Source organism: Enterococcus sp. 5H, from assembly GCF_028128615.1.
GTDB lineage: Bacteria > Bacillota > Bacilli > Lactobacillales > Enterococcaceae > Enterococcus_L.
In genome coordinates this window covers 57,672-173,014 of sequence record NZ_AMDP01000018.1, presented here as the reverse complement: position 1 = coordinate 173,014, position 115,343 = coordinate 57,672, and the positions used below count along the sequence as shown (strand labels likewise).

The window sequence follows — 115,343 nt, the reverse complement described above, 5'->3', positions numbered from 1 at the left end:
TTGTTGAGCCTCTGCAATAGCTTCTTGCAACGTTGTTGTCATTTTCTCAATATTCATAAAAATACCTCCTGATTTTAAAAGCTGAATGAACCGTTTAACATCGATGAAAAATAGGAAAGCATGAGGAAGGCGTTCTTTGCCTTATTCAGGTTTTATCTTTTTTCCAAGAAGTTGGTTCATGAAGCTAGATAGTTTTAAAAGTTGAATGAGCTTGAATTACTCCGACTGAAAAATAGGAAAAATTGAAAGTGATGTTCTTTATCACATTCGGTTTTTATCTTTTTTCCAAGAAGTTAGCTCATGAAGCTGGATAGTTTCAAAAGCTGAATGAACCATATCCAAGCTCTTGATTCACAATGTATTCTTCATTAATAGTATCGTTTATAGCTAAAAAAGGCACTACACCTTTTGCCTGATTATTTTCAAGGTCTTAAGTCTGACTTATTTTGACCTTATAAAACGATTATACACCATTGGTCAGTCTTGGTCAAACAAGAATCAAAACTTTTTTCGATAAATTTCTCTCTATTTTTATGATACAACTTCTGGCTTTTTTTACAAATATAAAGAAATGAATTAACCGTTTTTCAATTTTAATTTATAAAAATAGAGCTAATTTGCTTTTGAATTTCCAAAGCAAATCAACTCTATTCAATCAAGACAAGTTTATCTTTTACTTAATTACAATAACTCACCAAAACGTTTCACGTAAATATTTTTTACAATCATTACTAAGAATAAGTACGCAAAAATTGTTAATGCTAACCAACCAAAGTAAACTAGTGGCAATTGTGTTAAACCTAAATTTTGACCAAAGCTTGTGTAAGGTAAAATTGTTCCTACTGCAATTCCCAATGAAGTAATCGTCGTTAAGATAAATGATGCGCGACTTTGTAAAAACGGAATCTTCGGTGTACGCAATGTATGAATAACTAACGTTTGAGACCATAATGATTCAACAAACCAACCAGCATGGAAAATTGCGATAAACGCAGCTTGCTCAGTTGGACCTAAATCATGATAATTACCACCCACTAATTGAGGACAAATAACAAAATACATTAATAGATAGGTTGTAATATCAAAGACAGAACTTGTTGGCCCTAACCATTTCATAAATGAACCAATTCTTGTTGCATTCCACTTTTTCGGTTCTTTTAAATACTCTGAATCGACATTATCCCAAGGAATAGACATACATGAAATATCATAAATCAAATTCAAGAATAGTAACTGTAACGGCAACATTGGTAAGAATGGTAAAAAGATACTTGCCACCACTACAGAAAACATGTTCCCAAAATTTGAACTAGCGGTCATTTTAACATATTTCATAATATTGCCGAAAGTTGAACGCCCTGCTAATAACCCACGTTCCAACACCATTAAATCTTTTTCCAATAAAATGACATCAGCCGATTCTTTGGCAATATCAACTGCTGTATCAACGGAAATCCCAACATCCGCTTCTTTCATTGCTGGAGCATCATTGATTCCATCGCCCATAAAACCAACAGTATGACCAGCATCCCTTAACACTCTAACCAGTCGTGTTTTTTGACTCGGTGTTAATTTTACAAAAATATTATATTTTTCAGCAACAGTTTTTAATTCAACATCATTCATACGAGAGATTTCGCTACCTGTCACCAATTGCTCATCAGCTAAACCAACTTGTTTACAAACAGATTTTGTCACTAAAGCATTATCTCCTGTTAATACTTTAACGCCAACACCGTGATTTTTAAGTGCTTCTAAGGCAGCTTTTGTTGTTTCTTTTGGCGGATCAAGGAACGCTAAGTAACCAATCAACACCATTTCATTTTCATCAGAGACAGAAAATTCGTCTACCGTTGCTGGATTTGTTTTCTGAGAAACTGCTAAAACACGTAGTCCATCTTCATTTAAGTTTTCTACCGTTTTCAAAATTTCTTTTTTCAATGATTCTGTTAAAGCTGTAACCGAACCTTGATAATCAACATAGCTTGAGATTTCAAGCATTTCTTCTACTGCGCCTTTTGTGATCATTTGCGTTTTGCCAGTTTTATCTTCAATGACCACACTCATGCGGCGTCTTTGAAAATCAAATGGAATTTCATCTACTTTTTTATACTCTGAAGAATCAATTGACAGTTCTTCTTTTGCTGCATCAATAATCGCAACGTCCATCAAATTCTTTAAGCCTGTTTGATAATAACTATTGAAGAAAGCATGACGTAACACGCGACTATCTTCTTTTCCATCACAATCTAAGTGATATTCAAGAATGATTTTGTCTTGAGTCAATGTACCAGTTTTATCAGTACATAAAACATCAATTGCTCCAAAATTTTGAATGGCATTTAAATTTTTAATAATCGTGCCTTTTTTTGCCATACTTGATGCGCCTTTAACGAGATTTGTCGTCACAATCATCGGCAACATTTCAGGTGTTAAACCAACTGCAACAGATAAGCCGAAAAGGAAAGCTTCGAACCAGTCACCTTTCGTCAATCCATTAATTAAAAATACAGCTGGCGCCATTACTAGCATAAAACGGATTAACAACCAAGAAGTTTTACTAATACCAATTTCAAAATTCGTTTGTGGATTTTTCTCTGAAACATCTTGAGCAACTTTACCAAAAAGTGTATTATCCCCCACAGAAACAACGATTCCTTCAGCACTTCCGCTAATGACATTACTACCCATAAACACGATATTTTCATATTCGGTTTCTGTACTTTTCGTATTTAACTTGTAATCTGCTCGTTTTTCTACAGGATAACTTTCACCAGTCATTGCTGATTGAGAAACAAATAAATCTTTCGTTTTTATTAAGCGAATATCAGCTGGGATCATATCACCCGCAGACAATTTTACAATATCTCCACAGACAATTTCTTCGATCGGTAATTCAATTTCACTTTGTCTACGAACGACCGTCGCTGTAACTTTGACCATATTGTTCAATTTTTCCGCAGCTTGATTTGATTTCACTGATTGAATCAATGTCATTGTACCGCTAATTAGTACCATTGCAACGATAATAATAACCCCAATAAGGTCCTGATCTTCAGGTGGAGCAATCACATAATCCGTCACAAATGAAATGGCAGCTAAAACCATCAAAACAATCGTAAATGGGGTAAAATAAGCTTTAATGATTTCGATAAATAAGGGCGTTTTTTTCCCATGCGTGATAATATTTTCTCCAAATTCTTCTCTGGAAAGTGTTGCCTGTTGATTCGTTAAGCCTCGTTTTGAAGCTTTAAATAGTGATAAAATATTTTCTGCTGAATTCCTTGCAAAGAACTCATATGTTTGGTTATTTTTTTGCATTTTTTTCTCCTTCTTTCTAACTAATCCAATTCTTTTGATTAATGGACTAATGAAAAAAAGAAACGCCAAACGAGTAATAGTATTATTTACCCTAGAAACAAATAGATAATAGTAACTCTGTTTGTTTCGCCTATAACATTCTTTTTACATAAGTCCTTGATCCTCTGACTACTGTCATCCATTTGTTTCCATCTCCTTTAGCGTTATATTTTTTGTTATAGCAAGTTTCAATGTTGTTTTTTCTTTCATGACGCCTTTCGTAAACTTTTTAAATTTTAGTTGTGATTCTGTATAGGGTTGACCTAAACTTTGATAGCCTAACCGCTCATAAAAGCCCCATGCTTGACTACGACCAGTTAGAAAAACTGTCTCAAAATTTAACAATTCGGCAACTTTTTCAGCAAATCCCAATAATTTTTTACCTACTCCAAATCCTTGATATCCATCATCAATCGCAACTTGTTTGACTTGTACTACTGTTTCAGTTCTTTTAGAAAGCAATAATGTTCCTGCTACTTCTCCATTGATAAATGCCGCAATATGAATATCTTTTTTTTCTGCTTCAGGTGCTTTTGTTATCCATGGCTGTCCTGCGCTTGTTTTGAGAAGTTTATTTCGTAATGAGATCCCTACCCAATACTCTTTGCTATTCCATTGAACAATTTTTAGCATCACTGTTTTACCATTTTGATTCCTCCGTTCTTTTAATTACTCATTTGATTGATTTCGATAACTTCTGAGAGTTGTGACAGTTCTGAAATTATTGTATTAACTACCAATGCTCCATTTTTAGTTGCTTCAATTTCTAAAAACAAACGAACTTTTTTTCCAGCCAAATCTGTACATGAAAACTTGGTGAAGGTTAAACAATATTTATCCAACAATTGAATGATTTCTGTTCGAAGCATGACTTCACTTGAATTGCTAGCAATTACGGAAAGATAATGGATCGATTCTGTTTCATTTTCTACTTTTTGTTCCGTTAAATTATCCAGCTTAAAAGATAGATTTCTGAGAAAAATATTGACCAACATAATGATAACGGCACATGCTGCACCTTCAATAATAAATCCTGCGCCAATCAGACTGCCTACTGCTGCTGAACACCATAGAGTCGCTGCAGTATTAATTCCCGTAACACTAAATCCTTCGCGTAAAATTACTCCACCAGCTAAAAATCCAATACCACTAACAACTTGAGCAGCTATCCTTGATGGGCTGCTATCTTCTTGGATAAACGTTGATAATGAAACGAAAAGACAAGCGCCTAATGTTACTAAAGTCATCGTTCTCATTCCAGCTAATTTTTTCCGCCATTGCCGTTCTGCACCAATAATCATTCCGGCGAAAATACTGACAAATACATTGATTAAAAATTCATTAATTTGCTCCTTTCTTTGATTTGTTTGTAGGTTGGTTTGGCCCTTTGTTTCACAATACTTCACGACTAGTTTCGTTTGAAATTAGTTTTCTCTTTATTTTCTGAAATCTTTCACGAAGAATTCTTCATCGTAAGACCTGACAAAACCAAACGTAGACATTCCACTATCTAAACTTTGGCCCCTTGAAATTGATATAGAGCTATCAGCAGTGGCTGATTCACTAGTAATGCGACTTCGCTTCCTTTGGTCGCCAAGTACTGTTCATCATCTACTCTGGCGAAGCCAATCGTAGTCCTTCAATTCTTTGAGCTTTAGCTCTTTGAAATTGATGTAGTATTAGCTACTTCGGTGGGATTCACTAGTAATGTGACTTCGCTCCCTTTGGTCGCCAAGTACTGTTCATCATCTACTCTGGCAAAGCCAATCGTAGTGATTCACAGCAAAAAACCTTCCGCCAAAACTCATCGGAAGGTCATAAATAAGCGCACAAAAAAAGCCTGTATGATCTAATCGTTGAGTTTTGGCACTATACAACGTAAAAAGCAGAGCTTTTAGCTACCTTATGAAAAGCCTTGTAATCGACAATCCCTGTTCTACCCATTGGCATCTCTCGATGTTTTTGGGCAGTAGCCTGTGTTTGTATAGGAGCCTCACCTAACAAATCTATTTAGTTATCTTACAGCACAAACTATAACATCAAACTAAAATAAAAGTCAACATTTTTTGTTTTTTTTCACAAAAACCTTAATATAAAAAACGTTATTTAAAAGAATTAGAACACCAAAAAATGCATCAAAACACTTGTTTTAGTGCATTGACACACTATCTTTTTTGTTATTAAATTTTTTCGACTTTAACAATTGAATTTCCAGGAATTTGTGGTGGTATTGACATTGTCATAATTGAATTAACTTTTAGTGTAAATCTAACTTGATCGCCTTTTTTCAATGTTTCTTCTGTAGTTCCATCTGCAAATTGATCCTCAGCGACATTTAAGATAACCCCATCATTTTTAAAAGAATTCAAAATTTCGTCAGGATCTTCCTCTGCCTTCACATCATCTAAAACTAAACGAATCGACTGGTCGACTGTCTCATTTTTCACAGCATCTTCAGTTAACGTTGCTGTAAATATTGATTCTGACTGTTCATTCGACTGACTGTTATCTGTTGATTGTTGCTCTTGGCTGCTCACTGATGTTTCACTACTTTCTTTTGTAGATTTATCTTGATTAGATCCGCAAGCGCTCAAAGCTAATAGTGTAAATCCTGTTAATAAAATAACTAGTGATTTTTTCATTCTATCGCCTCCTATTTAGTAGTTTAATTATAGCGGTACAATTTATTGCAGTCCATCAATAACACTAAAAAAAACAAAAACTATTAATTTTTCATAAAATTTAATAGCAAATAAAAAAGTTATCTAAATAAATAGATAACTTTTTAACCATTTCTACGATCATTACCTGTCATGGTAATTTCTTTTGCTAGATAACGAATTCTTTCCATTAATCGACGAGCTTTTAAGGGTTCTTGCTCACCTCTTTGGGTTACAGTTAAATGCTTTTCTAGGTCTTTTAAATCCAAATTTGATGAAAAAAATGTTACCAATTGTTCTTGCATGCGATATTGTAAAATAACACTTAATACATCATCACGAATCCATGAAGTCATTGATTCAGCACCTAAATCATCAATCATTAAAACAGGAGATTTTTTAACAGCATCTAGTTTTTCTCCAACTAAATCTTTAGCAATCGCTTGTTTCATTTCAACAGTAAAAGTAGGAAAATGCACAATAGTTGTAACAAATCCGCGTTCCGCTAAACTATTGGCAATGGCACCCAATAGAAATGATTTACCTACACCAAAGGTTCCTTGCAAATATAAACCTTTATGAAATTCTTTCGGATTTGTTGTATAGTCATTTAAAAATTTCATCGCTTCTGCCATAGCTTGTGCTCGACCTTGTGATGCCGTATCAAATCTGCTTAGACTTGCTTCACGTACATCTTTTGGCATATCCATTGCACGAACTCGCTTACGGATTTCCTCTTCTTTTTGTTTTGCAATCAAGGCTTCTGTCGGCATATAGGTGACATCAATATAATGGAAATTCAAAGTTAACCTTGGCTCGTAACCTGGTGCAATCATCGATGGATCATTCAACTGATATTTACGTTTTTCCTGCACAAACTCATATAACTTAGAATAACTTTTTCGAATGTCCTCATCTGTTAAACGATCACGGTTTTCTTCAATAAACTGCTGCACATCATTGTCTTTTAAAACACTTTCAACTAGTTCATTATAGCGCTCGTTCATGTCTCTTTTTTGAATGATTTTTGACATTTCTTTTCCTACATCTTCCATTATTTGTCCCCTCCTTTGCTTAAGAAATCTTGAATCTCTTTATCTAATTTAGCTTGTTCTTCTTTTGATAATTTTTGCTCTTCAATTGGATTGTCCACCCAATCAGGCAACGTTTCTTGACGAACTGGCTGATTATATTGATTATAACGCGGTTTTGATTGTTTTTGTTCCTTACTTTTTTTGGCTAATTCACGGACATGCTCAATCGCTTTTTCCGGAGATACAATTCCGCTTTGTGCCCATTCATTCGCAATTCGGTTTACATAGTCAGCTTTTAATGTCGGTTGCTTTTGGATATTGTATACATAATTAATCAAAACATTGATTACACTATTCGGTAGACCTGATTTACTCACAAGGTATTTAACTAATGAACGTTCTTGTGGTGTCGTATAGCCGCCGCGCTCATTTTTCAACGCTTCTAAATAGTTTAGTGGAAAAATCTTCTCAATATCCATAATCATCTGAATATCTTGCGTGGAAAACCCATTCATTTTTAATGAATTATACCGATAAGTTTGTTGATCTTCTTCAGATAATTCAGCTTTTTCATTACGTTGAAATTCAACTGACTTTTGTTTTCTGTCCGGGTCATAGGTTCGATAAATTGTCCGTTCAAATTCTTTAACATCGATCTTACTAGTATAATAATCAAACGCTTTCGAACAAAAATCAACCATATCAAGCTCATTAATCCCAAATAGATTATGAAATGTGTAAACTTCTTCTTTAAAACTAGTACTATTATCCGGCAGCTTAACTCCTAGTTTTTCTAATCCCTGGATAAAATATGCCCAATCAAAAGTTTCACTTACCGCACTTAGTTTTTTTACAGGTCGAGGATCTTTGAAAGCTAGCTCTAATTTACTCAATTGAGTACTTTCTGAAATAAGTTGCGCTTCCTTAAACGAATAAACATCTTTAAAACTAGCAGAAATATCTTCATACCCCGCTGAATGGAAAAATTTGGGTGTAAATCGTTCAATTAGCTTATCTAATTTTCTTTGTCCCACGCTATTTAATAGTGTTAACGTAAGAATTTCATCTTTAAAAAAACGCTCCGCAGACTCAGGATGATTTAAGCGATAAAGAAAGTGTGACCCAAGCTCGGTATCAGCTTTAACTAAAGTCGTTAGTAAACCAATGCCTTCCAGCTTGTTTCTTGCTGAGCGAATTTGGTTGATACTCATGTCCATCATTGTTATCAAATCTGAATGAAATAACGACTCACTAATACCTGCTTCAGCTACTTCAGACATCAGAGTTAAATATAAACTAAAGGCTTCTGCACCAACGATTGGTTGATAAAGCAAAGTCAATATTTCTTGCTCTTGATTCGATAAAGGATAGGACAGTGTTACTTGAAAAATATTTTTAGGCTGGATTTCTTTCCAATTGTTAGTCAAGGAAAGACCCCCTTATTCATTGTTTGTTTCTTTATTGGAAGATTTTGCTTTGTCTACAATTCCTTGTAACTCTTTTAAAAATACGCTCATATCTTTAAATTGACGGTAGACACTAGCAAATCGAATATAAGCAATTTCATCTAGATTTACTAAATCTTCCATCACATACTCACCAACTAATGTCGTTGAAACTTCATTTTCTCCTAAACTACGTACTCTATTTTCAACATTATCAACAATCTGTTCCATTTGCTCCATTGCAACTGGACGTTTTTCTGCTGAACGGATCAAGCCGCGTAAAATCTTCTCACGATTAAATTCTTCACGATCGCCATTTTTCTTAATAACCAATAATGGAGCTGCTTCTATTCGCTCAAACGTTGTAAAACGGTAATTACAGTTTTCACACTCTCTACGACGACGAATGGCACGACCATCGTCCGCTTGACGGCTATCGATTACGCGAGAGTTATTATGATGACATCTTGGACAACGCATAGTGTTCACCTCGTTTATCTATATTTAAAATTTTCCTAAATTATGCTTAGTCTATTAATCATATTATAACATGAAATGCTTAAGAAACCAGACATTAGATAGTAGTTCTTAAGGAAAATATTGACATTGACTGATAAGTAGGAAGAAAAACTTTTTATTCATCGCTCTTTTTTATGTAACGTAGGTATAAAAAATAACAGTTTACATCAACTAAATTTGGGGGATAAATCAAAAAGACATTGATAAATTTTGATTTACCAATGTCTAAAAATTATTCATTTTTCTGATTATTTTCGATCCACGCTACAATTTGTTGTTCCAACTCTTCGTGATTTCCTTGATTATCAAAAACGAAATCAGCTTTCGCCTTTTTTTCTTCGATTGACCATTGACTAGCTATTCTCTTTTCAGCTTCCAACCGAGTTAGATTATCTCGTTTCATTAATCGGCTTTGTTGAACCGATTTCGGAATATAAACAACAGCTACTTTATCTACAACTTGGTCATAGCCACCTTCGTAAAGGAGCGGAATATCCACAACAACTAAGTTTGACAGCTGACTTTTTTCTTGAATTTGCCGCACGATTTCATGTCTGATAAAAGGAGATAACAATTCATTTAGCATGACTCTTTTCTTATCGTTTGAAAAAATTATAGTTGCTAATTTTTTTCTATCTAGAGAACCGTTTGCTTGAATAACTTCTTTACCAAAAGCCTGTTGAATCGCCTTTAGCCCTTCAGTTTCCGGTTCAACTACTTGTCTGGCAATAATATCAGCATCAACTATTGGAAAACCATACTTCTTAAAAATAGCAACCCCCGTACTTTTACCGGTAGCAATGCCACCAGTTAGTCCTAACACCATCCCCATAAATTAATTCCTCACTTTCAAGGTTTGGCACTTAGGACAAAAATGCGTACCGCGTTGAGCAACTTTGATTTTTTTGATTGGTGTGCCACATCTTGGGCAGGGATTATTTGTTTGCCCATATACATTTAAAGAAATTTGAAATGTTCCTGCTTCACCTAAAGCATTTAAATAACTACGAATAGTTGTTCCTCCAGCTTCAACCGCACGCCCTAATACATCAATGATCGCATAAGATAATCCTTCAACCTCTTTAGGTTTTAATGTATCCGCTGGCTGTTCAGGATAAATTTTGGCTTCCCATAATGCTTCATCAACGTAGATATTCCCTAAACCAGTTACTAAACGTTGGTCTAGTAATAGCGGTTTAATTGCTTTGTGATGTTTTTTTAGTCCTAATCGAAATTCATTAAGTTTGAATTGAGAGGGAATTGGTTCTGGTCCTAAAGCTAAAATCCCTTTGTAATTTGTTCCTTGATCTTTATCTACTAAAACCATTCGTCCAAATTTCCGAACATCTAAATAGCGTAATTCCGATCCATCTGTGAAGGTAAAAATAACATGAGTATGCTTATCTCGCTGATCTTCTGGATCATGAGTTTCGTACTTTCCTTCCATGCGTAAATGAGAAATCATATCGTAATTTGTCAGTTTAAAAATTAAAAATTTTCCTCGGCGTTCCATTTTTTCGATTGTTTGACCAATAAGCTGACTTTCAAAAATTTCTACGACTGGTGATTCGATAATTCTAGGCCATAAAATCGTGACTTCTTTAATCGTTTTACCAACGACTAATTTTTCTAACCCTTTTCTGACCGTTTCAACTTCTGGTAATTCAGGCATTTTATCGCTCCTTTGCTAAAAGAGACTGAGTTAAACAAGTAAAAGTTCTCGTTTGGTCAGTCTCTTCGATTTATTTAATTATTTTGCTTCATACCATGTTTTTCCCCAGCTACTATCTGTAATTAGCGGTACGTGTAGTTCTACCGCGTTTTCCATTACATCTTTCACTAGTGCATTTAATTTTTCTAATTCTGATTCAGGTACTTCAAAAACAAGTTCATCATGTACTTGAAGCAGCATAGTCGCCTGCATATTTTCTTCTTTCAGACGTTGTTCCATATTAATCATAGCGATCTTCAGAATATCCGCTGCACTACCTTGAATCGGCGTATTAATTGCTGTTCGTTCAGCAAATGAACGTAGGTTAAAATTACGTGAGTTAATATCTGGCAAATAGCGACGACGATTGTACAACGTTTCTACAAAACCTTTGTCTTTGGCTTCACGCACAATATCTTCCATATATTTTTTCACACCGGGATATTTTTCAAAATAAGTGTCAATGTATTCTTGGGCTTGTTTTCTAGTAATTCCTAAATTTTGAGATAAGCCGTAATCACTAATCCCATAAACAATCCCAAAGTTTACTGCTTTAGCCTGGCGACGCATATTGGGTGTAACTTCTTCCGGATTTTCAATACCAAAGACACGCATTGCAGTACTTGAATGAATATCTTGACCTTCAATAAAGGCTTCTTTCAGATGTTGATCGTTAGAAATGTGAGCAAGAACACGCAATTCAATTTGAGAGTAATCTGATGAAAAAATCAACCAATCTTTTTCTCTCGGAACAAATGCTTCACGAATTTTCCGACCTTCTTCCAAGCGAATCGGAATATTTTGCAAGTTCGGATCAATTGAACTTAGACGCCCTGTTTGCGTCAAGGTTTGAACATAACGTGTATGAATTTTATCATCCGGCTGAATAACTTTCAGTAAACCTTCGACATAAGTTGACTGAATTTTTGCAATCTGACGATAAACTAAAATATCTTCCACAATAGGCGCTTGTTCTTTCAATTGTTCTAGCACATCAACAGCTGTTGAATAGCCTGTTTTCGTTTTCTTAATGACTGGAAGACCCATTTTTTCAAATAAAATAACACCTAATTGTTTCGGTGAATTTAAATTGAATTCTTCTCCAGCTTCTGCATAGATTTTTTGTTCGATTCCTTGTAAACGTTCAGAAAACTCAATTCTCATTTCTTTCAAACGACTGGCGTCGACACGGATTCCGGTAATTTCCATATCAGCAAGAATTTTTGAAAGTGGTAATTCCATTTTATAGAATAAATCGGCTTGGTTTTTATCAGTTAATTCTGTATCTAATTTTTCAGATAGAAAATGAATAGCATTAACCTTGCGAGCTAAGTGACTGAAAAACATTTCCTCATCTTCCGGAAGTCCTTTTTTAGCTCCTTTACCATAAACTGATTCATCTGAATGAATATTAGTATAACCATAATGCTGAGCAACGCCTTCAATATCAGCGCTATTATCATTTGTATCCAACAAATAAGCTGCTAATAAAACATCGAAAGTAATTCCTTCGGTTTTTCCAACATAACGATTTAGTGAAACATAGGTACGTTTAGCATCATAGACTGTTTTCTTATATTTACTTGATAATAACCAGTCAATAAACGGTTGACTTTCAAATAATTCGAGACTATTGGTTGCATAGACTTTTTTCTTAGAACCCCACGCAACACCAACGATTGGAGAAGTATGATAATTATCTTCCATCATCTCAATGTATAGCGCCATGTCATCAGTGAACATTTCTTTTGTAAATGTATTGACGACATCAAAATGTACGTCCTCTAGCTCGGATGTCTCTTCTTCAACATTTAGCTTACTTAGCATTTGTTTAAAGTCCATTTCTTTGTAAAACGGAATCAGTTTCTCTAAGTCTTTGCCCTCATATTTAAGATCGTTGATATCCACCTCAACAGGAGAATCAACATTAATCGTTGCCAAACGTTTTGACATAAAGGCTTGTTCTTTATCGTTAATCAAATTTTCTTTCATTTTACTTTGTTTCAATTGATCAATATTCTCATAAACGCCTTCGACTGAACCGTATTCTTTTAATAATTTAATCGCTGTTTTTTCACCGATTTTCGTTACACCAGGAATATTATCTGATGTATCACCAGCCAATCCTTTCATATCAATAATTTGGTTTGGCGTTAACCCATCATATTTTTCTGCTACGTGTTCAGGTGTATAAGATTCTAAATCACTTACACCTTTAATTGTAATATCAACTTTAACTGACTCCGATGCCAATTGGGTTAAATCACGATCTCCAGATAATACAACCACGTCAAATTCATCTTTAGGAACTTTAGTTGCAAGTGTTCCGATAATATCATCGGCTTCATAATTATCTAACTCATAATATTTCACACCTAAACCAGTCAATAATTCACGAATATAAGGCATTTGCTCTTTAAATTCGCCTGGTGTCTTCGAACGACCGGCTTTATATTCAGGATAAAACTCTGTTCGGAATGTAGTTTTTCCAGCATCAAACGCCACTAACACGTGAGTGGGATTTTCTTTGGTCATCACGTTCTCAAACATATTGTTAAAGGCATAAATCGCATTCGTATGCAGCCCATTTTTATTTTTAAAACGTTCTAGGGAATTATGTAGTGCAAAAAATGCACGAAAAGCTACACTATTTCCGTCAACTAATAATAACTTATTTTTGGTCATTTGTTTTCTCCTCATCTTTTAGCAAGCTGGTTTCTCTTCTATTCTAACAAAAATGTGCGAACTTTGCAGTAGGTAAGAACTAAAGTTCGAATTCCTTTAAGTTTTTGTTCACTTTTCGCTTAAATAACAAAATAAAACCCGCTCTGCACACTCAGAGCGGGTTTAACGGAGTTCACACAAATGAAATTAATACTTATCAAGAAGCTTTGTTCTACAAGAATTATCTTACAATTAAAATGTGAAAAAAATATGAACGAACTTGTTTAAATTTGTAAACTTTTTTCACTAAAACAATGTCTAAGGTAAAATGTTTCCCGCAGCACGATAAATTTCATACCATTCTTCTCTTGTTAAGACAATTTCAGATGCTTTAGCAATTTCTTTAATGCGCTGTGTATTCATTGTTCCAGCTATCACTTGCATATTTGCCGGATGTCTTAAAATCCAAGCTGTAGCTAAACCAGTTGCTGTTGAATTATATTTTTCAGCAATTCTATCTAATGTTTGATTTAACTCTGCAAATTTTTCATTTCCGATAAATACACCTTCAAAGAAACCATATTGATAAGGCGACCAAGCTTGAATCGTCATTTCATTCAAACGTGAATAATCTAAAATACTGCCATCTCGATCAATACTGGGATCATCTGTCATATTTACATGAATGCCTTGGTCAATCATCTCTGTATGTTTGATTCCAAACTGCAATTGATTCGCTAACAATGGTTGTTTCACTGTTTTTTTCAATAGCTCAATTTGCATTGGTTTTTGATTACTTACACCAAAATATTTTACTTTTCCTTGTGATTCTAATTGATCAAAAGCTGCTGCCACTTCTTCTGGTTCAACTAATGTATCTGGACGATGCAGTAGCAAAGCATCAACATAATCTACTCCTAAACGTTTCAAGCTGCCCTCTACAGAAGAAATAATATGTTCCTTAGAAAAATCAAACTGACCTTTGCGAATACCGCATTTTGTTTGAATAATAATATCTTCTCTTTTGATTGATGATTCTTTTAAGGCCTTGCCAAAAATTGTTTCACACTCTCCACCGCCATAAATATCAGCATGGTCAAAAAAATCAATTCCTTGCTCATAAGCTGTTTCAATTACTTCTACAGGATTTTCAGCTCCGTTAAGACGCATACAACCTAAAATAACTGATGCTGCTTGTAAATCACTTGTTCCAAACTGAATTTTTTTCACAAAAAGACCTCCTAAATTATAGTTACAGTTTATTTTACCATATTTTTATGAAAGGGCTTCATTTTATGTTACTTTTATTAGTTCCTCGATTTCAAAAAAAATAGTTTCAGAGAAATTCGTATCAAGTAAAACAATGGGCCGTTCATAATTTTTGAATGATCTTTGATGAATGATTGTTGTTAGAATAACATTTGCATAAAAGATTGATTTAGATGTTCGTGCATAAATGACTGTCATATTGAATTTACCGTAAAAAAAATGGCGGAGACGTTTGCCTAATTCATGCTCTTTTTCAATTGAAAAATCGGTCATTATACAAATAACGATCTTTCTTTCATAATAAATGGGAGAAATCACAGAAGTTAAAATCATAAAATATCGGTAAAATTGATTAGATTTCGGGATAATATTTAAGTAAGAATTTCCATTTACTACTTCTAAAAGTACAGCTTCAAGTTTAGCAGAAAAAGCTGGATATTTTTCTTTAATTATCGGTACTGATTGATCTCTTTCAAAGGAAAAACCATAAATCATTTCATAATACAGATGAAAGCTTAAAAACGCTGCTAAGTTTTCTTGTGTAAAATCAAATTCTTTTTCCCAAAATTTTTGTTTCAAATTATTCGCTACGCAAAGTGTATTCATATAACTAGTTGTTTTTTCTAGAAAATGTTCCTGAATAGTAAACCCCTGCAAACTTTTGCCATAGTAAGGCAAAAAACTAGCTTGGATTGTCAAATAAACATAGGCTAACTCATCCATATTTTGTAAAAAAGTTGATTCAGTATGACGCAATGCTTCGACGAATTTTGAAAACAATCTGCTTGCTGTAATGTACTGATACCATTCTTCTTTAAAATTAATTTCTTTTCCTTTCTGATAACGCCAATTCGTAATTTGTACAATTCGCAAAATAGATTCTTTTTGCAGGTCATTCACTTGAAGTTGAAAAAAATGAAGAATGTGGTTTGTCAGTAGTGTACTTTCCTCATTTTCCTGCTGTAAAAACGAATTCTTGATTCCACGATAAACAAACCAGTAAAAATGAAGAATGAACGCTCTAATCTGTGCTTCGTCTCCAATTAATTCATATGTTCCACGTTTCAGATACAAATTCCTATGCTCTAGCCAGTTACTAATTTTTCTAACTCGTCTTCTAAGGCTTGATTCACTAATTGATAACGTTTCGGCAAATTGCATCGTTTGAATTTTATTTCCTTCAATAATCGATTTCAAAAAAATAATTTCAGGTAAACTGTTTAAATAATTTATCAAAAATTGCTCTGAAACTAGTTCATTATCTTTTTTCAAATAAAATTGATTTCTGATTATATTTGAAATTGTTAATTGATCCGCCAAATAGTATAGTTCAAATAATTCACCTAGCTTTTTTATATACTTTAGAATCGTTTTAGGATCAACCTGTAATTTACTTGAAAGTTCTTCTATACTATAAACATCATTTGCAGTATTTAATAATGTAAATAATTCAAGTAATTTATTAGATTCAAAGTCGAAAATTTTACTATACTCCATTTTAAACCCCCACTTTTTAAATAAATAAAAATTATAGCAATCAAATGAAAAAAAGCCTATAAAAATTCGAATGCAAAAAAAGCATTGAATGTACATATAAAATACGTCATAATCAATGCTTTTCATTATTTTTAATTATCAATTCGTAAAGTTAGCGCATTCGCTGCCACAATCACAGTACTTAAGGACATTAGAATAGCACCAACAGCTGGGTTTAATAAGATTCCCCACGGAGCCAAAACACCTGCAGCAAGTGGAATTGCAATAAGGTTGTAGCCAGCTCCCCACCAGAGATTTTGAATCATTTTTCGTTGTGTCTGTTTCGCTAAACTCAAAAATCTTAAAATATCTTTAGGATCACTATCCGTTAAAACCACATCTGCGGAATCGATCGCTACATCTGTTCCAGCTCCAATAGCAATTCCGATTGTTGCTCTGACTAAACTTGGAGCATCATTGATTCCATCGCCTACCATCATCACTTGTTTGCCTTCATCTAGATATTTTTGAACGATTTTCTCCTTATCTTCGGGGAGTAGCCCGCCATAAAAAGTTGTAATACCCAAGTAATTGGCGACTGCTTCTGCTGCTGAAACGTTGTCTCCTGTTAACATTACCGGGACGATTTCCTGTTGTTTCAAATTAGAGATAAATGCCTTAGATTCAGATTTTATACTATCACCCAAAGCGATCATTGCAACTAGGATTCCATTGATAATCAGAAAACTTAACGTGTTTCCTTGTGCTTCATATGTTGTTTTAATCGATTCTTTAAATGGAAGCTGCAGCCGTTTGACTTCTTTTTCATTCACAATTTTAACTTCTTGATTATTCACTATCCCAGATATTCCAACCCCAGAAATATTTTGAAGATTCACAACTTTGTAGGGTGAGATATTATTTTCTTCAAGATAATTCATAATTCCTATCGCCAAAGGATGGTTCGCATTATTTTCTAAAGCACCAATTATTTTCAGTGACTCTTCTTTAGTAGCTTTTGCTGAAATTATTTCGATTCCTGTTACTGTAAATTTGCCTTCAGTCAGTGTTCCAGTTTTATCCAACATCACATACTGAATATCCTTCGCTTGTTCAAGCGCATTGCGATTCTTTAACAGTAAGCCATGTTTTGCTGCAATTGAAGTTGAGCGGGCAATAACCAATGGTATAGCTAGCCCCAAGGCATGAGGACAAGCAATAATAAAGACCGTCACCATCCGTTCAAAGGCAATACTTAAATCTTTGTCTACTAACCACCAAATAATAAATGCTGCAACTCCTGCAATTAAAGCAATGTAAAACAGCCATTTGGCAACACGATCAGATAATGTTTCTAGTTTAGACTTTTCTGTTTGGGCCTTTTTGACCATATCCATGACTTTTGACAGATACCCGGTTTCACCAGTTCCAGTAACCTGAATTTCAACTGTACCACTACCGTTAACAGAACCGCCAATTACGTTATCATGTTCATTCTTAGTAACTGTTTTTGATTCACCAGTCACCATTGATTCATCGACAGATGTACTGCCTTTAACGATCACACCATCTGCTGGTATTTTATCACCAGCGCGAACAATCAAACGATCATTTTCTTTTACATCCTGCAAGGCAATTTCTTCTTCACTACCATCATTATTTAAGCGTTTAACCTTATCTGGTAAAAGTTCAGCCATTTTCTGCAAAGCATCTCCAGCGTTAGCAATAGCATTCATTTCAATCCAATGGCCCAATAACATGATGACAATTAATGTCGCTAACTCCCAGAAAAAATCCATAACATGCTCGTGAGGCTGCAGTTGATTCATAATAAAAGCGTAAACGCTATAAAAATACGAAACCGAAATCCCCATGGAAATCAATGTCATCATTGCCGGATTCTTTTGTTTCAATTCTATTTTAGCTCCACTCAAAAATGGCTGTCCACCATAAAAAAATAAAATACTAGCTAAAATCAACACAAGCCAATCTGAACCTGGAAATGTAAATTGAAAGGGTAAATCAACACCCATCATTGGTGAAAGAAAAATAATTGGAATCGCCAGAATTAGTGACAACCAAAATTTTTGTTTAAAATTCCCCATATGCATGGAATGATCCATACCAGACATGTCTTCATGTCCATGACTTTCCATATTCCCGTGATCCATATGCATATGCATTTCTTTGTTATCTTTCACGAAAATCCCTTCTTTCTATCATACTTGATGAATTTCTACTGAACGATCTTCTAGAAAAATTCTATCCCTTCAATCAAATGATAGCACAACAAATCTTTACGTAAAAATAAAGTAACTTTTTTGATGGATTTAAATATTTTTAGCGTATCTTATTTTGTAAGCCAAAATTTTAGTGCCAGATATGACTTTTCAATAACCATGCTGCATACTTTTTCTTCTCTTTTATTTTTTTATATTTTCTATAATAGGTTTCTTTCAGGTGTCTATAAAAACTTTTTTTCGATTCCTGTTTGATTTCCAAATACATCTGCTTAATAGCGTTTCGATTGGCTTTGTACTTTTTACGGTTGCCTCCTGTGAATCCATAAAAAATCTCAATCCCTTCGGACTCTTTAGCAACAGGTGAATAATTTAATAATTCATTGTATGCTTGTTTTAATTTTCTTAATGTAGACTCTGTTATCTGTTGTTCAAAATCTTGTTTAATAACCAATTTACACAATCTTGTGTATTCAATTTTAACGATATGATTATACAGTTGATTGGCATAATCTATTCCTTTAAACAAAATATTCGCACTAAAAGACATATTCACTAAGAGTTTGTATTGCTGAACCCAGCCTTCCTCTATTTGTTCTATGGTTTCCTGTTGCGGAAGCTGTTTATTTAACTTTTCTAAAAAATGATACAAGAGCTGTTTTTTCTGTACTTCAATTTTATCGATTCTTCGCATTTTTATCCCCCTTTTTCAAATGAATTTTTTTCGGTATATAGTGTCTAAAAAAATAAAACAGTAAACATGTATCAAAATAAATTCTAAGAAGATTAAATTGAATTCAAAAGAAATAAATTGAACACATTACGGTAAAAATAATATATCATATTGAAATAAATATTTCAACAACAAAATGAAAAAAAAACAATACAATTTAATTCAAAATAGTGATATAGTAGTAAGAAAGAAATCTTAGGAGGTTTTAATTTGGAAATAGATTTAATCGAGGCTGGCAAGCGGATCAGTCAAATTAGAAAAAAACATAAATATTCAATGGCAAGTTTTGCAACATTAATTGGTAACTCTAGTGCGAGTACAGTCAACAATTGGGAAAAAGGTAACAATTTACCAAAACAAGAGCGATTGAAAAAAATAGCGATACTGGGCAATACAACTGCTGACTGGATCCGTTATGGAGATTTTGATACATATGTTCAACAGCTTCTAGTTAGTGCTACTTTACCATTGACTTCTGAACAATTTGAACAATTACTCAAAACATTGAAAAAAGAAAAAATTAGCTACAGGCAAGATTTAAAGATTCTAACTACTGTCCATGATTTATTTCCAAACTTAGTCGAGCAACGCTATCAATTAGATGCATCAAACCCAAGAGAATTACTTATTTCAGAAGATTCGACTGAATATACTATTGAAAAAGACGATCGCTATCGTTCTGATTTCTTACCAGTTATTGAAGAACTATTACAAAACTCAAACAACAAAACAATCAATGAGGTCGTACTGTTTCAATTATTCGATATGTTAAGACGTTCTGAAGCAAATACTCAATTCCCATTAATCACAAAGATCATCGCCATATTATCAGAAATTTTAACCAATGACATTGTATACCCTAGTTGCTCAAATTCGAAAATAGTTAATTATACTGAACTTGTTAAAGAAAAGCCTAAAAGAAAACCATTGGCTGAAAAAACTGTACAAAAAAAATACCATGATTCCAAAACTGAGTTAATACATTTACTTGACGAATTTTATTCAGAATATAACAATTCTTCTTTATAAATAACTTAACTATTTTTCTATTACAATCACACTTTCTTATTAAGTAAAAATTTCGTATATTACAATTTAATGATACTACTATTTCCAAATTTTAAATTTGGACGTTTTACTTAATTTTACTCTCTAGACAAGTCTACTCCTCACAAAATTATGGTATACTTTAGCTTGACTAACAAATGAACCAACATACTTTTATAGTATTCGTTTAGTATGACTAATAAAAAGCGAGGAACATCACTTGAAGAAAAAATTAATCTTAACACTTTCATTCATTCTATTAGTGAATACTGCTCCTATGAGTGTATTTGCAGAAGATATCGATCAAAAAATTAATAATCAAACGAAAAAAATTGAAGAAATTATAAAAACGGAACAAGATGCCAAAGATTTTTTAGCTTCTTTGGAAAACCAAATCAAAACAATTGAAACTGAATACGAAACAACATTAGCTGAAAAACAAAAAAATGAGAAAGAGATGAATCAATTAAATAATGATATCTCTACACTCCAAACAAAAATCGAAAAAAGAAACGATCAATTACAAGCTCAAGCAAGAGTAACACAAACCAACCATGAACAAGAGTCTATTTTAACAGTCATCTTAAGTGCGGATTCATTCTCTGACGCTATTTCAAAGGCTTTAGCTGTTAATACATTAGTAAGCGCCAATAATGATATTCTTACTGCACAAAAAGAAGACAAGAAAGAATTAGATACTTTAAAAACATCGCTAACTGAAACTATTAAAATCCTTGAAACAAAAACAGAAGAACTTGAAGAAAAAGAATCCACCTTAGCTGAAGCGAAGTTAGATCAAAATGTAAAAATTAACGAGATTGCTGCAACCTTAGCAACTGAAACCGCAGAAAAAGAAAAATACGTTAAACAAAAAGATGAAGCTGAAAAGCAAAAACAAGCTCAGCTAAAAGCAATCGCAGAAGAAAAGAAAAAAGAAGCAGAAGCGCTTGCTTTAGCTGAAAAACAAGCAGATGAACAAGCTAAGAAAGCTGCAGAAACTGCTGCTGCGAACCAAGCAACTGCAGCAAATAATACTGCAAGTTCTTCAAATACGACCTCGTCGAATGAGAACACTAATAATAGTCAAGAAACAGTAACTCCACCTGTTTCATCCGGTGGTTGGTCTGCTCCTGTTGCAAGTATGATCGTTACTAGCGGCTTTGGCGGACGTGAAGATCCTACAGGTATCTCAGGATCTTTCCATGATGGTATTGACTTTGGCGGTGCAAGCGGCACGCCAATTATGGCAGCCCGTTCTGGTGAAGTTGTTAGTGCCAATTACGGCGGCATGGCTGGTAATCACGTTGTTATTAAACACGATAATGGTTACTACTCTTACTACCTTCATATGAGCAGCTTAAGTGTTGCAGCTGGTCAAAGTGTGAGTGCCGGTCAAATGTTAGGCGGTATGGGAACTACTGGTAATTCTACCGGTGTTCATTTACACTTTAGTATTTCTACAGGTCTTTGGAGTGGCTTTGTTAATCCAGCTCCATTCCTTGGTTTATAATTATTGAATGAGGTCGAAACAGAATTTTTAATCCTCAATAAATAAACTAATATTTATGTGATTCTACTCCTGCAGTAAAATCACATGTAGCGTGTGAAGCAAAACTGATTTTTAGTTTTGTCCTACACACGCTTTTTTTATTCACTGTTTATGTCATTTCTCAGCGCTTTATTTAACCTCTTTTGATGAACATGATATAATGAAGATAGATAAGAAAAGGAGCTGATAGAAATGATTAATAACTATTCAACTATTTTAGTTGCTGTTGACGGATCAAAAAATTCTGAATTGGCTTTACAAAATGCTGTTGCTATTGCAAAAGAAAAGCAAGCTTCATTATACTTACTATCCGTTATAGATGAGAATGCAATTAGCCATAGTTCTTACGCCTTTTCCAAAGTTTTAGCTGAAGAAAAAGAAGCTCTTGAAAAGGAGTTATTAAAGAGTATTTATTTTGCCACAGAAGAAGGGCTAGATGATGTGACTCCGATTGTTGAAATTGGTAATCCTAAAGAGTTGATTGCTACCACTATTCCTGCGAATCATTCTATTGATTTGATTGTGATCGGTGCAACTGGAAAGGGTCAGATCCAGTCAAATCAACTTGGAACGACAACTAGCCATGTTGTTCAGTATGCACCTTGCAATGTACTCGTTGTAAAATAAACTAAAAAAACAATCACTGTCTTTGAATGACGATGATTGTTTTTTAGCTATTAAGTTAATACTTCGTATTCCGCAATTGTACTAGAAATAATTCCAGGTCTTTTCTTTTCACTATCTGTTTTTTCTTGAGGATTTTTTCTTTGGTGCATCTTTTTGAAAGATTGGCTTTGCACCCAATTTTTCTGATGTTTTTTTGATTCCCAACGACTTAAAACTACTAATTCAGTTATTTCAGGATTATCTGGCAACTCACGCTGCATTAACTGAAAATCAAGAAATCCTTCAACTGCATCCATACTTTCTTTTGTATGACCAGCCGTAAATTGTTGGATGATTTTTTGCGAATGGTCGGTTTCAGTTTGAATAGTGTTTGTTACGATATACATAATAACTCCTCCATTATTCCTTAATAGTTGGTGCGATAAAGTAATCTTCAATAATTTGACCGCAATCAAAATGCAAAACACGTTGGCACGTTTGACTAAGAAATTCTTTATCATGAGTAATGACTAAAACTAAAACATTTTCCTGCTGAAGCCATCGGATCGTCTTGCTGACCTCTTCCATATGCACTAAATCCAATCCGCTAGTAGGTTCATCAAAAATAATTAGTTTTTTACCTGATAAAAGCGCGCTTGCAATTGCTACTCGCTGCTTTTCACCACCCGATAATGTTTGGGGATGACGATCCAACAAGGGCTCTAAATTTAGCATTCGTACAATATGATTGAATGCTTTTGTATTTTTAGCATTTAAGGTTATTTCCTTTTCTACCGTTTCAAAAAATAACTGCAAGTTAACATCTTGCATAACAACAAAGCTTTCTTTTATCAATTCTTTGGCTGTCATTTGTTTTTGATTGAGTGTGATTGTTCCTGTTGTTGGTTTCAGTAAGCCCGAAAATAATTTTGAAAATGTCGATTTTCCAGCTCCATTATGCCCAATAATACCTGTAATATAATTACTATTCACTGTTAATGCAGGAACATTCAGAACAGAAGGCTGCTTACGATAATGGAAATCAACATTTTCAAAAGCTACCGTTAATTCACTGAATTCATCGGATTGTATATCCACTACTTCTAACTCTGTTGATTTAAGTGACCTTAACCCCATTTTTTTGAGTGATGCTGCAGATTTCGCCAACATTTCAGATTTGGTGTAACTTTGAATGATTTTTCCCTGTTCCATTACTAGATATCGATCTGCCAGCTCCGTTAGATAGTGTAATCGATGCTCCGAAACAATAATCGTCATTCCTTGTTTTTTTAAAACTTCTAGATAGCCTTTAAGCTGTTCAATTGTCGCTTCATCTAAATTACTTGAAGGCTCATCCAATAGAAATAACTGATGATCCAACATACTGGCAGACGCAAAGGCAATCAATTGCTTTTGCCCTCCCGATAAATGAAACATACTACGCTCTAAAAATTCTTCTAACGAGAATAAACTGGTAATTTTCTCAATTCGCTCAAGCATGTCTTTTCTTGGTACACCGTAATTTTCCATTGCAAATGCCAGTTCAGAGTACACATCACTCGTAAAAAACTGCGTTTTAGGATTTTGAAAAACCACACCAATTCCGCGGACATACTCATTAAATTCTTTAGTGCTAAAATCATGTCCTAACACAGTTCCCTCACCTAATAAATCGCCAGGATACAATTCGGGAATTAGACCATTTAAAATACGTAATAACGTAGATTTCCCACAACCGCTTTTACCACATAAAACGATAAACTCTCCCGCTTTAACATCAAGATTAACGGTATCAATAATTTTTTCATGATCTTCGTAAGCGAAACTTACTTCTTTTAAATCAATCATCCCAATAACCTCCCACCAATTGCGCCTAAAATTAAGACAGTAATCAGTAAATAATCTTGGATTTTCAAGCGGATTTCATACACACTTGTATGTTTTGTTGGATTTGCAAGTCCTCGAACCAACGCTGCTGAGGATAAATCAAGTGATGTATTTTCAGCCGACATCAGAATAGGAACAATTATAAACTCCATGGTTTGCAATGGATGTAAGAATAAATCAACCGTTGAAACCGCAATTCCTCGGTATTTCATGGCATTACGTATACTTCCAAAATCCTGAAAAAGTGTGGGGAAAAAACGAAACAAAACAGTTAATGGGATAATCACACTAAATGGCAAGTGACACTTTTTTAATGCCGCAATCCATTCACTAATTTTTGTACGATTTAAGGCAAAAGTTGCTGCCATAATGGTAGGCAACATCCGCCGGTTTCCCACAAATAGAAAATCAACAAACGCCACAAAACCATTATCTATATAAGGAAACAACAAATAATCCCCTAATACTAATAACCAAAAAATGCAATAAAAAATGACCCCTTTTTTAAAGCCATCATTTAAAATAAACAAGCCAAATAGCATTGTTACAAAGATGATTTCCGCTTGAAAACTTAACGGAAACATCAACATAAAACTAGCAAATAAAATCGTACATAATTTACTTCGAGGATCAAACGTTACGTATCTTTTTTCCATAATTTTTTCCTTTAGCTTTATCAAAATGTTTTTCGTAAAGCTTTTGCCCGATCATTAGCCCTAAAATACTACAAATAATGACTGCTGCTGTACAGAAATAAAATGTTCCTGTCGTGATTGGTGCAAAAACTTTATCAATATAAACGGCATCTTTTCCTCTAGCAACAAGTGAATCAACATACGCATTTTTCATAAACCATAACGGTAAAACCGGACCCATCAAGCCAAAGCTAAACACAGTATAACTTATCATCGTACGGACTTTGTCGTTTAATTTTGTACGGTACTGAATTAAGTCCGCTGCTACGGCACAAATAATATTCGGTAAAAATGATAATGGAAAATGCCCGGATACTAAGAAAAATAAACCCATGACACTACCCATAATTGTAATTGCCCCAAAACGAGGAATTCGATGAATCACTAATAAGTATACAATACCTGCAAAAAGTGCCGTAGCACTAGGAATTAAAACTGAATTAAATGCTGGAACTGTAAAACGTAAAATAAGCATTGCAATAGTAACAACTAAAAAATAAATAGCGGTATAAATACCAATAGAAATAAAATCTTGAATTTTTAACTTTTTCATTCTTTAACTAACCCTTCTCGTTTTATTGTAAATAATACTAATAATTGCCCAAATTTCTTACTAAAAACCTTTAACTGATACCGACCTTGCTTTCCTAGTTGTCTGCTTGGCAGTAATAATTGATTTCCAGATAGTTCATAATTCAGTTGCTCAGCTTGGACTGTTGTTCGATTTGCTGTAACGACTTCAAAATGAGCTTCTCTTTGCTTTAACTCTTCAATTATTTCTGAATCAATGGCTAAACAAATGGTTTCCTCCGGTAAATACTCAGACTGAGATAACTGCGGCTTCACCGTCATTGGCTGTTTTAGTTTTGCTTTAAAATAAACATCTTCAAAACCTGTTGCTAAAATTTCAATGATTACTTCCTCATCCGCTACCCAAGAATTGAACGACTGATAACGTTTTTGATCTGTATTTGCCAAAAGTCCAAATTCTAAATGATTTTCTGGCTTGTGATATAGATAATCCGGCCATAAGAGCGGAATTGTTTGCCCGTTTTTAGTGATGGTAAAGCTGTATATGTATTTCCCATAAGCTTCATGAAACTGGTCGTAATTTGTAATTCCATACTCTGGTAAAAATTGAACCATAGCTGCGTAACTATAATGAGCAAATGAATATAGCTCATTTACATACTCTAATTTATCTTGGACCAATTGTCCATTTTTTTCGTTAGCTTTTATTAGTAATTCGCGAGAACCGAATGTTCCCTCAAGCAGAAGTCGTTTTCTCTTATAACTTTTTAGAGCAACTAGTTCTTCTTTAGACACAGCTTGTAAATCTTCTATATCTGAAACTTTCTGAAGAAACTTCGAATACTTTTCGGGATAAATTTTTGCTAATAAATAGTCCTTTGTTTCTATATACACTGGGACTTGATTGATAACATATGTCTCTCCAACGAATCTGATTTGCTCCGCATTAGTATGAGGGAATCTTGTGATAATTTGCTGAAATGTTTCAGTTAAAACATAGTCATTCTCAGCTAAATGAGGAGAATCAGCTTGGTAAAATTCAAAAAAAGATAATGTAGTTACTCCAATAAAATAACAAGGAAACTCGATATTTTCTATATATGTCTGATCATCAAGTTTTACCGAATATTTTTCTGTTTGCTCTTTTGCAAAAGTAATTGTACTATTTTCAAAATCTAACTGCGGCACACAATCACTCCTTTCCTTATTCGGTTAGTATATCATAACAAAATGATAATGAGAATCATTATCAATAAATTAGCTCTTTAATTCTAGCTAAAAAATTAAACATTCACTGGTTTTTGTTTAAACATTGGCTTATTTGATTAATTAGCTCATTTTTCTTTATTAAAAGTTGCTTCTCTCTCAAACGCTCTTTCCTTATTTGAATAAAACATCCTATTAAGCATTTTGACAAAATAAAGGAAAAATAACAATATGCTGCATAGATTACTCTTAATTAATTCATTTTAAGAGACAATAAATCTAAAAGAACTTATCGCTTTTGAAACGATAAGTTCTCTTAACTTTTATTCTTTTGTTAAATGGATAACCTGTGTTGCTATTTTTTCTAAAAATACTTGGTCATGTTCGACTAAAAGCATTGCTGGTTTTACGGATAAAATCAATTGTTCTAACTGGTCTTGATTAAACACATCCAAGTAATTTAACGGTTCATCCCAAATGTACAATTCCGCAGGTTCGGCAAGTGATTTTGCCAACTCAACTTTTTTACGCTGTCCCATACTCATGTGCTCAATTCTATTCTGAAAAACTTCCCGCTCCATACCTAACTTATGCAGATTGTTAAGAAATTCTTGATGATTTAAGCCTTTTTTTTCCGAAAACTCCAATAAAGTCCCATGATTATCTTCATAATTTTGGCGTACATAACTAATTTTTAAGTTATTTGGATAAATCAGTTTACCTTGACTCTCACCATCAAATTGACCCAAAATATAACGAATAATTGACGATTTCCCAGAGCCATTAGGACCAGCTAACGCAATTCGTTGTCCTTGGTTTAACTCAAAAGAAAATGGTTGAAATAATTCTTGATCTTGATAGCTTAAACTAAGATTCTCAACTATTAATAAACGTTTTTGATGACCTGGCTGATAATTCATCGTAAGTGGATCAATATATTCAATATCTTTTAACAGACTTTCTTTTTCCGCTAACTGCGTTTCCATACGATTCACAATTGATTTCGAACGTTTCATAGTTTTTGCTGCCTTGGCTCCAATAAAGCCAGTATCATAAATTGCGCCACTACCTTTTTCTGAGGGTTTACCATACTTATCTTGTTCTCTTGAACGCGACCATTCAGCTTTTTCTGCAGCTGTTTTCTTTAAACGTCCAACTTCTTTTTTTAGTTTTTCATTTTGAGCTAATTCAAATTCGTCCCGCATTTTCTTTTGCTCTTCGTAGACAGTGAAATTTCCTTGATACAGTTCGAGCTGACTTTTTTCAATTGATAAAACATGGTCCACTACTTCATCAACAAAACTACGATCATGGCTAACAACGATAAAGCCTTGCCGTTTTTTCTTCAAATAATCAGCAACTTGCTGTCGACCAACAATATCTAAATGATTGGTCGGCTCATCAATTAACGGAAAATAATGATCGTCAATAAACAACAGTGCTAATAAGACTTTCGTTTGCTCGCCTCCCGAAAGCGTCTCAAACTCCCGCCATAAAATTGACGGATCAACATGAAGAAGATTTAATTCCCGTTCAATTTCCCATTGTTCAAAATCGCTAATTTCCTGCAACACATAAAATGTCAATTGCTTTTTATCTTTAATTGGTTGGGGGAAATAGAGAAAATCTAATTGATGTAGAATTTGACCAGTATAAGCTAGTTGATTCTGTAAAATTTTTAGCAGTGTGGTTTTCCCACGGCCATTACGACCTATCAAACCTAATTTCCATTGAGTGTCAAAATTCAAATTTGCTTGATCGAATAAAAGTGTTCCTTGGACATCGTACCCAAATGTTAGATTTTTAATTTCTATTTTAGACATATACTCACCTCGTTAAGAAAAAACAAAAAGTAGGAATATTCCTTCCTAGCTTCTTAAAATGCTATTTTCAAAACTGGCCGTTCGCGTTGGGGTACACAAAAAGACCCGAACACTGAAAAATTAATGCCAATTTTGAAAATCTGCACACTGCTCCCTTGATTCTATCAAGGCACAGTCTGAATGCAGCTTCAACAAATGGACTCAATTTTTCAACGCACGGATCCCTCACTTCGTTTTTTATTGGTTTCACTATAGCATGATTATTTACTTATTGTCAAACACACTTAATTTGATTTTTCCCCAAATTTTGAGAATAATTTTTCAGGTAATCTTCGACTCCAAGTTAATTTTGAAAAGATTCTGCCAAAAACCTTGAATTTCCTTACTTTCATTCAATTCTGTTCTATACTAGTGTTGTAAAAACTTTCGTAAAGGAGATTTAAAGATGAAAATTGAACATATCGGTCTATGGGTAAACGATTTAGAAAACATGCGTAAATTTTACGAAACATATTTTAACGCAAAGGCTTCTGAAATATATCACAACACTAAAACAGGCTTTCATTCTTACTTTTTAACTTTTTCAGATGGTGCCCGCTTAGAAATTATGCAGCGTGAGGATGTTCGCCATCACTTATCAGGCGGTGAAGTTCTTGGTTTCGCTCATTTAGCTATTTCATTAGGCTCAAAATCAAGAGTCGATACGTTAACTTACCTTTTAGTCGATGAAGGTTATGAATTATTAAGCCCTACCCGTACAACTGGCGACGGCTATTATGAATCTGTAGTTGCAGATCCTGAAGGAAATCGCTTAGAACTGACAGTTTAAAATACTTAATGTGAAAAACTTGGAGGAATAGATATGACGACAAAAGCAATTGTTTTAGATATTGATGGAACCCTTTTAAATGACGAAAAACAAATTACCTCAAAAACAAAAAAAGCGTTAATCGATGCGCAAAAGAATGGTGTTAAAGTTATTTTAGCTTCGGGCAGACCCACGCCGGGCATGCTAAAATACGTGGGCGAGCTGCAAATGGATCGTTATAATGGTTTAATTGTTTCTTATAATGGCGCACACGTTTTAGATATCACTACACAAGAAGAATTATTCAGCCAACCGCTCTCTATTGAAACGACACAACAGATTTTAGAACATTTAAAACAATTCGATGTAATTCCAATGATTGCTAAAGATGAATATATGTATGTCAATAATGTATATAATTGTATGTTAGAACTAGCTGAACCTCATGGTAACTTCAATATTATCGAGTATGAATCACGTGGTGGTAACTTCCAATTGTGTGAAAAACAAGATTTAGCCGCTTTTGTTGATTTTCCTTTGCATAAAATTTTAGTTGCCGGTCAACCTGAATATTTGGAAGCAAACTGGGAACAGATCTTAGCACCTTTTAAAGGCAGTGTTAGTGGCATGTTTTCTGCTCCGATGTATTTCGAATTTACGGACCAAGGAATCGATAAGGCTAATGCACTTGAGCAAGCATTAAAACCTTTAGGAATTCATGAAGAACATATTATTTCATTTGGCGATGGGCAAAATGATTTATCTCTGATAAATTACGCTGGAACAGGTGTTGCGATGGGCAATGCCGTAGATGAATTAAAACAAGTTGCCAATAAAATTACTTTATCCAATAATGAAGATGGTATAGCTGCCGCTTTAGCTGAACTACTTTAAATCAAAAACTAGAATGGGAATTATAACTTCCGATTCTAGTTTTATTTTTTTCACCTATTTTATGATAATCAGTTATAATTCAATTATATGAATAAAACTGAAAGGTGTTAGCCGTTATGAGTTTGCTGATTAAACTAAAAAATTTAGATAAACTAACCACAAGTGAGGAGGTGCTCGTTCAATATATTCTTGAATTTCCGCGAAAAGTCATCCATTTTTCTCCAAAAGAATTAGCAGAACATTCGTATGTTTCTATTTCTACTATTTACCGCTTAATAAATAAACTGAATTTAGATGGTCTAAATGATTTAAAACTAGCATTAGTAAACGATCTGAATGAACAAACCAACGAACCAATTATCAACATGGATTATCCGATTTCAGCTGAAGACAATCAATATGCTATGACGCAAAAACTAAAAACAGTCTACGAACAAACCGTTCAATCGACGATTGAAATTAATCCGATTGAAACCATGGCTGCCAATAGTGAGTTGTTAAAGAATGCTGATTTTATTGACATCTATGCGTCTTCTGCAAATGTTTATTTTGCACAAAATTTTCAATTTCAAATGCAGGAAATCGGTAAACGAATCGCTGTTCCTATCGATGATTACATGCAAAATCTCTCTGCTTGCAATAGCACACCAGAGCACTTAGCTATTGTGGTTTCTTACGAAGGCCGCGGGACTAGTGTTAAAAAGATAATTGAGATTTTACAGAAAAATGGTAGTAAAATTTTATTAATTACATCCAAGAATAGTCCGTTATTAAAGGAAAATGTCTCAGGTATTTTACTTTTTCCTTCTTTAGAAAATCATTACAATAAAATTTCTTCATTTTCTACCCGATCCTCATTGATGTATATTTTTGATAGTTTGTATTTAAGTTATTTTAATCAAGATTATGAAAAAAATCTGGCTTACAAACTGGAAAATTATCAAAAAATGAATCCTGATTTAATCTAAAAACAAGAATCTGAGATAAAAGCGTTAGCTCCGAGAAATGAGTAGATACTATGAAACACAGTTCGTACTTCACTGTGTTTCACAGCAATTTCAGCTTATTTCCGAAGCAATCAATTCTTATAGCTTCGGCTCTTAGAAATTGTTGTGGTCGGAACGAAGCGAAGTAGTTGCTTTTTTTCGCTGTTTATTCGAGCTTGAAGTATGGACCAAAACTGATTTTTAGTTTTATCCTACACGCTTAATTATCGCCTAAACCATTCTTGTTTCAACGATGAATTTCAGAATAAAGAAAAGGATCGTTAGTGGTACTGCCATTGTAAAAAGAGTTAGGAAAAAACGTCCAAATGCACCGCTTATTTTAAATATTTGATCTACGAAAGATAAACTTACAATTAATGCTGATAATAAAAGCAACGCTACCGTAAATGAGATTGACTCAATCATAATCAGAGAAAGCAATACTGAACCTAAACTAATATAAACCACAACGCTTGCTGGACTAAGTAGTGCATCAAACACTTCTGTAAATTGCAGCTTTTGAATCCGTCTTCTATTCACGATAAAATAAAACCCGAAAAAGAGTAAACTAAAATAAACACCAACGACTGTAACACTTTCAAAAAAAGAAGCTAATGGAGCTTTTGCTACAAAAAAACTAAACCTCCCAATACTCACACTCAACGCAATACTATTAAGCACTATCAACAAAATAAAATTAATAAAACCAAATAATGGTACATGTGATTCCGCTCTTTTATCACTTATTTTTATTTGTTGATTTAACCAACGAAAATAATTTTTACTTTCATTGGTCAATTGCTGAACAGTTTGATTATCTTTTAATTGCTCACTTAATTTCTCTTGAATCGGTACATTTTTTTCAACAACAGGTTCACTTTGAGTTGCATTCACCTTTTCAGCTTCTTGATTTCTACCGCAAACATTGCAGAATTTAGCTCCTTCACTAATTTCTGCACCGCATTTTACACAATTTTTCATTTTTTAGACTCCTCTACCAATTTATTAACCCTACATCCATTTTCATTTTTAACACTCGATAAACAGACTGATTCAGTTGTTCTTCTGTATATGTTCCATCATTAATACTTTGTAAAACATACGGAATTTGCGTTTGAAATGATGAAGACAAAATCAGATCATTCCCAGCTTTTAGTGCTGCAATACCCGCTTCTTCCTGTGAAATGAACTCAGCCAAACCAGCCATATCCATATCATCGGTCATTATTACACCATCAAACCCTAATTCATTTCGCAATATATCATGAACAGGGCGGGAAATGGAGGCTGGCATTTCGCTGTCAATACTCGTCACAATATTATGGGAAACCAGCACACTGTCTGCTCCCGCTTTAATTCCCGCTTGAAACGGTAAGAAATCATTTGCTCTCAGCTCATCCAGACCGCGATCATCATAAACAATTTCCACATGAGAATCACGATTATTGCCGTAGCCAGGAAAATGTTTTAAGGTTGAAACAATTTTTTGTTCTTTTAATTCTTCTACAGCTTCTTTTACATAACGACTCGTTTGCTCTGCATCCATTCCTAAAGTTCGATCATAAATAAAGGCTTCTGGGTCTGTCGCAACGTCTGCATCTGGAAACAGTCCACCTTGGATACCATAACTGCGTAAAACTTCGGCTTTTTGTTTAACTTCAGCTTTGATCCCACCCCAGCCAGATTCTTGATAAATTTCTTGCGGTGATTTAAAAGCTTTATCGACCAGATTTGTACCACGGCTCAAACGTGAAACTGTGCCGCCTTCTTCATCTGATGCAATAAATAATGGTAATTCGCTTGCTGACTGATAACTGGCAATTTTCGCCTTCAACGATTCTGGTGTCTCGTTTTCCACATCACGTCCAAATAAAAGATAACCGCCTAAATGATAGCTTTGGATCATTTCAAGTTGTTCCGCCTCTGGTACTCTAGCAAGGAATAACTGTCCGACTTTTTCTTCTACACTCATCGAAGCCATTAAATCATTGATTGCCTGTTCTTGATTTTTCGTCACAGCTTGTTCACTGCTCTCTGTTGTTTTACTTGTGCTTGTTGTTTCAGAGTAAGATGTTGAGCTTTGCTCCATTTTCGTAGCTTTATTTCCCTTTGAATTCACAAATAATACGACTCCTGAACTGATTGCTAAAATAAGTAGTAAAATAGCTAATGCGCTTAATAGCGTTTTTCTATTATTGATGATCTTTCCTCCTTACTCAATTCCGCCATTATCCACTACTTCAAAGTTTTCTTTACCGCCTAGACTTTGAATATAAAATGTTTCTTTCTCTTCATCATAGACCATCGTTGCTTTTTTGTAGCGGAAAATTTGGGTAACACTGTCCTGTTTGTAGTCAGTGTAGTTGGTTTTGTACTTTATTAAGTATTGTACATTATACGTATTTTTTCCAGTCATTTGAATTGATTCTACAGTTGGAGTGCCCGAAACAGAGCTTTTGGCTTTACTATCACGAATAGATTGAATAAATGTTTCAAAATCCTGATATTCTACGTTTGCTTTACCGTCAGTAAAGTATGTTGCTAATTTTTGTTTGGCTTCTTCATCAAATTTTGAGTAAGAACTTGTATCACTAGTCACTTCGGAATAAACGCGACTTAAAAATAATTCCACATCTGATTTGTCTTGTATTCCTGAAAAATGTAACTCAATGGTTGATGAGTAGCTATCTGGATCATAGTCATCAACTTCATACGAGTCTTCATCAAGAATTTCTTTTTTGGTTTCCAAAACACTTTTATCTTCTACCGTTTTTTTCAATTGAACTGTCATACCTTGATGCCAAACAAGATTTTTTACTTCAAACTCCCCAGCTACTAGTTGACCGAATGTTTCATTATCAATATAAATATCCGCATCTGGAATGTTTGACATTAGTTTGAAGGAAATTTTTCTAAAATTCAAGGTTACCTGTCCAATTTGTTCTAATTCCGGATGTTGGAATCGAACTAGATCCACAGTCGTTTCGGTTGTTTCGCCTGCTAGTTCACCTTTTACTTTATAGTCCATTGGTGTTAATGGACCCCACACGATTTGTTCTTGTTTATCACTTGTGATTTCTTTTTCTTGATTATTTAAAAAGAGCTTCATGTCCTTTTGATTCGTGCTAACAGTGATATACCCTGGTTTAAGCTCCCACTGATACTCGTCGAATAAGAGCAACTTCTTGCCATTTTTGACTAAAACTAGATCACCTGAATTGCCATTGCCACTCCCTAGTTCTCCAAGTAAAAGCGAAAAGGCTTCTTTATGTTCGGTTTGGTTATAGTAATCAAAATATTTTTTTAGTTCTTCTTTAGTAATTGTATAATTTGGATCAGCAGAAATTGTATTTTTTTTCATTTGGTTCACGTCTTTATTTTTTACAATTTCAACTAAGCGTTTTTGCTGGTTTTCAAAACTATAATAATTTTTTGCAGTTAAGTAACCACCAACAATTATACAGAATAATGCGATTACTATTCCTAGCACAATTTTTCGCTTCTTACTCATAGGTTGTTTGGCTGGTGTTACTTGCAGATTAGTTATTTTCTGTGGTTGCATTGTTGCTTCTGTTGCTGTTGTTTTACCACAAGCAGGACAAAATTTATCCTGTGCTTCTAGCGTTTGACCACATGTACAAATATGTTTTTGACTGGATTCTTCGCGCGGCTTTTCTGTTTGCGTAAATTCTTCACCACAGTTTTCACAAAATAATGCATCATCTTGATTTTCATGTTGACATGACTGACATTTTTTCATCGTTCTCTCCTATTTGTTTAACATTTTTTTATCCCCTTACTATCATTCTATTTTATAGACAAAAAGTCAACTATTTTTTAAATGATTAATCTCAAATTTTTGACAAAATATAACTCACATGAGATGCTCTAACCGTAATAACTAAAAAAAGAAAGGTCGGATTTTAAATGACAGCAATGGTTTTTGTAAATTTTCCAGTAACTGATGTACAACGTTCGACAGAATTCTATGAAAAATTAGGTTTTACCAAGAATGAAGAATTTTCTACAGCTGAAGCTAGTTCAATGGTTTGGGATGATCATTTTTGGATTATGCTATTAAATCATGAGTTTTACAGCAAATTTATTAAAGACAAAACAATTGCAGATACGAAAAAAGTCAGCGGAGTTTTGGTTTCTTTTAGTATGGAAAGTGCCGATGCAGTGAAAAAATTCGGCGAAACTGCTAAAGCTAACGGCGGAGATTTTTATAAAGTGGATATGGGGATTCCAGAAGACCAAATGTTTGGACTTGAAGTGCTAGATCCAGATGGCAATTCTTTAGAACCAACTTGGATGAATATGTAAATCAGATCAATTTAAATGTGACAAAATTAAATATCCGTATTCTTGCTGTCTAACTAGATAGTAACAACAACGTAACCCCTTCGGTTTGTTTCCGAAGGGGTTGAATACTTCATTTTTATAATTTCTCATCTATGCAACAGACTCACTTCTCAAGTTCAACTTCATCCACCAACTCTTTTTCCTCCAACAATCGTTTCTGCAATTCTTTATCGTAATTTCTCGCAGATGGGATCAAAAAGTTAATCACCCCGCAAATCAACGCACCAACACCAGCGATAATAAACATTTTCTCGACACCAATTTTATCGGCTAACGGTCCAGCAAAAATCAATCCTACTGGTCCTGTAATACTCATCAATGAATTTAAAACACCCAGCACGCGACCAAGCACATTCGGCTCATAACTTTGCTGAATCATCGCCATTAACATAGTATTAAAATAAGGTGTAGCAAAACCCGCAACGATATTTAACAGTACAAAATAGATAAATCCTTTACTCGTAGGAGGTAAAAGTCCGCTTAATGTGGTCATCACGCCAATTACAGCATATGCCATAAAAATTAGTGTCATTCGATTTTTCCATTTACCAAAGACACCGATCACAGCACCACCAACCAGCATACCAACCGAATAAACAACCTCAATCAATCCGGCTTGACCTACTGTTCCATTAAAATAATTCATAGTCATCAACGGATACAAACTTGCTGCAGGCATGAAGAGCAGCATAAACACTGCGCCTACCAAAGTAATATACCAAAGCCCTTTATTCTCAATTAGTTTTTGAAAACCAAATTTAGTGTCTGCTAATAAGTGAATTTTTTCTCCTTCAGAACTAATTCTAGGAATTGTAACAAAAATCAGCAAACCAACACCGAAAAAAGCCCCAAGCACATCTAACAAAATCAAAATATTAATCGGCACAATAGCAAAGAGAAAAGCACCTAAAGCTGGCGCAATGATAAAGTTCGCTGATTGAACCATACCAAGTTGTCCATTAACTTTTGTTAGTTCCTCTTCTGGAACCATTGTTGGTAAAATTGATTGAATCGTCGGCATTTGGAATGTTTGAGCAATCGCTCGTGTTAATAACGACACAAAAACCAGCCACATTGGAAAATCAGCAGAAAGCGTGCCGGCAATCGATAAAGCTAGCGCAAAGACCGCGACAATGATATCTGTCACAATTAATAAAACTTTTTTATTCCAGCGATCAATTAGCGGGCCTACAAAAGGACTGAGTAAAACCATTGGCAACATCCCCAATAACATGGCAAAACTCAAAACAGTCGCTGAGCCTGTGGTTTTAGTTAAATACCAAATAATCGAATATTGGACAACAATACTAGTGATCCCTGATAAGAATTGACCTGTTAAAAACAAATAAAAGTTTTTTCTCCAGTGAGTAAAGTCAAAAACAGTTGATTCTTCTACCATCCAAACCACTCCTAATCTTTTTCATTATTAAAATTTTCAACTCTTGTTCCAAAACTCTCTTTCCTTTGATTTTACCTTACCCGTATTTTTCCTGCACTTAATAACTCCTTTTTAGTACGCAAAAAAAAACTGAGTCAAAATAGTTTCATTTCAACTCAGTCTCATTCGTTATTCTATTTTATCTTTCGGCTGTTTCAAAAATGCTTGATTAGCAGGTAAAAATAATTGTGGATTAATTTTGAGTAATAATACCAATACAATTGACGTTACCAAAGCTGTCGCCATACCACTCAAACCATTCATAACCAGTGAAAATAACCATGGATTCATCCCCCATAAAGCAAAACTACCCCAGAAAATAACGCCGGCAATAAAATGCCAAAAATAACGAGCAACTGCTCCTAAAAATGCTGCTGAGAAAATAATACGACTTGCTTTGACAAATTCATTATTTCTAATTGATTGCTGCAATTGATTACTGAAGAATCCAGCGAAACCAGCAAAACCAAAAGCCAAAATATACTCAATCAACACTTGAACCGGTGTTAGAAAATATACTTGTCCTAGCGGAAAATGCAGTAATCCCCAGATAAAAGCTGAAAAGAATCCTGCTTTTGCCCCTCTTCTCAATGAGTATAAGGTAATTGGAATCATCCCCAACGAAATGGAGAAACTACTGCCAATCGATGTTGGAATCAATGATAAAACCATAGCAATTGCTGCAACAATCGTCCCTTCAATCCATACATGTAACTCTGCTTTTCTTTGCATAAAAAAATCCTCCCTGTAGAACGACCAAGTCACAAAGGAGGAGTAAAAGCATATATTTACTCCATCACAATTCCTACGCTCGTACTAACGAACAGGTTCTAAGGGTTTAGAGTTATTACTCAATCTCAGCCAAGGCTCCCCTTTGTGATGGGTTCTATTTAATTTTTGAGTGTTATCTGCATTTATCAGACAACAGTAAAAGAGTATCATGTTCGTCGAAAAAAGTAAAGAAACTAGCAATTCTTCTATTTTCTATAATTATTTGCCATTTCAATGCGTTCAAGTACCTTTTTTTGAGAAAAAATAGTACATTTATAGTAGGGATAATAAGGTTTATCGCATATGTCGATTCGGGAGGTCAGTAGTTATGGAACAAGATATTTATAATTTATTAGAAGATCAAAATAAAACAATGCTCAGACTCGTAGAGATTATTTCTGAAAGTCATCGCTGGTACTCAGTTAACGAACTTGGCTTGCGCCTTAATGTAGTTGAGCGCACAATTCAACGTTACATTCATCAACTAGAAGATGCTGTTGAGGCTTATAATGATGTTAAAGAAAATTATATTCAACTAAATTACGAAAAATACAACGGTGTTCAATTAATATCAGAATCTGGCAGCAATTTTATAGAATTTAAAACATTTATTATGGAAAATGATGAAACGATGCAAGCGTTTAAAAAAATTATGTTTGAAGAATTTTATTCAGTAAAAAAATATGCCATGACTTATTTTACAAGTGAAAATTCAGTCAGAAAAAGTTTGAAAAAAATCACTCATTTTCTTAACCTGTATCACTTATCACTATCTCGCAGTACTTTTCAAATTGTTGGCGAGGAAAAAAATATCAGAGTCATCGCTTATATTATCGGATGGGTAACTTTTAAAGGTGTTTCTTGGCCATTCGATTCTGTTGACCAGCTAAAAGCTTATCAAACTGTCGATCATTTTTCAGAAACATTTGATATAAAGTTCTCTAATATCCAGCGAAAACAAATGGCTTATATGTTAGCAATCAACCTGATCCGCTTTAGAAAAAATCACGTTATTGAATTAGAATCTGACTGGAAAAATTATGTCAATCTCCAAGGTTTATCTCAGTCTTTACCCTTACTATCAGAGTTTGCAGATGATTATCATATTCATGTGGAATCTGAAATTTGTTTTTATGTTTTACTGCTGCAAATGAAGATTAAAGTTTTTGAATCTGAAGATCTCAAACAGCGGGTATTCAATTATCATAAAAAATGTAATTCTGATGTCTATCAAGCAACCGAATTATTTATCACACAGTTTAGTGAAAAAATCATTCCCATTCCGGAAGAATTAAAAGATCGTTTCTTTTTAACAAGTTTCTGTGCTCATCTATTTTGTAAAGTGTTTAAACAGCTACATGTAGATATTGATGGCCATCAAATTTTAGATGAATCTGAGTATGATTACCCAACACTAAAAGAAAATATAGCTACTTTTATTCAAGAATTGCATGAAGATAGTGGTCTTGATTTATTCTTAGAGGAAGAGTTTCTTACTCAAAAATATATTTTACTCTTCTCTTCTATTTCTCCACTAAACTATTATGAACCACCGATTCGCATTTTCTTAGATAGCGATTTACCATTTTTTGTTAAGCAAAATATTATGACAAAAATTAGTGATCGATTTAAACATGATTTTAATATTACTTTCTTACCCGATCAGTCTCTTCAAAACTCAGATATTGTTTTGACGAATATTCCAAATATTATTGAAGAAGAACAACGCTTTACTTACAAAGTTCACTTATTTGATTTTCCAATTAAATTAAGAGATTTTATTGAAATTGAGCGGAAGCTGAAATTAGTGGCACAGTTAAAAAATGAAACAGTTTCCTAGCATAACTTTTAAAGCCTTCAACTAACTTCTACGCAATAAGTAGAGGTTTAGTTGAAGGCTTTTGTTTATATTTTTCAGATCTTTTTATACATCATTACTACCGTTAGCATACTCAAGATCAACAATAAGAGACTTAAACTAAAAACAACAGTGAGCATAGCGATTTCAGGATTAACAAACAAAAATAATCCTACGATCACACCAATACTGTTAATAAATAAAATCAATAGATTCTTTTTACTCGCTTCCTTAAGTTTAAATAAGCGATACATGGAGTAACAACTTAGCCAACTTGCAAAAATATATGGAATAACACTTATGACTAGTTTTATATGAAAAAGACAAAAACATCCAAGCAATATATCTACAAGGCCCACAAAAACGATTAAATTCGACTCTAAACCTACCCAATCTTTCAAGAATTTCCCTGAATATAGCCCCATAATTCCTTTAATAATCAAAATAAGCGAAAATGAACCTGCAAGAAATATTAAATCTGTTATCGGATGTAGAATAACAATAAATGATAGTCTAATAAAAAGAAGTCCAAGTATGAATGAGCCTATTTTAAGATACTTACTTTCGTCCATACTCGAGCCCCTCCGATCTTTTTAGATTTATTTCAGCTGATATATTGAACTATAGTAATAGTATATAAAAAAATTGAACGACTTTTTTTCAACATCTTGTCGTGTGATACGAAATAAAACCAAATGTCTTTTGAGAGCTAAAAATTGATCTTTGTCCAATCATATATCTTCTCTTCTAAAAAAAATGAGTGGACAAAACTAAAAATAAGTTTTGCACCACTCACTAAATCTGAATAAACAACGAGAAAAAAACATACTGCATTTATTTCTCGAATCTAAATATTTTTGTCTCGTTGTTAACTCAAGTCTGTTTTCCAAACAGTTTTTTCAAGATTACTGATTTATTTGTTGGATAAATTCCCTTATATGAATCAGTAAAACAATTATTGTCATACTCTAAAATTGTTCAATAAGCCTACAGTTAATACGTCCCCTTAATAACAAAGAAGGAGCCGCGAATAGTCCCTGCCAGTTTGGATTTTTGGCGAGCGAATTTGAATTTCCCTTCAAATTCAGCCGGGACTTCCATCCCGTCAGAAAGTTTAAAACCAACTGCACGCTTACCACCGTCTTCAATGGTATACATCACATTGACTGATAAACCATTTTCGTAAAAAACATAGGCCATCTTAATACCATCAACTTCAAAACTTGAAACTTCAAGAGGTTTGTATGGAAATACCATATCTCGTTCTGCTAAAATTTTTTCAATCCATGCTAGTGTTTTAGGGTCTTCACTTACTGGTACAGTGATAAATTCGTGCTTGTATTTATTCCAGTAGTATCGAGCTTCATTCGCACGTAAACCAGCCATCGCCTCAGCAACTGGTGAACTTTCAAAACCGATAGTTGAAACATTTTTAAAATCCACTTTATAAGCCATTTTGACTCCTCTTTTCTTTTGTTTATAAAGCTATTATATGAACATGCTAGAGGAATGACAAATATAAGAGACTACCATAAAAAACTTCTGAATAATAAACCGCAAAACGATTCATTCAGAAGTTCTTTTATCTCTACTACTATTATTTAAGACGTTCCGGCATCATCCCTTGTAAAAAGCCCCAAACCCCATTACTAATTTTCAATTCTTCGCGATCATAATGCGAAAGATTTGTACGAATCAAATCTTCTTGACCGTCTAGAATTTTTTGTGTCCATTGAGGATCAATTAAAACCGAACGTCCCACTGCAACAAGATCGGCTGTCTCTAAAACAGTATCAACATCCTTTTTACTTCTCACATTGCCAACCCCAATTAAAGGCAACCGTTCATTGATTGTATCCTTAACATAATTGATAATCGGTTGTTCTTGATAATTTTCACTAACTGAAACTCTAGTATAATCGTTCAACGATAAGTGAAGGTAGTCCAATGGTTTTTCAGCTAGCTGATTGACTAAATAAAGAGTATCTTCTAAACGTATTCCAGGATTTTCATATTCTTCTGGCGAAAAACGATAGCCCACAATAAAATCTTTTACGCCAGATTCATCAACTACCTTAGTCACACCATCAACTAATTCATTAATAAATTTGTAGCGTTTTTCCAAAGTACCACCCCAAGCGTCTGTTCGACGATTTGAATGAGGTGAGAAAAATTGTTGGATCAAATATGTATTTGCTCCGTGAATTTCCACACCATCAAAACCTGCTTGAATAGCTCGTTTTGTTGCTTGGTTAAAACCATCTAAAATCTCATAAATTTCAGCCTCAGTTAATTCTCGTGGTACTTGTGCATCTGGTCTTTCCGCTGCAACGGCACTCGGTGCAACTGGTTGAAGACCTTGCAGAACTTTGGAATCAGTCATCCGTCCGCCATGAAAAATTTGCAGAATCGCTTTCGTATGATTTTTTTTGATTGTTGCAGCTAATTTTGCTAATCCAGGAATAAAACGATCATCATAAACACCTAGTTCTCCATCCCAGCCTTTTCCACCTTCATGAACATTGGCAGCAGCTGTGATAAAAGCCCCAACTTCTCCTGAACGCAACGCATAATACTCAAGCTCATCCGTTGTTACCACACCATCATAAAATGACATTTTTGTTGTCATTGGTGCTATAACGATTCTATTTTTTAATTCTAATCCTCGTTTGAATGTAAAAGTTGACTCTGGTTTAACCATTGATAAAAACCTCCTCACATTTTAAATGCATGCACATGCATTTATTATATCATACAAAAAAGAAGACTAAAAAACAATTAATTAGTCTTCAGATTTAAAATATTCTTCCAAAATAGCTGCTACATCTTGCTGAACAGAGCGCAGTTCTTTTTTTCCTGCCTCTGTCAAACCTACATAAATTCCCCGCTTATCATCCGAACAAGTTTTTCTTCCGATTAACGGTGGTTCTTTTTCTTCTAATCGCTTACTTAATCTAGACAAAGCACTTTGACTTAAGCTTAAACAATTGCCTAAATCATTTAGCCGCATGCTTTGACCATTTTGACTAAGATAGTATAATGCATAATATTCACTAGCTGAAAGCTGACTTTTTTTCTTTAGCATATCTTCCAACGCTTTTTCAAGCATTGCTTGTTTTTTTGTAACATCCAGCCAGCGTGAAATAAGCGGCTCATTCATTTGACTCATCCCCACTCATGGTAATCTTCCATTAACTTCATTTTGAGTGATTTTAGTTTAAAAGTCAAAATTTTTATCTGGAATGCTTATTTAATGATAAATTTTTTACAACAATTCTTTTCTTAATTCTTCATCGGAACGATCTGATAGATATTTAGGGGCAATATCCAAGACTGTATAGGCACCAAATTGTTTTTCTTTAGCTAAACGAACGCATGCTCTAGCATAAGCGACTAATACACTAGCAGTAAATTCTGGATTACTTTCTAATTGTAAATTATATTCAATCACTTGTTGCGTATTTTCGTGAGTTGTTCCTGTATGCAATACGGTTCCACCATGTGGCATTGCTTTGTGGTTGTCGTTTAATTCATCCTGCGTAATGAAATGCACTTCTGTATCATAATCAGCAAAGTAGTTCGGCATTGATACAATTTCTGCACGAATTTTTTCAGCATCTGCCGTCTCATCCAATACAACAAAACACTGTCTAAAATGTTTATCCCGCGTTGTTAATGTTAATTTCTCGCCGGCTTTTAATTTTTCTATAATATCACTATTCGGAATTGTATATTGAACAGCATCGACTACACCAGCAATTCTTCTTAATGCATCAGAATGTCCTTGGCTAACACCTTTACCCCAAAATGTTGTTGTTTCACCTACCGGCAAGATACTCTGTGCATATAACCGATTCAAACTAAACAATCCTGGGTCCCAACCTGTCGAGATAATCGATGTGGTTTGATTTTCTTTCGCAACTTGATCGACTTTAGCAAAATGTTCCGGAATTTTCGCGTGTGTATCAAAACTATCAATCGTATTAAATAAACGTGTCCATTCAGGTGTTTGGGTTGGTAGATCTGTTGCTGATCCGCCACATAAAATGGCAACATCAATCTCGTTTTGTTTAGGTAACAGTTCTTCCATTGTGAAGGCTGCTCCGCCCTCTGTTTGAACTGTTTCAGGTGATCTTCGTGTAAAAATCCCTACTAATTCCATATCTTTATTTTGTTTAATTGAACGCTCAACGCCGCGCCCTAGGTTCCCGTACCCAATAATCGCTACTTTTATCATACTTACATTCCTCCACTTCTATGAGTCAAATTATACCAAAAGGCAAAGTCATCTGACAATTGTAAGTTTAATAGGGCTTGCTTCTTTTTACTATACTGAAGAAGATTATGGAAATACAAAAAATAGTACAACCTAATACTAGATTTTATCAAGTAACCAGTTAGACAAAAAAGGTTATGGCGCTGTTAACTTTTGATGATTTCATTGAAAGTTTTTATCCAAAAAAACACTTGAAACGCTAATTTAAAAGCCTTCCAAGTGTTTTTCTTTTGCTATTGCTTATTTAAATCTAGTTGCTCTTTTAATTCAGTGATAGTTTTAAGTCGTTCTTCTTCGGGAATACTTTGATAAGAAATTCCTTCTTCCCCAGTATATCCGTCTCCAGTAAAATCTTCACCTTGAACTTGACGACTTTCAATATTTTCCAGAGCTTTTTGGTAGTTTGTCATTAGTAAGATCATTTGATCTAGGGTCATGTCAGTTTGACCATTTTCACCAATAACATTTAACAACTCTTGGTAGCGGAAAACACTTTTAATTGACATTAATTCTTTTACCAGCTGCTCAGTTACTTCGCGTTGTCTTTTTTGTCTACCATAATCTCCGTCTGGATCTTCGTAGCGCATGCGTGCATACTGCAACGTTTCCCAACCATTAAGATGTTGTTCACCTTGAGGATAATGTATTCCTTCTGCATCAAATGCAAAATCATTATTCACAGTCACGCCTCCAACAGCGTCACCTAAAGCAGATAATCCATCCATATTAATCACAAAATAATGATTAATCGGGATATCCAAATATTTTTCAACCGTATCAATAATCATCTCTTCTCCGCCGTAAGAATGAGCATGATTAATTTTATCGTACAAACCTTCTTTTCCGACAATTTCTACATAAGCATCTCGCGGAATACTGGTTAAGGTTGTCTGTTTTAGTTGATCGTTTACTGTTACAACCATAATCGTATTCGCTCGATAATCTGTTTGTCGTTTCGAGTCATTAGCAATTCCCAACAATAAGAAGCTAACTGGTTCATGTTCTTCTAATTTTACAGATTTAGTCTCTCTATTTAATGGCTGGTACATTTTATCTGCCGTTTTTTGGACATTTTTATAAACACTAGCTCCATATACAGATGCCGCCGTTACAACCATCAGTACTAAAAACAAACCGCTTAGAATCAAGGTTTGAATAAATTTTTTCTTTGAACTCGGACTTGAAAATTTTCTGTTAAGAAACATTTTTTGCAAGCAAATATATGAAAGATTTACCCATGTATAACTTAATAAAAATCCGCCGAGTACATCACTTGGATAATGAACTCTTAGAAAAATTCGTGTGACACCAATCAAGATGACATAAACAATTAGTGCAATTTTAAGTCCTTTAAACTTATTAGGATTGATAGTTTGTAAGGCAATAAAAATTGAACAAACCAAACACATCGCTAAAAGTGAATGCCCGCTCGGAAAACTATACGAAGTTCTTTCAGCCAATTGCCCCACATCAGGTCTGGTTCTAGCTACTATGTGTTTTAGCACATAGCCGATAAAGCTAACAGCCAATACGTTAGAACTAAGCCAAAAAGCCAGTAATTTATCATTTTTTCGCCAAAGAATAAATGATACAACTAAACTTACTAGAAAAATTGGGACAATCGTTGCAGTTTTTGCAAACAAATTAATGATATTTGTCAGCGTTTCGTTTGGTTCCCAGTGGACGTGATAAATCGAGCTGTCTAATGCATTAAACCAACTATAATTTGTGACAACCAAAAACGTTATTCCTAAAAAGAGTAATAAGCTTATAATAGTCGGAGCTAACTTTTTCTCATACGATCTGTTCATTTTATAAATCCCTTCATTCTTAAATTCGATAACTAAAAAAACTGACGAAACTACTCTTAAAAACAAGAGTGAAGTTTCCGCCAGCTACTTAAACATACATCAAAACCGCACTCAAATAAAACCAAACAGGTACAAAGACGTTATACATTTGATAACTAGATTACTACTTACCAAAAGAAAAAAGCCAAACATTTTTTCCTAAGACGTTTGACTACCAATCAATCTCATCGTCTGAGTTTTAGCACTATACAACGTAAAGAAGCATTCTTAGCTATTTTATGAAAAGCCTTAATTCGACAATTCCTGTTTTACACATTGGCGTCTTTCGACGTTTCTGCGCAATAGCCTGTGTTTGTATAGGAGCCTCACCTAACAAGGTTATTTAATTATTTATTTTTGTAAATAGTACCTTATGATCGACTTATTTTCAAGTTTTTTTATCACTCTTTAGTGTTTCTTAAATTTAAACAAGACTATTTCAATTATATACAGGATATATATTGTATAAATAAAAATAGGAATACTAGCAACATAAAGTTGAGTACTCCTATTTTTTATTTATGTTATTTCATTAGATTTACTCAGTTAACTCTTCAAACTGTGAGTTATAAAGGGATGCATAGTAGCCACCTTCAGCAAGTAATTCTTCATGTGTTCCTTGCTCTTTAATATCGCCATCTTGCATATAAAGAATTTTATCTGCATCTTTAATTGTAGATAGACGGTGAGCAATTACGAAAGAAGTTCTACCAGACATTAAGTTGTTCATCGCTTCTTGGATCAAGCCTTCTGTTCTTGTATCAACTGAAGATGTTGCTTCATCCAAAATCAAAATCGGTTTATCAGCTAAAATTGCACGAGCAATTGTCAGCAATTGTTTTTGACCTTGAGAAATGTTTGATGATTCTTCATTTAATTCCATATTATAACCGCCAGGTAGTGTTTGGATAAAGTGATGAACGTGAGCGGCTTTCGCAGCTTCATAAACTTCTTCATCCGTTGCATCTAAACGGCCATAACGTAAGTTTTCCATAATGGTTCCCTTAAATAGCCATGTATCTTGAAGAACCATCCCGATATTTTTACGAAGATCCGCACGATTGAAATCTTTGATGTCATAGCCATCGATTTTGATTGCTCCAGAATTCACGTCATAAAAACGCATAAGCAATTTAACCATCGTAGTTTTACCTGCACCTGTTGGGCCAACAATTGCTACCATTTGACCTGGATCGACGTGAGAACTGAAGTCATTGATAATAATTTTATCAGGTGTATAGCCGAAATGAACATGTTCAAAATCAACCATTCCTTTTGCTTTATCAATTTTCACTGGATTTTCAACTGTTTGGTCTTCTTCCTCTTCACCAAGGAATTCAAAGACACGTTCAGCAGCCGCTGCCATTGATTGCAACATATTTGAGACTTGAGCTAATTGAGAAATCGGCTGAGTTAAATTACGCACATATTGGATAAATGCTTGAATATCCCCAACTGTGATTGAACCATTATACGCCATGATCCCACCAAAAATTGCAACTGCAACATAACCTAAATTCCCGACAAAGTTCATGATTGGCTGCATTAAACCTGAAAGAAATTGAGATTTCCATGCTGATTTAAATAAAACATCATTTTGTTCTTTAAATTCGTTAAGAGAATTTTCTTCATCGTTAAACAAACGAACAATGTTATAACCGCCGATTGTTTCTTCAACTTTACCATTAATAACACCAAGATATTCTTGTTGAGTTTTAAAGTATTTTTGAGAATTTTTTACGACAATCATAATCAATATAAATGAAATTGGGACAATCAAAATCGCAATACCTGTCATTTTCACTGAAATCGACAGCATCATTACAATAACACCGATAATCGTAAATGTTGATGTGATTAACTGTGTAAGTGATTGATTTAACGATTGACCAAGTGTATCTACATCATTCGTGATTCTTGATAAGACTTCACCGGTCGTACGGCTTTCAAAATAGTTCATTGGCATCCGATTGATTTTTTCTGAAATTTCTTTACGCATACGATACGTAATTTTTTGAGAAATTGTTGACATGATCCAACCTTGCATAATTCCGAAAAGAGAAGCTACAAGGTACAGTCCCAGCATAAAGAGTAGGATACCGCCGATTTTTTCAAAGTCAATACCGCCAGTTCCTTGATATTTCTTGATTAAACCATTAAATAGCTCTGTAATAGCTGTTGATAAGATTTTTGGTCCCCAAATATTAAATACCGTTGAGGCAATTGCAAAAATCATTACAAAGAAAACAGGAATTTTATATGCACCAAGATAAGAAACTAATTTTTTGATGGTTCCTTTAAAGTCTTTGGCTTTTTCCACTGGCGCTATTTGTCCAGGGCCGCCGCCACGAGGGCGATTTTGTTTTTGTTCTGCCATTATATTCGCTCCTCCTTACTCCGCTTCTTCTATGCCTAATTCAGCATTACTTAACTGTGATTGGGCAATTTCTTGATAGACTTTCGATGTTTCCATCAATGCTTCATGTGTACCTTGAGCAACCACACGACCTTCGTTCAAGACAACAATATTATCTGCATGAATAATTGTAGAAATCTTTTGTGCCACGATAATTTGGGTTGCATCTTTGATATTTTCAGATAAAGCTTTACGTAGAGCTACATCCGTTTTATTATCCAGTGCTGAGAATGAGTCATCGAAAATTAAGATTTTTGGATTTTTGGCTAAAGCACGGGCAATTGATAGACGTTGTTTTTGTCCACCGGAAACGTTGGTTCCGCCTTGAGAAATTTCTCTGCTGTAGCCTTTTTCATTTGAGTCAATAAATTCCTCAGCTTGTGCAATGACAGCTGCTTTTTTCATTTGTTCATCAGAAATGTCAGCATCACCAAATTTGATATTTGAAGCAATATCTCCTGAGAATAAAATACCTTTTTGCGGTACAAATCCCATAATTTCATGTAATTTGTGTAACGTCATTTCTCGAACATCTATCCCATCAATTGTAATTCGTCCGCCTGTCACATCAAAAAGACGTGGAATCAAGTTTACAATCGTTGATTTACCAGAACCAGTCGAACCAATAATTGCTGTGGTTTGACCCGGTTTAGCAACAAAATTAATATGATGCAGCACATCTTCGTCGGCATCTCCATAACGGAATTGTACGCCTTCAAATTTCACTTCACCTTTGAAATCGTGATTGTCTTTAGGATTTTCAGGATCTTTAATTGTAGGAACAGTTTCAAGTACTTCTTCTACCCGACCTGCTGCAACATTGGCACGAGGTAAAATAATTGAAACCATTGATAACATCATAAATGCCATAACAATCATCATGGTATATGTGATAAATGCCATCATATCCCCAACTTGCAATTGACCCTTGTCCATATTGTGTCCGCCGACCCAAACGATCAAGACAGAAACCCCATTCATCAATAACATCATTACCGGCATCATGATAGACATTGAGCGGTTTACGAATAACTGAGTTTTCATCAAGTTTGTATTGGCAACATCAAAACGTTTTTCCTCAAATTTTTCACGAGAAAACGCACGAATAACTGGTAAACCAGTAATAATTTCACGAGAAACCAAGTTGACTCTATCCACCAAGTTTTGTAAAGCTTTAAACTTAGGCATAGTGAATGTCAATAACGTTAAGACTAAAATTAAAACAGCACCAACGGCCACACCAACAATCCAGCCCATGCCAGTTCCTGTTTTATATACTTCGTAAATCCCGCCAATCCCAAGAATAGGAGCATATAATACAATTCGCATAATCATTACGATACCCATTTGCATTTGTTGAATATCGTTGGTATTACGAGTGATTAACGAGGCTGGTGAAAATTTCTCCATTTCAGTATTTGAAAATTGTAAGGTACGTTCATATTGACCGACACGCAAATTTCGTCCAACCGCTGCGGCAACTAATGATGCGATCAAACCAACTATAATTGCTGCTGCTGCAGAAATCAGTGTTAAAATGATCATTTGCGTTCCTGTTTTGATCATATAATCAGTTTGAATTTGTTGTGTATTGACATCTAATGCTTTGTATTCAGCTAATGTTAATTGAATACCCACAGTCCTCATTGAATTTGAGCCTAAATCACCTAAGCTTTTTTTAGTAGCTTCACGAGCTGCTTCAACTTTAGCAGGCATAGCATCGCTTGCTGACTTGATAGAATTTGCTAAGGTTTGGGCTTCTTCACCTTTCGCTTGTGCTTCGGCTGCTAAACTTTGAGCTTCTGCACCTTTTTCAGCCGCCGTGGCCATGTCTGTTGCGGAAGCAGCGGCTTCTCCAGCAGCTTTTGCTTGTTCACCTAAAGCTGCCGCTTCTTCCCCAAGTTGTTGCGCTTTGGCAGCATCTTTAGAAATTGCAGTATAATCATCAATAATTGATTTTGCTTCGCCGCCATCAGTTGAATCTTTTGCTTGTGATGAAGCAAGCATCATCATTGGTAGATCAAAGATATCTGCTAGTTTAGCTTCAGTCATCCCATCTTGCAGATTTAGTTTGTAAACTTCAGTTTCTTTACCATCAACTTTTTGAGTTGTTAGTTTATAATTTTCTTCAATTGTTTTTTTCTCATCATCAGTCATAAACATTTCGATCCCTTGAAGGGTTGTTTTTCTGATTTTTTCAGGTGTGGAATATTCTAATCCACCTTGTTGAATACCGACATCCACGATACTCGATGTTAAGTTGGGTAAGCTTAATTCACTGCGTGCCTGTATAACTAATAGTACAAGAACTGCGATGACCGCATACCAGTATTTTCCAATATGTTTAAAAATTTTCATTATTGGTCACCTTCCTCTTTCTGGGATAATTTTTGGGAGTAGTCTACAAACTTCGCAGTCAGCTCAATAAACTTTTTCGTGTCTTCTTCTCCCATTTGTTTAAAAATTTGAACAATCTTATCGCGCATTTCTTTCTTTTCAAGTTCAGCAACTTTTTTGCCGCAGTCAGTTAACGTTACATTGATACGCCTACGATCATTTGGATCCATATTACGGGCAATTTGGCCTTTTTTTTCTAAACTGCCCAAAACAACGGCAATACGGGCGCTGGAAAGATTTAGTGATTCGGCTAAGTGTTTAGGGCTAGTTGGCTCGCCATAACGATCGAGAAATTTAATAACGATAGCTTCGCCTTGATTACTCTTTTCTAGTCTGCTAAATGCACTATTACGATTTTGGACCATTAGACGAATAAGTTCTTGTTCAGCTTCTTCTGCGAATGACATATGACTCCTCCTTCTTTAAAAATAATTACATTAACAATTAATAGCTAACAGTGTTAGTAACTAATGCTGTTTGATATTAACCCATATAGGTTTTAAAGTCAATACTATTGAATTAAAAATAAAAATGAATACGTTTTTATTTTAAAATACTTAACACTTTCCAGAAAACCCTTTATTTATACGATATAAATAAAAATTTCTTCTATTATATATACTTTTTTCAAAATAAAATCTTATCTAGAATAGCAACAATACTTTCTAATTTAAATTTCGTTATTTACTATTTTCTTAACTTAACTCGAATCTTACTTTTCAGATGTTGATAGGTCAAAAATTGTTGCCGCGCCCGTTTTATTCGTTTGTACCTTTTGATTTGCTTTTTATAGAATTGCTGATGATAGTTTTCAGCTGGCCAAAATGTTGTTGCATCGCGGATCTCTGTGACTATAGGATCTTTATATTTTCCAGAGTGAATTAATTCTTTTTTAGACTCTTCTACAATTCGTTTTTGCTGGTCGTTTTGTACAAAGATAACTGGTCTGTACTGACTTCCGCGATCTTGAAACTGTCCAAAGGCATCAGTCGGATCTGAGATTTGCCAATAGAGTCCAACCAATTCTTTATAGCTAATAACTCGGTTATCAAAAATGATTTCAACAGCTTCTACGTGTCCTGTATAACCAGCAAGTACTTGATCGTAAGTTGGAGAATCAATATCTCCGCCAGTGTAACCAGACAAAACCGAAATTATTCCTGAACGTGTTTCAAATGGCTCAACCATACACCAAAAACAACCACCTGCAAAAACAGCCCGCTCTTGATAGCTTGTTTCTGTCACAATGTGTTTAGAAAAATCATAATTTATTTTTCCAGTTGGATCATCTATGATTTTCAGATAAAAATCGGTAACATCAGGAGTTAAATTATTTCTTGAGGCAAGCGGTCGTAATTCTGCTTCCAGTTTCGCCATTTGGTCGCTAAAGTTACTACCTGCTTCCACTGCATTTTTAACTGCTGTTAACTGTGACCGTTCCCATTCACGGGTTCCTGGATTTAAGATAAGATTGTAAAGATCTTGTATGAATTCTTCTTGCGTTTCTTTCATAACGACCTTCCTCCCAACTTTTAATTTCACTTGAAATTTAACATATTCTTGTGGGTTAATCTACTACTTGAAATTATTCCAAGTAGTATCAAATTGTTTGTTTAAACCCCTCTTTTACTTATCTTATCAGAATTATGCTGCCATGACTAAAATATGCAAAAAAGAATCGCTCACATGGAATGTAAACGACTCTAATTCACGTTAATTTCTGGTCACAAGTTCAGTGAAACCATTTTTAAGTTCTTGATTATCTGTTTCTCTAAAATATAAATAATTATTTTCATTGCCTTGATTCTGCATTGTTACTAGTACAGCTGGTGTCCCGTCTGATTGGATGGTAAAAAAGTAGACATGTTGTTTCAAATAAGGTTGACTTTCTGCATCTGAATAAACAGCTACTAATGCATACCCGTCACTAACTTGTCCATTTTCAGACCACGTTACTGAAATTGGAACTTCGCCAATAGATGCTTGCCAGCCATTTTCGTTATTTAGAATACCATCTGGAAGCTGTAATCCATACAAATTGACATTATTTCCTGGGCTATATTCTTTGTAAACTTGATCCATAGTTTGTCCCCATTGTGCCATAAATATATTAAGTTCTTGAGATTTTGTCGAATTCCATAATTCTTCTTTAACAATTTCTTGAGATGAGGTGGCGGTTGTCGTTGATTCTTTTACTTTTTCTTGTGTAGTACTACTGCTTTGACTGCTGGAACTTGAACTCATTGAAGAGCTAGATACTGCTGTTTCACTTGTACTTAATGCAACTGTTTCTTTATTTTTTCCTGATTGACAACCTGCTAACAAGATCCCCAGACCTGCTAAACTAACTAAAACAATTTTTTTCATTTTCTTCACTCCTATAAATTTTTTTCACTTTTTTGATTTCCAAAAAAGTTCTGTAGGTAAATTCACGCTTTTTGTCCTCTCAAACCAATTATATTACAAAATCATTTCAAAGTAAAGTTTATAATTACGAATTCATTACAATTATTACATAAATATTCAAACAATTTTTCTTGCCAAGACAACATCTTATTGCGTCTCTTGCATTTTCATACATATTATCCCTTAGATTAATTGGCTGTCTTTAAATAGAGGTGAAAAATAGATAATATTTTGTGCAACAATTTTTTGCTGTGTTGTATAAATAAAAAGCTAAAGCATTCTCCCTTATAGGGAAAAAAATTTAGCTCAGTCTTTCTCTGCTTAATTTATGTTTATTGACCGATTATACCTTTTAACTTATCAAAATACGTTTCAGTTAAGTTCTCAGAAATCCGAACATTTGGAATAGAAGAATCATATTTTTCTTTTTCATTCAAATACTTTTCATACAACGTTACTTTAGAAACTGGATCAGTTGGAACTGGGTAAGGGTCAATTTGACTTGGACCATTTCGGACAATCCCTTCCACTGGATAAATAAAAGCATCATCAAAAGATAATTTTATAATCGGATGACCTGTTCCGGCACCTGAGTTTATATTAACGAATAAAAAGGGTCCACTGAAATTATAGACCAAACCATATCCTTGTAAGCCAGGTGTTTCCGCTCGTTCATCGACAAGCGTTGTGGCTAAAAGGACTTTTAACGGTGTATCTAAATTGTTGTAAGCTTCTAACTTTTGCTCTTGCTCTCTTTTTTCAATATCTACTGAGTCACTTGTACTTACAGATACTTCTTGTTCAGTGCTTGAAGTCTTGCTTGTGCTCTGTACAGTACTTGAACTTGATGAGTCACTTTCTTGAACAACCGTGCTCTGGCTAGCGCTAGAATCATTATTGCTTGCGTTAGTCTCTTCCACTTTTTGCCCGCAGGCAGTTAACCATAAAACAGCTGACATAACAAACATAATTTTTTTCATTTCTTTCCCCCTATAAACTTCCTTTTAACTTCATTATACAGGAAATAGGCAATTAATAGAAAAAATCTCAGTCTTTCAATTTACCTATTTATTTTATAATTATTTCGAAAAGTTCTGTTATTTTGAGTCAATGTTTGTTTTTTGATATAATATGTTTAAAAATAAATAAAATAACAATTAAAATTAAATAATCCCCCCAACACTATTGACCGATTTTTTTCTAAGGAGATCATATATGAAAACCACTCTATTTATTATATTAAGTAAAAAAAATCAAAAGCTGATTACTATGGTTGACTTTTTAAGTAATTTCCAACATTGGTGTAAAATTACTGATCTGGCTGCTTATTTGGGTCTTTCAGTTCGTAGCACACAAAGACTTCTTAATGAACTGACAGACACATTTTTCAATTATAATAACCTTTCTAAGGATACAATCTCACTACAGGTAAATAAAAGTAATGGCGTAAAATTAATTACGGCCAATGGAATGAGTTCTATTTCGCGTTTTATTCGTCAAATTACTATGGATGATACAACTTTTCAGATTGCCCGATCACTTTTTTTTAACACCTTTGACTCCCCAGTTAAATGTGCTGAAAAATATGGAATCAGTCTTGCTACCGTCAACTATTCTTTAAAAAAATGTTCTTTATTCTGCCAAGCTTTAGGGATTTCATTTTCTACAACATCCTATAAAATAATTGGTAGTGAGCAAAAAATTCGGATTATTAATTATTCTATTACTTGGTTTTTGAACCGCGGCATTTTTTGGCCAGATACCTACAAAATAATTGATGAACAAAAACTTCTAACCAACATTGATCGATTAACAACACAAATAGTCGGATCTGAAATCATCCCCATGAAAAAACAAAAGTTGGCTTATTTTATCGCAACAAATATTTTAAGAATTCGTCAAAAAAATTATGTCATAATGCAGCCGGAATGGAAAACTTTTTTTAATGATCAGACAGATAGCATTGTTGAAATAGTGCAAAATCTTTATAAAGAATATCATATACATAATGAAGCGGAAATCTATTATCTTTCAGTCTATTGGCAGTCTGAGTCCAGATTATATCAAGAAATGGATACTAAAAATGAAGTAATAGAAATTCACAAGAATAATCAAACAATCATTTATCAACTCACAAATAATTTTTGCGAACTTTTTTCTACTGAGATCATTTCCATACCAGAAAAACTAAAACCAAATGTCTTTCAGCAAGCCTTCTTTACTCACTTAAATTGTTCTATATCAAAGGTAAATGATTATTTTAGTTATGATACAGTTTTATTTGAGAAAAACTCAGCGATTTTCCCTAATTTAATTAATAAATTAGCTGCTTTTATTGAAAAAATGTATATCCTTACGAAAAATGAAATCTTTATTAATAAAGAAGTTCTTTTACGTTCATACATGGCTATTTATATGACAATCAAAGCACCGCCTCTCCACGAACCGCCAATCTATCTTTATTTAGAAACTGATTTACCGTATACTGAGGAAGTTTATATAAAAAACTATTTAATCAAGCAATTTCATCACTCATTTAATTTATTATTCGTAGAAACAAACTTTTACAAAGCTCCTGACGTTATTTTGTCTTCTATTTCTATTGATGATAGTTTAGAAAATTATTGCCAAATTAAATTATCAGCTAATTTCCAAGAACCGATCACTCACAGAAGTATACATTTTATTGAGTCCAAACTTAAACAACTTATTCAACAGAAATACGCTGAAAATAATTTTGATTAAATGGAATACATAATAAAGTTTACTAAAAAAGCAGACATATGATTCAAAATCCAAATTTGGTTTGAAATCATATGTCTGCTTTTCATGATTGTTGTAGCGATCTTAACGTTCTATTTATTTAAGCTCACCATTCCTTCTCTTTATATAGTAGAAGGAATAGACTTGAAAAAGTATGAATAAGCCGATCCAAAAAGTAAATTTATTTTGCAGCATGTTCATTTTAGGTAGCACTCCTGATTTTCCAATAGCTTTTTTTTCAGATATAACTTTTATTGACACTTCTGGTTTTTGTGGTGTTTTTGATTCTCTAGATTCCGCTACCATTGCAATATTGGTGATTTTATCAGTTATCGGCTTTGTTACTTTTGCTTTAAATTGAACGGATGAGCGTTGCTTTCCTTCCAACACTTGCAGTTTTACTTTTATCGTATTTGGTTCTTTTGATTCATTGTTCACTTTTTTTCCGTCTACTGTTAATGTATCTTGAATTAATTCTAAGCCTTTTGGCAAATGATCTTCGACTATAACATCGTTCAATGTTGTATTGGGAACTGAGTTAGCGGCCTCAATTGCATAGATGACTTCCTCTCCAACTTTTACCAACGATTGACTGACTCGTTTATTCGATTCAAGTTTCCCTATTGCTGAAATATTGATTGATACTTCTGGTTTTTGCGGTTCTTCTGGTATTTCGGGATTGGTTACATGTGCAATATTTTTAATTGTACCATTTGTTTCTCGGGTTATTTTCGCTTTAAATTGAACTACGACTGTTTGATTTCCTTCAATTTCTGCGATGGTCGTTTTTATTATGTTGTCTTTACTTGTCGTGTTTACTACTTTTTTATTATCTACAGTTAATGTGTCCTTAATTAATTTTAGACCTTCTGGTAACTTATCTTCGACTACAATATCATATAACATGGTATCTTCTGTGTCATTACTAGCTTCAATCGTGTACGTAATTTCATCACCAGTTTTTACATTCGACTGATCAACAAGTTTTCTCGTCTTCAGTTTACCGGATTCATAGGCTCCTCGTCCCCCTACGCTTCCTGTCGGACTTTCTATCGTTGCACTTGGCTTTTGTGGCATATCAGGATTGGCAGGATCGGTTATTTCTGCTGTATTTGTTATGAATAGATTATCTAAAGAGATTACGATAGCTTTAAAAACAATATCAATGGTTTGCCCACCTTTAATTTCTTTTATCATTGTTTGGACAGTATTTTCTTTTACAGCATCATTAGTTACTGAATTTCCATTTATATTCAATGTGTCTTTTACTAATTCTAATTCTTCAGGTAAAACATCTTCCACTTTAATGTCTTTTAAAATTGTATCTGCTTGACTATTAGTGACTTGAATCGTATACGAAATTTCATCACCCAATTCAACAATTGCACGATCTGCTAGTTTTTTTGTTTCTAATTTCCCTGGTGCTTCAATTTCTATTGATACCTCAGGCTTCTGTGGTTCAGTTGGATTATTTGGATCGGTTACCGTCGCAATATTTTGTAGCGTTCCACTTGTTTCTTGTATGACTTTTGCTTTAAAACGAACTGATACAGTTTGATTGCCTTCAATAGTATCAATAAGTGTTTTTATTTCATTCATTTCTGTTGCAGTATTTTCTACTTGTCGATCATCAATTGTCAATGTATCTTCGATTAGTTCCAAACCTTCCGGTAACAAATCAGCTATTTCTATATTATTAAGTACGGTATTTGTTTGGACATTACTAGCTTCGATTGTATAAGTGACCTCATCACCAGTTTTGACGATTGATTGATCGACTAATTTTTTAGTGATTAGTTTCCCGTTTCCTTTTACTTCTATCAATACTTCGGGATTTTGAGGTTCGCTTGGATTATCTGGATCCGTCACAATGGCGATATTTTTTAGGGTGCCATTCATTTCACTCGTTACCTCTGCTTCAAAAGTAACCGCGACAGTTTTGCCCCCTTCAATTGTATTAATTTGAGTTTTAATCTGATTTTCTTCAGTAGCTTCATTCATAACATTAACGCCATCGACTGCTAAAGTATCTGTGACTAATTTTAGCCCTTCTGGTAATGTATCCTCCACAATAATATTATCCAAAAGAGAAAAATCAATGGTATTACTTACGTTTATTGTATAACCAACTCGCTCGCCTGTTTTAACAAGTGATTTATTGGCTTGTTTTGTAGTTTCCAAATTACCTTCTATTTTGAATGACACATCATCAATGTAATTCCCCACACTTGGTCTAGTAGCTTGAAGACTTTCAAAACCAAAATAAGTCTCATACTGATTTTCAGGTACAACATAGGTTCCTGTATACTGAGTCCAAACCCTATTAGCTGTGGTTGCAATTGCAACAGTGGGATGGTTTTCTATTGTACCAATATGAATAGCCATTCTATTCGTTCCGTCTCTCCCAGCGTGCCACACACTCCATTTCATCGTAGAGCCCGGAATACTTTTAACTACTTGATGCAGCTCTCCTGGGACATTGGCATTAATTTCAGCCCATTGCTGGCCGCTTCGAGCTCTAAATCTGTGCCCAGAACCTGTACCACTAGCAATTTCTATTGCTTTGTCACTGGCAGTCGTCTCCCAACCGGGAACCTGATCTTGCGCGAAGAAATTAACATTATTTACTGCTATAGCAGGTTGTTCGAAGCCACCGTTAATAATAAAATAAGATAACTCATTTAGATCAAACTTAGGATTTAGAGTAGTTTCTGGACTTGTCGAAGTAATGGTCTTGTTTGTTTGGATTTCTGATTGTGGTAGTTGTTCCTTTGGTTCCGTTTGATTTATCGTGGATTCTTCTGTTACAGTTTTATTTTCTTTTTCAATGATATCTAAAGCTACAACATTTGAAAAGATTGCGTTGTTGATAGCGGCTTGCAGTTGAACCGTCCCGTTGTCAACTGTGTTTAGGTTAAGCAGTAAGTCATTTAATTTAGTTGGTTTTGTTTGAATACTTACTATATTTCCACTAGTTGAAATTTGAACTTCGTTGTTACTGTTAATTCGTTCCATCTCTTCTTGACTAATACTAACTTTTTCGGAAAGATCTATTTGGATGATCTCAGCGTTCAACGCTTTCGCGGAAAGAGTTACTTGGATAGTTTCTCCTGTTTCTACTGTGATTGTTTCGGCTTTTTGATCGTTGATTAAACCAAAAAGTTTTAGTACTGGCGGACTTGATTCGTTCACTTCAGTTTCTTCCATAAAGGCTATTAATGCCGGACTCGTCAGTTGAACCACCAATACCATCAAAGACAGGATTTTCATTACATTTTTTACTATTTTCATTATCTACTCCCCCATTTTCTATTATATTTTAAATTTACTTACTTTTTGTTATATACATTTTAAAATTATTTTGGATGAATATGGTTGGATTTTTTGGCGGTTTTTACGTCATTTTTTTTAAATGGTGGTTATTCATTTGATTTTGATTGCATCTGAAACATCAAAAAAACCTTGAAGCACTAGGATCCAAAGCTTTTTTATAGTTTATGAATAAGATAAAAATTACTTGTTTTGGAGTTCAAAATAACCAAATTCAGAAAGCATCTCACCGCTCATCTGATCAACTTCGTTCACTTGTATCTTATAAACGGAAGTTTTATCCATTGCAATTAAATCAAAAGAAATATCCATTCTGCCAGTTTCAGGGTCATAACCATAATTTGGTGTATCAACCTCTTCTTGGAGACAGTCAGCAACATCTTCATTATTTAAAAGTATTTTATAAGCGGAATTATAAAGCACCATTTGGTAAGCTTCACAAAGTTTTACAAAGGCTTGTGCATCACCATGTTTTGCTTTTTTCACCAAGATTATTTGTTTCTCTTTTTCCATTTTTCCCCTAAGCTCCTTTTCCCCGTGTGTGTATTAGACGTTAAATTGACGGGAAAGGTTTCATAAAATTGCAAATTTTTTTATTATGTTATGCTTTTAATTTTATGCAGATAAAAATAGTCCAGAGATGCAATCATTTTTGATTGTTCTCTGGAATTGTTTTAGTATTTTCGATTGAATTATTACGTACCGTTTTTTTAATCATTTTATATAACTCATCTCGATCAATTAGCTTAACACCTGTTTTATGAGCTAACTCTTTTGCAGACTTTGTGAAGTAGCTGTTTGTAACGACAAAAACATCATTTAGGTCGTAATAACTTTTTCCTGCATGTGCTTCTTGAACAGCTTTATTTCCGACATTTTTCTTATATCGTTTACATTGATAGCCTATTTTTTTGCTTTCATTTTGAGCTAAAACATCAATACCTTGATCTCCTTGATATTGTGTCACTTTTACTTTTTTATATTCTAACTTTCTTAATAGATTAGCAAAGTAATGCTCAAACTTTTCACCAGTCATTGAGTCAATATCTTTTAATTCATAGTTTTTATTTCTTTCGATCAAGAATAGAATAATTTTGTATAGATAGTTTAGGATAATGATGCCTATTGCTAGTAAAATTATTTTGTTTTGTATTAGAGGTTTCAATGCTGTTAACCAGTCGTTTGTGTTCATGTCGTCTCCTTTATTATCTAATCTATTTTAATGGTAATCAATTTTAAATTTTATGATAATACCCAATTACTCACTATATTTCATCTTTTCTAACTCTACCTTGTCAAAATGAAAAGAGTCCAAATAATCAATCGGAATAACTTTATTCCCAACTATACTCGTAGATGTAGTGCCTCTAGCAGCAATTCCAATAACTTCATTATTTTCATTTAGGACTGGTCCACCACTATTACCTTCAAAAATTGTTTCATTAATAATATACAATTCTACAACATCTACAACATTTTTCTTTTTCTTATTAAATATACCTTTTGTTAATTTTTCATGATCCACACCAATAATTACTCCAGATGCTTCTATAAAACTACCATTTTGATGACTTGGAAAACCTAATAATTTAACAGATTTCCCCTTAGATAAAAATTTCGTATTTTTCTCTAGACCAATAATCGATTCATTTGTTACAAACTTACAAATAGCTATATCTATTTCGAAATTAATTGATTCAATCTCGATTTCTTGTCTTAAAGTATTCTCACCTGTAAATGGATCTATGCAACGCACATTTATGAAAGCATCATATAAATTATACTTCTCACTAGTTTTTATTAGTGATTTAAACACATGAGCACAGGTAATGATTTTTCCATTTTTTAATAGGAAACCAGTCCCCACTTCACTTTTAAAGAAATCGACATCTACATCAAAGATATTCATTTTTTCCTCATCTGTAATCAGCTTAAATTTTTGCTGCTTGTCAGCAGTTTTCTGCATAGTATGCCTCTTACGTTGGAATGCGAATTCGGATAATAATTGTTCTTTTAACGGATTATATAATTCCTCTACTGGATTCGTTTCCTTTCCAATTTCTTCACAGTACGTAAAATACTCTACATCAATCCGATAAATAGAATGCATAAAATCTCGCTCAATTTGAGATAATGGTGAAATATTCTTGATTTTATCTGGTTTTTCAAGTGCATTAAACTTTTGAATAAATTTTTGAACAACTGGATCTGTTTTCCCTTTAATTTGGGCAACGTAATTAATCATTCCGCGAATAACTTCCTCAGGTTCTAGACGGCTATTTCCAGTTCTCTTATCGTGAGGTTTATAATGTTTATAAAATTTTTCTTTAGCTGCTTTCCTATCTAAAACTTCAAAATTATGCAACATTGCCCGAATAGACAAAACATAATTTCTGTTAACATTAAGTTTTTCATTTACTTTTATTCCCGTTACTACTTGACGCTCTCTACTCGTTTGTAATCTCGTTTTTTTATGATTGAGAATAAAACCCTCTTTTTCTATGATACTTACTAAATCAGCATCTAATTCAAAGTATTCTTCTTTTTGAATGCCAATTTGTTCAGGAATTATACTTTTTTTTGTTGATATTGTAATATCATCAACATATCTTGTATATATACAATTATAGCGCCTACAAACGTTTCTAAATGATACATCTAAATTACGACATATAATATTAGATAAAACTGGTGATGTTGGAGCTCCTTGAGGCAAACATTCTTCATACGTGCATAACTCTGTTAATACACCACTAACTAAATTATTCTTTTTAAAATAATAACGAAAAACTCCATACACTCTTTTTTGATGAATGGATGGAAAAAAATCTTTTAAATCTATATTTAGAATCGTTTTAGACATCAGATGGCTATTAGCATTACTAACAATACTTCGGTCTTTAACAAATCCATGAATTGATGGATTATAATGATAAAGCAATTCTAAACAATATTTTAATTTCCGTTGAAGTATCTTAATATTTTTGCATGGAGAATTTATCTGCCGATAATTATTTTTATCATCTTCTCCTTCTATAAACCTCTTTTTCCTAATATTGAAAACTTCATAATGTTTCTCTTTATAAATTATCTTCCAAAGTGTCTTTTTAGGAACCTCAAAAAAACTTGCAATATCAGCAAATGTCTCCATAGATTTAAATGCTTTCAAAATTTCTCGATCCTCTTTTTGAAATTGAATGTAAAACTCCATACTTCTAAAACACTCCTAACAATAGTAAAGAACAGCCAATATTACATGTTTATAAACAAGGGGACATAGGAATACTATACACACCTTTCGAAAACTTTTTCAAAAACAAGTGTTAATCTATACATTTTTATCGAGCAAGAAGATACTTCTTGAAGAGTTTATTGGCTGTTCTTACTAATTATAAATCACAACACATTATTTATCTATACAATTTGCAAAACTATAATACCTCCAGTTATAAAATAACCTTACTTTTGTTCGCTTTTTTCTCTGTTCGCCTTGATTCTCGTTGTCGATTTATTTATACTTAGTGTATAGAATGGAAATAAAAAAGCTGAGTAAGTCCTGATTCAGAACATCACTCAACTTTATGACAATTTAATCCTTGGCACCTTTTTGTTTGGCTGGCACCGAACGGAAATGGTCTTGAAAACGTCAAAAACTGTCCTCACAAGTTTGCCAATAGTAAACGAATCACTAGCTTTTTTGTTGTGTCTCTTTTTGAGCTACAACTAGAAAGAATTGCTAGGTTTCTTTAAGGTACTATTGACTTATTCAGGTATTGGACATTGCGCCAATGCCTTTTTTGTTTCTATTCTAGGTCTGATTTTTTAGCAATGGTGGTGATAATGAAACGTAAGGATCTACAAGTTAAAAAATAGAAAAATAAAAAACGGCACCTTACAACCTGACTGGCATCACGTTGCAAGGCCCCGAATAAACAGCCTCACGCTGCTTATCCGAGTTGCCGATAGCGCGTACCGAAGTACTCGCATGTTTTATTGTACTTAATTTTGATTGATTTTACTAGTCTCTTTGCTGGATTCTTTCATTTTTTTGGCGATTTCATGTGTTCTTTGGCGAACTATTGCACACGATGAGGCACAGATAGGTCTGATCGTTTTTTATTTTCCTGTTAGTTTTACAAAAAAAAGGAATGGATGTGTAGTGATGAGTAAAGAACAGAATTTGAAAGCAGTCCCTTATCAGGATATTTTGGATGTGCGAAGTGAGTTGATCAAGCTTCGGTCTTGGCAGAAGTCGTTGGTTTATTTGGATGAGTTTTTTAATGGGAAGGTTACGAGGAATAAGAAGGATATGCGGATGCGGTATTATTCTTGTCAGCAGTTGTATCAGGTGTTTTCTGGGGATTTTGAGGAGGTTTTGAAGGAGAGTGAGGAGATTGTAGCGAGGATGATGCAGAGAGGGAAAATTTAACAATAATCATAAGAGGAGCTGAAAACAAATTCTCAGCTCTTTCTCTCTAAAACATTCTATATAGAAAGGTACACTCAGCAAGCGAAAATCTCCGCTAGTTGGCGGCGCACTTTTGCACTCTCATCATCGTATCTATACAACTATGAATATTTAGCACTATTTATGTAAAAACCAGAAATCTTGTTAATATAAGATTTCTGGTTTTTTTCTATTTAAATTCTGTTCTATTTTTAGTGGCAGAACTGTTATTAAAAGTTACATAACATCAATAACTTCTACTCGCTCGGCTAAAACCCATCCATTCATTCCATATGAAGAATATAAAACTTGATAAGCTACATTTGCATTTCTGATTTCATTTTCCAGTTCTTCGAAGGAATCATACATTATGGGCCATGCACTTTTTTCTCCTTGCTGTAATAACTCTTCATTTTCTGAGAAAAAATCATCAAGTGGTCTTTCCTCTAAATCCAAAATCACACTATATGGCATTTCATCATAAAATTTATACGTAAAAATATTATGAAATACTACTTGTTTTTCCTTCATGTCATTGCTTACTTCTAAAGTTATCTTTTTTTCTTCGAAGTTTACAGTATAACTTTTTATTATATAATCATGTACATTGTTCATATCTACCATTCTCCTTTTTGTCTAGGTGGTCTTTTATTCCAATCCCACTGATGCCTATGTGGAAATTCATGCGTTCCGTCATCAGGATGATTAAAGTCAATATCTTCTATTGGTTTACCATCAGGACCATAATATCTTCTTTGTTTTACAGATCCATCAGGATTTAATAAATCAGCAGAAGAATTGGGTTCTCCTTTTCCATCTAAACTTTTTTTCTTGTTTTCAAAGACTTTATGTTTCTTAGCAGGTTTCCCTTCTTCACGACTTTTATCTAATTCAGCAGTCTCATCTACCGCATTGATAGTAGGGGCATTATTTATTTGATCTAAAATAGATTGTCCTACTTTTATTACTCCAGTACCTTTTTTAATAGCATCCGCTATCTTGCCAACTTTTCCAAGATTTCCTAATATTCCTCCAAATCCAGGAGCAAGAGGCATTTCATTTCTCATCACTTTCAGTTCTTCAACTTTGTACTGATCTTTATTTAAATAATCCTTACATTTTTCTAATTGTTCATAGAGTTCTGGATATTTATTTGGTGAAACAATTTTGCCATCTTTCATCAGATACCAATGACCTAATTCATTTTTTACGATTTCATACCCATCCAGCTTACCAATTGCTTGTTTTACTTGTGCATCTTTTACTTGTTGTTTCATTTTTTCACGTTGTTTCCAACGGGTATGAATAGGTTTTTCCCATGTCATGTCTAAACGTTTCAAGTCAAATGTTCCTGTTGCTGGATTCCATGCTTTAGAGTTAGCTACTTGCGCTAACCCTGTGTTAAATTCTTGCTGACTCGCTTCATAATCTGAAAAGAAACCTGCTGATTGACCATCATATGCATGAAATTTTTCTAATTTCTCTCGTCGTTTATCAATACTCTCACAGGCATTGATATATCTCCGTTCTAAATCTGGACGTGGTGTTTTCGCGGTACTCATTTGGTGATCTAAGCGCTGCTTTAACTGCTCAAACTGGTTAATCTCTTCTAAAATCAGATCTTCATCCGTATCAATTCCACTAACAGTTCCTTGATATTCACTAAGAAACTTTTTATGCGCACTTTCCAACGCTTCACCTGTCATTATAGCAGATTGACATAACGGTGTATAAGCAACCATAAAATAACTTTTCGCCGAATCGTAGGCCTTACTAGAAAGTGGTGCAGATAAAAACAGTTGAATACTTGCTTGCAATGATGTAATAGCCTGATTTGCTTGATTGGTCAATTGAGAAGCTTGTGATGATCGTGCCTGTGCTTCACCCACGTAAAATTTAAGCCCCATTTTCTTTTGCCTCCGGGTTCTTCCAAAAAGCTTGTTGTTCTGCCTTTAGATTTTCTTCTTGATCAAACAATGTACGTTCATCTTTTTTTAGCTGAAGGAGTTGTTCATCAAATTCTCGTTGGGCTTTTTTAGCGAGATGAAGGCCCTCATCTCCTCTTTCTTCAAAGAAAGCTCGCTCGTCTGCTTCACAGTTTCCTAAGACAAAACCATAAGCAGCCTGTTCTTGTTGTTGTAGTTGAAAAAATTCTTCTTGTTGTTCTTCTATGTAACGCTGTTCTTTTCTAATCGCTAACTGATCCTCTTGAAGTTGTTCCAAACGAATCCTGAACTGATAATTTTTTTGATCAAACTCTTGTTGTTTCTGGACTTCACTCATGACAACCCTCCTGGAAAATTAAATTTTGTCAATTGCGCAATATTCTGATCGATTCGTTCAAATTCTTTCGCAACGGAATGAATATTATCGCCCGCAGAAACAACACTAGTAGATAATGCTGCTAATCCTTGTTGATAGTTATTAATTGATTGTACAGCTGGTGCATTGCCAGAAACATTGGTGCTAGAAGTTGATACAAAAACACTTATACTATTTAATGCACTGGCAGACTGACTAAAAGAAGCCGAAATACCACCGGCAATACTTGAATTACTATTAACTGCCATTTTGTTCCTCCTTAATTATCAGATTGTATAATTTAGTTTATCATATAATAGACAAATTATAAATATGAAAAATGGATTAAAAAGGAACTGTAAATGCATACTTATATATAAATATAAAGAAATTATAAATAATAATGCACATAAAATATTAAATGAATGAAAATACAGACTCTCTAATGATTCACTTAAAATTAAAAAGGATAGGAACACTGTTATATCAGCGTTCCTATCCTTTTTTAAAGGGTTAGCCCACAGACCCTTCCATCTCATAACTAATCAATCGATTCAACTCAACCGCATACTCCATCGGCAATTCTTTCGTAAACGGCTCCACAAATCCCATAACGATCATCTCAGTCGCTTCAACTTCTGTCAAGCCACGACTCATCAAGTAATAAAGCTGCTCTTCCGAAATCTTCGAAACCTTCGCTTCATGCTCCAACGCCACTTGACTGTTATGAATCTCATTAAACGGAATCGTATCCGATTTCGATTTGTCATCCATAATAATCGTATCACACTCAATATGTGAAATCGAACCAGCACTATCTTTCCCAAACGTTACTTGACCACGATAATTCACTTCTCCGCCGTCTTTCGCAATAGATTTAGAAACGATCGAACTTGACGTGTTTGGCGCATTATGAATCATCTTCGCCCCAGTATCTTGAATTTGGTTTTCCCCAGCAAATGCAATTGAAAGCATTGTGCCACGAGCCCCTTTTCCATCAAGATAAACACTTGGATATTTCATTGTTGTTTTGGCACCTAGGTTTCCATCGATCCACTCAACTGTGGCACCTTCGTATGCTTTAGCACGTTTTGTTACCAAGTTATAAACGTTATCCGACCAGTTTTGAATGGTTGTATAACGAGTGTAAGCATCTTTGTGCGTAAATATTTCTACGATCGCTGCATGCAAACTATTACTTGAATAAGTTGGTGCTGTACAGCCTTCTACGTAGTGAACACTTGCGCCTTCATCCACAATAATCAGCGTACGTTCAAATTGTCCCGTGTTTTCCGCATTGATTCGGAAGTAGGTTTGTAAAGGAACATCCACACGAACCCCTTTTGGCACATAGATAAATGTTCCACCAGACCAAACTGCTGAGTTTAGTGCTGCTAATTTGTTATCTGTTGGTGGGACTAATTTTGCGAAGTATTTTTTAAATATGTCTGGGTATTCTTTCAATGCTGAATCGGTATCTGTAAAGATGATTCCTAATTTTTGGAATTCTTCTTTCATGTTGTGGTAAACCACTTCTGACTCATATTGAGCAGAAGCTCCGGCTAAGTATGCTTGTTCAGCTTCCGGAATTCCAATACGTTCAAATGTTTCTTTGATTTTATCTGGTACATCCTCCCAGTCACGAGCGGGTTTGTCGCTAGCTCTTTGGAAATATTTGATTTTTTCAAAATCGATATCAGATAAATCTGGCCCCCATTCTTGCATGGCCATTTTGTTGAATTGCTCCAAAGACTTCAAGCGGAATTCTAACATCCATTCTGGTTCTTCTTTCTTACGTGAAATTTCTCTAACAACTTCCTCTGTTAGTCCACTTCCCGTACTGAAAATTGGTTTCACATCATCATGAAAACCAAATTGATATTCTTCTAACTCAGGTACAGTACTCAAATTATCTCACGTTCCTTTCTTAGTTTGAGAATCAAGCGTCTAGGTTCGAGCTGTTGGACTAAAATAAGCACAATCCGCTTTTTGGATTTTGATTATTTTGGGAAACAGCCGAGAACCTGCTTGAATTCTCACTGATTAGTTTAGGTTGAGAATCAGGTGGTTTGATTTGAGCAACTGGACCTAACAGCTTTAAATCCGCCTTTTGGATTGAAAGATGGTAGGGAAGTTGCCGAAAATCAGCCTGACTTCTCATTTTATTTTAGTTAAAAATGGAGCAACGCTCCTAAAGTCGCCTTGTACTGTTCAACATCAGTTCGCTTCACTCACTGTGGTTCACAGCATGTCCTGCACTGCCTTGTCCGTCATTTTCAACTGCTTGTTCTAACGCTTTCCAAGCTAATGTTGCACATTTGATCCGTGCTGGGAATTTTGCCACGCCGCTAAGCATTGCTGCGTCACCTAATTTTTCTTCTTCTGGTACATCATTTCCTTGTACTAATTGAGAAAAATCTTCAGCCAGCTGTTCTGCTTCGACTAACGTCTTCCCAATCACCGCATCTGTCATCATACTGGCACTCGCAGTACTAATTGAACAGCCACTTCCACTAAACGCAATATCTTTAATGACATTGTCTTGAATAGCCACTTGCAATTCAATCACATCACCACAAGTTGGATTGTTCATTTCGATTTTCTTGCTTGATTCGGCCAACGTTCCATGATGATGAGGATGACTTGAATGATCTAAAATCACTTGACGGTATAAATTATCTAATTTAGATAGAGCCATGTTGGAAAAACTCCTTTGTCGCTAAAATTGCTTCGATCAATCGATCCGCATCTGCTTTCGTATTATATAAGTAGAAACTCGCACGAGCAGTTGCTGGAACATTTAAATATTTCAGTAATGGCTGCGCACAATGATGTCCTGCACGAACGGCCACACCTTCCATATCCAAAGCCGTCGCCGTATCATGAGGATGTAATCCGTCTAAATTAAACGCGATCACACCTGTATGATGAGCTGGATCTTGTGGTCCGTAAACCGTCAGACCTTCGATCGCCAATAGTTTTGGCAACACATAAGCGACTAATTCTGCCTCATGTTGATGAATTTCTTCTAACCCAATTTCCATTAGAAAATCGATTGCCACGCCAAGAGCGATTGCTCCAGCAATATTTGGTGTTCCTGCCTCAAACTTCCAAGGCAATTCTTTCCATGTACTATCATGCAAATTAACAAAATCGATCATTTCGCCACCAAATTCTACTGGTTCCATTTGATCTAGCAATTCGCGTTTTCCATATAATACACCAATTCCAGTTGGACCACACATTTTATGCCCACTGAACGCATAAAAGTCAGCGTCGATTGCTTGAACATCCACTGGCATATGTGGTACAGTTTGCGCGCCGTCGACAACTAAGACAGCACCGTGACTATGAGCTAACTCTGCTAATTCTGCCACTGGATTGATTACACCTAAAACATTCGACACATGTGCGATAGAAACAATCTTGGTTTTATCCGTGATTTGTTGTTTTGCACTTTCCATATCTAAAAAGCCATCTGCTGTGATCTCGATATATTTTAAGGTTGCACCTTTGCGTTCTGCTAGTTGTTGCCAAGGGATAATATTAGAGTGATGTTCCATGTAAGAAATCACGATTTCATCCCCTGCTTCAACTGCTAAATCGCCATAGCTTTTTGCGACCCAGTTTAAACTTGTCGTTGTGCCTCGTGTAAAGAGCGTTTCCGCTGTTTCTTTGGCATTGATAAAGGCTCTAACTTTTTCACGAGCAGCTTCATAATCTTTTGTGGCACGTTCTGCCAAAGTATGCACGCCACGATGAACATTGGCGTTATCATGTTCGTAATAATAAGTCAGTCTATCTAAAACTACTTTCGGTTTTTGAGTTGTTGCTGCATTATCCAGATAAACAAGCGGCTCGTCATTTACTTCTTGAAACAAGATGGGAAATTGCTGCCGAATCTTATCTGCGTTTATCATGCATTTAACTTCCCTTCAATTACGTCTACAAATTCTTTTTGAACCTCTTTAACAGGAATCGCTGTGATTACTGAACCTAAGAAGCCACGGATAACCAAACGTTCTGCATCATCTTTACGTAAACCACGGCTCATTAAGTAGTACATTTCTTCCGGATCAACACGTCCAACGCTGGCTGCGTGTCCTGCCGTTACTTCATTTTCATCAATCAATAGAATTGGGTTCGCATCGCCACGAGCTTTATCAGAAAGCATTAAAACACGACTTTCTTGTTGCGCATCTGCCCCTTTAGCTCCTTTTAAAATATGACCAATTCCATTAAAGGTTAATGTTCCTCGTTCACGGATAACCCCATGTTGTAAAATGTGTCCCACTGAGTGAGAGGCTTTATTGGTTACACGTGTATCAATTCCTTGTGTTTGTTTACCAGCACTGATTGCCACAACTTTGACTTCTGAATGAGAGCCTTCTCCTACTAAATCTGAATCAAAATCAGCAACGACATCTCCATCATTCATTACACCTAAAGCCCAGTCAACAGAGGCATCACGCATGATATGTCCTCGACGGTTCATATAAGTTGAAACATTTTCGCCTAATTGATCGACAGCTGAATATTTCACTTTTGCACCAGCTTTTGCAATCACTTCAACTACAATGTTCGCTGAAATTTTGACTTTTTGATCGCCAACTGTTTGGAATCGTTCTAGATAGCTGAACTCACTATGTTCATCCGCTACGATTAAAACATGTTTGAAGAAAGATTCTTCACTGGCTGAATCTTGAATAAAGATTGCTTCAATTGGTTCTTCGATGACAACATTTTTCGGTACATATAAGAACACTCCGCTATTCATGAAAGCTGTATGGAACGCTGTTAATTTATCTTCATCCATTTCAACGGCTTTATTCATATAATATTCTTTGACTAAATCGCCATGTTCTTGCAAAGCTGTAAACATGTCAGTGAAAATCACACCTTGATCTGCTAATTTCGCTGAAAGTTGTTCAAATGCTGTGATCGATCCTTGTTGCACGATAACAGGATTGTCTTTCATTACGTCAAAGCTTGGGATGTTCATGGTTTCAGGTGCATACTCTTCAGTATTCACGTTAAACAAAGGCCAGCGGTGAAATTTCACACGTTCGATCTTTGGTAATTCTAAATTTTCAGCTTTTTCTAAAGCCGCCGCACGTAATTCAGTCATCCATGTTGGCTCTTCGTTACGGGCTGAAAAAGCTGTGATGTCGTCAAGATAATTCGCTGTTGTTATTTCCTTCATTTATCTTGTCCTCCTTACGCTTCTTCTTTGTATTCGATACCTAATTCTTGGCTGATTCCAGCATATCCTTCTGCTTCTAAACGTTTGGCAAGTTCAGCACCGCCAGTTTTCACCACACGGCCTTCCATCATAATATGCACCACATCTGGAGTGATGTAGTTTAATAGACGTTGGTAGTGAGTGATAATTAACGCACCAAAGTTTTCGCCGCGCATTTCGTTTACGCCTTTTGAGACAACTTTTAGCGCATCGATATCTAGACCAGAATCGATTTCATCTAAGATCGCAAATGTTGGTTCCAACATTAATAATTGTAAAATTTCATTACGTTTCTTTTCACCACCAGAGAAGCCTTCGTTTAAGTAACGTTCAGCCATTTCTTCCGGCATATTTAACAATTCCATTTTTTTATCTAATTTTTTAATGAAATCCATTACTGAAATTTTGTCATCTTCATCGCGTTTTGCATTGATCGCTGCACGCATAAATTCAGCATTGGTAATTCCAGGGATTTCGCTTGGGTATTGCATTGCTAAAAATAGACCTAAACGCGCGCGTTCATCTACTTCTAACTCTAATACATTTTCGCCATCAAAAAGAATCTCGCCTTCTGTTACTTCATAGTTAGGATTTCCCATGATTGCCGCAGATAACGTTGATTTACCTGTTCCGTTTGGTCCCATAATTGCGTGGATTTCACCTGTTTTCATTGTCAGGTTAACACCTTTTAAAATCTTTTTATCTTCAATTGATACGTGTAAATTTTTAATCTCTAAAACGGACATGTACAATTCCCTCCAACTTAAATTAATTAGTTTTTCGTTCTCATTCATTTTATCCTAATTGAGAATGATAAGCAATCTCTTTACTAGAATAATTCTTAATTAAACTAGGTTTTGTTTGTGAAAAAATGGACTTATTTAGAATCTTTCTAAAATGATGATGATTCTTCATTTGTGCTAAAAAGGAAATTTGCTTTTGATTTTAGCTTTTTTTATGAGATAATTTAAAACGATTTTTAGAATATCTTGACTAGAGCAAATAGGCAATTTTATTCATTTGTCCCAGCCATTCAAAGAGAGGTTTTTTTATGTCCAAAAAAGGAGTTATTATTGTTAACTTGGGAACACCTGATAAGCCGGAAACCAAAGAAGTTCGCGCTTATTTAAAACGTTTTTTAGGTGATAAACGTGTAATTGATACCAATCGGTTCATTTGGTTACCAGTTTTACATGGAATTATTTTACGTACCAGACCAAAAAAATCGGCCGCTTTATACCAGCAAGTTTGGCAAGAAGCTGGTTCACCTTTGCTAATCTACACAAAATCACAAGCTGAGCAATTACAAGCCCGCTTTCCAGATCATGTGGTACGTTATGCTATGAGTTACAGCCGACCGCTGATTCCAGAAGTTTTAAAGGAAATGCAGGATTTAGGTGTAACTGATTTGACGATTATTCCATTATATCCACAATATTCAACAACTACTACTGCACCAATCTTTGATGAAGTAGCAAAGTTTTATTTGAAAGCTGAAGTTATTCCCAGTTTGCATTTTATTCAATCATTTTACGATGAGCCATTATATATTGAAGCTTTAGCCAATCAAATCAAACAAGCACTAGCAGAAAAAACAGTTGATAAAATTGTGTTTTCTTATCATGGAGTTCCTGTTTCATATATCGCTAAAGGTGACCATTATTTAGAACATTGTCAGCAAACAACCCAAGCTGTGATGGAACAAGTTGGTGATGTCCCCTTTATTAGCACCTTTCAATCAAAATTCGGTCCGGCAGAATGGCTGACTCCTGCAACAGACCAGACCTTGAAAGATTTGCCTAAGCAAGGCACGAAAAATATTTTGATTATTACTCCGGGATTCGTTTCGGATTGTTTGGAAACCATTGAAGAAATTGAAAAAGAAAATTATGGTTACTTTATGGAAAACGGCGGGGAACATTTTCATTATATTCACCCTTTTAATGACGATCCAATTTTTGTTGACATCCTTGAACATCTTATAAAAAAGAAGCAGTAAGAATGTAAAAAAATCCTGAAAAGCTAAAATACTTTTCAGGATTTTTATTATTTATCTACTGGTTTAACTGAGCCATCCCATTTTTCAAGAATCCATTCTTGGATATCGTCGCTATGCAATGCATCAACTAATTTTTTAATTTTTTCACTATCTTTATCTTCTGATCGAACCGCGATAATATTCACATATGGAGAATTATCTTTTTCCAATAATACAGAGTCTTTCAAAGGATTTAAGCCCGCGCTATAAGCAAAGTTTGCATTAATCGCTACTAAATCTGCCTCGTCATTGTTGTATGTTGTTGTTAGAACTTCTGGATTGATATTATGGATGAACTTCAAATTTTTAGGATTCTTATCGATATCTTCAAATGTCGCTGTTTCTAACTCAACACCGTCTTTAACGGTCACTAAATCAGCATCTTGTAAAATCGTAATAATCCGACCCCAGTCAGATTCAGAGTTAGATGTAATGATTGTTGCACCATCTTCTAAATCTTTAATATCTTTGATTCGTTTTGAGTATAAGCCCATTGGCTCAATGTGGATACCGCCAGCATTTGCGAAATCATAATTGTTTTCTTTTACTTGTAAATTAAAGTAAGGAATGTGCTGGAAATAATTAGCATCAATATCGCCTTCAGCTAAATTTTTATTTGGTAAAATGTAATCATCGAATTGAATGATCTCCAAATCAACGCCTTCTTCTTTAAGAATTGGTTTAACTTGTTCTAAAATTTCAGCGTGGGGAGAAGCAGAAGCTCCAACTTTTAAAACAGAAGAATCTTTGTCAGATCCTGCTGACTTACTGTCATCTGTTTTACTACTTCCACCACCACAAGCGACTAATCCAAAAGTAACAACTGCTAATGTTGCTAAACCAAATAATTTCTTTTTCATACTTAATTCCTCCCAATAATTTTTATTATGATTGCTTATCGTTTGTCAGAGCGTTTCACTAATTGATCCCCAACGAATTGAATGATAAACACAATAATCAAGATTAAAATAGTTGCTACTAATGTAACAGTGTTGTTATTACGGCTAAAACCTTCTTGATAAGCTAAGCCACCGAGTCCGCCACCGCCGATGATCCCTGCCATTGCAGTAAAACCAATCATAGTAATCGTCGTCAATGTAACGCCGGATAATAAAGCTGGCATACTTTCAGGAATCAAAACTTTAAATATTTTTTGAACTTTAGAAGCACCCATTGCGTCTGCCGCTTCCAGTACACCGCTATCTACTTCACGAAAAGCAATTTCAACCAGTCGAGCATAAAAGGGTGCGGCCGAAACAATCAGTGATGGAATTGCAGCTTTTGCACCAATCCCTGTGCCGACAAGTTTTCTTGAAAAATCCATTAATAGAATAATCAAAACAATGTATGGAATCGAACGGAAAATGTTGCTGACAACAGATAAAATACTGTAACAAACTTTCGCATAAGATGATTTATTTCTACTCAAACTATAAAGGACTAATCCTAGTAAAAAACCAATAATAATAACAAAAACCATTGCGACAACTGTCATAAATAACGTATCATACGCCGCTTGTTTCATGGATTCTGGATTCACTCGGCTAAAGTTCAAATATTTTTCTACAAAGCTCTCATTCGCCACGGTGAATCACCTCCAAACCAACTTCTTTTTCTTTGAAAAACTCAAGTACTTTTTCTACTTCACTTGTTGTACCGGTAATCATCACTGTCAATGTACCAAAAGCTCCTTCTTTGGCTTGTTGAACTTGACCTTGCACAACATTGATATCTACTTGGAACTTGCGAATCGCTTGAGAAATTACAGGTTCATTGGCATTATCACCACTAAATTGAAGTGTTGCTACCAAACCTTCCGGATTTTCTTTAATCAATTCTGCTAATAGCTCTTCCGTGTCTTCTTTTGGTTCTAATTCTTGTTGAACAAAGCGTTTGGTAACTGCTTGCTTCGGATGTTTAAAGACGTCTAAAACATCGCCTTCTTCAACTATTTTCCCTAACTCCATGACAGCTACTTTATTACAAATTTTACGAATAACATGCATTTCGTGAGTAATTAAAACAATCGTCAGATTTAAGTTTTTGTTGATTTCAAGAAGTAAATCTAAGACTTCATCAGTTGTTTGTGGGTCAAGCGCGCTGGTTGCTTCATCACACAGAAGAATTTCTGGTTTATTCGCCAATGCCCGAGCAATCCCTACACGTTGTTTTTGTCCACCTGATAATTGACTGGGGTAAGCATCTCCACGCCCTTCTAAACCAACAAGATTTAAAAGCTCTTCAGCACGCGCTTTTCGCTCATTTTTAGGAACATTAGCTAATTCTAGCGGCAACATGATATTTTCTAAAATAGTTCTTGACCATAATAAATTAAAATGTTGAAAGATCATTCCGATTTTTTTGCGAAATTGACGTAACTCTCCATTACGCATTTTTGCAATATTTTGACCTTGGATTACGACTTCACCTTGCGTTGGTAACTCTAAACCATTTAATAAGCGGACTAACGTACTCTTTCCTGCTCCAGAATACCCAACGATTCCATAAATATCACCTTGATTAACGGTTAAAGAAACATCATTGACTGCCGTTACTTGTCCGTTTTTTCCTGTGAATTGTTTTTTTACTTGTTGCAATTCGATTAGAGGCATCTTTTCCCCTCCACTTTCTTTTGTTTTGCTACTTGTTTATTATACTACATGGTTGCGTGATGTGTTGTAAAATAATGGTAACTTTGCTTCCTTAGTCACCAAGTTTGTTCATCATCTACTCTTACAATTACCAATCATAAACCTTACATTTCAGAAATTTTGATTGGTTTGCTCTAGATCGTTCAGCTTGATTCACTAGTATAGTAACTTCGCTCCCTTTGGTCGCCAAGTATTGTTCATCATCTACTCTGGCGAAGCCAGTCGCAGTGATTCACAATAAAAAGCCCCCGCCCAAATGTCATAAATCTGACATAAGGACGAAAGCTTGTCTTTCGTGTTACCACCTTGATTTGCTATTATTTCACAATAATAGCCTTATACAGTACATATATTTATACTGTGGTGCTGTAACGGGCACTCCCGTAATAAGTTCACCTAAGCTCACTCATTCTGCTCAAAGACCATCTTCCATCTCGATTGTGTTACCCATTTTCAGCAAACAGGGCTCTCTTTAAACAGTCACGATATGTACTCTTCTTTTCAAAGCTTTCACTTTATATTGTGAAATTATAGCAACATAAAAATAGCTTGTCAATCTTTTTATGCTTGTTCTAATTCTGTTGCATTAACATCAGTTAAAACAGCAATCCAGGCATTCATCTGCTCTGAGTCATCTAATACACTTGGATTAGCTTCTGCCGCTTCATTTACTGCTGCAATTGTGCCACTTAAAGGTGAGCTAAACTCACTAACAGCTTTTTCTGCTTCCAGCTCAATTAATGAATCGCCTTTTTTAATTGTTTGGCCAACCTTTGGCATTGTTGAAAATGTAATATTGCCTAAATCTTCTTGGGCTTCATTAGTCAAACCGATTTTATACCCTTCAGCAGTTTTTAACACCCACAGGCTATCAATAATTTTTAGTTCATCCGCCATTATTTAATAGCTCCTTCATAGTCAGATTCTTTAAAGCCGTTTGCTAAGAATTGACTGTCTTTAACAAAAATCGGGCGCTTAATTAACATCCCGTCAGTTGCCAATAATTCACTGGCTTCTTTAATTGAAAAATCATTTACTTTATCTTTTAAGCCTTGTTCTCTATAGCGAATACCGCTTGTGTTGAAGAAACGACGGACTGGCAGATCACTTTGTTCCATCCAGCTTGCTAACTGTTGCGCTGTTGGAGGATTTTCAATCATATCAATTGTTTCATATTTAACTTGATTCTCGTCTAACCAAGCTTTTGCTTTTTTACAAGTTGAACATTTTGGATACCAGAAAAATGTGTACATACTAACTGCCTTCTTTCTTCTTAATATTCTTCAATCGTTGCTTCTTTTTGATACTTCATCGACATAATCAACCCTACACCGATCATATTACCCAAAATCGAGGAACCACCTTGGCTAATAAATGGCAACGGAATCCCAGTTAATGGTAACAAACCGATATTTGCACCTATATTTTCAAATACATGGAACAAAATCATCATAATAATCCCTGTCGCAACGTAAGAATAGAATTCATTGTTTGTGTCAAAACAAACGCGAATCATGCGATAAATCAATATAAAGTATAGCAAAATAATAAAGCAACCGCCAACGAAACCATAATTTTCACCAATAACAGTAAAAATCATATCTGATTCTCTAACTGGCACATAAACATCACTAGTATTAAAGCCTTTTCCCGTTAAGCCACCTGAACCGATAGCTGTTAATGCTTGGGCTGGCTGGAAAGAACGATCGGGGTCATTGTGAAATGGATTCATCCATAAATCAATTCGGTCAAACTGATAGGGTTTAAATCCAACAGAATAGAGAAATTCACGTCCTGTATCTGTTGTTACTAAATAAATAGTTCCAGCTCCAACTAAAATTGCCAGTAAAAATGTTGGCAAAATTATTTTCCATGAAATGCCTGACATCAAGAATACTCCACCAAAAATAGCTAGGAAAACTAACATTGTTCCAAAATCATCCTGTAGCAAAATCAAAAGAATAACCGGCATCGCTACTAAAAGCATTTTGCCAATTAGCCAGAGATCAGATTTAAGTGTTCGGTGGACATTTTTAACGTTATGCATCGTTACTACGTAAGCTAACATTAGGATAAAAGCAATTTTCATTAACTCTGAAGGCTGAAACGTTGTGCCACCAATACTAATCCAGTTTTTCGAACCAGTTTGAGCTTCTAAAAACGGGTCATAAAATTTTAAGAGCAAGCCCATCATAACTAAACCAATTGCGTAAAAGATTGGTGTCAAGCGCCACAATAGTTTTGAACTAAAATTCATTACAATAACGATACTTACCCCGCCAACAATATACCAAAGACCTTGTTTCATCAGCATATTCCCAATTTCTGGTCGATTCGGATCATTACTTAAGGCAACATATAGTGAAAGTATCCCGATAATGGACAAAAGGAATACAGGTAAAATTACGCCATAGTCAATTCTATTATCTAAGTTCTTAATAAATTTATTTTTATTCATTGGTCATCTCTTTTCCTTAAATCATACGCTTTTTATTATAACTTTCTATTAGGAGAAAAGAAAGTATAGACTGAATGATTTTGGAAAAAGTTTAAGGAAGCGGAGAAATGAACTACGAACTTAATAAGAAATTCCACTAGCTTTTAGTAACTGATGTTATAATTAACTTGCAAAAAGCAATTGAAATCAAAAAAACTGTAAATTGCCAGTAAGTTAACAACTCAATTCAAACATTTTTATAGAAGAAACTAGTTCATAATAGAGAAATCCACCATAAAAAAATCCGAATAGTTTTATCCGTAAATTAGGACGTATACCACTATCTAAAACAGCTTAGTCCCTAATGGAAAATGGGGATTTTATCTTTTTTTATTGATAAATTTTCTACTGCTTATGCCTGTTGCTCCTTAACACACAAAAACTAACCGCCACGAATAGCAGTTAGTTTTTAAATTTAATTATATTTTTACTTACGATTTGGAGCAACTTGTTCCAATCTAGCATACCATGGCTCTTTTGCAGTCCATGTATATTCAGGAATGTCTTTCCCGTTATTATCTTTATAGATTTGTTTTAAGATCTTTACTGTATCCATATTAGGAACATGTACTGTATCATATCCATTAAAATAGAAAATTCCAGTTGCTCCCCCACTTGTTGGTTTAATATATAAACATTGCATAGTTATCTCTCCTTTTTTCTCTTCTGGTTTTTCAGGCGTTACTCCTTTAAGTCTGTAAAAATCATTTGGTGGACCACCCATCCAACCGCCTTCGGTCGACGTTTCTGAAATCCCGTTCGATCCGTGGTTACAATGAATAATTCTACTGTTACTTACAAATACTCCTGTATGTCCATTAGCTCCTGCACTTGTTCCTTTACCACCTGAGATAAAAATATCGCCTCTCTGTACCTCTGAACGTGAGATACGTTGCAGCAATGACCCTTCTAATGCATACAACGATTCTGTGCTACCGATTCCTGTTCCTTTCGGAAGAAATCCTGCTTCAATCAGCGCGTAATACACTGCTGAACTACAGTCATAACTTTTGTCACCTAAGCGACCGGGATAAGTCATGTCATATGTTACTCTGCCTTCCCTTGCCCTAAACCAATTTATTACTGATTCAATATTTGCCAAATGTTTCCCTCCTGACGTTTGTTTTTGTAAGATCTTACAACATTAGTATAGTATGTATTTTTAAGTTCAAACTATCAATAATCTTTTAACAATCTCCCAGGCAATGTAAAAAGCCACCGCAAAAGCGATGACTTAATTTGATATCAATTTTACTTACGATTAGGTGCTACTGATTCTAGTCTAGCATACCATGGTTCTTGGATTGTCCAAGTATACTCGGGCATATCTTTTCCGTTGTTCTCTTTATAAATTTTTCGTAAAATTACAGCTGTATCATTGTTATCAATATGGACTGTATCAACTCCATTAAAGTAATACATGCCTACTCCAGTACCCATTGGTTTTTTATAAATACATTGCATAGTTATCTCTCCGTTGTCTGTTTGTTCTGGTGGTGTTGTTCCACTAATATTTTTCAGTAAATCATACCAGTATCTTGCTTGTGTTTGTCTTGTTGGCTGATTCGGATTAAGCGGTCGTTCATAATAGCGAATAAAAATATCAGCTAATACTTCTGGCGATTGAGTACTCTGAGTAAATTGTTTAAATGTCATATTAGGGTGATAAAATTGTTGTTCGTTTGCAACTTCCCATTCTAATCTTTTACATTGACTGATAACATCTTGATAGACTAACCCATTAGAATTCGCCCAATCAATGTACTTAGTTGCGGGTGTCCATTGAACTAATCCATAACCTCCAGACATATTGCCGATAATATCTGATTCCCAACGATCAGCAATAATACCACTTTCTGATTGCATATTACCAAGAGTCGCTGCTACGGCTTCTTTTGTCCATCCTTTACTAGCCAAATACTTCCAAATTTGTTCTGCAGTTTGCTGTTGAGTCGCCATGGTTTCCCCTCCTGACTTGTTTTTGTAAGATCTTACAACGTTAGTATATTATGTATTTACGTACCCAACCTATCACTTGTCTGTCATGCTTCTGTCAATATAAAAAGATCAGCCGAATGACTGACCTACTGATTATATACTCTTTCCGTAGAGAGGTTAGCCGCACTGCAGCTCTTCATTAAGTTAAGCAACCTACACGAGTTTTACTCTCCACATATCCACCTGTCCTCGGTTGCTAATGACTCCCTTAGTGGATATATACTAATAAAGTAGACAATTTTATTGCTATACTATTATTTAAAGAGACACTATTTAAGAAAGGAAATCTAACTATGGTAGACAAACATAAATTACCACGGAAATTTGACGAAGACTTCAAAAAATCAATTGTTAAACTTTATGAAGGTGGTAAGTCACAGAACTCTTTGTCAAAAGAATATGGACTTGCCCTATACTCTGTAGCTCGTTGGGTGAAGCAATATTCTGAAGTTCAAGTTGATGATGATACGATCCTTACGGCTCGACAGGTCAAACAATTGCAAAAAAGAAATCTACAATTAGAAGAGGAGAATTTAATCCTAAAAAAGCGATTGCCATATTCACGCTACACTCAACGAGCGATTAAATGCGATTCGTATTTTACGTCATGAACACTCTATTGTAACTCTTTGTAGAGTTCTTAAAGTGAATCGTTCAACTTACTACAAACATTTTTCAGGAAAAATAACTCCTAGAACAGTAGAAAATCAGAAGTTAAGAAAAATTATCTTAGAAATCTATACAACTGCTAAAAAACGAGTAGGACCTGCAAAAATCCAACGTATGATTCTACGTGACTATAGCATTTCTATTAGTATTGGACGAGACTATCGACTAATGAGAACCATGAATTTACCCAAAATGTCTATAGTAAAACCTGTTTTCAAACCAACCAAAAATCAGCACCCTAATCACTTAAAACATGCTTTTAACCCTCCGGCACCTAATCAAGTATGGACGAGTGATTTTTCTTATATTCCTATTGGGAAGAAATCTTTTGTTTATCTTTGTGTGATTTTAGATTTATTTTCTAGAAAAGTCATTGCTTGGTCTGTTAGTAAAAAGATTGATAGTACCTTGGCAATTACAACAATAAAAAAAGCAATTCAAGTCAGAAAGCCTACGGCTTCACTTCTTTTTCACAAAGATCAAGGATCCCAATATACTTCACTTGAATTCAGAAAGTTTTTAGAAAATTACTCTATTGTTCAATCTCTGTCTAAACCTGCTTATCCTTCGGACAACGCTGTAACAGAAGCTTTCTTCAAATATATGAAAAAAGAAGAACTAAATAGAAAAATTTTTTCTTCTCTCCAAGAAGTACAACTTGCTTGTTTTGAATATATCGAGGGCTTTTACAACTCACAGCGTCCTCACGGAACCTTAAACATGCTTACACCAAATGAAATAGAAAGTATATATTTTGATTCTCACTAAGTACCTGCTCTTTTTGTATCTACTTTATTGACATTTATCCAATCAATTAATAAGTCTAAAAGTGAATACCTTTTTATCAATGATTATGGGAATCCAGTTAACAATAAAAGTTTCAATAAATATTTAGAAAAGATGTGTCAAGAAGCAAAAATTCCCAGAATAACATCTCATGCTTTTAGACACGCTAAAACCGATCTTCTGCTACTTGCTAGTAGTGATATAATCTACTTGGACACAGTGATCCTTCTGTCACCTTGAAATATTATAACTCATTAAATGACGATATCAGAAACAAAAATAGACAGTTACAAGAAGACTTTCTTAAAAATATTAAATAGTGGTTTAGGTACATTTTGGGTGTAAAATAAAAAGCCCGATTCGTCAATGTCTAAAAACACTGATACATCGGGCTTTATCACTATGCCAGCTGTAGGAATCGAACCTACGACCTACGCGTTACGAGTGCGTTGCTCTACCAACTGAGCTAAGCTGGCGGTACAAACAAAATTATAAAACTAAACCTACCTTTTGTAAAGTCAGAAAATAACCATTCTATTATAAAAAGACATGAATGAAATTTTTCTTTATTTGTGCTATAATGGAGATAGTGTAAGAAAGGAAGTTTTTGCGAATGTCTAGTTTCGGTAACTTTAATCGTCCTGTTGTTCCTTCTTCTGAAGGGGATTTATTCACTGTTGATACTCAGGTCACTTTCTTGATGCATGGTCAGCTACAAACAGGGATTATTACAAAGCAATTAAGTAATTCCGCTGTAGTAGAAATTGATGAAAATTCTGATAACACTGATTTAATGGTTAAAAGTAATGGTGTTATTGTCATCAATTACAAAAAACTTACCAAAGTATAGATTTTTCCATCCACTTATCGTTGGATGGATTTTTTTATTTTGTATAGAAAAAAAGTTACTGAGCCAAACTCAGTAACTTTTTTGTTCAAGCTATTTTGTACCGAATAAGCGGTCACCGGCATCGCCCAAACCTGGAACGATATAGCCATTTTCATCTAATTTTTCATCTAGTGCTGCTGTATAGATATCAATATCCGGGTGCGCTTCTTGTAGTGCTTTTACACCTTCTGGCGCTGCTACTAGACAAACAAATTTGATATTGCTGCCGCCGCGTTTTTTCAAGGCATCAATCGCCATAATTGCCGAACCACCTGTTGCCAGCATTGGATCAACAACGAATAATTGACGTACATCAATATCTTCAGGCATTTTGACAAAATATTCAACTGGCTCTAATGTGTCATGATCGCGATATAAACCGATATGACCAACTTTAGCTGCTGGAATTAATTCCAAAATCCCATCTACCATCCCGATACCTGCACGTAAAATAGGTACGATTGCAACCTTTTTACCAGATAACGTTTTTTGTGTTGATTCACAGATCGGTGTTTCAATAACAACATCTTCTAATGGCATATCTCTTGAAACTTCATATGCCATAAGCATAGCGATCTCATTCACAACTTCACGAAAAACCTTTGTGCCGCAATCCTTATCTCTAATGATTGTTAATTTGTGTTGGATCAGTGGATGATCAATAACTTGGAATTTTCCCATGCTCATTCTCCTTCAATAATTTATTCCTTCCTATTGTAAAACAAAAACGAGCGATTGACTAGTCAATCACTCGAAACTTTTATTTATAAAGTGGATATTTTTTCGTTAATTCGCTAACAGAAGCTCGAACTTCTGAAAGAACTGCTTCATTTTCATGATCGTTTAAGACTTTCACAATTAATTTTGCTACTTCGACACAATCATCTTCTTTAAATCCTCTAGTTGTAATCGCTGGTGTACCAATGCGAATACCGCTTGTCTTGAATGGACTTAATTGTTCAAATGGAATGGAGTTTTTATTGACAGTAATATTAACACTATCCAAAAGTGCTTCCGCTTCTTTTCCGTTTAAACCAAAACCAGTCACATCAATCAATAATAAATGATTATCCGTAGAACCACTTACTAAACGAGCTTCTGGAGCTTGATTAAAGATTTTGGTCATAGCTTTAGCATTCTCAATCACTCGTTCACTATATTCTTTAAACTCAATGTCTAATGCTTCTTTGAAAGCAACTGCTTTTCCTGCAATCACATGTTCTAATGGTCCGCCCTGGATCCCAGGGAAAATATTGCTATTGATTTTTTTTGCTAATGCTTCATCATTGGTTAAAATCAACCCACCACGCGGTCCACGTAAGGTTTTATGTGTCGTTGATGTTGTAATATCAGCATATGGTACTGGACTAGGATGTAAACCAGCTGCTACTAAACCAGCAATATGAGCCATATCCACCATTAATTTAGCACCAACTTCGTCTGCAATCTCACGGAATTTGGCAAAATCAATCGTACGAGAATAGGCACTTGCTCCTGCAACAATCAATTTAGGCTGATGTTCACGAGCCAAAATGCGAACTACATTGTAATCAATTACTTCTGTCGTCGGATCGACACCATAACTGACAAAATGATAGGTTTTACCACTGAAGTTAACAGGTGATCCATGAGTTAAATGTCCTCCCGCAGACAAATCCATCCCTAACACAGTATCTCCTGGTTCAATCAGCGAAAGATATGCTGCAGTATTCGCTTGTGAACCCGAGTGTGGCTGTACATTAGCAAATTTGGCACCAAATAACTCTTTCGCACGATTAATTGCTAAATCTTCCACAATATCAACAAACTCGCAACCGCCATAATAACGTTTGCCAGGGTAACCTTCCGCATATTTATTCGTCAAAATACTTCCTTGAGCTGCCATAACAACTTCTGAAACAACATTCTCTGATGCGATTAGCTCCAAGTTGTTTTCTTGACGTTCATTTTCTTTTGCAATTGCATCCCATAAATCAGGATCAAATGATTTATAATCCATTAAACAAGCCTCCATTTCAATTGTTTGTTTCGATTGTATCATACTTAAATCACATCTACTCGAAAATAGAATTATTTTTAAAAATATTTTGATTAGCCGCTTTTTTGAGTCGATTCATATAAGCAATTCCGAGTTCTCTTTCAGGAAAAGCTTGAACAAAAATTAAATCAATTGGTTTTTCATCTAAGGATCTCAATCCTGCAAATAATAATTTTGTCGCATTCTCTACTGATTTTTCACCAAAAGAGAAGACTTCATCTACTTCATTAGAAAAGTGTTTAGCTATGTCTTCATCAGCAAACAAGCCAATTCGTTTATTATTTTTTTTAGCTTGTGCAATTGCCTGTTTAAAAATTGTTTTGTCTCCATCTATAATCCAAACTGGTACATCTGGCGCATAGTGTTTGTACTTCATACCGGGAGCTTTTGGCACTTCTTTTTCGCTAAGTAAATGTTGGTCAACTTTGACTTCTCCAATCACTTGTTCTAAAGCTTCTTTGGTAATTGCACCTGGTCTTAGAATGATTGGAATACCATCTGTTGCAGTTAAATCTAAAACGGTTGACTCCACTCCAATTTGGGTTGCGCCATCATCTAAAATTCCAGCAATTTTACCTTGCAAATCATGGAAAACATGTTGGGCTGTTGTCGGGCTTGGTTTTCCCGAGGTGTTTGCACTTGGTCCAACTAGGGGCGTTTGTGCTTGCTTAATTAAATTTATAGTCTGTTGATTATTTGGCATCCTAAAAGCAACGGTTTTTAAACCGCCAGTCACAGTCTTTGAAAATGTTTCTGGTTTCACTGTAAAAATTAACGTTAATGGTCCCGGCCAAAAAGTATCGACTAATTTTTGCGTAACTTTCGGGAAATTACTGACATATTTTTTTACCATATCAAAATTTTCCACATGAACAATTAATGGGTTATCACTAGGACGTCCTTTAACTGCATAAACTTGTTTGACCGCTGTTTCATTGAGTGCATCTGCCCCTAAACCATAAACTGTTTCAGTGGGAAAAGCTACCAATTCTCCTTGACGAATCAAGTCAGCTGCATCTTGAAGATCTTTAGCAGTAAACATTTTGGTCTCCATATTTCATTCCTCCTTTTACTCAGGCGAAACGATCACCATTCGGTCATTTCCTGATAAATCTTTGAAAATTTGAACGTTATATTTTGGAAAAGCATGTTGAAATAATGCTTGAACTACTTTTCCTTGTTGAAATCCGATTTCTAAATAAATTTTCCCAGTTGATTTCAAACAATTTTTGGCTTCGTTTGCAAGCTGTTGATAAATAGCCAAACCATCATTTTCAGCAAAAAGTGCTTTTTTCGGTTCGAACGTTCGAACACTTTCATCCATCAATTCCCACTCAGCATTGCTAATATATGGCGGATTAGATATTAAAATATCAATCGCCTCATCTCGTACTGGTTTAAGTCCATCGCCATGGATAAAGGAAATATCTGCTGCAAGATTCTGTGCATTTTTTTTTGCAACTACTAACGCTTCTTCAGAAATATCAATAGCGCTAACTTGCCAATTAGGTCTAGCAAGTTTTAGACTGATTGCGATTGCAGCTGTTCCTGTACCTACATCAACAACTGTTAATCGTTGGTCAGGATTTTCTTTGATGCAGCGATCAACCAGCTCTTCTGTTTCCGGTCTAGGGATTAGCGTATTTTCTGTAACTAGAAAACGATGATCATAAAAATCACTGTACCCTAATAAGTATTGCGGCGGATAATTTTCTGCTAAACGTTCTACATCTACTTGAACTTGCTGCTGCTCAGTTTCAGGCATTTCTTCTTTTAAATGAAGTAGCCAATCGGTTTTACTCCAGCCTTTTCGTTCTAAAAAAACAAACAGAATACTATAGCCTTCTTTCCCTTGTTTTTCTAAAAAAGAAGAAGCCCGTTCAAGGACTTCAAAATAACGGTTACCCATTTTGCATCTCTTCTAGTTTTGAGGTTTGATCGTATAAAACTAATGCATCTACGATTTCATCTAATTTACCTGCTAAAATTTGATCTAGTTTTTGAACAGTTAAACCAATTCGGTGATCTGTCACACGGTTTTGCGGGAAATTATACGTACGGATACGTTCAGAACGATCGCCTGTACCAACTGCTGATTTACGATTCGCATCATATTCGCTTTGTGCTTCTTGCTGCATTTGGTCATAGACTCTTGCACGTAAAATTTTCATTGCTTTTTCACGGTTTTTGATTTGAGAACGTTCGTCTTGCATCGCTACAGCGATTCCTGTTGGAATATGTGTCAAACGAACAGCAGAAGCCGTTTTATTGACGTGCTGACCACCAGCACCGCTGGCATGATAAATATCCGTACGAATATCTTTATCTGCAAGATCTAATTCTACTTCTTCAGCTTCTGGTAAAACAACGACTGTAGCAGTTGACGTATGAATTCGACCTTGTGATTCTGTTGATGGTACACGTTGAACGCGGTGTGCACCACTTTCATATTTTAATTTAGAGAAAACATTATCTCCTGAAATCATCATGATAACTTCTTTATAGCCGCCGATCCCAGTAATGCTGGCTTCCATAACATCGGTTTTCCAACCTTGGGACTCTGCGTATTTTTGATACATCCCGAATAAATCACCAGCAAATAAAGCTGCTTCATCTCCGCCAGCTGCACCACGGATTTCCATAATGATATTTTTATCGTCATTTGGATCTGTAGGTAATAGTAAAATTTTGATTCGTTCTTCTAAAACTTCTTTTTCTTTTTTTAATTCTGAAAGTTCTTCTTTCGCCATTTCAGCCATTTCGGCATCTAATTTTTCGCCTAATAACTCTTCAGTATCACTGATACCCTCAACTACTTGTTTATAACGGCGATAGACTTCTACTGTTTCACGAGTATTCGCTTCTTCTTTGGATAACTGCATAAAACGTTTCGTATCACTAATCACTTCCGGGTCACTTAATAACTCCCCCAGCTCTTCATAGCGATTTTCAATTGATTGTAACTGATCGTACATAACTGTTTGCTCCTTTTTTTCGTAATAAATTCAATAGGTAACTCTTTTTAATTAAAGAGATTTGTTCAATTAATTTTTCACTTGCTCTCCGTCAATTGGCGGATGAAAATAATGATTACGACAAACAGGATAGTAAGCTTCGTTACCACCAATTTGGACTTGTGTCCCTTCATAAACAGGCAAGCCGTCAATGTAATGAAGATTCATTGTCGCTTTTTTATGACAGAACCAGCAAATTGTTTTTAACTCTTCTAATTTATCTGCATACAACATCAAATATTTTGAGCCTTCAAACAATTCATTGCGAAAATCATTTTTCAAGCCAAACGCCATCACAGGAATATTTAATTCATCAACAACTCGAGCAAATTCAATGACATGTTTTTTGCCAAGAAATTGTGATTCGTCCACTAAAATACAGTAGGGTTTGTAGTCTAGCTTTTGGATCAATTCATAAACATCGGTTTCTTGAAAAATCGGAATCGCTTCTCTACGCAAACCGATTCTGCTGGAAACTACGCCAACACCATCTCTTGTATCAAGTCCACTAGTCATAATGACTACCGGTTTATCTTGTTCTTCATAATTATGTGCTACTTTTAAAATTTCAATGGTTTTACCACTATTCATTGCCCCATACTTGAAAAATAATTGTGCCATTCGTCTGTCGTCACCTTTCATTTTGTCCCTCTCGTATTTTACTATATTTTCGGAGTTTTTTACAGTGGTAAATTTAAGACTTATGTATCAAGGGAGTTTACTTACTAAAATTTTTCAATACCAGCATCTTTTTTGAAGTAAAAAAAAGAGGTAATCATTATACTTTGATTAGTAAAACCATTACCTCGTCTGTTTTATCAGCTAGTTCTATTATATAATTGGGACTTGTATGCGTATAATTATCTGTCATTTTTTTATCTTTTGTCGTATGGTCTATATACTTCAAGGTTAATGTGAAACATAAAAAAGAGATAGGCAGTTTCTACACTTCCTACCTCAATTTGTTATCATTCAAACAAATAACTTAAACAATTTACTTCTTCTGGCTCATAGTTTTCCAAAGGAATGTCTAAAGGTACTTTTTTTAATTCTTCCCTGTCAACCAAAATCAACTTTTGCTCTGTTAATACTTCTATTAGTTCTGTATATTTTTTTTCTAACTTCTTATTTTTAAATTCTGTTAAATCGATTATATCTAGAGTTATACCATCTTTAGGTTTTTGATATTGTGCTTTTCTAATCGTAAAAAACGGACTTATTGCTGATATCTTTAACCCAATATATTCTATATAACCACGTTCCATGACTTCATTCTTTGCTTCTAGTGTAAAAAAAGGTTTGGATAATTTAATGTCTTCCATAAACATATAAGAAAAGCATCTAGTATAATCAAAACTGCCTGACGGTTTAAACACTATTCCATCCATATTTTTTAATAAATGTTCATCCCATTCATCGCTGTACACATATTTTCTTAGGACATATCCATAGTCCCCTTCTTTCAAACTTCTATTTACAAAATTAATCGCTTGTTCGTTTGCGTTCATTTAGTTTCCCCCTTACTTCTTTAGGTATTTTAGGATATCCATGGATGTTCCCTTTTCCGTCGATATGAACTACAATTTCAGTCGTTACTCCGTCACTACCAACTACTTCTCCTGAATCATATTCTTTCACAGTGCCCTCACGTCCATCAGCCCAATCTCCTTTTTGCCAAGCCTCTTGTGTGTCTGCTACACCATTTTCCCCATCAATCCATGTTGATTTATCTTCTGTTGACTGTTCATTATTTTTATGACCTTCTTGGTGTTTTCCTTGTTTACCAGCATCTACTGGTGGAGCACCTTCGACTTCTCCAGTAACTAACCCTTGCTGTGGTAATAAATCTTTTGGATTAACTGCTCTTACTCGTTTACTCGCCTCAACACTTCTTGCGGAATTGATTGCTTCTACAGCAGATTTACCAATTGTTACGGCACCAATCCCTTGTCTAATTATACCAATTCCTTTACCTATTTTACCAACATTGCCCAATATTCCTCCAAATCCAGGAGCTAGTGGCATTTCATTTCTTACGATTTTCACATTCTCTACTTTATATTGGTCTTTGCTCAGATAATTTTTACATTTTTCCAACTGACTATAGAGTTTTGGATGAGCATTTGGCGATACAATTTTGCCATCTTTCATTAGATACCAATTTTTATCCGTACCCAATGTACTACAAACAATTGTATACCCATCCAAACTGGAAATAGTTTGTTTCATTTCTCGATTCTTTACTTCTTGTTTCATTTTTTCCCGTTGTTCCCACCGTGTATTGATTGGTTTTGCCCATGTCATATTTAATCGACCAACATCAAACGTTCCTGAAGCCGAATTCCATGCTTTACAATCTTTCACTTGTGCCAATCCATTATCAAACTCTTGCTGGCAAGCTTCATATTCGGCAAAAATACTAGCTGAAAGGGCATTATATGCATAAAATTTCTCGAGTTGTTCTCTCTTTTTTGAAATAACATCACAGGCATTCATGTATCGATGTTCTAAATCTGGTCGCATAGTTTTTGACACCTGCATTTGTTTTTCTAATGACTGTTTTAATTGCTCAAGACGCTCAATTTGGCTTTGGATTTGGTCTTCATCCGTGTCGGTACTACTGACCATTCCTTGATATTCACTCAACAATCGTTTATGTGCATTCTCGAGAGCCTCTCCAGTTAAAATGGCAGAACGACAGAGTGGTGTATAGACTGTACCGAAATAACTTTTTGCCGAATCATAAGCTTTTCCTGACAGCGGCGCAGATAGAAATTGTGAAATACTGCTCTGTAAAGAAGATATGGCTTGACTTGCTTGGTTGTTCATTCTGGAAGCTTCATTTCCTTGTTGCTGTATCTCTCCTACATAAAATTTCAACCCCATCCTACTGCTCCTTTTCTTTCACTTGTTCTTTTCTTTGTTGAATGTATAATTCTTCCTCTTTGTCAATCAGTTGTTTTTTAGTATTTTTCAACTCATCTTCTTGTTCTTCTAACTGTTGTTGTGCTTTTTTTGCTAAGGAAAAGCTATCTTCTCCCTTATCTTTGAAATATTGACGGTCTTCTGGCGAACTTGTTTCTATAATTTCATTATAAAGACGTTGTTCCTCTTGTTGTAGATAGTGAAAATCTTCTTGTTGTTCTTCAACCGACCGAATTTCTTGCCGTATTCTGTCTTGTTCATCCTGAACTTGACGGATTTTTGTTTGATAGTCTATCTCCATCATTTAAACCAACTTCCTAATGGATTAGATTCAAATTGCTGAGAAGCTTGTTGGTCAATTTTTGAAAAGTCTTTTGCAACGGTATGAATAGCATCGCCTGCTGAAACAATACTTGTAGATAGTTGTTGCAATCCTTTTCCATAATTACTTGTAGAAGTTTTTGCCGTTTCATTTCCAGAAACATTGGTTCTTGAGGCTACACTCGTAGAAGCATTGATACTATTTAAGGCACTAGCAGATTTGCTAAATGAAGCGGATACACTCCCTGCAACAGTTGTACTACTTTTAACACCCATTTTTTAATTCCCCCTTAGTTTCACAAAACAACTTATTGTCTTATTTAATATCTAATTATAACTTTTTTTTATTTTTTGTTCTATTTTTTTATCATTTTCGCAATTTTTTCATCTTACTCGAGCTACTTATCTACTATTTTATTGGAGGTTATATAACTAGTTGTTATACATTCAACCTATCAGATCTTATTTCAGCAAAATTGCAGTATTTTTAGTAAATTACTCCTAGCTTTATCGTAAAAAGGCCCATTTAATCATAAAAATAGAAAGTGAGGCAAAACTAAAAATCAGCTTTGCTTCACTCTCTAAATCTAAATAAACGGCGGGATCAGAAGCAACCTCTTCTGTCCTAGCCTCTAAACTTTATTTAACTATTTTTGTTGTTCTGAAACAAAAGCTGCTGCTTCCGTTCCTGATTGACGACCAAAAATAATAATATCTGCAACAGCATTTCCACCGATGCGGTTTGCACCATGAAGTCCGCCAGTTACTTCTCCTGCAGCATATAATCCTTTAATTGGTGTTCCGTCTTCTTTTAATACTTCTGTTTTAGTATTGATTTTAACTCCGCCCATTGTATGGTGGATTCCTGGTGCAATTTTAATTGCATAGTATGGAGCCGTTACTAAATCATTTTCCATCCCAGTTGTCCGTCCAAATTCGCTGTCTGACTGAGCTTTTACATCTGTATTCCAAAGATCTAGTGTTTCTTTTAACGCAGCTTCAGGTACATCAATATTTTTCGCTAATTCTTCGATGGTTTTTCCTTCTACCACAAAACCTTGTTCAGCATAAAAATCAATCGCTTTCGCACGATCACGTACGCCTTGATCAAAAATAAGATACGCCGCTTTTTCAGGTAATTCGTTGATAGCAGCCGATACTTTATCACGAGTACCCAATTCATCTACAAAACGAGTTCCTTCTTGAGAAACTAAAATAGCTCCTTCTCCACGAACCGCTTCACCGATTAAATAGGCTTTTTCTTGTTGAACTGTTGGGTGAATTTGGATTTCTTTCATATCAACAGTTGCACCGCCAAGTTTTTCGATCATTTTGATACCATCACCAGTAGTACCTTCTTGATTGGTTGTTACGTAATCTTTTAGTTCTGGATCATATTCTTCCAGCATTTCTTTATTTGCACCAAAACCGCCTGTCGTAACGATGACAGCATCAGCTTTGATGTCTTTTGTTTCACCGTCGTTTAATTTTACTTTGACACCATTAACTTGGCCGTCTTTTTCAGTCAATTCAGTAACATCAGCATCCACGAATAATGGAATATCTTCTTCTTGGACATTGCGCACAAGTCCATCAACTAAGTAGCCGCCGATTGCAGATCCGTCAGCTGGACGATGGGTCCGTTTTTCGCTCATTCCACCAGTGATGGTCAAGTTGCTTAATTCGATCCCTTTACTATCTAGCCAATCAATTGCATCTGATGAGTGGTCTACGAAAAAGCGTAAAAGCTCTTTGTCGTTCGTTCCTTTACCACCTTTTAATGTTTCTTCATAAAATTTATCATTACTGTCTGTTATGCCATCCGCTTTCTGATATTTTGTTTCAGATGCATTCATTCCTGAAGAAGATTTAATTGTATTTCCGCCAGCGACAGGCATTTTTTCCAGAATAACGGGATTCATTCCTGCTTCTTTTGCTTGCAAAGCAGCCGTCATTCCGGCACCACCAGCACCGACGATAACAATGTCATATTCATCTTTTAGTTCACTTAAATCAGTATATCCATTTGCTGAAGCCCCAGAAGTAACTTCGGTAGAATCTTTTGATTCCTTACTTTCTTTTGCAGTTTCTTTTTGATCGCTCGCGCAACCCGTTACAATCCCCATTACTAAACTTAGTGATAGTAAACGCATCATTACTTTTTTCATTTTTTCCTCACCTCTTGAAAATTTTAACCGATACAGACCTTTTAGCTTGGAATTAGTGCAATCAATTAAATAATACAATTAAAATGTGAAATAAATCACATTTATATAAAAAAACAAAATTCATATTTTAAATGTATTTTAGATACTAGCTGCCCTTATTTCCTTCTGACTTTATTCTTTATTTCACAAACAAGATCAAATTAATACTCCCTATTTGAATAAAGTAACATGTTCTATCGGATTTGTGACCTATTCTACTAATTTTTAATCAATTTCTTATTTCTGCTCTCTGTTTGCCCTAAAGTTGTTTTCTGCTATACTTATTTTAATGATACTCAGGAGGTCCATTATGAATCTGCGTTTTTTATGGTTATTGCAACGGAAAGGTAGACGTTTTGTCTCCAAAAATTTTTCATCTATTCAAATTATCGTTTCATACTATATTATTATGACAGTGATTTCTTATTTATTATTTTGTCTGCCCTTCTTTCGAGAACCCGGTGTTCACGTTCATTTTATTGATATGTTTTTCATGGCAATTAGTACGGTGAGTGTTACTGGATTAACGACTTTCGATATTAATTCGGTCTTTAATGAACGAGGAATATTGTTGATGGAAGTTCTTTTTCAGATAGGCGGTTTAGGCATCATGATGATTTCTACTGCGTTTATTATCTTATCGAAACGTAGGATTTCTTTAAAACAGCGACAATTAATCATGACTGATATGAATCAGCCAAAATTGAGTGGGATCGTTCGCTTAATCAGAATTACATTTTCGATTATTTTATGGTTCCAGATTATTTTCGGGACATTTTTTTCTATTTATTTTTATTTTGCTGGTTATTATAAGACTTGGCCTAAAGCGATTTTTTACGGTTTTTATCAGTCGATTTCTGCTGTGACAAACTCTGGCTTTGATGTTACTGGAGATTCAATTATGCCGTTTGCAAATGACTATATTTTTCTGTTAGCTATTATGTTTTTAATTTTTATCGGCGGAATTGGTTTTCCTGTTTTGATGGAAGTTCGTGAATGGTTGTTTTTTAAAAAGCAGAAAAAAGGCTTACCTTTTCGTTTTTCGTTATTCAGTAAGATAGCTTTGTTAGCATTCGTTATTCTTTTTATTGGCGGAACGCTTTTAATTTACTTATTAGAGAAAGATCATTTATTTGTAAATATGGGCGAAATTCAACGTTGGATGACATCGATGTTTTATTCTATGACGACTAGAAATGCTGGTCTGCAAATTAATGACTTAGGTGATTTTCAGATTACTACGTTGATTGTTTTTTCGTTGTTAATGTTTATTGGTTGTAGCCCAAGCTCTGTTGGCGGTGGTATTCGAACAACGACTGTCGCGATTATTGGTTTGTATCTATACTCATTTTTAAAAAGTGAAGATAAAATTAATATTTTTGGCCGCCGAATCGATGAAGATGATGTCAAAAAATCAATTGTCGTGTTTATGTTATCGTTAACCATGTGTTTCTTTGCTGTTTTATTTTTAACGGCTACAGAAGACCACCCGCTAATTGCAATCATCGTTGAAGTAGCCTCAGCATTTGGAACAACCGGATTATCTTTGGGGATTACATCTGATTTGACTACTGTTGGAAAATTAATGATCGCATTATTGATGTTTATCGGACGAATTGGAATGCTTTATACATTGCTGTTATTCGTACCGAAAGAAACACGAGATATTGGTTATGAGTATCCGTCAGAAAAAATTATTATTGGATAAATTAAAAAAGCTGAAACTGGAGTAACTCTGAGAGTACTTCGGTTTCAGCTTTTATTTCTACATCAGATAAAGACATTCACAATTAAATAAAGTAAAAATAGTCCGGAGATTAGACATAACGGCAACGATAATTCTGCTTTTTTACCAGAAACCCATTTCGTCAAAGGAAATGCTACAAAACCAAAAGCCATCCCATCAGAGATATCCATCGTGAAAGGAATCAAGACAATCATCAACATAGCTGGAAAATAGTCACTAAAATCATCAAAGTTTAGCGTTTTGATCTGCTGAATCATCAAGAAACCTGTGATAATAATCGCTGGTGCCAACGCAGCATCTGGTATATACGAAAGAAACGGTAAGGCAATCAACGCTAATAGAAAACAAATACCACTAGTAATAGCCGTTAATCCTGTTTTACCACCTTCTTCAATCCCTGTTGCACTTTCAGCCGCAGCAACAGTTGGACTTGTTCCAAAAATACCAGAAATTAATGTAATGAACCCTGTCATACGATAAGCACGCAGATACTGTTCTTCTTCCGCTTCTGGCATCAAGCCTTTAAGCAAGCCCATCGATTCAAAAATCAAGATCATCGACAAGGCAAATACTCCCAATAGAAAACTCTTCGAGAAAAATGAACTAAAATCCAATTGCAAAAAAACATCCGAATAATGACTGATACTCTTTAAAGAAAATTGTTCTGTCGGTGTAACTAATCCTAAAAGGTTAGATACAAGCGTTACAACCACGATACCAATAAAAAAACTTCCTTGTACTTTTTTTAAAAATAAAATTAAAGTCAGTGCTAATGAAAATAAAGTCAACAACGTCAACTGATCGTTTAATGGCGCTAAATGAGTAAAAGTATGCTCACTCCGTTCAATCAAATGCCCCTTTTCCAATCCAATTAAAACTAGAAAAAAACCAATTCCAACAGTAATTCCCGTTTTTAAGGTTTCCGGAACAACTTCAGCAAACAGTTTACTCAACTTGGTAAAGGCAACAACTAGATAAACAGCTCCTGCACAAAAACTAACAGCTAAAGCTTGCTGCCACGTCAGCCCCAACGACAAAACTAAGGTATAGGTAAAAAATGAATTCACACCCATTCCTGTCGTTAACACAATCGGCGCATCTGCGAATAACCCAATCAGAACCGAACCAATAATAGAAATAAAAATAGTTCCAAAAACCGTCAATTCTTTGGGCATACCAGCCTGTGCTAAAATAACTGTGTTTACCATAATAATATAAGAAATAGCAAAAAATGAAGTTGTTCCTGCTAAAATTTCACGTTTAATATCTGACTTACTAAGCTTTTTCCATTGAAACATATTAACTCTCCTTATACAGAAACGTTTAGATTCAGAATCACTGATAATAATCGCTTCTATTGCTTAAATTGTATTTATTCTTTTGTTTTTAAATGACTGCCTCTCTCAACCGTAATTTTATCAAAGAAATAAACCGCCTTTCTGGAAACATCATTTTTTTCATATGAGAAATCAAGTAATCGGTTTCAAATTAGATATTCTTATTATACACTAAAATGGTTTTATCTACCTTTTTAATAATACTCTGTTTATCTTTATAATATAGTAAGAAAGAGTAAAAGGAATTAATTTTTTTTTTCAATTGTGTTATTATAAATTGAGTTTATCAAAGTGAAGCAGAATAAAATATTTGTTTCATTTTTACTATTAACTAATTGGGCGAATAAACATTGTTCATACACGAACACTTTTGACCTGATTTGGCTTGATGAAATTGGAGGGTGCTTTATGGGAATTAGAAGTCACGCAGCAATCCTAGCTGGAAAAACTTCTCAATGGATATTACAAACTTTTTTCAAAGGCGGCAGTAGCTACCCTGGGAAATTAGCATTAAAAATCGATCCAAAGATTTTGGATACATTAGCAAAAGATTATGAAATTGTTGTTGTCACCGGAACCAATGGTAAAACTTTAACAACTGCTTTAACTGTGAATATTTTACGTCAAGAGTTTGACCACGTACTGACAAACCCGACTGGTGCAAATATGGAGCAAGGAATCGTTTCAACTTTCCTCTCTGCTAAAAATAAGCATGCACAAAAGAAATTTGCTGTACTTGAAATTGACGAGGCTAGTCTTAGTCGTGTAACGAAATATATTCAACCAAAATTATTCTTATTTACAAATATTTTCCGCGATCAAATGGATCGTTATGGGGAAATTTATACTACGTACAAATTGATTGTTGACGGTGCCTCAGCCGCACCAGAAGCACCTATTTTGTGCAACGGAGATTCACCTATTTTTAACTCTGTTGAGACGATAAATCCTAGAAAATACTATGGTTTTAATCATCAACCTGACCATGAACAGATGGCTCATTACAATACTGACGGACTACTTTGTCCAAAATGTCATCATATTTTACATTATAAAATGATTACTTATGCCAATCTCGGTAAATATTATTGTCCAAACTGTGGTTTCCATCGTCCTGAACTAGATGTTCAATTAACGGAAATGGTCAAAATGGATAATACTTCTGCTGATTTTGTTATTGACGGAGCTGAATACAGTATTGCGGTTGGCGGAATGTATAATGTGTACAATGCACTAGCAGCAACAGCTGTCGCTGAACACTACGGTGTAGCACCGGAAAAAATCAGAGCAGGTTTAAGCTATGATGAAAAAGTTTTCGGTCGTCAAGAAACAATCAAAATCGGAGATAAGTCATGTACTCTTGTTTTAGTAAAAAATCCTGTTGGTTTGAATCAAGTTATTGATATGATGGGACTTGCTCCTTATTCGTTTTCACTTGTTTCACTTCTAAATGCTAATTATGCTGATGGAATTGATGTCAGTTGGATTTGGGATGGCGATCATGAAGCGCTAGCAGAAATGGCAATTCCAGAAGTGATTGCAGGCGGTGATCGTCATAAAGATATGGCATTACGCTTGAAAGTCGCTGGTATTTCTGAAGATAAACTAAAAGAAATTCCGGATTTAGAAGCTGTCATTGAAGCGATTAAAGAACTTCCAACAGAACACGTTTATATTTTAGCAACATATACTGCTGTCTTGCAATTACGCAAATCTTTAGCGGCAAAGGGATATATTCAAGGAGGGATGAATGGTGCCTAAAGAATTAGTTGTCTGTCATTTATATGGAAATTTGCTGAACACTTATGGTGATAACGGTAATTTATTAATGCTGAAATATCTTTCTGAAAAAATGGGTGTCACTTTTCGTTCTGAAATCGTGAGTATCCATGAACCTTTTGATCCCAATAAATATGATCTTGTTTTTGTCGGCGGTGGTCAAGATTTTGAACAATTAATTATTTCAGAAGATATTCAAACAAAAAAAGAATCATTAACAGAATACATCGAAAATGATGGTGTGATGCTAGCTATTTGCGGTGGTTATCAACTTTTAGGGCATTATTATATGGGTGCTAACGGTGAAAAAATCAAAGGGATTAGTGCGCTGGATCACTACACTTTAAGCCAAGAAAACAACCGTTACATCGGTGATATTGTAATTCATAATGAAGAATTCAATGAAACTTATTACGGTTTTGAAAATCATAATGGACGAACATTTTTAGGTGAAGGCGAGCGTCCATTAGGTAATGTCATACAAGGTAAAGGTAATAATAGCGAAGATGGTTCTGAAGGTGTAATTTATAAAAATGTGTTTGGTTCTTATTTCCATGGACCAATCCTTGCTCGGAATGAAAATCTTGGTATTCGTTTAATTAAAACAGCCTTAGAAAAAAAATACGGTGAACCATTTGAAATTCCTACAGAGATGGTCACAGTTGAATAGTAAAAAGAAGATTGTTTGGAAGTTCCAAACAATCTTCTTTTTACTTATACATCTATTCCAGGTTCTGAAGCGATAATTGTTAGATCCCCTTCAATTCGCCATTTCGTAATACTATTCGGTAAAATGAAACTTGTTCCCTTTTCTAAATCATACTGTTCTGTTTTAAGCGTACCTTCTTCTTCAATAATCAAACTACCCACACCATCAATAACCGTTGCCAATGTATAAGGCGCATTTTTCTTTAATTTCAAAACTCCCTTAACTTGCCACTCATAAACATTAAAGAAAGCTGTCTTCAAATAAGTAACAATGCTTGACTGACCTTGATTTTGTTGCTGAATCGACAATTGCGCATCTTTAGCCGGAACTGTTGTCACATCTACAGACTGACGAATATGCAATTCTCTCGCTTGACCTTTGTCATCTTTACGATCGTAATCATAAACGCGATATGTTGTATCACTACTTTGCTGCGTTTCTAAAATCATGATCCCTTTGCCAATCGCATGAATTGTTCCACTTGGTACGTAGAAGAAATCACCTTTTTTGACAGGAACTTTCTTTAATAAATCATCCCAGCGTTCTTCTTTAATCATAGCTTCTAATTCTTCACGTGTTTTAGCGTTATGTCCGTAAATAATCGTTGCTCCTGGTTCAGCATCAATAATGTACCAACATTCTGTTTTTCCTAGTTCGCCTTCATGGGCTAAGCCATAGGTATCGTCAGGATGAACTTGTACAGATAAATCATCTTCGGCATCTAAAATTTTAGTTAGTAAAGGAAAAACATCTCCCTGAGCATTTCCAAACAATTCACGGTGATTGGTCCATAAATCATCAAGCTTTTGACCAGCAAATTCACCATTTTCTACTACACTGACACCATGTGGATGTGCACTAATCGCCCAATCTTCACCAATTTTGTTACTGGGTAAATCAAAACCAAAAACGGTATGTAAGCGATCGCCGCCCCAGATTTTTTCTTGAAACACTGGTTTTAAAAATAAAGGTTGCTGCATTGTTAGAGAGTCCCCTTTCAGTTTTTACTCGAATCAATTATACCACTAAAAAGAAAGCGATTCATCTTTGATTGTTATTTTTTTCAATTAAATACGTTTGAATAAGTTCGTCTCTTTTTTCAATATACTCTGCTCTTTTATCAACTGGGTGAACACGGTTTGATAGAAAAACAAAGGCCTCTTTTCCGATTGGATCGATCAAGAGAAAAGTGCCTGTATAGCCTGTATGAAATAATAAGTTTTTCCCGCTTATATCTTTTTTTAAATCCCAACCTAAAGAACGATATCCCGATTTTTCAGGGGTTTGATCTTTTAACAATAACTGAATTGTTGTATCTGCTAAAATTCTGTTTGTACCAGCTACTCCCGCGTTTAAATACATTTCAGTAAACTTTTTAATATCTGATAGATTGCTGAATAAACCTGCATTACCTGCATGTTCTGCTAATGTAAATGCTTTTGGATCATGGGTTTGCCCACGTATTAACCCCCTGACAGGATGAAATTCAGTTGGAACAGTTAGTGTAGGATTGTCAGGTAAAAACGTACTAGCTGTCATACCAATCGGTTCTAATACTCGCTCTCTAAAAATCTCAATGACATTTTCTCCCAATAGCTCTTCCAACATAAACCCAAGCAAAATAGTTCCCGTATCAGTGTAAGCAACTTGTTTCCCTAAATTCTCATCTGATTTTACATTATTGTAGGCGGTCCGCAACTCTTCCTTCGTCAGCATGTCACGATTTTCAATAAAGCTATGAATATCCGATGTATGAGTTAACAGATGTCGCAGTGTAATTTTTTCATCCTTAAACGTTGGATAATAAAAATGAAGTGGTCGATCAATATCTAACTCCCCTGCTTCCATCATTTGCAATACCACCGTGGTCGTGCAAATTACTTTGGTCAAAGAAGCCACATCAAAAAGCAGCGAACGTTTCATTGGTTCGACTGTCGGTAATATTTGCGCATTTCCCCAAATATAATCTTTCGTTTCTCGTTCCGTCATAAAAGAAAAACAAGTACCATGAAACACTTCTTCATTTATCAACTCTTGAATCTTTTTTTTTGTTTCTATATACATTATTTTAGTTCCTCATTCATTCTAAGCTTAATCGATATTTTTTATTGCTTATTCATTTCTTACAAACCACCATTCAATCTTGCCTGGGTCAAATATTGTTAAAATTGTTAACTTTTTATCAACAAAAAATTCTTGCTGTTTTCTCTCTAAATGCTCTTTTAATTTAAGCATGTCTTCCTCATTTTTAAGTGGAATGACAAAAAAATCAATCCCCAGCGTCTCTTCATCCGTTCTATTTTCAGACACAACATTTGCAGAATCATCAAGATGAACGACAAAACCACCGTTATCCAATAATAAGTCTTCTTCATGCTCTTGATCTGTTCCCATACCTAAAATATCTTTATAGAAATGAAAATATCCCGCACGATTTTCCATCGGAATTTTTAATCGATCAAAATGAACTTCGGGTGATAAACTTGAATACAGGACTCTACTCTCATGTACCAACGTTTGTACACTAAATGTTTCTTGCTGATCTGGACCATCATTTACCGCAATCTGAACACTTACTTCTAACTCGTTACCTTCTGGATCAATGATAAAAACACTGCGACGATTAGCGCTTTGGACTGCCCTTTCAATCGGATACTGATGAGAGGATATTCTTCTTAAAACACTCCCAAATTCTTCTTCTGTCGGAATCAATAAAGAAAAACAAAACGCTTTTTCAAACGCTCCAACAACTTGATCTTCCGTATCCGTTTCTTCTAAAATCAATAAACGGCTATTTTTTTCTTGAGAACCTAGAATAGACAAATTATTTTCTTCTAATTTTAATACAAAACCCAACACATTTTTGTAAAAGTTAACCATTTTTTCCACATCTTTTACTCTAATCGCAACCGTTTTCACATATACATCTTTCGATAATTGAAATTTTTTCATTCGTCTTCCCCCTCCGAATGTCTCCTTTTATTAATTCTAAACATGTCTAGTGATTTCAGCAAGTAAATGATCTTTAAAAGAAAGATTGTACTTTCAATTTGCTTAGAAAATCACCTATTTTAACATATATACCAATTTCTTAGATTTTATTTTTTATATAAATAAAATCTTCGAATAAAACCAAATTTTTTTGACATTTTTATCCTAGCTTATATTCTATTTCAAAAATTCAGACAACCTTTTTACAACTAACCCCATAAATAAACGGCATTATTTTAGACTTGTCCAATTTCCACAAAATAGTAGTGGGCTGCCAAGTCTATCCATATAGTATTAAATTTTATATTTACCTATTGCAGTAGGCTTCAGAATAAAATACCTTTTATCTAATTACAATTATATTTTACCATGATTTGCATTGTTTTTTTGTCACTATTAGATAACTTTTTATCAGGTTACCATTTCATTTAACCATTAATTACTATTTCTTACAACTAACATTTTTGTCATTACATAAACAGAGAAACAGACGATAGCTAAAAATACTTTGCTCCGAAGCTAAAATACGAATAAACGGCAAGATTAAAGGGAGTACCTTCTTTTTTTAAGAGATCGAGATAGCTCCGGTAAATAAGTCGGTTTTTTCTCGCCGTTTATTCGGATGTAGCGAGTGAAGCAAAACAGATTTTTAGTTTTGTCCCACTCAGGTTTCAATCATGATAAATTTTCTTCCTACAAATTGTTATTCACAATCTGTTTAACAGCATTTACTACTGCTTCAAAGGGTTGGTCTGCATCAACAAAATAGGTATTCTTATAATGCTTCAAGCTCTCTTTATTTTTCGCCTCTTGATCGTATAAAGCTAAACGTTCATTGATTAACTTCAGATCTTGTTCACGCTCATTTAAACGAGATAAAACATTTTGCTTAGAGACATTCAGAAAAATCGGGATCACTTTTTCGCCAAAAATAGCTTCAATATCTTGAAAACCTTTCAATGTTAGTACATCAAAAGCATAATGATTACTAGTTTTTTCTAACAAATCAGCTACGCCCACACCATATTTATAACCATGATAATGGTCGTGTTCAGCTAATGCATGTTCTTTAATCAGTTGTTCAAATTGTTGGTTTGTTTCGAAATAATAATCTACACCATCTACTTCATCTTTGCGAATCGGACGTGTTGTATGTGAAACAACTTTATAATTAGCTGGAAAAACAGCCTCTGCTACTTTAGTTTTACCAGAACCACTTGGACCGATAATCACAAAAAAAGGATGCTTGAGTTCTTTTTGATTCATTTTTAAACCCTCCTTTCAAAATAACTATACAGCAATAATTTACCTGCTTCAAAAGAAAAGAGAAAAAAAGCAGGACAAATCAGAAATTACTGATCTATCCTGCAATCTTTTATTTCAAGTTTTGTCCATTAGTTTCAATGACTTGTTTATACCAGTTAAATGATTTTTTTTCATAGCGATCCATCGTACCTTCGCCATTATCATCTAGATCAACATAGATAAAACCATAACGTTTGCTCATTTCACCTGTTGAAGCACTAACTAAATCAATACACCCCCAAGGCGTATATCCCATTAAATCAACACCATCATGAACTGCGTCTGACATTGCTTCAATATGTCGGCGTAAATAATCAATACGGTAATCATCTTCTACATAAAAATTCTCATCTACTTTATCAATCGCACCTAAGCCATTTTCAACGATAAATAAAGGTTTTTGATAGCGATCATACAATTCGTTTAAAGCGATTCTTAACCCTTCCGGATCAATTTGCCAGCCCCATTCACTTGCTTCTAAGAATGGATTACGGACACCGCCTAATAAGTTTCCTTCAACTGTGTCTTCTACTTCAGCAGTTTCATTAACCGCTGATGACATATAGTAGCTAAAACCAATGTAGTCAACTGCATATTTTTTCATTAATTCTAAATCATCAGCACCGATTTCTAATTCAGATACTCCATATTTTTCAAACATCCGTTGTTGATAAGCAGGATACTCGCCTCTAACTTGAGCATCTGTACAATAGAAGTTGAATTCTTGATTTTGCGCTAAAGTAGCCATTTGATTGACTGGATTTGCATCAATACTGTATGTTGTTGCGTAAATAATCATGCAGCCAATTTGCATATCCGGGTTAATTTCATGACCGATTTTAACGGCCTTAGCACTTGCTACAAATTGATTGTGCCATGCTTGGAAAATATTTTGATAATCGCCAGCACCTGTTGCTTTAACCATCCCTTGACTTAACGCCGGAAAATGGAACGCTGAATTAATTTCATTGAACGTCATCCAATATTTCACTTTTTTGCCATAACGTGTTAGAACTACTTTAGCATATTTCTCAAAGAAATCAATGAGTTGACGATTTTTCCAGCCGCCATATTCTTTTGCTAAATGCAGAGGCATTTCATAATGAGAAATAGTAACTACAGGTTCAATATTATGTTTTAGACACTCATCAATAACTTGGTCGTAAAATTTCAAACCAGCTTCATTCGGTGTTGTTTCATCACCTTTAGGAAAAATTCTTGCCCAGGCAATTGAAAAACGATAACATTTGAATCCCATTTTAGCAAACAAAGCAATATCTTCTTTAAAACGATGATAATGATCGATACCACGATGATTAGGATAAATATATTTATCTTCATCAATTTCCCAATTAAACGTTTCACTACCTAGTACTTGAAAACGTTGTTTACCGCCAGGCATAGCGTCGGCAACTGAAATGCCTTTACCATCTTCTAGATATGCACCTTCCAATTGATTAGCAGCAGTTGCGCCGCCCCATAAAAATCCTTCTGGAAATCTTGTTGATTTAACTGACATACATTATTCCTCCTTAGATTTTAACTTGAGTACAGTCATTTATAAAACCATTTCATTAACGTACAATTGCTAAGAAATCTTCACCGTGTAATACATCTGTTTGATCCATATCTAAAACATCAAGATAATTAGTGCTATTAGTAACTACAATTGGCGTCACTGTAGGATGTCCAGCTGCTTTGATTTTTTCAATATCAAATTTTACTAATAGATCACCTTGTTTAACTTTATCTCCTTGTTTAGCAATTAATTCAAAACCGTCGCCTTCCATCTCTACTGTGTCCATCCCAATGTGCATTAAAATTTCTGCCCCATCAACTGTCGTGATTCCGACTGCATGTCCTGTTGGGAATAGTGTTGAAATTTCTCCATCGGCTGGAGCATAAAGCTCACCAATTGTTGGTTCAATAGCGATACCTTTACCTAATGCTCCAGACGAAAAGACTTGATCTTCAACTTTGTTTAAAGGCACTGTAGTACCAGTTAAAGGACTTGCTAAAATTATTTTATCATTTTTTTCATTAGATTGCTTTGATGTGTTGTTATCGTCATTGCTTAAAGCATCTAACTCAGCGTCTTCAGTCTTATCATCAAATTTTAAAACAAATGTTAAGACAAAGGCAATGACAACTGCAATTCCCGTTCCAATAAGAGCTGCGATCACTCCTGAAGTATCTTTTGAATCTGCTGGAATAAAACCAGGTAAACTTAACATACTTACTAAACCAAATACGTAATTTTGTACATGGCTAAAGCCGATAAATGCACCACCGACTGCACCACCAATACAAGCTGCAATAAAAGGTTTTTTAAGCGGTAATGTTACACCGTAAACTGTAGGTTCTGTAATACCAAAAATAGATGTGATTGTTGAAGATAATGCTAATCCCTTAAGTTTTACATTTTTTGTCATAAAGAATACTGCTAATGCTGCTCCACCTTGTGCTAATACTGCTGGAAGTAACATTGGTACCATTGTATCCGCACCATTTGTTGTTAAATTAACCAGCATAATTGGAACAAAGCCCCAATGCATACCAAACATTACAAATACTTGCCATAAACCACCCATTACTGCTCCAGCAAGCATTGGACTTAAACCATAAATACCATCGTAACCTTTTCCTAATAAATCACCTAAAATTGTACCGATTGGACCAATTACGATAAATGTAACTGGAGCCATCACAAGAAATACACCTAGAGGGACACAAATAATTTGTAAAAACGAAGGAACAATTTTCTTGAAGAAACGTTCTACAAAACTTTGTACATAAACAGCTAAAATAATCGGGATAACTGATGAAGTATACGCACTAGCACCAATAATTACCGGAATTCCAGCAAAGCTTAATGTTGTTCCTGCTAATGCAGTAATACTTGGATGAACAAGAGCCATTGCCAAACAGACTGCTAAAAATTGGTTTGTATTGAATTTTTTAGCAGCAGTGAAAGCTAAAAGAATTGGTAGGAATGTAAAGATTCCATCACCGATTGCAAATAAAACTGTATAAACGCCTGATTCGGCTGTTAGCCAATTCATCGCAACAGCTAGTGTTAAAAAACCTTTTAAAACCCCAGCTCCAGCCATTGCACCTAAAAATGGTGTGAAAATAGATGAAATAATATCAATAAGCTGATTAAAAATATTGCCTTTCGGTCCTTCATTTGAACTAGAACCTTCATCCCCTAGACCACTATGTTCCATTAATTCTTTATAAACATCACTTACATGACTACCAATAACTACTTGATATTGTCCGCCACTTCTAACAACTTGAATCACATCTGGGTCTTGATTCAGTTTTGCTGTATCCGCTTTCTCTTCATCCTTTAAATTAAAACGTAATCTTGTGGCACAGTGAACGACACTATTCACGTTCTCTTCCCCGCCAACTAACGTTAAGACACGTGCCGCGATTTCTTGATTTTTACTCATAATCTATTCCTCTTTTCTATATTTTTTATATAAAAAAACCTAAACTGAAAAAACAATGATCTATCATACTAAAAAAGTTCAGTATAAATACATCGGTTGTTTTTTCAATCTAGGTTTTGCCTGCTAATCAGTAACAATCCGCTACGATTGAAATTCAATTTTAAATCATTCAGTATGGGTATCTAAGATTTCTTTTCACCAGTTACTCGCTGAATGTGAATCGTTAAATAAATTTGTTCTGTTTTGTCGATTGGTTTATCGTATTTTTTCATCAAGTAATCATTAATTCGCTGTACCGATTGAAATGCTTTCGGGTACTTGCTTTGAATCAATTCATATAGGAAATCGTCTTCTTCATCGTGGGTTTCATTTTGAAGATAACGTTGTGCAAAATACTGAAGGTGAGTCACGATTCGTTGATAATTCAATGAATCTTCATCAAATGGTTTACCAAAATAGCGACTAATAATCGTTAGAATATCGCGTACCATTTCAGTGGCAGCCATTGTTACTTCCATATTACCATTAGCTTGTTCACTATTAACGATATGAAAAGCAATAAAACCTGCTTCACTTTCGGGAAAATCAATATTCAGTTTTTCCTTAATTAAAGCGACACCATTTTTGGCAATTGCAAATTCTTTAGGATAAAACTTTTTTGTTTCAAACATTAATGGATTAGGCATCTCAATGCCTTCTTTTGCCCGCATAATCGCATAATGTACGTGGTCAGTTAAGGTCAAGTAAATATTAGAAGAAAGCTCAATTCCAAGCTCTTCTTCAGCAGTATCAACTATTTTTTTAACGACCTCTACTTCTTCTAATGGAATATCTGCAAATAATTGCTGAAATTGTCCTGAAGTGACAGAGTCTTTTAATACAAACTCTTTTTCAATGAACGTTGGATCGATAATATCACCAATTTTTTTCTGAAATGCCAATCCTCGGCCCATGCAGACTATTTCTTCACCTGATTCATTTTTCGTCATAATGACATTATTGTTTAATATTTTTTCGATATACATGATGAACCTCACTTTTACAAATACAAATGAAAAAAACCTAGAATCCGCCCAATTCAAATACTATGGAAGATTCAGGTTTTGCCTGCCGAACAGTAACAATCCTTATTGCATAGATAGAATACCATTAATTTTATTAATGTGCAACCCTTTTCACGAAATATTTTTAAGCGAATTATCAGAAAAATGGCCAAACATTTTAACTTTCTTTAAAAATGTATTCTTGTTCAATCTTAATGGTTTTTATAGATTTTATTTTAGTTAAAATAATCGACACTAATTATTCATTCCAATTAGAAAGATTCTCACAAGATTCGACTTTAATTGGTCGGATATTTCAATACTCTAAAATCCCTTATTTCTTAAGAGAAATGTCTTAAATTCATTATTTTTTGTCAACAAAACCTAACCTTATCACTATTTTTTACAAATAAATAATCAAAAACATTGATTTCCTTACTTTTTATTAGTAAAATAGTTTTTGATTAAAAAATAATGATACTTCGGTATTTCAAAGGAGACCTACCATGTCAAAATTACTTGTAGTTAAAGCACATCCACTTACTAAAGAAGAATCTCGTTCTGTTCGTGCCCTTGAAACTTTTTTAGAAAGCTATCAAGCACAAAACCCAGCAGACGAAATTGATTTATTAGATGTTTATACAGATTTCGTTCCAGAAATCGATGAAGAATTACTTTCTGGCTGGGGTGCGCTAAGAACTGGTACTGAATTCACTGAACTAAACGAAAGCCAACAAACAAAAGTTGCACGTTTTAATGAATTAACAGATCAATTCTTAAGTGCTGACAAAGTTGTTATTGCAAATGCTTTATGGAACTTAAATGTGCCAACTCGCTTAAAAGCTTGGGTAGATACAATTAATGTTGCAGGTAAAACATTCAAATATACAGAAGAAGGACCAAAACCATTAACGAACGGTAAGAAAGCTTTACACATTCAATCAAATGGTGGATTTTATGAAGGACAAGATTTTGCATCACAATATGTAAAAGGTATCTTAAACTTCATCGGTGTTTCTGAAGTGGATCAACTATTCATCGAAGGAATTGACCATCATCCAGAAAAAGCAGAAGAACTACTAGGTAATGCAATGGATCAAGCAACTAATTTAGGTAAAACATTTTAATAAAAAAGAAAATGAAACAGAGTCATTCTGCTTCATTTTCTTTTTTTATTCATTTAATTTTTCCAACTCTTCTTCATGATATAGACTAGAGACATCTTTGTACCATTCAAAAACGTGTGTAATGATAACCTTAGCTGCCGCATACACCGGAATTCCCAAGATAACCCCTACGACACCAAATAATTTACCAGAAGTCAGTAACACAACTAGAATCGTCACTGGATGAATGGATAATTGACTCCCTAAAACAAGAGGAGAAATTACTCGCCCTTCAATCGTCTGCTCAATCACAAATACGATCAACACTTTCACTAACAAGACTGGTCCGCCAACAATTCCAAGAAAAATTGCCGGCACCATTGCTAAAAATGAACCTAAATATGGAATTAAATTCAGAAATCCAGCTGTAATTCCTAAAGTAATCGCATAATCCAATCCAATAACAGAAAAACCAATGATAAACATCACTGCAACTGCAAAAGCAACAGTTAACTGTCCGCGAATATAAGAAGAAACTTGTGAATTAACTTCTCCTAATACTTTCAACGTTGGCTTGCGCATTTTATTAGGTAAAAACTTCATTAAATACGGAGCTAACTGTTTGCCGTCTTTCAGCAAGTAAAATAAAATAAAGGGCATCGTTATGATCGCTACGATCACCGTCGCTACTGCACCAACAAAACTACCTAACCCCTGTACCGTAAATGTCGAAACATTTTTGATAATATCTGTTAAAGAGCTGGCTAATTTATCACCCATGTCTTCTAATTGAACCCGGAATTGCGCAAAGAGCGGATCACTTAGAATTTCTTGCATTTTCGTATCAATTGTTTCTACATATTGCGGAAAATGATTGGCAAAACTAATCGTTTGTTCCTGAATTTTTGGAACAATCACAACTAGTCCCCAAATAATTAAAGCTACAACTAAAATAAATAAACCAATAATACTCCAAATTCGCGGCACTTGTTTTTTCTCTAGAAAGTCTACTACCGGGTTCATCAAGTAATAAAGAATTCCCGCCATAATTAACGGTAAACCAACTACCCCAGCGAATTGCAGCAGCGGTTTAAACAAATAAGATACTTTTGTGAAAACCAACAGTATTAATAAAATTAATAAAACGATCAATAACGCCGTTACAACTTGATTATTTAAAAACCAACGCCAAAACCATGATAGACGTTTTTCTTTGTCCTTATTTTGCTCCATTCAATCACACTCCAAGCGATCCATATTCTATAACAGTCCCAACTTCAATAGTCGGAAGTTTACTTGGAGAAAGATATAGTCCATTTACAATCGGATCTTCTTTAGGAACATTATCGAACACAAGCGTCACGTGTGCAATGCTATTCAAATTATTATTAGCAAACGCGCCAACATATGAAATAGTATATTCTTGACCATCAATCTTTAATAAATCACCTTTTTTCATCTCCAAAGGTCGGTTCTCTTGAAATTTTTGAATCACAGAATATTCTCTTAGACTTTCAGTAGCACCTTCCCCAAAGAGAATAATAATCGGTTCTTTTTCATCTAACGCTCGAACGCCAATTTCAGTAACTTTTGCTTTCATCACTTTATCGCCCTTTCTGCTATTAATCAATCTTTATTATAACATAGAACACTTTTATTTTACGATTTAGTGAAAACAATTACAGAGATTGATTATCATTAGGGAGCTGATTATACAATAAAATAAAAAATAGAAAGATCCTTTTTCAGAATCCTTCTAAATAAAATCTTATATTTAGGCTATTATCGTTACTTCAACTTGCCTTCTCCCCCATGTAATACATTCAGATACATCTGTAAAGTGAAGATCAATGATATTGCCTTTGATTGCACCGCCCGTATCACTAGCGACTGCCTCACCATATCCTTCGACATAAAGCTTTGTGCCTAATGGAATAACAGTTGGATCAACCGCAATTGCCATTGGATCTGCTTGGAGATCTTGACCGAGTGCTGTTAAATTACCACCACCAGTAACCCCTTCATTACAAGAGTATGCTGTTGCTTCCATAATTATTTTTTCACCTTCTGGTTTTGAGTCCTCTTTGTTAACAGTTGCTAATTGTGCTTCTTGTTTAGCTGCTTCTGCCTTTTCTTTGTTTATTAGTTCAGTTTTAACAATTTGAAAAGCTTTGCTTTCTGATAACGAATGGATCATTGAGCTAGACAAATTTTTTACTCTATTTTCAGACACAACTGTGTAATTTTTTAAAGACTCTATTTCATTTTTGGTATTATCCATTGCATATACTGGAATTACTGTTCCAGCAATAAAACAAAAAACGATAACTAAGATTGATACCCATCCTCTCTTCATTAATTAGTTTCTCCTCCTAAAATCATACGAGGGCTATCGTATCATGATTAGAAAGCTTTGAGGTTACAACATAATTAAAGCTACGTGACATTCTCACAAAATCAATTGGTTCTTTGTTACATTCGAAATAATACTTTAGCTATCTTTACGTATTCATTTATTAAAAGACTAACGGAACACATCTGAAAATAAGTAAAATAAATTTATCTGCAATTCAAAAAAATAACCCGCCCAACAAATTAATTGCTGAACTGGTTATTCACATTCTCTTTTTATTCTTATATCCTTACTTAAAAAACTCTAAAATATGAGCCCAAATTTCCTCTTTGAACACATCTTTTGGATTTCCCCCGCCAATCAACCCATAACCAATCATCGTACCGGTCACAAATAAAATAATCGCTAAGGCAATCACTACTAAGACTTTCAACAAAGTCACTATAATATAGCGTGTCGAACTCATATCTATTTCTCCTTTTAACTAACAGTTGACATTTTCTTTTCAATAGATTTTTCGTCGTTTACTCGTTCTACTTTTGCACCCAATTTTTGTAATTTTTCATGGAATTTATAATAGCCACGATCTAAATACTCTAAGTGAGAAACACGTGTAATACCATTAGCTCGTAAACCTACTAAAATCAAAGCTGCTGCTGCTCGTAAATCTGTTGCTTCAACTGCTGCTCCTTGTAATGCATCAGTACCGTTAATAATCGCAATATTTCCGTCAATCTTCACATCTGCATTCATACGTTGCATTTCTTCTAAATGTTGGAAACGATTTTCAAAGACTGTTTCAGTTACAACACTCGAACCATTCGCTACCATTTGCATCGCAGTCATTTGTGCCTGCATATCTGTAGGAAAACCTGGATGCGGTAATGTTTTAATGTCTGTTGGTTTAATTACTTTAGGACCAATTACGCGTAAACCATCAGCTTCTTCGCGAATAACAGCGCCCATTTCAGTTAATTTTGAAATTAATGGACGATTATGTTCTGGAATTGCTTCTTCAATCAGTACATCACCTTCAGTCATTGCAGCGGCTACCATAAATGTACCTGCTTCAATTCGGTCTTGAACAATTGAATGTTTAACAGCATGAAGTTTTTCTACACCTTCAATACGCATCATTTCAGTTCCTGCGCCAACGATCTTCGCACCCATTTTATTAAGAATGTTTGCCAAATCAACGATTTCAGGCTCTCTAGCAACGTTTTCAATGATAGTTGTGCCTTTGGCTTTAACAGCTGCCATCATGATGTTTTGTGTAGCTCCTACACTAGGGAAATCCAAATAGATAGTATTCCCAATTAACTCATCTGCAATAGCTTCAATATAGCCATTTTTTTGAATGATTTTAGCACCTAAAGCTTGGAAGCCTTTTAAGTGTAAATCAATTGGCCGTTTGCCGATTGCACAGCCACCTGGCATCGCAACTTTAGCGTGTCCATTACGAGCCAATAAAGGACCCATAACGACGATTGAAGCTCTCATTTGACTTACATATTCATAATTAGCTTCAATGCCTAAAGGCTCTGTCGCATCAATAATTACTTGGTTTAAGTCTTCATTAAAATCAATATCTACGTTTAAGTGTTTAATTACTTGATTCATTGTAAATACATCAGAAAGAATCGGCACGTTGTTTAATGTTGTTGTACCTTCTTCCGCTAAAAGGGTTGCCGCTAAAATCGGTAACACTGCATTTTTAGCCCCTTCGATCTTGACCGTTCCTTTTAATTGGTTACCACCATGAACAATAATCTGTTCCATTTTGTTCCCCCCAAAAAAGTTAGAGTTGGATGTCTCAATCCAAAATCTTTTCTATTATACCACTATTTACCAACAAATAGTACCTTTTCTTTTTATTTGTCCATTCTCACGGAAAAAAAACAACAAATAAGTTACGGCATAAGGCTAAAAACTCTAAGAAAAATGAGCTTACCGTATAGCCGATAACAATTGAAAAGAAGACGATTAATAATCGTACTTGAGAGGTTCGATGGACTTTGAAAAACTGGTCGATTCTGATAGACTGCATTGCCCAAAAACTGACATAAATAAACATCATATGGCAAATTATCCGAACCACTGCATCAACACCATAATATTGCATAGTTTTCTCCTTAATTTCGACTAGCCCCTGAATGAATTAAATTAAAACTGTTGTTCAACTTCAAAAAGGCTAGTGAGTACTGCTAGTTAGCAAAAAATTAGAATACAAAGACAGTTTATCATATATTAGCTAAAACCTAAAATAAAGATTCTTAACTTTCAATAAAAAATATATGTAAATTCTATAAATTATTAAAAAAAGGCTAAAACAGTGAACGTTCCACTGCTTCAACCTTCTATAATATGTTACGAATGTTTTGATACATTGATTCGATTAATTGCCCGATGCAGAGCAACTGTTGCCCGACGAAGTTCATCCGAATTAGCATTTTCTTTTGCTTCTTGAATAATTCGTTCTGCACGTTGTTTGGCACGTTCTGCACGAGGTACGTCGATATCTCGTTCACGTTCGGCACTGTCGGCAATAATTGAAACAATGTTATCTCGAACTTCCATGATACCGCCATTAACTGCGATCCAATCCACATGGTTATCAGAATCCGTTCTCTTTACACGAACTTCATCAATAGCTAAAGGTACAATAATTGGCGCATGTTGAGGTAAGATACCAATCTCACCATCTGTTGTTTTAGCAACAACAATCGTTGCACGGTGGTCATAAACTAAACCATTAGGAGTTACCACATTTACAGTCAAAATGTCCATTCTGTGTCTCCTCCTTCTAATAGCTCAATGTTTTTGCTTTTTCTATAACATCTTCGATTCTACCCACGCTGCGGAACGCTTCTTCAGGTATATCATCATACTTTCCATCAAGGATTTCTCTAAAGCCTTTAACTGTATCTGCAACAGGAACATAAGAACCTGGTTGACCAGTAAATTGTTCTGCTACATTGAAGTTTTGTGATAAGAAGAACTGAATACGACGAGCACGGCTAACTAAGATTTTTTCTTGGTCAGACAACTCATCCATTCCTAAAATTGCGATAATATCTTGTAACTCACGATAACGTTGTAAAACATGCTGTACTTCTGTTGCAACCGCATAGTGTTCTTCACCCACAACCTCAGGCGCTAAAGCACTTGAAGATGAAGCCAATGGATCTACCGCAGGATAAATTCCTTGTTCTGTTAAACGACGCTCCAAGTTGGTTGTCGCATCCAAATGGGCAAAAGCTGTTGCCGGAGCCGGATCCGTATAGTCATCGGCAGGTACATAAATCGCTTGAATAGAGGTAATAGAACCTTTTTTAGTTGATGTAATTCGTTCTTGTAATTGTCCCATTTCAGTAGCTAAAGTTGGTTGGTAACCAACAGCTGAAGGCATCCGACCTAATAAAGCAGATACTTCTGAACCAGCCTGAGTGAAACGGAAAATATTATCAATAAACAATAGTACGTCTTGTCCTTCAACATCACGGAAATACTCAGCAATTGTTAAACCAGTAAGAGCAACGCGCATACGAGCACCTGGTGGTTCGTTCATTTGACCGAACACCATCGCTGTTTTTTCAATAACGCCTGAATCTTTCATTTCAAAATACAAGTCATTACCTTCACGTGTACGTTCACCGACTCCAGTAAATACTGAAATACCGCCATGTTCTTGAGCAATGTTATGAATTAATTCTTGGATTAAAACGGTTTTACCAACACCGGCACCACCGAAAAGTCCGACTTTCCCACCTTTTAAATAAGGAGCTAATAAATCGATAACTTTAATCCCTGTTTCTAAAATTTCATTACTGGTACTTAATTCATCAAAAGCAGGCGCTTTTTTATGAATCCCACTACGTTCAGCATCTTCTGGAAACGGTGCCTCTAAATCAATTGTATCGCCTAAAACATTGAACACACGACCCAATGTTTCTTTACCAACAGGCACTGAAATTGGTTTACCTGTATCGATAACTTCCATCCCACGTTGTAAGCCATCAGTAGACTCCATTGCGATTGAACGGATCACACCGTCACCTAATTCTAAGGCAACTTCTAAAACAACTTTTTGTTTTTGTTCGCCGTTTTTATACACAACTAGGGCGTTATTAATATCTGGTAAGGATTGATCTAGTGAAAATTCCACGTCAACGACGGGACCGATTACTTCAACAATCTTTCCTGAACTCATGTATCTTTCCTCCATTTCATTTAAAGAGGTTGTAATAAACCTATTTGCTCTTGTTTATTGAATAATCCCTATTATTCCAATGCAGCTGCTCCAGCAACGATTTCAGTAATTTCTTGTGTAATCGCACCTTGGCGAGCTCGGTTATAGGAGATGGTCAAATCGCTAATAATATTTTGCGCATTATCTGTTGCAGTTTTCATAGCTGTCATACCAGCAGCATGTTCAGCCGTTTTTGCATCAATAATCGCACCATAGATCAAACTCTCTGC

The 115,343-nt window shown here is 34.7% G+C and carries 104 protein-coding genes, 1 tRNA gene, 1 pseudogene, 3 riboswitches and 1 other annotated feature (2 of these 110 cut by a window edge); of the genes and pseudogenes, 18 read left to right on the top strand and 88 right to left on the bottom strand.

Going from position 1 to position 115,343, the window contains the following annotated elements:
* From clpB to C240_RS05575, 15 genes are all read right to left on the bottom strand, one after another.
* Positions 1-57, bottom strand: partial view of an ATP-dependent chaperone ClpB gene (gene clpB / locus C240_RS05645; RefSeq protein WP_271492054.1) — the start only. The gene continues 2,547 nt to the left of window position 1, outside the view; the window shows 57 of its 2,604 coding nt (coding positions 1-57); the start codon lies at positions 55-57; the stop codon falls past the left edge of the window.
* Between the two features lie 624 nt (positions 58-681).
* On the bottom strand, positions 682-3,351 hold the full coding sequence (gene mgtA, locus C240_RS05640; protein WP_442896576.1) for a magnesium-translocating P-type ATPase: 2,670 nt from the start codon (positions 3,349-3,351) through the stop codon (positions 682-684).
* A 144-nt stretch (positions 3,352-3,495) separates the two neighbouring features.
* On the bottom strand, positions 3,496-3,993 hold the full coding sequence (locus C240_RS05635; protein WP_271492050.1) for a GNAT family N-acetyltransferase: 498 nt from the start codon (positions 3,991-3,993) through the stop codon (positions 3,496-3,498).
* A 32-nt stretch (positions 3,994-4,025) separates the two neighbouring features.
* Complete coding sequence (locus tag C240_RS05630) at positions 4,026-4,766, bottom strand: MgtC/SapB family protein (RefSeq protein ID WP_271492048.1); 741 nt, start codon at positions 4,764-4,766, stop codon at positions 4,026-4,028.
* Between the two features lie 435 nt (positions 4,767-5,201).
* A riboswitch (M-box (ykoK) riboswitch) is annotated at positions 5,202-5,372 on the bottom strand.
* Positions 5,373-5,540: 168 nt separating this feature from the next.
* Entirely contained in the window at positions 5,541-6,002 is a 462-nt protein-coding gene (locus C240_RS05625; protein WP_271492046.1) for a hypothetical protein, read from the bottom strand.
* 143 nt (positions 6,003-6,145) lie between these two features.
* A complete protein-coding gene (gene dnaI / locus C240_RS05620) occupies positions 6,146-7,075 on the bottom strand; it encodes a primosomal protein DnaI (protein WP_271492044.1) in 930 nt (309 codons plus the stop codon).
* Positions 7,075-8,481, bottom strand: a complete 1,407-nt coding sequence (locus C240_RS05615) for a replication initiation and membrane attachment family protein (RefSeq protein WP_271492042.1) — start codon at positions 8,479-8,481, stop codon at positions 7,075-7,077. Before C240_RS05615 ends, dnaI begins: the two co-directional genes overlap by 1 nt.
* Before the next feature lie 12 nt (positions 8,482-8,493).
* Positions 8,494-8,979 (bottom strand): transcriptional regulator NrdR, encoded by a 486-nt coding sequence (gene nrdR / locus C240_RS05610; RefSeq protein ID WP_271492039.1) that lies wholly within the window; start codon positions 8,977-8,979, stop codon positions 8,494-8,496.
* Positions 8,980-9,250: 271 nt separating this feature from the next.
* Entirely contained in the window at positions 9,251-9,850 is a 600-nt protein-coding gene (gene coaE / locus C240_RS05605; protein ID WP_271492036.1) for a dephospho-CoA kinase, read from the bottom strand.
* Positions 9,851-9,853: 3 nt separating this feature from the next.
* Entirely contained in the window at positions 9,854-10,690 is an 837-nt protein-coding gene (gene mutM, locus C240_RS05600) for a DNA-formamidopyrimidine glycosylase (protein WP_271492033.1), read from the bottom strand.
* A 78-nt stretch (positions 10,691-10,768) separates the two neighbouring features.
* The gene (gene polA / locus C240_RS05595) at positions 10,769-13,414 is read right to left on the bottom strand and encodes a DNA polymerase I (RefSeq protein WP_271492030.1); all 2,646 of its coding nucleotides are present in this window, start codon (positions 13,412-13,414) and stop codon (positions 10,769-10,771) included.
* A 297-nt stretch (positions 13,415-13,711) separates the two neighbouring features.
* Entirely contained in the window at positions 13,712-14,623 is a 912-nt protein-coding gene (locus C240_RS05590) for an aldo/keto reductase (RefSeq protein WP_271492027.1), read from the bottom strand.
* Between the two features lie 63 nt (positions 14,624-14,686).
* Positions 14,687-16,159, bottom strand: coding sequence for a helix-turn-helix domain-containing protein (locus C240_RS05585; protein ID WP_271492025.1), 1,473 nt, complete (start codon positions 16,157-16,159; stop codon positions 14,687-14,689).
* Between the two features lie 131 nt (positions 16,160-16,290).
* Positions 16,291-18,321, bottom strand: a complete 2,031-nt coding sequence (locus tag C240_RS05580; RefSeq protein ID WP_271492329.1) for a heavy metal translocating P-type ATPase — start codon at positions 18,319-18,321, stop codon at positions 16,291-16,293.
* A 187-nt stretch (positions 18,322-18,508) separates the two neighbouring features.
* The gene (locus tag C240_RS05575) at positions 18,509-19,072 is read right to left on the bottom strand and encodes a hypothetical protein (RefSeq protein WP_271492022.1); all 564 of its coding nucleotides are present in this window, start codon (positions 19,070-19,072) and stop codon (positions 18,509-18,511) included.
* Between the two features lie 249 nt (positions 19,073-19,321).
* Between C240_RS05575 and C240_RS05570 the strand changes: the two genes are divergently transcribed.
* From C240_RS05570 to C240_RS05560, 3 genes are all read left to right on the top strand, one after another.
* A complete protein-coding gene (locus C240_RS05570) occupies positions 19,322-20,140 on the top strand; it encodes a helix-turn-helix domain-containing protein (RefSeq protein WP_271492019.1) in 819 nt (272 codons plus the stop codon).
* A gap of 238 nt (positions 20,141-20,378) precedes the next feature.
* On the top strand, positions 20,379-21,668 hold the full coding sequence (locus tag C240_RS05565) for a murein hydrolase activator EnvC family protein (protein ID WP_271492016.1): 1,290 nt from the start codon (positions 20,379-20,381) through the stop codon (positions 21,666-21,668).
* 231 nt (positions 21,669-21,899) lie between these two features.
* Positions 21,900-22,334: a universal stress protein gene (locus tag C240_RS05560; RefSeq protein ID WP_271492013.1), complete on the top strand. Its 435-nt coding sequence runs from the start codon at positions 21,900-21,902 to the stop codon at positions 22,332-22,334.
* A 50-nt stretch (positions 22,335-22,384) separates the two neighbouring features.
* Here the strand turns inward: C240_RS05560 and C240_RS05555 are convergent, their stop codons facing one another.
* The 6 genes from C240_RS05555 to C240_RS05530 all read right to left on the bottom strand — a co-directional run bounded on the left by C240_RS05555 (position 22,385) and on the right by C240_RS05530 (position 28,455).
* The gene (locus tag C240_RS05555; protein WP_271492010.1) at positions 22,385-22,720 is read right to left on the bottom strand and encodes an antibiotic biosynthesis monooxygenase; all 336 of its coding nucleotides are present in this window, start codon (positions 22,718-22,720) and stop codon (positions 22,385-22,387) included.
* A gap of 13 nt (positions 22,721-22,733) precedes the next feature.
* Entirely contained in the window at positions 22,734-24,161 is a 1,428-nt protein-coding gene (locus tag C240_RS05550; RefSeq protein ID WP_271492007.1) for an ABC transporter ATP-binding protein, read from the bottom strand.
* Positions 24,158-24,856, bottom strand: coding sequence for an energy-coupling factor transporter transmembrane component T (locus C240_RS05545; protein WP_271492004.1), 699 nt, complete (start codon positions 24,854-24,856; stop codon positions 24,158-24,160). Before C240_RS05545 ends, C240_RS05550 begins: the two co-directional genes overlap by 4 nt.
* The gene (locus C240_RS05540; protein ID WP_271492002.1) at positions 24,831-25,448 is read right to left on the bottom strand and encodes an MptD family putative ECF transporter S component; all 618 of its coding nucleotides are present in this window, start codon (positions 25,446-25,448) and stop codon (positions 24,831-24,833) included. The genes C240_RS05545 and C240_RS05540 overlap by 26 nt, the downstream gene beginning before the upstream one ends.
* On the bottom strand, positions 25,445-26,614 hold the full coding sequence (locus C240_RS05535) for a hypothetical protein (protein ID WP_271492000.1): 1,170 nt from the start codon (positions 26,612-26,614) through the stop codon (positions 25,445-25,447). The genes C240_RS05540 and C240_RS05535 overlap by 4 nt, the downstream gene beginning before the upstream one ends.
* A gap of 341 nt (positions 26,615-26,955) precedes the next feature.
* Positions 26,956-28,455 carry an Lsa family ABC-F type ribosomal protection protein gene (locus C240_RS05530; protein ID WP_271491998.1) on the bottom strand — a complete coding sequence of 500 codons (1,500 nt, stop codon included), beginning with the start codon at positions 28,453-28,455 and terminating at the stop codon, positions 26,956-26,958.
* Between the two features lie 445 nt (positions 28,456-28,900).
* Between C240_RS05530 and C240_RS05525 the strand changes: the two genes are divergently transcribed.
* The 3 genes from C240_RS05525 (at position 28,901) to C240_RS05515 (ending at position 31,125) form a co-directional block, all read left to right on the top strand.
* Positions 28,901-29,284: a VOC family protein gene (locus C240_RS05525; RefSeq protein ID WP_271491996.1), complete on the top strand. Its 384-nt coding sequence runs from the start codon at positions 28,901-28,903 to the stop codon at positions 29,282-29,284.
* Positions 29,285-29,317: 33 nt separating this feature from the next.
* On the top strand, positions 29,318-30,157 hold the full coding sequence (locus tag C240_RS05520; protein WP_271491994.1) for a Cof-type HAD-IIB family hydrolase: 840 nt from the start codon (positions 29,318-29,320) through the stop codon (positions 30,155-30,157).
* A gap of 116 nt (positions 30,158-30,273) precedes the next feature.
* Positions 30,274-31,125 (top strand): MurR/RpiR family transcriptional regulator, encoded by an 852-nt coding sequence (locus C240_RS05515; RefSeq protein WP_271491992.1) that lies wholly within the window; start codon positions 30,274-30,276, stop codon positions 31,123-31,125.
* Positions 31,126-31,374: 249 nt separating this feature from the next.
* On the opposite strand, the gene C240_RS05510 is transcribed toward C240_RS05515, so the two are convergent.
* The 3 genes from C240_RS05510 to C240_RS05500 form a co-directional block, all read right to left on the bottom strand.
* The gene (locus C240_RS05510; RefSeq protein ID WP_271491991.1) at positions 31,375-32,124 is read right to left on the bottom strand and encodes a zinc ribbon domain-containing protein; all 750 of its coding nucleotides are present in this window, start codon (positions 32,122-32,124) and stop codon (positions 31,375-31,377) included.
* A 13-nt stretch (positions 32,125-32,137) separates the two neighbouring features.
* The gene (locus C240_RS05505) at positions 32,138-33,262 is read right to left on the bottom strand and encodes a glycoside hydrolase family 3 protein (protein ID WP_271491990.1); all 1,125 of its coding nucleotides are present in this window, start codon (positions 33,260-33,262) and stop codon (positions 32,138-32,140) included.
* 93 nt (positions 33,263-33,355) lie between these two features.
* Positions 33,356-34,903, bottom strand: coding sequence for a zinc ribbon domain-containing protein (locus C240_RS05500; RefSeq protein WP_271491989.1), 1,548 nt, complete (start codon positions 34,901-34,903; stop codon positions 33,356-33,358).
* 167 nt (positions 34,904-35,070) lie between these two features.
* Between C240_RS05500 and C240_RS05495 the strand changes: the two genes are divergently transcribed.
* Positions 35,071-35,469: a VOC family protein gene (locus C240_RS05495; RefSeq protein WP_271491988.1), complete on the top strand. Its 399-nt coding sequence runs from the start codon at positions 35,071-35,073 to the stop codon at positions 35,467-35,469.
* A gap of 142 nt (positions 35,470-35,611) precedes the next feature.
* Here the strand turns inward: C240_RS05495 and C240_RS05490 are convergent, their stop codons facing one another.
* Together C240_RS05490 and thiT are read right to left on the bottom strand one after the other, a co-directional pair.
* Complete coding sequence (locus tag C240_RS05490; RefSeq protein WP_271491987.1) at positions 35,612-36,907, bottom strand: MFS transporter; 1,296 nt, start codon at positions 36,905-36,907, stop codon at positions 35,612-35,614.
* Positions 36,908-37,075: 168 nt separating this feature from the next.
* Positions 37,076-37,678, bottom strand: a complete 603-nt coding sequence (gene thiT, locus C240_RS05485) for an energy-coupled thiamine transporter ThiT (protein WP_271491986.1) — start codon at positions 37,676-37,678, stop codon at positions 37,076-37,078.
* Between the two features lie 53 nt (positions 37,679-37,731).
* Positions 37,732-37,830: riboswitch (TPP riboswitch) on the bottom strand.
* A 215-nt stretch (positions 37,831-38,045) separates the two neighbouring features.
* Between thiT and C240_RS05480 the strand changes: the two genes are divergently transcribed.
* Positions 38,046-39,557 carry a helix-turn-helix domain-containing protein gene (locus C240_RS05480; RefSeq protein ID WP_271491985.1) on the top strand — a complete coding sequence of 504 codons (1,512 nt, stop codon included), beginning with the start codon at positions 38,046-38,048 and terminating at the stop codon, positions 39,555-39,557.
* A gap of 74 nt (positions 39,558-39,631) precedes the next feature.
* On the opposite strand, the gene C240_RS05475 is transcribed toward C240_RS05480, so the two are convergent.
* The 12 genes from C240_RS05475 to C240_RS05420 form a co-directional block, all read right to left on the bottom strand.
* Positions 39,632-40,147, bottom strand: coding sequence for a DUF308 domain-containing protein (locus C240_RS05475; RefSeq protein ID WP_271491984.1), 516 nt, complete (start codon positions 40,145-40,147; stop codon positions 39,632-39,634).
* 421 nt (positions 40,148-40,568) lie between these two features.
* Positions 40,569-41,030: a phage tail protein gene (locus C240_RS05470; protein ID WP_271491983.1), complete on the bottom strand. Its 462-nt coding sequence runs from the start codon at positions 41,028-41,030 to the stop codon at positions 40,569-40,571.
* A 142-nt stretch (positions 41,031-41,172) separates the two neighbouring features.
* Positions 41,173-42,276: an NADH-dependent flavin oxidoreductase gene (locus tag C240_RS05465; protein ID WP_271491981.1), complete on the bottom strand. Its 1,104-nt coding sequence runs from the start codon at positions 42,274-42,276 to the stop codon at positions 41,173-41,175.
* Positions 42,277-42,357: 81 nt separating this feature from the next.
* Positions 42,358-42,744: a MarR family winged helix-turn-helix transcriptional regulator gene (locus tag C240_RS05460; protein WP_271492326.1), complete on the bottom strand. Its 387-nt coding sequence runs from the start codon at positions 42,742-42,744 to the stop codon at positions 42,358-42,360.
* 96 nt (positions 42,745-42,840) lie between these two features.
* Positions 42,841-43,812 (bottom strand): diaminopimelate dehydrogenase, encoded by a 972-nt coding sequence (locus C240_RS05455; protein ID WP_271491980.1) that lies wholly within the window; start codon positions 43,810-43,812, stop codon positions 42,841-42,843.
* Between the two features lie 272 nt (positions 43,813-44,084).
* The gene (locus tag C240_RS05450) at positions 44,085-45,662 is read right to left on the bottom strand and encodes a phosphatase PAP2/LCP family protein (protein WP_271491979.1); all 1,578 of its coding nucleotides are present in this window, start codon (positions 45,660-45,662) and stop codon (positions 44,085-44,087) included.
* Positions 45,663-45,878: 216 nt separating this feature from the next.
* A riboswitch (M-box (ykoK) riboswitch) is annotated at positions 45,879-46,046 on the bottom strand.
* 193 nt (positions 46,047-46,239) lie between these two features.
* Positions 46,240-48,078: an ABC transporter ATP-binding protein gene (locus C240_RS05445; RefSeq protein ID WP_271491978.1), complete on the bottom strand. Its 1,839-nt coding sequence runs from the start codon at positions 48,076-48,078 to the stop codon at positions 46,240-46,242.
* A gap of 15 nt (positions 48,079-48,093) precedes the next feature.
* On the bottom strand, positions 48,094-50,475 hold the full coding sequence (locus C240_RS05440) for an ABC transporter ATP-binding protein (protein WP_271491977.1): 2,382 nt from the start codon (positions 50,473-50,475) through the stop codon (positions 48,094-48,096).
* Entirely contained in the window at positions 50,475-50,921 is a 447-nt protein-coding gene (locus C240_RS05435) for a MarR family winged helix-turn-helix transcriptional regulator (RefSeq protein ID WP_271491976.1), read from the bottom strand. Before C240_RS05435 ends, C240_RS05440 begins: the two co-directional genes overlap by 1 nt.
* A gap of 280 nt (positions 50,922-51,201) precedes the next feature.
* Positions 51,202-52,026, bottom strand: a complete 825-nt coding sequence (gene msrA / locus C240_RS05430) for a peptide-methionine (S)-S-oxide reductase MsrA (protein ID WP_271491975.1) — start codon at positions 52,024-52,026, stop codon at positions 51,202-51,204.
* Between the two features lie 201 nt (positions 52,027-52,227).
* Entirely contained in the window at positions 52,228-52,881 is a 654-nt protein-coding gene (locus tag C240_RS05425) for a DUF4767 domain-containing protein (protein ID WP_271491974.1), read from the bottom strand.
* A 371-nt stretch (positions 52,882-53,252) separates the two neighbouring features.
* Positions 53,253-53,900, bottom strand: a complete 648-nt coding sequence (locus C240_RS05420) for a hypothetical protein (RefSeq protein ID WP_271491973.1) — start codon at positions 53,898-53,900, stop codon at positions 53,253-53,255.
* Positions 53,901-54,135: 235 nt separating this feature from the next.
* On the opposite strand from C240_RS05420, the gene C240_RS05415 reads away from it, so the two are divergent.
* Positions 54,136-55,665, top strand: a complete 1,530-nt coding sequence (locus C240_RS05415) for a helix-turn-helix domain-containing protein (RefSeq protein ID WP_271491972.1) — start codon at positions 54,136-54,138, stop codon at positions 55,663-55,665.
* Between the two features lie 114 nt (positions 55,666-55,779).
* Here C240_RS05415 and C240_RS05410 read toward each other — a convergent pair whose 3' ends face one another.
* The 4 genes from C240_RS05410 to C240_RS05395 form a co-directional block, all read right to left on the bottom strand.
* Complete coding sequence (locus C240_RS05410; protein ID WP_271491971.1) at positions 55,780-58,974, bottom strand: isopeptide-forming domain-containing fimbrial protein; 3,195 nt, start codon at positions 58,972-58,974, stop codon at positions 55,780-55,782.
* Positions 58,975-59,196: 222 nt separating this feature from the next.
* On the bottom strand, positions 59,197-59,526 hold the full coding sequence (locus C240_RS05405) for an RNA polymerase sigma factor (protein WP_271492340.1): 330 nt from the start codon (positions 59,524-59,526) through the stop codon (positions 59,197-59,199).
* A 133-nt stretch (positions 59,527-59,659) separates the two neighbouring features.
* Positions 59,660-60,205: a restriction endonuclease gene (locus C240_RS05400; RefSeq protein ID WP_271491970.1), complete on the bottom strand. Its 546-nt coding sequence runs from the start codon at positions 60,203-60,205 to the stop codon at positions 59,660-59,662.
* A 66-nt stretch (positions 60,206-60,271) separates the two neighbouring features.
* Positions 60,272-62,224, bottom strand: coding sequence for a reverse transcriptase domain-containing protein (locus C240_RS05395; RefSeq protein ID WP_271491969.1), 1,953 nt, complete (start codon positions 62,222-62,224; stop codon positions 60,272-60,274).
* A 951-nt stretch (positions 62,225-63,175) separates the two neighbouring features.
* On the opposite strand from C240_RS05395, the gene C240_RS05390 reads away from it, so the two are divergent.
* A complete protein-coding gene (locus C240_RS05390) occupies positions 63,176-63,442 on the top strand; it encodes a hypothetical protein (RefSeq protein ID WP_271491968.1) in 267 nt (88 codons plus the stop codon).
* A 255-nt stretch (positions 63,443-63,697) separates the two neighbouring features.
* Here the strand turns inward: C240_RS05390 and C240_RS05385 are convergent, their stop codons facing one another.
* The 9 genes from C240_RS05385 to sufC form a co-directional block, all read right to left on the bottom strand.
* Positions 63,698-64,075 carry a hypothetical protein gene (locus tag C240_RS05385; RefSeq protein ID WP_271491967.1) on the bottom strand — a complete coding sequence of 126 codons (378 nt, stop codon included), beginning with the start codon at positions 64,073-64,075 and terminating at the stop codon, positions 63,698-63,700.
* Between the two features lie 2 nt (positions 64,076-64,077).
* Positions 64,078-65,367 (bottom strand): hypothetical protein, encoded by a 1,290-nt coding sequence (locus tag C240_RS05380; RefSeq protein ID WP_271491966.1) that lies wholly within the window; start codon positions 65,365-65,367, stop codon positions 64,078-64,080.
* Positions 65,357-65,743, bottom strand: a complete 387-nt coding sequence (locus C240_RS05375; protein WP_271491965.1) for a hypothetical protein — start codon at positions 65,741-65,743, stop codon at positions 65,357-65,359. The genes C240_RS05380 and C240_RS05375 overlap by 11 nt, the downstream gene beginning before the upstream one ends.
* Positions 65,740-66,030, bottom strand: a complete 291-nt coding sequence (locus C240_RS05370; protein WP_271491964.1) for a TIGR04197 family type VII secretion effector — start codon at positions 66,028-66,030, stop codon at positions 65,740-65,742. The genes C240_RS05375 and C240_RS05370 overlap by 4 nt, the downstream gene beginning before the upstream one ends.
* Before the next feature lie 244 nt (positions 66,031-66,274).
* Positions 66,275-67,669 (bottom strand): Fe-S cluster assembly protein SufB, encoded by a 1,395-nt coding sequence (gene sufB / locus C240_RS05365; RefSeq protein ID WP_271491963.1) that lies wholly within the window; start codon positions 67,667-67,669, stop codon positions 66,275-66,277.
* Positions 67,670-67,988: 319 nt separating this feature from the next.
* Positions 67,989-68,459, bottom strand: a complete 471-nt coding sequence (gene sufU, locus C240_RS05360; RefSeq protein WP_271491962.1) for a Fe-S cluster assembly sulfur transfer protein SufU — start codon at positions 68,457-68,459, stop codon at positions 67,989-67,991.
* A complete protein-coding gene (locus C240_RS05355) occupies positions 68,446-69,681 on the bottom strand; it encodes a cysteine desulfurase (RefSeq protein ID WP_271491959.1) in 1,236 nt (411 codons plus the stop codon). Before C240_RS05355 ends, sufU begins: the two co-directional genes overlap by 14 nt.
* Positions 69,678-70,964: a Fe-S cluster assembly protein SufD gene (gene sufD, locus C240_RS05350; protein ID WP_271491957.1), complete on the bottom strand. Its 1,287-nt coding sequence runs from the start codon at positions 70,962-70,964 to the stop codon at positions 69,678-69,680. Before sufD ends, C240_RS05355 begins: the two co-directional genes overlap by 4 nt.
* Positions 70,965-70,978: 14 nt before the next feature.
* Complete coding sequence (gene sufC / locus C240_RS05345) at positions 70,979-71,749, bottom strand: Fe-S cluster assembly ATPase SufC (protein WP_271491956.1); 771 nt, start codon at positions 71,747-71,749, stop codon at positions 70,979-70,981.
* Between the two features lie 305 nt (positions 71,750-72,054).
* On the opposite strand from sufC, the gene hemH reads away from it, so the two are divergent.
* Positions 72,055-73,002, top strand: a complete 948-nt coding sequence (gene hemH, locus C240_RS05340) for a ferrochelatase (protein WP_271491954.1) — start codon at positions 72,055-72,057, stop codon at positions 73,000-73,002.
* A 47-nt stretch (positions 73,003-73,049) separates the two neighbouring features.
* Here the strand turns inward: hemH and C240_RS05335 are convergent, their stop codons facing one another.
* The 8 genes from C240_RS05335 to C240_RS05300 form a co-directional block, all read right to left on the bottom strand.
* The gene (locus C240_RS05335; protein ID WP_271491952.1) at positions 73,050-73,901 is read right to left on the bottom strand and encodes a MetQ/NlpA family ABC transporter substrate-binding protein; all 852 of its coding nucleotides are present in this window, start codon (positions 73,899-73,901) and stop codon (positions 73,050-73,052) included.
* Positions 73,902-73,936: 35 nt separating this feature from the next.
* Positions 73,937-74,566, bottom strand: coding sequence for a methionine ABC transporter permease (locus C240_RS05330; RefSeq protein ID WP_271492323.1), 630 nt, complete (start codon positions 74,564-74,566; stop codon positions 73,937-73,939).
* 49 nt (positions 74,567-74,615) lie between these two features.
* Positions 74,616-75,653, bottom strand: coding sequence for a methionine ABC transporter ATP-binding protein (locus tag C240_RS05325; protein ID WP_271491950.1), 1,038 nt, complete (start codon positions 75,651-75,653; stop codon positions 74,616-74,618).
* A 310-nt stretch (positions 75,654-75,963) separates the two neighbouring features.
* Positions 75,964-76,206, bottom strand: a binding site (T-box leader).
* 47 nt (positions 76,207-76,253) lie between these two features.
* Positions 76,254-76,589 (bottom strand): glycine cleavage system protein H, encoded by a 336-nt coding sequence (locus C240_RS05320; RefSeq protein WP_271491948.1) that lies wholly within the window; start codon positions 76,587-76,589, stop codon positions 76,254-76,256.
* Positions 76,589-76,945, bottom strand: a complete 357-nt coding sequence (locus C240_RS05315; protein ID WP_271491946.1) for an arsenate reductase family protein — start codon at positions 76,943-76,945, stop codon at positions 76,589-76,591. The genes C240_RS05320 and C240_RS05315 overlap by 1 nt, the downstream gene beginning before the upstream one ends.
* A gap of 20 nt (positions 76,946-76,965) precedes the next feature.
* Positions 76,966-78,150, bottom strand: coding sequence for an FtsW/RodA/SpoVE family cell cycle protein (locus C240_RS05310; protein WP_271491944.1), 1,185 nt, complete (start codon positions 78,148-78,150; stop codon positions 76,966-76,968).
* 466 nt (positions 78,151-78,616) lie between these two features.
* Positions 78,617-79,291 carry a peptidoglycan amidohydrolase family protein gene (locus C240_RS05305; RefSeq protein ID WP_271491942.1) on the bottom strand — a complete coding sequence of 225 codons (675 nt, stop codon included), beginning with the start codon at positions 79,289-79,291 and terminating at the stop codon, positions 78,617-78,619.
* Between the two features lie 149 nt (positions 79,292-79,440).
* Positions 79,441-80,148, bottom strand: a complete 708-nt coding sequence (locus C240_RS05300; RefSeq protein ID WP_271491940.1) for a phage tail tip lysozyme — start codon at positions 80,146-80,148, stop codon at positions 79,441-79,443.
* 332 nt (positions 80,149-80,480) lie between these two features.
* Here C240_RS05300 and C240_RS05295 point away from each other — a divergent pair.
* Both C240_RS05295 and C240_RS16355 read left to right on the top strand, forming a co-directional pair.
* Positions 80,481-81,624 (top strand): IS3 family transposase gene (locus C240_RS05295; protein WP_271491938.1). Its coding sequence is split into 2 segments (ribosomal slippage): positions 80,481-80,737 and positions 80,736-81,624, totalling 1,146 coding nucleotides; the frame shifts between segments, so codons are not numbered across the junction.
* 27 nt (positions 81,625-81,651) lie between these two features.
* Positions 81,652-81,882, top strand: a complete 231-nt coding sequence (locus C240_RS16355) for a tyrosine-type recombinase/integrase (protein WP_442896574.1) — start codon at positions 81,652-81,654, stop codon at positions 81,880-81,882.
* A gap of 163 nt (positions 81,883-82,045) precedes the next feature.
* Here the strand turns inward: C240_RS16355 and C240_RS05290 are convergent.
* Positions 82,046-82,118: transfer RNA gene (locus tag C240_RS05290), tRNA-Thr, on the bottom strand.
* 137 nt (positions 82,119-82,255) lie between these two features.
* Here C240_RS05290 and C240_RS05285 point away from each other — a divergent pair.
* Positions 82,256-82,492: a hypothetical protein gene (locus tag C240_RS05285; protein ID WP_271491936.1), complete on the top strand. Its 237-nt coding sequence runs from the start codon at positions 82,256-82,258 to the stop codon at positions 82,490-82,492.
* Between the two features lie 90 nt (positions 82,493-82,582).
* Here the strand turns inward: C240_RS05285 and upp are convergent, their stop codons facing one another.
* The 11 genes from upp to C240_RS05230 all read right to left on the bottom strand — a co-directional run bounded on the left by upp (position 82,583) and on the right by C240_RS05230 (position 92,997).
* Positions 82,583-83,212, bottom strand: coding sequence for a uracil phosphoribosyltransferase (upp, locus tag C240_RS05280; RefSeq protein WP_271491933.1), 630 nt, complete (start codon positions 83,210-83,212; stop codon positions 82,583-82,585).
* A 79-nt stretch (positions 83,213-83,291) separates the two neighbouring features.
* Entirely contained in the window at positions 83,292-84,530 is a 1,239-nt protein-coding gene (gene glyA, locus C240_RS05275) for a serine hydroxymethyltransferase (protein WP_271491931.1), read from the bottom strand.
* 55 nt (positions 84,531-84,585) lie between these two features.
* Positions 84,586-85,623 carry an L-threonylcarbamoyladenylate synthase gene (locus C240_RS05270; protein ID WP_271491929.1) on the bottom strand — a complete coding sequence of 346 codons (1,038 nt, stop codon included), beginning with the start codon at positions 85,621-85,623 and terminating at the stop codon, positions 84,586-84,588.
* Positions 85,624-85,638: 15 nt separating this feature from the next.
* Positions 85,639-86,478: a peptide chain release factor N(5)-glutamine methyltransferase gene (gene prmC / locus C240_RS05265; protein WP_271491927.1), complete on the bottom strand. Its 840-nt coding sequence runs from the start codon at positions 86,476-86,478 to the stop codon at positions 85,639-85,641.
* Positions 86,471-87,544 (bottom strand): peptide chain release factor 1, encoded by a 1,074-nt coding sequence (gene prfA, locus C240_RS05260; protein WP_271491926.1) that lies wholly within the window; start codon positions 87,542-87,544, stop codon positions 86,471-86,473. The genes prmC and prfA overlap by 8 nt, the downstream gene beginning before the upstream one ends.
* A gap of 69 nt (positions 87,545-87,613) precedes the next feature.
* Positions 87,614-88,204: a thymidine kinase gene (locus C240_RS05255; protein WP_271492320.1), complete on the bottom strand. Its 591-nt coding sequence runs from the start codon at positions 88,202-88,204 to the stop codon at positions 87,614-87,616.
* Positions 88,205-88,551: 347 nt separating this feature from the next.
* Positions 88,552-89,091 (bottom strand): hypothetical protein, encoded by a 540-nt coding sequence (locus C240_RS05250; protein WP_271491924.1) that lies wholly within the window; start codon positions 89,089-89,091, stop codon positions 88,552-88,554.
* Positions 89,066-90,469 carry a T7SS effector LXG polymorphic toxin gene (locus C240_RS05245; RefSeq protein WP_271491921.1) on the bottom strand — a complete coding sequence of 468 codons (1,404 nt, stop codon included), beginning with the start codon at positions 90,467-90,469 and terminating at the stop codon, positions 89,066-89,068. Before C240_RS05245 ends, C240_RS05250 begins: the two co-directional genes overlap by 26 nt.
* 1 nt (position 90,470) lies before the next feature.
* The gene (locus C240_RS05240) at positions 90,471-90,812 is read right to left on the bottom strand and encodes a DUF3958 family protein (RefSeq protein ID WP_271491919.1); all 342 of its coding nucleotides are present in this window, start codon (positions 90,810-90,812) and stop codon (positions 90,471-90,473) included.
* The gene (locus tag C240_RS05235) at positions 90,809-91,105 is read right to left on the bottom strand and encodes a TIGR04197 family type VII secretion effector (protein WP_271491918.1); all 297 of its coding nucleotides are present in this window, start codon (positions 91,103-91,105) and stop codon (positions 90,809-90,811) included. The genes C240_RS05240 and C240_RS05235 overlap by 4 nt, the downstream gene beginning before the upstream one ends.
* A gap of 371 nt (positions 91,106-91,476) precedes the next feature.
* Positions 91,477-92,997, bottom strand: coding sequence for a flavocytochrome c (locus C240_RS05230; protein ID WP_271491917.1), 1,521 nt, complete (start codon positions 92,995-92,997; stop codon positions 91,477-91,479).
* Between the two features lie 349 nt (positions 92,998-93,346).
* Here C240_RS05230 and C240_RS05225 point away from each other — a divergent pair, with 349 nt between their 5' ends.
* Entirely contained in the window at positions 93,347-94,744 is a 1,398-nt protein-coding gene (locus tag C240_RS05225) for a TrkH family potassium uptake protein (protein ID WP_271491916.1), read from the top strand.
* Between the two features lie 62 nt (positions 94,745-94,806).
* Here the strand turns inward: C240_RS05225 and C240_RS05220 are convergent, their stop codons facing one another.
* Positions 94,807-96,081: an NCS2 family permease gene (locus C240_RS05220; RefSeq protein ID WP_271491914.1), complete on the bottom strand. Its 1,275-nt coding sequence runs from the start codon at positions 96,079-96,081 to the stop codon at positions 94,807-94,809.
* Between the two features lie 447 nt (positions 96,082-96,528).
* Between C240_RS05220 and C240_RS05215 the strand changes: the two genes are divergently transcribed.
* Entirely contained in the window at positions 96,529-97,881 is a 1,353-nt protein-coding gene (locus C240_RS05215) for a Mur ligase family protein (protein WP_271491912.1), read from the top strand.
* On the top strand, positions 97,871-98,569 hold the full coding sequence (locus C240_RS05210) for a type 1 glutamine amidotransferase (protein ID WP_271491910.1): 699 nt from the start codon (positions 97,871-97,873) through the stop codon (positions 98,567-98,569). The genes C240_RS05215 and C240_RS05210 overlap by 11 nt, the downstream gene beginning before the upstream one ends.
* A gap of 44 nt (positions 98,570-98,613) precedes the next feature.
* On the opposite strand, the gene manA is transcribed toward C240_RS05210, so the two are convergent.
* The 7 genes and pseudogenes from manA to licT form a co-directional block, all read right to left on the bottom strand.
* A complete protein-coding gene (gene manA / locus C240_RS05205; RefSeq protein ID WP_271491908.1) occupies positions 98,614-99,588 on the bottom strand; it encodes a mannose-6-phosphate isomerase, class I in 975 nt (324 codons plus the stop codon).
* A gap of 45 nt (positions 99,589-99,633) precedes the next feature.
* Positions 99,634-100,672, bottom strand: a pseudogene (locus C240_RS05200) (serine hydrolase domain-containing protein).
* A gap of 48 nt (positions 100,673-100,720) precedes the next feature.
* Positions 100,721-101,560 carry a VOC family protein gene (locus tag C240_RS05195; protein ID WP_271491904.1) on the bottom strand — a complete coding sequence of 280 codons (840 nt, stop codon included), beginning with the start codon at positions 101,558-101,560 and terminating at the stop codon, positions 100,721-100,723.
* 732 nt (positions 101,561-102,292) lie between these two features.
* Positions 102,293-102,865, bottom strand: coding sequence for a guanylate kinase (locus tag C240_RS05190; RefSeq protein WP_271491902.1), 573 nt, complete (start codon positions 102,863-102,865; stop codon positions 102,293-102,295).
* Between the two features lie 109 nt (positions 102,866-102,974).
* A complete protein-coding gene (locus C240_RS05185; protein WP_271491900.1) occupies positions 102,975-104,423 on the bottom strand; it encodes a glycoside hydrolase family 1 protein in 1,449 nt (482 codons plus the stop codon).
* A 55-nt stretch (positions 104,424-104,478) separates the two neighbouring features.
* A complete protein-coding gene (locus C240_RS05180) occupies positions 104,479-106,362 on the bottom strand; it encodes a beta-glucoside-specific PTS transporter subunit IIABC (RefSeq protein WP_271491898.1) in 1,884 nt (627 codons plus the stop codon).
* 182 nt (positions 106,363-106,544) lie between these two features.
* Positions 106,545-107,387, bottom strand: coding sequence for a BglG family transcription antiterminator LicT (gene licT, locus C240_RS05175; protein WP_271491896.1), 843 nt, complete (start codon positions 107,385-107,387; stop codon positions 106,545-106,547).
* A 524-nt stretch (positions 107,388-107,911) separates the two neighbouring features.
* On the opposite strand from licT, the gene C240_RS05170 reads away from it, so the two are divergent.
* The gene (locus tag C240_RS05170) at positions 107,912-108,532 is read left to right on the top strand and encodes an FMN-dependent NADH-azoreductase (protein WP_271491895.1); all 621 of its coding nucleotides are present in this window, start codon (positions 107,912-107,914) and stop codon (positions 108,530-108,532) included.
* Between the two features lie 45 nt (positions 108,533-108,577).
* Here C240_RS05170 and C240_RS05165 read toward each other — a convergent pair whose 3' ends face one another.
* From C240_RS05165 to C240_RS05125, 9 genes are all read right to left on the bottom strand, one after another.
* Positions 108,578-109,744, bottom strand: coding sequence for an AI-2E family transporter (locus tag C240_RS05165; protein WP_271491894.1), 1,167 nt, complete (start codon positions 109,742-109,744; stop codon positions 108,578-108,580).
* 4 nt (positions 109,745-109,748) lie between these two features.
* Positions 109,749-110,111 (bottom strand): PTS glucitol/sorbitol transporter subunit IIA, encoded by a 363-nt coding sequence (locus C240_RS05160; RefSeq protein ID WP_271491893.1) that lies wholly within the window; start codon positions 110,109-110,111, stop codon positions 109,749-109,751.
* A 174-nt stretch (positions 110,112-110,285) separates the two neighbouring features.
* Entirely contained in the window at positions 110,286-110,867 is a 582-nt protein-coding gene (locus C240_RS05155) for a 3D domain-containing protein (protein WP_271491892.1), read from the bottom strand.
* A 286-nt stretch (positions 110,868-111,153) separates the two neighbouring features.
* On the bottom strand, positions 111,154-111,330 hold the full coding sequence (locus tag C240_RS05150; protein ID WP_271491891.1) for a DNA-directed RNA polymerase subunit beta: 177 nt from the start codon (positions 111,328-111,330) through the stop codon (positions 111,154-111,156).
* A 14-nt stretch (positions 111,331-111,344) separates the two neighbouring features.
* On the bottom strand, positions 111,345-112,643 hold the full coding sequence (gene murA, locus C240_RS05145) for a UDP-N-acetylglucosamine 1-carboxyvinyltransferase (protein ID WP_271491890.1): 1,299 nt from the start codon (positions 112,641-112,643) through the stop codon (positions 111,345-111,347).
* Between the two features lie 106 nt (positions 112,644-112,749).
* Positions 112,750-112,986, bottom strand: coding sequence for a DUF1146 family protein (locus tag C240_RS05140; protein ID WP_271491889.1), 237 nt, complete (start codon positions 112,984-112,986; stop codon positions 112,750-112,752).
* 245 nt (positions 112,987-113,231) lie between these two features.
* The gene (locus C240_RS05135) at positions 113,232-113,651 is read right to left on the bottom strand and encodes a F0F1 ATP synthase subunit epsilon (protein ID WP_271491888.1); all 420 of its coding nucleotides are present in this window, start codon (positions 113,649-113,651) and stop codon (positions 113,232-113,234) included.
* Between the two features lie 16 nt (positions 113,652-113,667).
* The gene (atpD, locus tag C240_RS05130) at positions 113,668-115,074 is read right to left on the bottom strand and encodes a F0F1 ATP synthase subunit beta (RefSeq protein WP_271491886.1); all 1,407 of its coding nucleotides are present in this window, start codon (positions 115,072-115,074) and stop codon (positions 113,668-113,670) included.
* Positions 115,075-115,145: 71 nt separating this feature from the next.
* Positions 115,146-115,343, bottom strand: partial view of a F0F1 ATP synthase subunit gamma gene (locus C240_RS05125; protein WP_271491884.1) — the end only. 723 nt of this gene lie beyond the right edge of the window; 198 of the gene's 921 nt are visible here — the last part of the coding sequence; its start codon lies beyond the right edge, outside the window — the gene reads right to left on this strand; the stop codon is at positions 115,146-115,148.

What these genes read in the sequence shown, in the direction of transcription:
- C240_RS05250 (WP_271491924.1), bottom strand. Translation starts at nt 89,091, where the DNA reads ATGAACGCAAACGAACAAGCGATTAATTTTGTAAATAGAAGTTTGAAA.
- murA (WP_271491890.1), bottom strand. Translation starts at nt 112,643, where the DNA reads ATGGAACAGATTATTGTTCATGGTGGTAACCAATTAAAAGGAACGGTC.
- C240_RS05635 (WP_271492050.1), bottom strand. Translation starts at nt 3,993, where the DNA reads ATGCTAAAAATTGTTCAATGGAATAGCAAAGAGTATTGGGTAGGGATC.
- C240_RS05410 (WP_271491971.1), bottom strand. Translation starts at nt 58,974, where the DNA reads ATGAAAATAGTAAAAAATGTAATGAAAATCCTGTCTTTGATGGTATTG.
- hemH (WP_271491954.1), top strand. Translation starts at nt 72,055, where the DNA reads ATGTCCAAAAAAGGAGTTATTATTGTTAACTTGGGAACACCTGATAAG.
- C240_RS05380 (WP_271491966.1), bottom strand. Translation starts at nt 65,367, where the DNA reads ATGGGGCTTAAATTTTACGTGGGTGAAGCACAGGCACGATCATCACAA.
- sufU (WP_271491962.1), bottom strand. Translation starts at nt 68,459, where the DNA reads ATGGCTCTATCTAAATTAGATAATTTATACCGTCAAGTGATTTTAGAT.
- C240_RS05405 (WP_271492340.1), bottom strand. Translation starts at nt 59,526, where the DNA reads ATGGAAAAAGAGAAACAAATAATCTTGGTGAAAAAAGCAAAACATGGT.
- coaE (WP_271492036.1), bottom strand. Translation starts at nt 9,850, where the DNA reads ATGGGGATGGTGTTAGGACTAACTGGTGGCATTGCTACCGGTAAAAGT.
- C240_RS05575 (WP_271492022.1), bottom strand. Translation starts at nt 19,072, where the DNA reads ATGCGAAGAATCGATAAAATTGAAGTACAGAAAAAACAGCTCTTGTAT.
- C240_RS05425 (WP_271491974.1), bottom strand. Translation starts at nt 52,881, where the DNA reads ATGAAAAAAATTGTTTTAGTTAGTTTAGCAGGTCTGGGGATCTTGTTA.
- C240_RS05560 (WP_271492013.1), top strand. Translation starts at nt 21,900, where the DNA reads ATGATTAATAACTATTCAACTATTTTAGTTGCTGTTGACGGATCAAAA.
- atpD (WP_271491886.1), bottom strand. Translation starts at nt 115,074, where the DNA reads ATGAGTTCAGGAAAGATTGTTGAAGTAATCGGTCCCGTCGTTGACGTG.
- C240_RS05355 (WP_271491959.1), bottom strand. Translation starts at nt 69,681, where the DNA reads ATGATAAACGCAGATAAGATTCGGCAGCAATTTCCCATCTTGTTTCAA.
- C240_RS05165 (WP_271491894.1), bottom strand. Translation starts at nt 109,744, where the DNA reads ATGGAGCAAAATAAGGACAAAGAAAAACGTCTATCATGGTTTTGGCGT.
- mutM (WP_271492033.1), bottom strand. Translation starts at nt 10,690, where the DNA reads ATGCCTGAATTACCAGAAGTTGAAACGGTCAGAAAAGGGTTAGAAAAA.
- prmC (WP_271491927.1), bottom strand. Translation starts at nt 86,478, where the DNA reads ATGGGTAACCGTTATTTTGAAGTCCTTGAACGGGCTTCTTCTTTTTTA.
- sufD (WP_271491957.1), bottom strand. Translation starts at nt 70,964, where the DNA reads ATGAAGGAAATAACAACAGCGAATTATCTTGACGACATCACAGCTTTT.
- C240_RS05255 (WP_271492320.1), bottom strand. Translation starts at nt 88,204, where the DNA reads ATGGCACAATTATTTTTCAAGTATGGGGCAATGAATAGTGGTAAAACC.
- dnaI (WP_271492044.1), bottom strand. Translation starts at nt 7,075, where the DNA reads ATGGAAGATGTAGGAAAAGAAATGTCAAAAATCATTCAAAAAAGAGAC.
- C240_RS05460 (WP_271492326.1), bottom strand. Translation starts at nt 42,744, where the DNA reads ATGAGTCAAATGAATGAGCCGCTTATTTCACGCTGGCTGGATGTTACA.
- C240_RS05375 (WP_271491965.1), bottom strand. Translation starts at nt 65,743, where the DNA reads ATGAGTGAAGTCCAGAAACAACAAGAGTTTGATCAAAAAAATTATCAG.
- C240_RS05180 (WP_271491898.1), bottom strand. Translation starts at nt 106,362, where the DNA reads ATGAGTAAAAATCAAGAAATCGCGGCACGTGTCTTAACGTTAGTTGGC.
- C240_RS05315 (WP_271491946.1), bottom strand. Translation starts at nt 76,945, where the DNA reads ATGTACACATTTTTCTGGTATCCAAAATGTTCAACTTGTAAAAAAGCA.
- C240_RS05320 (WP_271491948.1), bottom strand. Translation starts at nt 76,589, where the DNA reads ATGGCGGATGAACTAAAAATTATTGATAGCCTGTGGGTGTTAAAAACT.
- C240_RS05480 (WP_271491985.1), top strand. Translation starts at nt 38,046, where the DNA reads ATGGAACAAGATATTTATAATTTATTAGAAGATCAAAATAAAACAATG.
- C240_RS05225 (WP_271491916.1), top strand. Translation starts at nt 93,347, where the DNA reads ATGAATCTGCGTTTTTTATGGTTATTGCAACGGAAAGGTAGACGTTTT.
- C240_RS05545 (WP_271492004.1), bottom strand. Translation starts at nt 24,856, where the DNA reads ATGGAAAAAAGATACGTAACGTTTGATCCTCGAAGTAAATTATGTACG.
- licT (WP_271491896.1), bottom strand. Translation starts at nt 107,387, where the DNA reads ATGTATATCGAAAAAATATTAAACAATAATGTCATTATGACGAAAAAT.
- C240_RS05140 (WP_271491889.1), bottom strand. Translation starts at nt 112,986, where the DNA reads ATGCAATATTATGGTGTTGATGCAGTGGTTCGGATAATTTGCCATATG.
- C240_RS05300 (WP_271491940.1), bottom strand. Translation starts at nt 80,148, where the DNA reads ATGGCGACTCAACAGCAAACTGCAGAACAAATTTGGAAGTATTTGGCT.
- glyA (WP_271491931.1), bottom strand. Translation starts at nt 84,530, where the DNA reads ATGGATTATAAATCATTTGATCCTGATTTATGGGATGCAATTGCAAAA.
- C240_RS05470 (WP_271491983.1), bottom strand. Translation starts at nt 41,030, where the DNA reads ATGGCTTATAAAGTGGATTTTAAAAATGTTTCAACTATCGGTTTTGAA.
- C240_RS05585 (WP_271492025.1), bottom strand. Translation starts at nt 16,159, where the DNA reads ATGGAGTATAGTAAAATTTTCGACTTTGAATCTAATAAATTACTTGAA.
- C240_RS05220 (WP_271491914.1), bottom strand. Translation starts at nt 96,081, where the DNA reads ATGTTTCAATGGAAAAAGCTTAGTAAGTCAGATATTAAACGTGAAATT.
- C240_RS05415 (WP_271491972.1), top strand. Translation starts at nt 54,136, where the DNA reads ATGAAAACCACTCTATTTATTATATTAAGTAAAAAAAATCAAAAGCTG.
- upp (WP_271491933.1), bottom strand. Translation starts at nt 83,212, where the DNA reads ATGGGAAAATTCCAAGTTATTGATCATCCACTGATCCAACACAAATTA.
- C240_RS05150 (WP_271491891.1), bottom strand. Translation starts at nt 111,330, where the DNA reads ATGAGTTCGACACGCTATATTATAGTGACTTTGTTGAAAGTCTTAGTA.
- C240_RS05170 (WP_271491895.1), top strand. Translation starts at nt 107,912, where the DNA reads ATGTCAAAATTACTTGTAGTTAAAGCACATCCACTTACTAAAGAAGAA.
- C240_RS05450 (WP_271491979.1), bottom strand. Translation starts at nt 45,662, where the DNA reads ATGAACAGATCGTATGAGAAAAAGTTAGCTCCGACTATTATAAGCTTA.
- nrdR (WP_271492039.1), bottom strand. Translation starts at nt 8,979, where the DNA reads ATGCGTTGTCCAAGATGTCATCATAATAACTCTCGCGTAATCGATAGC.
- C240_RS05540 (WP_271492002.1), bottom strand. Translation starts at nt 25,448, where the DNA reads ATGAAAAAGTTAAAAATTCAAGATTTTATTTCTATTGGTATTTATACC.
- C240_RS05190 (WP_271491902.1), bottom strand. Translation starts at nt 102,865, where the DNA reads ATGAATCAAAAAGAACTCAAGCATCCTTTTTTTGTGATTATCGGTCCA.
- C240_RS05185 (WP_271491900.1), bottom strand. Translation starts at nt 104,423, where the DNA reads ATGTCAGTTAAATCAACAAGATTTCCAGAAGGATTTTTATGGGGCGGC.
- C240_RS05210 (WP_271491910.1), top strand. Translation starts at nt 97,871, where the DNA reads ATGGTGCCTAAAGAATTAGTTGTCTGTCATTTATATGGAAATTTGCTG.
- sufC (WP_271491956.1), bottom strand. Translation starts at nt 71,749, where the DNA reads ATGTCCGTTTTAGAGATTAAAAATTTACACGTATCAATTGAAGATAAA.
- C240_RS05385 (WP_271491967.1), bottom strand. Translation starts at nt 64,075, where the DNA reads ATGAACAATGTACATGATTATATAATAAAAAGTTATACTGTAAACTTC.
- C240_RS05330 (WP_271492323.1), bottom strand. Translation starts at nt 74,566, where the DNA reads ATGAAACAAGCGGCGTATGATACGTTATTTATGACAGTTGTCGCAATG.
- C240_RS05550 (WP_271492007.1), bottom strand. Translation starts at nt 24,161, where the DNA reads ATGATTGATTTAAAAGAAGTAAGTTTCGCTTACGAAGATCATGAAAAA.
- thiT (WP_271491986.1), bottom strand. Translation starts at nt 37,678, where the DNA reads ATGCAAAGAAAAGCAGAGTTACATGTATGGATTGAAGGGACGATTGTT.
- C240_RS05270 (WP_271491929.1), bottom strand. Translation starts at nt 85,623, where the DNA reads ATGGAGACCAAAATGTTTACTGCTAAAGATCTTCAAGATGCAGCTGAC.
- C240_RS05420 (WP_271491973.1), bottom strand. Translation starts at nt 53,900, where the DNA reads ATGAAAAAAATTATGTTTGTTATGTCAGCTGTTTTATGGTTAACTGCC.
- C240_RS05370 (WP_271491964.1), bottom strand. Translation starts at nt 66,030, where the DNA reads ATGGCAGTTAATAGTAATTCAAGTATTGCCGGTGGTATTTCGGCTTCT.
- C240_RS05160 (WP_271491893.1), bottom strand. Translation starts at nt 110,111, where the DNA reads ATGAAAGCAAAAGTTACTGAAATTGGCGTTCGAGCGTTAGATGAAAAA.
- C240_RS05135 (WP_271491888.1), bottom strand. Translation starts at nt 113,651, where the DNA reads ATGGACATTTTGACTGTAAATGTGGTAACTCCTAATGGTTTAGTTTAT.
- C240_RS05245 (WP_271491921.1), bottom strand. Translation starts at nt 90,469, where the DNA reads ATGGGGTTGAAATTTTATGTAGGAGAGATACAGCAACAAGGAAATGAA.
- C240_RS05400 (WP_271491970.1), bottom strand. Translation starts at nt 60,205, where the DNA reads ATGAACACAAACGACTGGTTAACAGCATTGAAACCTCTAATACAAAAC.
- manA (WP_271491908.1), bottom strand. Translation starts at nt 99,588, where the DNA reads ATGCAGCAACCTTTATTTTTAAAACCAGTGTTTCAAGAAAAAATCTGG.
- C240_RS05325 (WP_271491950.1), bottom strand. Translation starts at nt 75,653, where the DNA reads ATGCCTCTAATCGAATTGCAACAAGTAAAAAAACAATTCACAGGAAAA.
- C240_RS05235 (WP_271491918.1), bottom strand. Translation starts at nt 91,105, where the DNA reads ATGGGTGTTAAAAGTAGTACAACTGTTGCAGGGAGTGTATCCGCTTCA.
- C240_RS05445 (WP_271491978.1), bottom strand. Translation starts at nt 48,078, where the DNA reads ATGGCAGAACAAAAACAAAATCGCCCTCGTGGCGGCGGCCCTGGACAA.
- C240_RS05530 (WP_271491998.1), bottom strand. Translation starts at nt 28,455, where the DNA reads ATGTCTAAAATAGAAATTAAAAATCTAACATTTGGGTACGATGTCCAA.
- C240_RS05510 (WP_271491991.1), bottom strand. Translation starts at nt 32,124, where the DNA reads ATGAAAAATTGTGTAAAATGCGGTGCAGAAATTAGTGAAGGAGCTAAA.
- C240_RS05495 (WP_271491988.1), top strand. Translation starts at nt 35,071, where the DNA reads ATGACAGCAATGGTTTTTGTAAATTTTCCAGTAACTGATGTACAACGT.
- C240_RS05230 (WP_271491917.1), bottom strand. Translation starts at nt 92,997, where the DNA reads ATGAAAAAAGTAATGATGCGTTTACTATCACTAAGTTTAGTAATGGGG.
- C240_RS05475 (WP_271491984.1), bottom strand. Translation starts at nt 40,147, where the DNA reads ATGGACGAAAGTAAGTATCTTAAAATAGGCTCATTCATACTTGGACTT.
- C240_RS05155 (WP_271491892.1), bottom strand. Translation starts at nt 110,867, where the DNA reads ATGAAGAGAGGATGGGTATCAATCTTAGTTATCGTTTTTTGTTTTATT.
- C240_RS05465 (WP_271491981.1), bottom strand. Translation starts at nt 42,276, where the DNA reads ATGGTTAAACCAGAGTCAACTTTTACATTCAAACGAGGATTAGAATTA.
- C240_RS05580 (WP_271492329.1), bottom strand. Translation starts at nt 18,321, where the DNA reads ATGCATATGCATATGGATCACGGGAATATGGAAAGTCATGGACATGAA.
- C240_RS05500 (WP_271491989.1), bottom strand. Translation starts at nt 34,903, where the DNA reads ATGAAAAAATGTCAGTCATGTCAACATGAAAATCAAGATGATGCATTA.
- C240_RS05310 (WP_271491944.1), bottom strand. Translation starts at nt 78,150, where the DNA reads ATGAATAAAAATAAATTTATTAAGAACTTAGATAATAGAATTGACTAT.
- C240_RS05195 (WP_271491904.1), bottom strand. Translation starts at nt 101,560, where the DNA reads ATGAAAAAATTTCAATTATCGAAAGATGTATATGTGAAAACGGTTGCG.
- C240_RS05215 (WP_271491912.1), top strand. Translation starts at nt 96,529, where the DNA reads ATGGGAATTAGAAGTCACGCAGCAATCCTAGCTGGAAAAACTTCTCAA.
- C240_RS05440 (WP_271491977.1), bottom strand. Translation starts at nt 50,475, where the DNA reads ATGAAAATTTTTAAACATATTGGAAAATACTGGTATGCGGTCATCGCA.
- prfA (WP_271491926.1), bottom strand. Translation starts at nt 87,544, where the DNA reads ATGTACGATCAGTTACAATCAATTGAAAATCGCTATGAAGAGCTGGGG.
- C240_RS05515 (WP_271491992.1), top strand. Translation starts at nt 30,274, where the DNA reads ATGAGTTTGCTGATTAAACTAAAAAATTTAGATAAACTAACCACAAGT.
- C240_RS05455 (WP_271491980.1), bottom strand. Translation starts at nt 43,812, where the DNA reads ATGATAAAAGTAGCGATTATTGGGTACGGGAACCTAGGGCGCGGCGTT.
- C240_RS05555 (WP_271492010.1), bottom strand. Translation starts at nt 22,720, where the DNA reads ATGTATATCGTAACAAACACTATTCAAACTGAAACCGACCATTCGCAA.
- C240_RS05490 (WP_271491987.1), bottom strand. Translation starts at nt 36,907, where the DNA reads ATGGTAGAAGAATCAACTGTTTTTGACTTTACTCACTGGAGAAAAAAC.
- C240_RS05520 (WP_271491994.1), top strand. Translation starts at nt 29,318, where the DNA reads ATGACGACAAAAGCAATTGTTTTAGATATTGATGGAACCCTTTTAAAT.
- C240_RS05525 (WP_271491996.1), top strand. Translation starts at nt 28,901, where the DNA reads ATGAAAATTGAACATATCGGTCTATGGGTAAACGATTTAGAAAACATG.
- C240_RS05240 (WP_271491919.1), bottom strand. Translation starts at nt 90,812, where the DNA reads ATGATGGAGATAGACTATCAAACAAAAATCCGTCAAGTTCAGGATGAA.
- C240_RS05390 (WP_271491968.1), top strand. Translation starts at nt 63,176, where the DNA reads ATGAGTAAAGAACAGAATTTGAAAGCAGTCCCTTATCAGGATATTTTG.
- C240_RS05395 (WP_271491969.1), bottom strand. Translation starts at nt 62,224, where the DNA reads ATGGAGTTTTACATTCAATTTCAAAAAGAGGATCGAGAAATTTTGAAA.
- C240_RS05625 (WP_271492046.1), bottom strand. Translation starts at nt 6,002, where the DNA reads ATGAAAAAATCACTAGTTATTTTATTAACAGGATTTACACTATTAGCT.
- polA (WP_271492030.1), bottom strand. Translation starts at nt 13,414, where the DNA reads ATGACCAAAAATAAGTTATTATTAGTTGACGGAAATAGTGTAGCTTTT.
- C240_RS05435 (WP_271491976.1), bottom strand. Translation starts at nt 50,921, where the DNA reads ATGTCATTCGCAGAAGAAGCTGAACAAGAACTTATTCGTCTAATGGTC.
- C240_RS05335 (WP_271491952.1), bottom strand. Translation starts at nt 73,901, where the DNA reads ATGAAAAAGAAATTATTTGGTTTAGCAACATTAGCAGTTGTTACTTTT.
- msrA (WP_271491975.1), bottom strand. Translation starts at nt 52,026, where the DNA reads ATGAAAGAAACGCAAGAAGAATTCATACAAGATCTTTACAATCTTATC.
- C240_RS05285 (WP_271491936.1), top strand. Translation starts at nt 82,256, where the DNA reads ATGTCTAGTTTCGGTAACTTTAATCGTCCTGTTGTTCCTTCTTCTGAA.